The sequence below is a fragment of the Enterobacter sp. RIT418 genome, assembly GCF_003057745.1.
GTDB lineage: Bacteria > Pseudomonadota > Gammaproteobacteria > Enterobacterales > Enterobacteriaceae > Enterobacter.
The window spans coordinates 56,586-171,928 of sequence record NZ_QBJD02000009.1; the positions used below are offsets into that span (position 1 = coordinate 56,586).

Consider the following 115,343-nt stretch of genomic DNA (forward strand, 5'->3'; position numbering starts at 1 on the left):
CTGCTCGCTCATCTGCTCGCGGCCCGCGGAGAGGCGCACGTACGAGGTTGGCATCATGATGCGCGCCACGGCGATGGTGCGGATAAAATCAAACGCGTCCACGTTGTCGTTATCCGCCAGCGGCGTGCCTTTCACCTTCACCAGCATGTTGATCGGCACGCTTTCCGGCGGCGTCGGCAGGTTGGCCAGCTGGAGCAGCAGGCCCGCGCGGTCTTTTACCGTTTCGCCCAGCCCCACGATGCCGCCGGAGCAGACCTTGATGCCCGCGTCGCGCACCTTGTCGAGGGTGTCCAGGCGCTCCTGATAGGTGCGCGTGGTGATGATGTTGCCGTAAAACTCCGGCGAGGTGTCGAGGTTGTGGTTGTAGTAGTCCAGCCCGGCCGCGGAGAGGCGCTGCGCCTGTTCGTCGTTCAGCGTGCCGAGCGTCATGCAGGCCTCAAGCCCCATCTCCTTCACGCCCTTCACCATCTGCTCGAGGTACGGCATGTCGCGGTCGTGCGGGTTTTTCCACGCCGCCCCCATGCAGAAGCGGGTCGAACCGGCGTTCTTCGCTTTTCGCGCCGAGTCGAGCACCTGCTCCACTTCCATCAGGCGCTCGGATTCGAGGCCGGTTTTGTAGCGCGCGCTTTGCGGGCAATATTTGCAGTCTTCCGGGCAGGCGCCGGTCTTGATCGACAGCAGCGTGCTGACCTGCACATGGCGAGGATCGAAGTGCTGACGGTGGACCTGCTGCGCTTCGAACATCAGCTCCAGGAACGGTTTATTGAATAATTCAGTGACTTGCGACATCGTCCAGCGTGCGTGGTGAGCCATTGGGCTTCTCCAAAGGGTTTTGTTAATTGTCGGTTCGGTTTATACTCGTAAACCTAAAACTTTTCAAAATGGTTTACAAGTCGATTATGACCCAGGACGATCTCGCCTTCGACACGCAGCATATCTGGCACCCCTACACCTCCACCACTCGCCCTCTGCCCGTCTATCCGGTCGCCTCCGCGCGCGGCTGCGAGCTGCATCTCGCCAGCGGCGAGCGGCTCGTCGACGGGATGTCCTCCTGGTGGGCCGCGATTCACGGGTACAACCACCCGCGGCTGAACGCGGCGATGAAGGCGCAGATTGACCAGATGTCGCACGTGATGTTTGGCGGCATTACCCATCAGCCCGCCATAGACCTGTGCCGCCGCCTGGTGGCGATGACGCCGGACGCGCTGGAGTGCGTGTTCCTCGCCGACTCCGGCTCCGTTGCCGTTGAGGTGGCGATGAAAATGGCGTTGCAGTACTGGCACGCCAAGGGCGAGACCCGCCAGCGGTTCCTCACCTTCCGCAACGGCTACCACGGCGATACCTTCGGCGCGATGTCGGTCTGCGATCCGGACAACTCCATGCACAGCCTGTGGAAGGGCTACCTGCCGGATAATCTGTTTGCCCCCGCGCCGCAGAGCCGCTTCGACGGCGAATGGGACGAGGCGGACATGGTCGGCTTCGCGCGGCTGATGGCGGCGCATCGCCACGAGATTGCGGCCGTGATTCTGGAGCCGATCGTGCAGGGCGCGGGCGGCATGCGCATGTATCATCCGGAGTGGCTCAGGCGCATCCGCAGGATGTGCGACCGCGAGGGGATTCTGCTGATTGCCGATGAGATCGCGACCGGGTTTGGCCGCACCGGCAGGCTGTTTGCCTGCGAGCACGCGGGGATTTTGCCGGATATTCTGTGCCTCGGAAAAGCGCTGACCGGCGGCACCATGACGCTCTCCGCCACGCTCGCCACGCGCAGCGTGGCCGATACCATCAGCAACGGCGAGGCGGGCTGCTTTATGCACGGACCAACGTTTATGGGCAACCCGCTGGCCTGCGCGGTCGCCAGCGAAAGCCTCGCCATTCTCGAGAGCGGCGAGTGGCGGGCGCAGGTCGCGTCCATTGAGGCGCAGCTGAAGGATGAGCTGCGCGCAGCCGCCGATTCTGAGCACGTTGCGGACGTGCGCGTGCTGGGCGCCATTGGCGTGATTGAGACGCACCGGCCGGTAAACATGGCGGCCCTGCAGCGCTTCTTCGTCGAGCAGGGCGTATGGGTGCGTCCTTTCGGCAGGCTGATTTACCTGATGCCGCCGTATGTGATTACCCCGGAGCAGCTGCGTAAATTGACGGCCGCGGTCGTTACAGCCGTTAACATTCCCGCGCATTACACGATCTAACCCGATGCGTTACACTTCGTGAACGAGCGATTAACGAGGTAAACCGTATGAAAATCATCAGTAAAGATCTGCGCGACGGGGAGAAACTGCCGGAACGCCACGTTTTCAACGGCATGGGCTATCAGGGCGATAATATTTCCCCGCACCTGGCGTGGGATGAGGTGCCGGCCGGAACCAAAAGCTTCGTGGTGACCTGCTACGACCCGGACGCGCCGACCGGCTCCGGCTGGTGGCACTGGATCGTTGCCAACCTTCCCGCCGACACGCGCGTGCTGCCGCAGGGTTCAGGCTCTGACCTGGTTGCCCTGCCGGAGGGCGCGATTCAGACCCGCACCGACTTTGGCAAAGCGGGCTACGGCGGCGCCGCGCCGCCGAAGGGCGAAACGCACCGCTATATCTTCACGGTTCACGCGCTGGACGTAGAGAAGATTGAGGTAGACGAAGGCGCGAGCGGCGCGATGGTCGGGTTTAACGTGCATTTCCACTCGTTGGGCAGCGCGTCGATTACGGCGATGTATTCGTAACAGTGCGGGCTGATGGCCCCTCACCCTAACCCTCTCCCCATAGGGGAGAGGGGACTTCAACACCCTCTCCCCTATGGGGAGAGGGCTGGGGTGAGGGGAAAATCACAGCACGGAAGGCATTAATCCCACCAGCCTTCCCTCTTCCAGAAGCTGCATCGCCTTATCAATATCCGGCGCAAAGAAGCGGTCGTCGTCGTAGTGCGCAACGTGCTCGCGCAGCGCCTGACGCGCCTGCTCCAGCAGCGGGCTGGATTTTAGCCCCTCGCGCAGGTCGATCCCCTGACAGGCGGCAAGCCATTCCACCGCCAGCACGCCGCGGGTGTTTGACGCCATTTCCCACAGGCGACGTCCGGCGGCAGGAGCCATCGAGACGTGATCCTCCTGGTTGGCCGAGGTCGGCAGGCTGTCCACGCTGTGCGGATGGGAGAGCGCTTTATTCTCGCTCGCCAGCGCCGCTGCGGTGACCTGCGCAATCATAAAGCCGGAGTTCACGCCGCCGTTGCGTACGAGGAACGGCGGCAGCTGGGACATATGTTTGTCCATCATCAGCGCGATCCGGCGTTCGGATAAGGCCCCGATTTCGGCAATCGCCAGCGCGATATTATCCGCCGCCATCGCCACCGGCTCGGCGTGGAAGTTACCGCCGGATACCACCTCGTTTTCCTGAGCGAATACAAGCGGGTTGTCCGACACCGCGTTGGCTTCGACCAGCAGCCCCTCCGCCGCCTGGCGCAGCTGCGTCAGGCATGCGCCCATCACCTGCGGCTGGCAGCGCAGCGAGTAAGGGTCCTGAACTTTCTCACAGTTATGGTGAGACTCGGCAATCTCGCTGGTGTCGGTCAGCAGATGGCGATACATCGCCGCCGCGTCAATCTGGCCGCGCTGGCCGCGCACCGCGTGAATGCGGGCGTCAAACGGACGCCGCGAACCCAGCACCGCCTCCGTGGTGAGCGCGCCGCACGCCACCGCCGAGGCAAAGAGATCTTCCGCTTCAAACAGGCCGCGCAGCGCAAAGGCGGTAGACGCCTGGGTGCCGTTAAGCAGCGCCAGCCCCTCTTTCGCCGCCAGGGTAATGGGCGTTAACCCCGCCTTTTGCAGCGCCTCTTTGGCGGGCAGCCACTCCCCCTGCCAGCGCGCTTTGCCTTCACCCAGCAGCAGGAGCGACATATGCGCCAGCGGGGCCAGATCGCCGGACGCGCCGACGGAGCCTTTTGCCGGGATCCACGGGTAGACGTTCGCGTTGACCAGCGCCATCAGCGCCTCGATCACGCTCAGGCGAATCCCCGAGAAGCCGCGCGCCAGGCTGTTGATTTTGAGCACCATCATCAGGCGGACAATTTCATCGTCCAGCGGCTGTCCCACGCCCGCCGCGTGCGACAGCACCAGCGAACGCTGTAAATTTTCCAGGTCGTGGTTTGCGATGCGCGTCTGCGCCAGCAGGCCAAAACCGGTGTTAATGCCGTAGGCGGTACGCCCTTCGGCAACGATCGCCTCTACGCAGGCGACGCTGTCGCTAATGGCCGCATGGGCGCTTTCGTCAAGCGAAAGGGTAACCGGCTGACGCCAGACGCCGCGCAGCTGTTTGAGCGTCAGCGAGCCGGGAGTGAGTGTTAAGGCGTTCATCAATGCTTTCCTTGTGTGGCAGGGACCATCGGCAGGTTTAACCCCTGCTCTTCGGCACATTCAATCGCAATCTCGTAGCCCGCATCCGCGTGGCGCATCACGCCGGTGGCCGGGTCGTTGTGCAGCACGCGGGCGATGCGCGCCGCCGCCTCGTCGGTTCCGTCGCAGACAATGACCATTCCCGAATGCTGGGAGAAGCCCATCCCCACGCCGCCGCCGTGGTGCAGCGAAACCCAGGTTGCGCCGCTGGCGGTGTTCAGCAGCGCGTTGAGCAGCGGCCAGTCGGAGACCGCATCGGAGCCGTCGCGCATGGCTTCGGTTTCGCGGTTCGGGCTGGCCACGGAGCCGGAGTCCAGGTGGTCGCGGCCGATGACGATCGGCGCGGAGACTTCACCGCTGCGCACCATTTCGTTAAAGGCCAGACCGAGCTTTTGGCGCCACGCCAGCCCGACCCAGCAGATGCGCGCCGGCAGGCCCTGGAAGTTAATGCGCTCGCGGGCCATGTCCAGCCAGCGGTGCAGGTGTTCGTCGTCGGCGATGATTTCCTTCACCTTCGCGTCGGTTTTATAGATATCTTCCGGGTCGCCGGAGAGGGCAACCCAGCGGAACGGGCCGATGCCGCGGCAGAACAGCGGGCGAATATAGGCAGGCACGAAGCCGGGGAAATCAAAGGCGTCGGAGACGCCCATCTCTTTTGCCATCTGGCGAATATTGTTGCCGTAGTCAAAGGTCGGAATGCCCATCCGGCTGAAGGCCAGCATCGCGGAGACGTGTTCTGCCATGGAGCGTTTTGCGGCGAGCACCGTGCCCTCCGGGTCGGTTTCCGCTTTTTGCTGATAGGCTTCCCACGTCCAGTCTTTCGGCAGGTAGCCGTGCAGCGGATCGTGGGCGCTGGTCTGGTCGGTGACCAGATCCGGGCGCACGCCGCGGGCAACCAGCTCAGGCAGAACGTCCGCCGCGTTGCCGCACAGGGCAATCGACACCGCTTTGCCTTCGGCGGTGTATTTTTTGATCCGCGCCAGCGCGTCGTCCAGATCGCTCGCCTGCTCGTCCACGTAGCGGGTGCGCAGGCGGAAATCGATGCGGCTCTGCTGGCATTCAATATTGAGCGAGCAGGCGCCCGCCAGGGTAGCGGCCAGCGGCTGCGCGCCGCCCATGCCGCCGAGGCCTGCGGTCAGCACCCAGCGCCCTTTCAGCGAGCCGCCGTAGTGCTGGCGGCCTGCCTCAACGAAGGTTTCGTAGGTGCCCTGCACAATGCCCTGGCTGCCGATATAGATCCAGCTTCCTGCCGTCATCTGGCCGTACATCGCCAGCCCTTTGGCATCCAGCTCGTTGAAGTGCTCCCACGTCGCCCAGTGCGGCACCAGGTTGGAGTTGGCGATCAGCACGCGCGGCGCGTTTTTGTGGGTCTTAAAGACGCCGACCGGCTTGCCGGACTGCACCAGCAGGGTTTCATCGTTTTCGAGATGGGTCAGCGCGTTAACAATGGCGTCATAGCATTCCCAGCTGCGCGCGGCGCGGCCGATACCGCCGTAAACCACCAGTTCGTGGGGATTTTCCGCCACGTCAGGATCGAGGTTGTTCATCAACATGCGCAGCGGCGCTTCGGTGAGCCAGCTTTTCGCGGTGAGCGTGGTGCCGCGCGGGGCGCGAATATCCTGCTGGCGGTATTTACCTGACGACATTGTGTGCTCCTCATGGGGGACGGATGATACAAATAGATATACTTGTATAGACAACCACACACAAGGCGAAATTTAACAAAAAAGATACAATTTTGTTATATTGCGTTAGCTATCACGCTTTTAGCGCTTATGACATGAAATGGCCCTGCAGCCGGTAGCGGTTGCCCGGGAACAGCAGCCTGGCGTGGGAAATGATATGCGAAGATGACCAGGTGCGGCGGCGGATCAGCAGGCACGGATCGTGCTCCTTTATGCGCAGCCATTCGCACTCCTGCGGCGCGGCCCTTACGGCCTCGACGATGTGCTCCCCTTCCGTCAGCGGCGCGATGCGCGAGAGATACGCGTGCGGCGTGGTCTGGGTGTAATCCTGCTCAAGGTACTCCGGCACGCGCCCGGCGTTGACGCAGCGATCCTCAATCTGTACCGGCACGTCGTTCTCATAGTGGATCATCAGCGAATGGAATATCCGCGTGCCCTCTTTGACGTTCAGCTGCAGAGCCTGCTCGGCGCTCGCCTGCGTCTCCTCCAGCACCAGCACCTCGCAGCGGTGCCTGTGGTTGCGCGCGGCAATTTCGTCAGCAATGCTGCGGATTTCAAACAGCGCGGACTGCCCCTTCGGCTCGGCGACAAAGGTGCCGACGCCCTGCAGGCGCACCAGCAGCCCTTCGTCCGTGAGCTCGCGCAGGGCGCGGTTGACTGTCATCCGGCTATAGCCAAACTGCGCCACCAGCTCGGCTTCCGACGGAATGCGGTCGTGCGGGCGAAGCGTGCCGGAGGCGATTTTTTCGCCGATCGCCTGCTTAATCTTTTCGTAAAAAGGCACGGGCGGGCTGGGCTGCGGTGAGCGTGAAAACATAGTGACTCCTGAACGTAATTTTTATGCCCACCAGTGAGCGATTTGCCAGGCCAAACGAGCGGCAAGACGCGCCCCTTGTCCATCCCTGTCGTAGTGCGGATTAAACTCTACCAAATCCGCCGCCGAGAGTTTACCGCTTCGACAAATTTGCTCAATCACGGGCAGCAAATCCAGCGCCGGTACGCCTAACGCCGCGGGCGCGGATACCGCGGGCATTTCGCCTGCGGGCAGCACGTCCAGATCGATCGTGAGGTAAACGCGATCGGCCTGCGCCAGCACCTTTTCCAGCGCGGCGAGCGCGTCGCGCCTGAAGCAGAGGTCTTCCACCAGCGTGACGTTGAGCCGCTCCGCTTCGTCCCACAGCGCCTGGGTGTTGGCCGCGCGGCTGACGCCGAAGCACGCGTACTGAAACTCACGCTTCGCGGCGGCGCAGTGCTGCGCCAGCTGGCGAAACGGCGTGCCGGAGGTGGCGCGTTCGGCCTTGCGCAGGTCGAGATGCGCGTCGAGGTTGATAATGGCCACGCGCGCGTCGGGCCAGGCGTCCAGCACGCCGCGGCCGTGAGCCCAGGCGGTTTCGTGCCCGCCGCCAAAAATAAGGGTTCGCATGCCGAAGCGCTGGCACGCGACTACCGCATCGCTAAGCGCCTGCTGCGCGGCCTCCAGATCGTCGTTGATGACGTAAACAGTCCCCATGTCCGCCAGGCGCTCGTGCCCCTGATGGCTGGCCATATTCGCCAGCGCCCCGCGCAGCGCGTCGGGCGCCCGCGCGGCGCCTGGCCTGCCGCGGTTGCGCGATACCCCTTCATCGCATTCAAAGCCCATCAGGGCGATGCCTGACGAGGCGGGCGCGAAGGCCTCAGCCCGTCGGATCGTCTGGAAGATACGTTTTGCGGTGCTGGCCTCGGCGCTGTCGTCGCGCCCCTGCCAGACCTCTGCCGCAACTGGCCGCCATAGCGTCATGCTTTTCTCCCCCGAAATACGCGTTGATACAGCGGATTGCGGCCCGGCTCATACACCATTTCGACCGGATGCTGCGCGTCCCAGACGATAAAATCGGCGACGTAGCCGCTCTTGAGCTGACCGTGCGTTGCCCCGCGTCCCAGCGCACGCGCGGCGTGCCGGGTCACGCCTGCCCAGGCTTCCTCAGGCGTCAGGCCAAACTGCACGCAGGCCATGTTCATCGCCAGATGGAGGCTGGCAAACGGGCTGGTGCCGGGGTTGTAATCGGTGGCAACCGCCATCGGCACGCCCCGTTGCCTGAGCGCTTCCACCGGCGGGCGCTGGCGCTCCTGCAGAAAATAGAACGCGCCGGGCAGCAGTACCGCCACCGTGCCGTGCTGCGCCATCGCGCGCACGCCGGCCTCGTCGAGATACTCTATATGGTCCGCCGACAGCCCGTTAAAGCGGCTCACCAGCGCGGCGCCTCCGAGGTTTGAGAGCTGTTCGACGTGCCCTTTTACCGGAATGCCCCGCGCGGTAGCGGCCTGAAACAGGCGCTCGGTCTGCGCGGGGGTAAAGCCTACGTTCTCGCAAAATACGTCGACGGCCTCGAATAAGCCCGCCTGCCAGAGCGCAGGCAGGATCTCCTCGCAGACCAGCGCCAGATAGGCGTCGGGATCGTGGCGGTATTCACCGGGTACGGCGTGGGCGGCCAGCAGCGTCGGGCTAACCTCAACGGGATTATCCCGCGCGAGCCGCTGCGCCACCTGCAGCATTTTCGCTTCGGACTCAGCGTTCAGGCCGTATCCCGACTTGATTTCAATGGTGGTAACGCCCTCGTTCATCAGGCGCTGAAGGCGCTGCTGCGCCAGCGCGAGCAGGGCTTCAGGCGAGCTGCTGCGGGTGGCGGCCACGGTGGCGTTAATCCCGCCGCCCTGCTCGCTGATCGTCTTATAGGAGACGCCGTTCAGGCGCTGCTCCCACTCCGAGGCGCGATCGCCGCCAAAGACCAGGTGGGTATGGCAGTCGATGAGCCCTGGGGTCACCAGGCGCTCTTCAAGATCGACGACGCTGCGGTGTCCGGCGGGGAGTTCCGCTTCGGGCACGACGGCCACAATATGCTGGCCGCGCACGACGAGGGCGCACTTTTCCATTATTCCGTAGGGGCCCGTCCGGTCAGGGTCCATCGTTGCCAGCCGGGCGTTACGCCAGACTACGTCGTCGGGTTGAAGCTGCTGCATCGGGCCATCCACTTGTCATGAGTTGTATAGACATTTATTTTCATCTGCGGCGCGGTGTCAACCGACTTTGTGGAAAATGTTATTTATTTGTGATGACTTCCGCCCGCGCGCCCGTGAAAAATGCAACTTTTACCCTTTTTATCTTCCCGTTTCGCTCAACTTAGTATAAAAAAGCAGGCTATTTCGGCAATACCGTTAAGACTTGCATACCCAGGAGCTTTACCTTGAACATTTCCAGGATTTCCCGTCTGGCGTTGGCGTTCGCCTTTGGCGCGACCTTATCCGCATGCAGCTCAACGCCACCGGACCAGCTGCCTTCCGAGCAGGCGGCACCGGGCACGGCTTCCCGCCCGATCTTATCCGCGGGTGAAGCGAAAAACTTCACCCAGGCGCACTACTTTACGGCGATGGATCCTAACGCCGCGCCGTGGACCCCTTCTTCTATTAACCTGCCGAAGCAGCCTGATTTCGTGGTTGGCCCGGCGGGCGCGCAGGGCGTGACGCACACGTCTATCCAGGCGGCGGTGGATGCAGCCATCACCAAACACAGCGCGTCGCGTCAGTACATCGCGATCCTGCCGGGTGAATATGAAGGCACCGTGTATGTTCCTGCCGCGCCGGGCAGCATTACCCTTTACGGCCTGGGCGAAAAAGCAGTCGACGTGAAGATTGGCCTGGCGATTGATTCTGAAATCGACGCCAATACCTGGCGTCACCTGGTGAACCCGGCCGGCAAATACATGCCGGGCAAGCCGGCGTGGTATATGTTCGATAACTGCCAGAGCAAGCGTAATGCAACGGTAGGCGTGATGTGCTCCGCGGTGTTCTGGTCCCAGAATAACGGCCTGCAGCTGCAAAACCTGACCATCCAGAATACCCTGGGCGACAGCGTTGACGCGGGCAACCATCAGGCCGTGGCGCTGCGCAGCGACGGCGACAAGGTGCAGATCAACAACGTGAACATTCTGGGCCGCCAAAACACCTTCTTCGTGACCAACAGCGACGTGAAGAACGCGCTGCAGAACAACCGTCTGACCCGCACGCTGGTCACCAACAGCTACGTTGAGGGCGACGTTGACCTGGTGTCCGGCCGCGGCGCGGTGGTGTTTGATAACACCGATTTCCGCGTGGTGAACTCCCGCACCCAGCAGGAAGGCTACGTGTTCGCGCCCGCAACGCAGTCTAACCTGTTCTACGGCTTCCTCGCCGTGAATAGCCGCTTCAACGCGGCCGGTGACGGCGTGGCGCAGCTGGGCCGATCGCTGGACGTAGACTCAGCCACCAACGGCCAGGTCGTTATTCGCGACAGCGTCATTAACGAAGGCTTCAACGTGGCAAAACCGTGGGCAGATGCCGCTATCTCCAAGCGTCCGTTCTCCGGCAACACCGGCACGGTGGACGACAAAGATAACGTGCAGCGCAACCTTAACGACGCTAACTTCAACCGCATGTGGGAATACAACAACCGCGGTTTAGGCAGCAAAGTGGTTGCAGAGCCGAAGCAGTAAGCTGATTTGCCGGGCGGCGGCTTCGCCTTACCCGGCCTACAGGCATAAAAAAACCTCGCGAATGCGAGGTTTTTTGTTTTAGGCCACTCAGTGCGCGTTAACCACCACCCACATTGGCCCCTGGCCGACGGCGTAGCGCCCCTTCTCTTCCAGCAGGCCCTGCGCGCCCTTAATTTCATACAGCGCAACGTGGTGGGATTTCTGCCCCGCCGCAATCAGGTATTTCCCGCTGTGGTCGACGTTGAAGCCGCGCGGCTGGGTTTCCGTCGGCTGGAAGCCTTCCACCGCCAGCACGCTGCCGTCTTCGGAGACGCTGAACACGGTGATCAGGCTGGAGGTGCGGTCGCAGGTGTACAGATGGCGACCGTCCGGCGTGATGTGGATATCCGCCGCCCAGCGGGTGTCGGAGAAGTCAGACGGCATCATGTCCAGCGTCTGCACGCACTCAATCTGGCCGTTAGGATCTTTCAGCTCCCACACGTCCACCGAGCTGTTCAGTTCGTTCACCACGTAGGCGTACTGCTGATTCGGATGGAAGACCATATGGCGCGGGCCTGCGCCCTCAACGGTGGTGACTTCCGCCGGGGTTTGCGCCACCAGGTGGCCGTCATCGCTCAGGGTAAACAGGCAGATGCGGTCCTGCTTGAGCGCGGGTACCCACAGCGTGCGGTTATCCGGAGAGATATTGGCAGAGTGGCAGCCTTCCAGTCCTTCCACCACGTCGACCGTCTCAACCGGAATGCCGTCGACAAGGCGGGTCACGCTAACGCATCCGGCGTTATAGGAGCCGCTAAAGACAAAGTTGCCTTTGCGGTCGGTGGAGATATGGGTTGGGCTACCCGGCAGCGGCGCTTCCGCGGCGTAGGTCAACGCCCCATCGTCCGGGGAGATGCGATAGGCCAGCACGCGAAACTCCGGGCGTACCCCCACGTACAGGAAACGTTTATCCGGGCTGACGACCATCGGCTGAACCTGCCCGGGAACATCAACAACCTGAACCAGCGTGAGCGAACCTTCCGCATTCAGGCGCCAGACGTGGATCTGCTGGCTTTCAGGGCTGGCGGTATAAACGGTTTGTTTCATGAATACTCCTTTCCTCACTGCGCGTGAAAGTGATTATTTTTAACGGTGAATGCTGAATTTTAGCCAGGAATTGTGTAGCCATTTACTCTGGGTGTAACATCCCCTGACACCTAAAATTCAACATTAACCCGGATGAACAAATGACCTCGCGTGTGATTGCACTGGATTTAGACGGAACACTGCTTACCCCTCAAAAAACCCTGCTCCCCTCTTCTCTTGAAGCGCTGAAGCGCGCAAAAGAAGCGGGATATCAACTCCTGATCGTCACGGGTCGACATCACGTTGCCATTCATCCTTTTTATCAGGCACTGGCGTTAGATACACCTGCAATTTGCTGCAACGGTACCTATTTGTATGATTATCAGGCGAAAAAGGTTTTAGAATCCGATCCGCTCCCCGTCACGCAGGCGCTTCAACTGATTGATTTGCTGGATGAGCACGACGTTCACGGCCTGATGTACGTTGATAACGCGATGGTGTACGAGCGCCCGACCGGCCACGTGATCCGCACCAGCAACTGGGCGCTTTCGCTGCCGGAAGCGCAGCGTCCGGTCTTTACGCAGGTCCCTTCCCTGCGCCAGGCGGCGCAGGACGTGGACGCGATCTGGAAATTTGCCCTGACGGATGAAGACACCGCGAAGCTTAACGCGTTTGCGAAGCACGTTGAGCAGACGCTGGGCCTGGAGTGCGAATGGTCCTGGCACGATCAGGTCGATATTGCCCGTAAAGGCAACAGCAAAGGCAAGCGCCTGACGCAGTTCGTTGAGTCTCAGGGAGGGTCGATGCAGGACGTCATTGCCTTTGGCGATAACTACAACGACATCAGCATGCTCGAAGCCGCCGGGACGGGCGTAGCGATGGGCAATGCCGACGACGCGGTAAAAGCGCGCGCTAACGTGGTGATTGGCGATAACGCCGCCGACAGCATCGCGCAGTACATTTATACCCACCTGCTGTAATCAGGTGGTTATCGAGACGCTCTTAATCTGCGCGTAAAGCCACTGGCCGGGCTTGATGCCTAGCTCATCCCTGGCCCACGGGCTGATGCGCGCCCAGAGCGTCTTAACCCCAACCTCCAGCTGCACGTCTACCTGCCCGTCATTGTCATAGCACTCCGCCACTCTGGCACGCAACACGTTACGAATGCTGGTCTGTACCGGCGGCTGGAGCACCAGCGAGACGTCCGACGCCTGAATGCGGATGCGCAAAGCGGACTGCAGCGGCTTGTCTACCTTATTCACCCACAGATGCTGATCGCCGAGCGCCAGCGCGGTCATCGCGTAGTGCGGATGGTGTTCAAGGACGCTGACCTTCAGAATGCTGCTCTGCTGGTCTTTCGGCAGCCACGGGTGCATGACGCTGCTGCCCCAGACCTCTTCGAGATTGCCGAACGCCTTCACGCTGCCCTCTTCGAGCACCAGCACTTTGTCCGCCAGATGGAGAATTTCATCCAGCGAATGGCTAACGTAAAGCATCGGAATATGGATTTCCCGGGCCAGGCGCTGGAGGTACGGCAGCAGCTCGCGCTTGCGCGGAATATCAAGCGAGGCCAGCGGCTCGTCCAACAGCAGCAGTTCCGGCGCGGTCAACAGCGCGCGGCCAATCGCCACGCGCTGCTTTTCACCGCCGGAAAGCGAGGACGGCAGCCGATCGAGCAGAGGGTCAATCCCCAGCAGCGCCACAAGCTTGTCAAACTGGCCGGCCATGCTCTTCGCCATGCCGTAGCGCAGGTTGCCGCGCACGCTGTAGTGCGGAAACAGGCGCGCGTCCTGGAAAACGTACCCGATACGCCTTTTATCCGGCGACAGGTAAATCTTCTTCTCCACGTCGTTCAGCACGCGGTTATTGAGGATGATGCTTCCCGACTGCGGGCGCGTGAGGCCGCTGATGGCGTTAATGAGCGAGGTTTTCCCCGCGCCCGACACGCCAAAAATGGCCGTGATCCCGCTGGCGGGCAGCGTTTCGCTAATCGTCAGGCAGTGGTTCCCCAGCGTCTGGGTGAAATTAAGCTCCAGCATGTTATTTCCCCATCCGTTCGCGGCTCAGGCGCGCCAGCCATTCGGAGACCAGCAGCGAGATCAGCGCCAGCACGATGGAGATTATGCACAGCCGCGCCGCCGCGCCCTCGCCGCCCGGCGTTTGAATCAGCGTATACATTGCCGACGGGATGGTTCGCGTTTCGCCGGGAATGTTGGAAACGAAGGTAATGGTGGCCCCGAACTCTCCGAGCGAGCGGGCAAAGGCGAGCACCGTGCCAACGATAATGCCCGGCAGCGTCAGCGGGAGCGTGATGGTGAAAAATACCCGCCAGCGCCCTGCGCCCAGCGTGCGGGCCGCCTGTTCAAGCTTGATATCCACGCCTTCCAGCGCAAGGCGAATGGCGCGCACCATCAGCGGAAACGACATCACCGCCGCCGCCAGCACCGCGCCGCGCCAGCTGAAGGCAAACGTCAGGCCGAACCAGTCATACAGCTTTTCGCCGATGAAGCCGCGCCGCCCCATCGAAATGAGCAGCAGATAGCCGACCACAACGGGCGGTAAAACCAAAGGGAGGTGAAGAATGCTGTCCAGAAGGGCTTTGCCCGGGAACTTACAGCGAACCAGCAGCCAGGCAAAGAAGATCCCAAAGGGCAGACTCACTGCAACGGCCAGGGACGAGACTTTGAGGCTCAGCAGTACTGCCTGCCATTCAGGATCGGTCAATATCATTCGTGAGTCGTAAATCCGTAACGTTTAAAGATTGCAGACGCTTCTGGCCCTTTCAGATAATCATAGAAGGCCGTTACCGCCGCCGTTTTGCGTCCATCAACAACCGCCACAGGGTATTCCACTTTTTTGTGGGAGTCTTCAGGGAAGGTTCCAACCACTTTTACTCCTTTACTGGCAACGGCGTCAGAGCCGTATACAATGCCCAGCGGAGCCTCGTTACGCTCAACCAGCGCCAGCGCGCCGCGCACGTCCTCGGCCGGTGCCAGCTTAGGCGATAAGGTTTCCCACGCGCCGAGCTTTTGCAGCGCTTCTTTCGCGTAAATACCCGCCGGAACGTGTTCCGGATCGCCAACCGCCAGACGGCCGCCGTTCAGCAGGTGAGTCCAGTTGGTTTGCCTGTTGATGGCGATATCAGCCTGTGCGCTGCCCTTCGGCGCCACCAACACCAGGCTGTTGCCCAGCAGCGTTTCGCGCGTTGCCGTATCAACCGATTTTTTGTCCACCGCATAATCCATCCACTTCTGATCGGCAGAGATGAACAGATCGGCCGGTGCCCCCGCCTCAATCTGGCGCGCCAGCGTTGAAGACGAGGCAAACGAGGAGACTACGTCCACGTTCTTCTCTTTCTTGTAAACGGCGGCAATATCCTGCATGGCGTTTGTCAGCGACGCGGCGGCAAAGACCGTGATTTTAGCGTCATCCGCCAGCGCGTGCCCGGCGAATGTTAAGGTCAGCGTTGCCCCGGCGAAGAGGCGTGCCCATGTACGTGCCATTTGATGCTCCTGTGCGTTTCGTTATATACGCATAAATATAACGATTATTGCAGGGATATCCCAGCGTTTCATCGTACCGATTAATGAGTAACGGGCTGATCTTAGGAATACTATCGGCGGAGAGGGGAAAAACTTAAGAAGCAAAACGCCCGGACGAGCCGGGCGTTTTGTGGAAATTATTGCTGCTTTTTCGGCTGGTCGCGGTGACCAATGTTCGAAAACAGGTTAAATACTTCACCCAGGCCGTAGATGGCACCGAGGATGATAGCCATCACGACTGGCACCATGATCACAGCGAATACCAGACTTTTCAACAACTCTAACATGGTTTTCTCCAGATAGTGTGAAGGGCGTATTCTACCCTGAAACGTAATAAAAACATCCCCTTTTGTGCGGTGCGCTTTGCGCCTGAGGGCATTTGGGTCACAATACGCTTTTTGCCAGGATACCGCTATGCAGGCTGAAATTCTCCTCACGTTACGCCTTCAGCAGAAGCTTTTCGCCGATCCGCGACGCATTGCCCTGCTTAAACAGATAGAACAAACCGGGTCAATTAGCCAGGGGGCAAAAAACGCCGGCATCAGCTACAAAAGCGCGTGGGATGCCATCAACGAGATGAACACCCTGAGCGAACAAACGCTGGTTGACCGCGCGACCGGCGGCAAAGGCGGCGGAGGCGCGGTGCTGACCCGCTACGGCCAGCGCCTGATTCAGCTTTACGACCTGCTGGCGCAGATCCAGCAGAAAGCCTTTGACGTGCTCAGCGATGACGACAATATTCCGCTGGACAGCCTGCTGGGCGCCATCTCCCGCTTTTCCCTGCAGACCAGCGCGCGCAACCAGTGGTTTGGCACCGTCACCGCCCGCGATAATTCGCAGGTGCAGCAGCATATCGATATCCTGCTGGCCGACGGCACCACCCGCCTGAAGGCTGCCATCACCGCGCAAAGCGGCGAGCGCCTGGGCCTTGATGAGGGCAAAGAGGTGCTGGTGCTGCTGAAAGCGCCCTGGGTCAACGTCACCCTTCAGCCCGAGCGCGCGGGCGAGGCCGATAACCAGCTGCGCGGGGCGATTAGCCACATTGAGCGCGGCGCGGAGCAGTGCGAAGTGCTGATGACGCTGCCGGACGGACAAACGCTTTGCGCAACGGTGCCGGCAAGCGAGGCGTGCGAACTGGCAGAAGGCGCGATTGTGACCGCATATTTCAATGCCGATCGGGTCATTCTTGCCACATTATGCTGAGCGCATTGACAATCGCGCCGACAGTGATTATTCCTGATGTTCTTTGCTGCAAAAAATGGGATAAATCATGTCATCATTGCATATTTCGCAAGGCACGTTTCGTCTTGGCGATACCCGAACGCTGGCGCTTGCTGAATTCACGCTGCGGGCGGGCGAAAGCTGGGCGTTTGTCGGCACCAACGGCAGCGGAAAATCTGCGCTGGCCCGCGCGCTGGCAGGAGAGTTAACCCCGCTTAAGGGCGAGCGCCGGTGCGGCTTTTCCCGCCTGACGCGCCTCTCCTTCGAACAGCTGCAAAAGCTGGTCAGCGACGAGTGGCAGCGCAACAATACCGATCTGCTCAGCCCTGGCGAAGAAGACACCGGCCGCACCGCCGCCGAGATTATTCAGGATGAAATCAAAGACCCTGCCCGCTGCCAGCAGCTGGCGGAGCAGTTTGGCATCACCGCCCTGCTCGACAGGCGCTTCAAGTATCTTTCTACCGGCGAAACGCGAAAAGCGCTGCTTTGCCAGGCGCTGATGGGCCAGCCTGAGCTTCTCATTCTGGATGAGCCTTTTGACGGGCTGGACGTGCAGTCCCGCGCCCAGCTGGCGTCCCTGCTAGAAACGCTTAACCAGCAGGGCCTTACCCTCGTGCTGGTGCTTAACCGCTTCGACGAGATCCCCGCCTTCGTGCAGCACGCGGGGGTGCTGGCGGACTGCAGCCTGACCGAGGTCGGTGAAAAAAACGCCCTGCTTCAGCAGGCGCTGATTGCCCAGCTGGCGCACAGCGAGCGGCTGGACGGCATTACGCTTCCGGAACCCGACGCGCCCTCGGCCCGCCACGGGCTCGATCCCAGCCAGCCGCGCATCGTGCTGCGCGACGGCGTTGTGTCGTATAACGATCGCCCCATTCTGAACACGCTGAGCTGGACGGTGAACCCCGGCGAGCACTGGCAAATCGTTGGCCCTAACGGCGCGGGGAAATCCACCCTGCTGAGCCTGATTACCGGCGATCATCCTCAGGGCTACAGCAACGACCTGACGCTGTTTGGCCGCCGTCGCGGCAGCGGTGAAACCATATGGGATATCAAAAAACACATCGGCTACGTCAGCAGCAGCCTGCATCTCGACTACCGGGTTAGCACCACGGTGCGCAACGTCATTTTGTCCGGCTTTTTCGACTCCATCGGTATTTATCAGGCGGTTTCGGACAAGCAGCAGGCGCTGGCGCAGCGGTGGCTGGATATTCTGGGCATGGACGATCGGGTCGCAGATGCGCCGTTCCATAGCCTTTCATGGGGCCAGCAGCGGCTGGCGCTGATCGTTCGCGCGCTGGTAAAACACCCGACGCTGCTGATTCTGGACGAGCCGCTTCAGGGGCTGGACCCGCTGAACCGCCAGCTGATCCGCCGCTTTGTTGACGTGCTCATCGGCGAAGGTGAAACCCAGCTGCTGTTTGTTTCTCACCATGCTGAGGACGCGCCTTCCTGCATTACCCATCGGCTGGAGTTCGTGCCCGAGGGCGAGCGCTATCGCTATCTGTTAAGCAAAATCGATTAACCCGCGGAGGGCGCAGCCCTCCGCTTTTCAGACAACCTGCAGCATTACATCCCTATCCCTTTGATCTAGAATGCTCAAGCGCATCGGAAATTCAGGGTTCCGCATCCATGTAAACGATTCCACTATTTTATCCCATGTCACACTTTTGACGGCTCTGTTATGCTATGGTTAATACATACCATAAGCCCAATGGAGCGAAATATGCGAGTTCTTGTAACAGGTGGTAGCGGTTACATTGGTAGTCATACCTGCGTTCAGCTGCTGCAAAACGGTCACGATGTCATCATCCTCGACAACCTGTGCAACAGTAAGCGCAGCGTGCTGCCTGTGATTGAACGTCTTGGCGGTAAACAACCGACCTTCGTCGAAGGCGACATCCGCAACGAAGCGTTGATGACCGAAATCCTTCACGACCATGCCATCGACACGGTGATCCACTTCGCGGGCCTGAAGGCGGTCGGCGAGTCGGTCGCAAAACCGCTTGAGTACTATGACAACAACGTCAACGGTACGCTGCGCCTCATCTCCGCCATGCGCGCGGCGAACGTGAAAAACGTTATCTTTAGCTCTTCCGCCACCGTCTACGGTGACCAGCCGAAAATTCCTTACGTCGAAAGCTTCCCGACCGGCACGCCGCAAAGCCCCTACGGCAAGAGCAAGCTGATGGTGGAGCAGATCTTCACCGATCTGCAAAAAGCACAGCCTGACTGGAGCATCGCGCTGCTGCGCTACTTCAACCCGGTCGGCGCACATCCGTCAGGCGATATGGGCGAAGATCCGCAGGGTATCCCGAACAACCTGATGCCGTACATCGCGCAGGTAGCCGTGGGCCGCCGCGAGTCGCTGGCCATTTTTGGCAACGACTATCCGACCGAAGACGGGACCGGCGTGCGCGACTACATCCACGTAATGGATTTGGCAGACGGCCACGTCGCGGCGATGCAGCAGCTGGCGGGCAAGCCCGGCGTGCATATTTATAATCTTGGTGCCGGCGTCGGCAGCAGCGTGCTGGACGTTGTGAACGCCTTCAGCAAAGCCTGCGGCAAGCCGGTGAACTACCACTTTGCGCCACGCCGCGACGGCGACCTTCCGGCGTACTGGGCCGATGCGACCAAAGCGGATAAAGAGCTGAACTGGCGCGTGACCCGCACGCTTGATGAGATGGCGCAGGATACCTGGCACTGGCAGTCTCGCCATCCTCAGGGCTATCCGGACTAAGGATCTGTCATGACGCAATTCAATCCCGTCGATCACCCGCATCGTCGCTTTAATCCGCTCAGCGGACAATGGATTTTGGTCTCTCCGCATCGCGCCAAGCGCCCCTGGCAGGGGGCGCAAGAGACGCCTGCACAACAGACGCTGCCGCAGCATGACCCGGACTGCTTCCTCTGCCCGGGCAACACGCGCGTGACCGGTGACGTTAACCCGAACTATAAAGGCACCTACGTTTTCACCAACGATTTTGCCGCGCTGATGACGGACACGCCGGACGCGCCGCAAAGCCACGACCCGCTGATGCGCTGTGAAAGCGCGCGCGGCACCAGCCGCGTGATCTGCTTCTCCCCGGACCACAGCAAAACGCTGCCGGAGCTGAGCGTCGACGCGCTGAAAGAGGTCGTCAGCACCTGGCAGACGCAAACTGCTGAACTGGGTCAGACCTACCCGTGGGTACAAGTGTTCGAAAACAAGGGCGCGGCAATGGGCTGCTCTAACCCGCACCCGCACGGTCAGATCTGGGCGAACAGCTTCCTGCCCAACGAAGCCGAGCGTGAAGACCGCCTGCAAAAAGCGTACTTCGCGGAAAACGGCTCGCCGATGCTGGTGGATTACACCCGGCGCGAGCTGGCCGACGGCAGCCGTACGGTTGTCGAAACCGAGCACTGGCTTGCCGTGGTGCCCTACTGGGCGGCCTGGCCGTTTGAAACGCTGCTGCTGCCGAAGGCGCACGTGCAGCGCATTACCGATCTCAACGACGCCCAGCGCGACGATCTGGCACTGGCGCTGAAAAAACTGACCAGCCGCTATGACAACCTTTTCCAGTGCTCTTTCCCCTACTCGATGGGCTGGCACGGCGCGCCGTTCAACGGTGAGGAGAATCAGCACTGGCAGCTGCACGCGCATTTCTATCCTCCGCTGCTGCGTTCGGCAACGGTGCGTAAATTTATGGTGGGCTACGAAATGCTGGCGGAAACCCAGCGCGACCTGACGGCAGAACAGGCCGCAGAGCGTCTGCGCGCCGTCAGCGACGTCCACTTTCGCGAATCAGGAGCCTAATAAATGAGTCTGAAAGAGAAAACACAATCCCTGTTTGCTGAAAAATTCGGCTACCCTGCCACCCACGTTATTCAGGCGCCCGGCCGCGTTAACCTGATTGGTGAACACACCGACTATAACGACGGCTTTGTGCTGCCCTGCGCCATTGATTACCAGACGGTCATCAGCTGTGCAAAGCGCGACGACCGCAAAGTTCGCGTACTCGCAGCGGACTATGACAATGAGCTCGACGAATTTTCGCTCGACGCGCCGATCGTGACGCACGACGGCCAGCAGTGGTCTAACTACGTGCGCGGCGTGGTCAAGCATTTGCAAAAGCGTAACAAGAACTTCGGCGGCGCGGACCTGGTTATCAGCGGCAACGTGCCGCAGGGTGCGGGCCTGAGCTCCTCTGCCTCCCTGGAAGTCGCCGTCGGCACCGTGTTCCAGCAGCTGTATCATCTGCCGCTGGACGGGGCGCAAATCGCCCTTAACGGCCAGGAAGCGGAAAACCAGTTCGTGGGCTGCAACTGCGGCATCATGGACCAGCTGATCTCCGCGCTGGGCAAAAAAGAGCATGCCTTGCTGATTGACTGCCGTACGCTTGGCACCAAGGCCGTTCCGCTACCGAAGGGCGCTGCCGTCATTATCATCAACAGCAACTTCAAGCGCACGCTGGTGGGCAGCGAGTACAACACCCGTCGCCAGCAGTGTGAAACCGGCGCGCGCTTCTTCCAGCAGCCTGCCCTGCGCGACGTCTCGCTTGATGAATTTAACAAAGTGGCGCACGAGCTGGACCCGGTGGTGGCGAAGCGCGTTCGTCACGTGCTGACGGAGAACGCCCGTACCGTTGAAGCCGCGTCCGCGCTGGCAAAGGGCGACCTCAAACGCATGGGCGAGCTGATGGCGGAATCTCACGCCTCAATGCGCGATGATTTCGAAATCACCGTGCCGCAGATCGATACGCTGGTTGAGATTGTGAAAGCAACCATCGGCGAGAAAGGCGGCGTGCGCATGACCGGCGGCGGCTTCGGCGGCTGCATCGTGGCGCTGGTGCCGGAAGAGCTGGTACCCGCCGTTCAGGATGCGGTGGCGAAACAGTACGAGGCCAAAACCGGCATAAAAGAAACCTTCTACGTTTGCAAAGCATCGCAAGGAGCCGGACAGTGCTAAACGAAACGCCAACCCTCGCACCGGATGGACTGCCGTATCGCCTGTTAACCCTGCGCAACGGCGCGGGGATGGTGGTGACGCTGATGGACTGGGGCGCCACGCTGCTTTCCGCACGCGTGCCGATGCCCGACGGCAGCGTGCGTGAGACCCTGCTCGGCTGCGCGTCGCCGGAGCAGTATATCGAGCAGTCCGCTTTTCTTGGCGCATCCGTAGGCCGCTACGCCAACCGCATCGCCAACAGCCGCTTTGAGCTTGACGGTGCGAGCTACGCCCTGCTTCCGAGCCAGGGCGAAAACCAGCTGCACGGCGGGCCGGAAGGCTTCGACAAGCGCCGCTGGAAGATTGTTCGGCAGAACGACGCTGAAGCGCTGTTCCTGCTGGATTCCCCGGATGGCGATCAGGGCTTCCCGGGAAATCTCACCGCCACCGCCCACTTCAGGTTAACCGAGGATAACCGTATCGCCATTGAGTACCGCGCGACGGTTGATAAGCCGTGTCCGGTTAACCTGACGAACCACGCGTACTTCAACCTCGACGGCAGCCAGTGCGACGTGCGTAACCACCAGCTGCAGATTCTGGCCGACGCGTACCTGCCGGTGGATGAAATGGGTATACCGTATCAGGGGTTAAAACCGGTCAGCGGCAGCAGCTTTGATTTTCGCAGCGCGAAGACCATCGCGCAGGATTTTCTGAGCGATGAGGATCAGCGCAAGGTAAAAGGCTACGACCACGCTTTCCTGCTGCAGGCGAAAGGCGATCTCTCTGCGCCCGCCGCGCACGTCTGGTCTGCCGATGAGAAGCTGCAGTTGACGGTATATACCACCGCCCCTGCCCTGCAGTTCTACTCAGGCAACTATCTCGGCGGAACGGCGGCCCGCGAGCACGAAGAGTACAGCGACTGGCAGGGGATTGCGCTCGAAAGCGAATTACTGCCGGATAGCCCGAACCACCCGGAATGGCCGCAGCCGGACTGCGTGCTGCGCCCGGGCGAAGAGTACGTGAGCGTTACCGAGTATCAGTTCATTCCGCTGGCCTAATAAGCGAAGCGCCATCTGGCAAAAAATCAGGCCCTCCTCGCGAGGGCTTTTTTCTGCTCGTCTTGCTGAAAATAGCGCCGATCGCAGACAAAATCATAACCATGGATTCACAAGCACCTTACACTCCGGAACTATTTTCGCTATGGTTAGGGGTAAGCGTTGCCGCTGGCACCGTCACGGCAATATAATGAGAATTGTTATCATTCTAAAAATGCTTGAGGAGTAAGAGATGGCTATTACTAAGCTGGTTCTGGTGCGCCACGGCGAAAGCCAGTGGAACAACGAAAACCGCTTCACCGGTTGGTACGACGTTGATCTGTCTGAGAAAGGCGTTAGCGAAGCAAAAGCAGCGGGCAAACTGCTGAAGGCAGAAGGCTTCAGCTTTGATTTTGCTTACACCTCTGTGCTGAAACGTGCCATCCACACCCTGTGGAACGTGCTGGACGAACTGGATCAGGCATGGCTGCCGGTTGAGAAATCCTGGAAGCTGAACGAGCGTCACTACGGTGCGCTGCAGGGTCTGAACAAAGCCGAAACCGCCGAGAAGTACGGTGACGAGCAGGTAAAACAGTGGCGTCGCGGCTTCGCGGTTACCCCGCCAGAGCTGACCAAAGACGACGAGCGCTACCCGGGCCATGACCCGCGCTACGCGAAGCTGACCGACGCGGAGCTGCCAACCACCGAAAGCCTGGCGCTGACCATCGACCGCGTTGTGCCTTACTGGAACGAAACTATTCTGCCACGCCTGAAAAGCGGCGAGCGCGTGATCATTGCCGCTCACGGGAACTCCCTGCGCGCGCTGGTGAAATACCTGGACAACATGGGTGAAGACGAAATTCTCGAGCTGAACATCCCAACCGGCGTACCGCTGGTGTATGAGTTCGACGAAAACTTCAAGCCTATCAAGCACTACTATCTGGGCAACGCTGACGAAATCGCGGCGAAAGCGGCGGCTGTAGCGAACCAGGGTAAAGCGAAGTAATTTTCGCAGGCTTAAAAAAAGCGCGGAGCCTTCCGCGCTTTTTTATTTGCCACAGCAGGCTTAGCCGCGACGCGCTTTAACCGCGTTCGCCAGCTGGCGCAGCAGGCTGTCGGTGTCGTCCCAGCCGATGCAGGCGTCGGTGACGCTCTTACCGTAAACCAGCGGCTCGCTGCCTTCCAGGTTCTGGTTACCTTCCACCAGGTGGCTTTCAATCATCACGCCGATGACCGCGTTTTCACCGCCGGCAATTTGCTGACAAACGTCCGCGCCCACTTCCATCTGCTTTTTAAACTGCTTGCTGGAGTTAGCGTGGCTGAAGTCAATCATCACCAGCGGCGAAAGGCCCGCTTTTTCCAGCCCCGCTTTAACCTCTGCGACGTGTTTTGCGCTGTAGTTTGGCTCTTTGCCGCCGCGCAGGATGATGTGGCAGTCGCCGTTCCCGCTGGTATTCACGATGGCAGAATGGCCCCACTTGGTCACGGAGAGGAAGCAGTGCGGCGCACCCGCCGCGTTGATGGCGTCAATCGCCACCTTGATGGTGCCGTCGGTACCGTTTTTAAAGCCAACCGGACAAGAAAGGCCGGACGCCAGCTCGCGGTGTACCTGAGATTCCGTGGTGCGCGCGCCGATTGCGCCCCAGCTCATCAGGTCCGCCAGGTACTGCGGCGTAATCATGTCCAGGAACTCACCGGCTGCCGGAAGGCCGCTGTCGTTAATTTCCAACAGCAGCTTGCGCGCAATGCGCAGGCCGTCGTTGATCTGGAAGCTATTATCCATGTGCGGATCGTTTATTAACCCCTTCCAGCCGACCGTCGTGCGCGGCTTTTCGAAGTAGACGCGCATCACGATTTCAAGCTCGTCCTTCAGCTCTTCACGAAGCGTGAGCAGACGAGCCGCGTACTCTTTTGCCGCGGCCGGATCGTGGATAGAGCACGGACCAATCACCACCAGCAGACGATCGTCATTGCCTTTCAGGATCTTGTGGATCGCCTTGCGCGCGTGGGAGACGGTGTTTGCCGCGTTTTCCGTGGCGGGGAACTTTTCAAGGAGCGCTACGGGAGGTAATAACTCATTGATCTCTTTAATGCGTAAATCGTCGTTCTGATAATTCATCTTCTTTCCGGCCCTGCCATATATTTAGTAATGAAAGCAATCCTTTCAATCTAACTTGCCAGCCCTGAAGTGTAAACGGACTTTTACACTTCGGGCAGATAATTCCTGGAATTAGCCTAAAAAACGCCACAAAATAGCGAAAAATGAGATCTCCTCTAAACTTTTTAATGGTAACAGCTAAATATTATTGCTTTAACGCGATTCCGTTCTGACGTAACTCAGAATAGCGGAATCTTTCGCCACCGTACGTGATGCACAAGTTGGAAAATGTTATCCAGCATAACGAGCACAACAGGAGCAACATCATGCAAATGACGAAACTGGCAACCCTCTTCCTGACAGCGACCCTTACTCTGGCCAGCGGCAGCGTGCTTGCCGCGGATACGGGGGCATCAGACAGCAACGGAGACGCCAACGCCGCAGCGGCGGCGGGACAGGTTGCGCCCGATGCAAAACAGAATATTGCCCCGAACAACGTTGATAACAACAATATCAACACTGGCAATACCGATACCGGCGGCACTATGACGCACTCCGACGGTAACGGCACCAAGGGCATGAATCATGACGGCATGACCAAAGAAGAGATTCATAAAAATTCCGTCTGTAAAGACGGTAAATGCCCAAACCCAAATGACAAAGTGGGTGCGGGCGCCGACACCAAAACGGACGGTACTACCCAGTAACCCCCGCGCGGTATAAGCGAAAAGGAGAGCTGAAGCTCTCCTTTCTTTTTTGTGCAAAATATTAAAAAATCTACACTTACAATAACGATGTATCAGGAACGATGCTATGGCGCACTCCCACACTCCTTCCACCGGTGACGATAATGCCAAACGGCTAATGCTGGCCTTTGGCGTTACCGCCACCTTTATGATCGTCGAGGTCATTGGCGGATTCATCTCGGGCTCGCTGGCATTGCTCGCGGATGCCGGGCATATGCTCACCGACGCCGCCGCGCTGCTCTTCGCGCTGCTGGCCGTTCAGTTTTCCCGTCGCCCGCCGAATGCACGCCATACCTTTGGCTGGCTCAGGCTTACCACCCTCGCCGCCTTCGTCAACGCGATCGCTCTGGTCGTGATTACGATACTTATCGTCTGGGAAGCTATTCAGCGCTTCAGGCATCCGCAGCCCGTCGCGGGGACCACGATGATGGTCATCGCCGTGGCGGGATTGCTGGCGAATATCCTGTCGTTTTGGATTTTGCACCGCGGCAGCGGAGAGAAGAACCTGAACGTTCGCGCGGCCGCGCTGCACGTGCTGGGGGATTTACTCGGCTCGGTGGGGGCGATTGTCGCCGCGCTGGTGATCCTTGGCACCGGCTGGACGCCCGTCGACCCGATCCTTTCGGTGCTGGTGTCATGCCTTGTTCTGCGCAGCGCCTGGCAGCTGCTCAAAGAGAGCGTCAACGAGCTGCTGGAGGGCGCGCCGTCATCAATGGACATTGGCGAGCTCAAGCGCAATCTGTGTCGTTCAATCCCGGAAGTACGTAACGTTCACCACGTCCACGTCTGGCTGGTGGGCGAGAAGCCCGTTATGACGCTGCACGTTCAGGTCATTCCTCCGCACGATCACGACGCGCTGCTGGAACGTATTCAGCACTTCCTTGAGCATCACTACGACGTTTCGCACTCCACCGTTCAGATGGAGTATCAGGCGTGTAGCGGACCGGACTGCCACCTCAACGAGGCGCAGCCCGGCCATTCACATCATCACCACCACTAGCTGGATAGCGCGCGGGAGCCACGCTCGCGCGCGCTCTTAATCCACATGCGGCTGCCGTTCAGCGCAATGAAGGTGAGCAGCAAATACTCCAGCGACATGGCATAGACGCCCTGTAGCGCGAAGATCGCGACGCTAATGACGTTAATGATCACCCACAGCAGCCAGTTCTCGACGTATTTGCGCGTCATCAGCACCATCGCCGCAATCGAAAGCACCATCATGCACGAATCCCAGAACGGGAAAGCGTCGGGCTGCAGTTCGGGCATCGTCACGTTCAGCCCCAGGCCGGACATCACCGCCACCGCAACGCGGGTCAGGAAGGCAAATACCGGATTGATAAACACCGTCATCAGCCCAATCGCGACAACGCAGGCTACCAGCCAGGCGATGGCCTTCGGCAGCGGTAGCCAGCGGATTTGCAGCTCTGCCTCCTGCTGGTTGTTCTGACGCGACCAGGCATACCAGCCGTAAATGTTCGCCGCAAAGAAGAACAGCTGAAGAAGAAGGCTGGCGTACAGCTGGATCTGGAAGAAAATAATCGCAAACAGCGTCACGTTGAGTAATCCAAACGCGTAGTTGCTAATCTTTTCGAGGCTCGCCAGCCAGATGCAGAGCAGCCCCGCCAGCGTGCCCACGGCCTCAATCCATGACAGGTCATAGCCACCCGCGCCTATCGGGATATGAACCAGAATGTTTTGCGTGCTAAAAAAATCCATCTTTTCCCCGGAACGTATTAAATTAAGTACGTAGTGTAGCCGCAAAATCCAGCATGCGGTTAAGCGGAATTAACGCGCCTTCTCGCAGCGCGGCGTCCACCTGTATCTCATGCGCCGCGCCGCCGGTTTCCAGCCCCTCAGCGATGGCTTTCAGGCCGTTCATCGCCATCCACGGGCAATGGGCGCAGCTGCGGCACGTCGCCCCCTCACCTGCGGTAGGCGCTTCCAGAAGCTCTTTTTCCGGCACGGCCTGCTGCATCTTGTAGAAGATACCGCGGTCGGTCGCCACGATAAGCTGCTTGTGCGGCAGGGTCTTAGCCGCATTAATCAGCTGGCTGGTAGACCCTACCGCATCGGCCATATCGACAATCGACTGCGGTGATTCCGGATGAACAAGGATAGCCGCCTGCGGGTACAGCGCCCTCATACGCGCGAGCGCCTGCGTTTTAAATTCATCGTGAACGATGCAGGCTCCCTGCCAGCAGAGGACATCCGCACCGGTTTGCTTCTGGACGTAGTTTCCAAGGTGACGATCCGGCGCCCAGATGATTTTCTCTCCCAGGCTATCAAGGTGCTCAATCAGCTCTACGGCGATGCTGGAGGTCACAACCCAGTCGGCGCGCGCCTTCACGGCGGCAGAGGTATTGGCATAGACGACTACGGTACGGTCAGGGTGCGCATCGCAGAAAGCCGTAAACTCTTCAACGGGACAGCCGAGATCGAGCGAGCATTCGGCGTTTAGCGTTGGCATTAGAATGGTTTTTTCCGGGCTTAATATCTTTGCCGTTTCTCCCATAAAGCGAACGCCCGCTACCAGCAGCGTCGAGGCAGGATGTTTTGCACCGAAGCGCGCCATCTCAAGGGAGTCAGAGATGCAGCCGCCCGTCTCTTCCGCCAGCTGCTGGATCTCTGGATCGGTGTAGTAATGGGCAACCATCACCGCGTCACGCTCTTTGAGAAGACGTTTGATCTTCTCACGGTAGAATTGCTTTTCGTCCCAGCTCAGCGGTGCGGGCTTGGGCGGGAAGGGATAGATTGCGGCTTCTGGATCGAACATCACGCTCATTATGGCTTCTCGTTTTACTGGCTTAACAATATTGCCTTTGTGTTGCTTGAAATTGCAAAGTAATTGGCAATGGTGTTTTTTATACTAAACAAGATAGCGAAGTTGAGTGGAAAAGTCACCGGAAATAGATGCGCGTGGCATTTGTCGGGTAGCGGCTTCGCCTTGCCCGACCTACAAGGCAGGTTTATGAATGACAGATAGCAAAAAGGCGCCTTTAGGGCGCCTTTTTACATTGGTGGGTCGTGCAGGATGACTCGCTTCGCTCGCCCTTCGGGCCGTCGCCTCAAACGGCTCCGGTGCCTCACTGCGTTCGGCTCGAACCTGCTGCAGGTTCGAATCGTCAATATTGCAGAAAGCAAAAAGGCGCCTTTAGGGCGCCTTTTTACATTGGTGGGTCGTGCAGGATTCGAACCTGCGACCAATTGATTAAAAGTCAACTGCTCTACCAACTGAGCTAACGACCCCTTGCGGGATTTGTCTTCGAAGTGGTGGGTCGTGCAGGATTCGAACCTGCGACCAATTGATTAAAAGTCAACTGCTCTACCAACTGAGCTAACGACCCATTCGGGTGCTGACTTCGAAGATTTTTACTCGGTTCCACTTTTTAAAGTGGTGGGTCGTGCAGGATTCGAACCTGCGACCAATTGATTAAAAGTCAACTGCTCTACCAACTGAGCTAACGACCCGAGTGGTGGGTGATGACGGGCTCGAACCGCCGACCCCCTCCGTGTAAAGGAGATGCTCTACCAACTGAGCTAATCACCCACTCTGTACTGCCGGAACTGCTTTAAGCGGTGGGTCGTGCAGGATGACTCGGCTTCGCCTCGCCCTACGGGCCGCTGCTTACGCAACGTTATCCTTCACGTTAAACTATCGCTATCCACCTAACGATTGGTGGGTCGTGCAGGATTCGAACCTGCGACCAATTGATTAAAAGTCAACTGCTCTACCAACTGAGCTAACGACCCACTTTTGCGCTGCATTCACGTTGTTTGATATCCCGTGGCAACGGCGGCATATATTACTGGTTTAAGAATTCTGCGCAACAAAAATTTCGATGAAGATCACTTAACTGCTTACGATTCATGCGGCACGACCAGAAATAACACGATTTCTGGTCATGCGATAATCATCCCATCGAAGCCAGACGTTTTTGCGCCTGTTTGGCACCTTCGGTGCCAGGGAATTTTGCAACCACCTGCTGATAGACCGCTTTCGCTTTCGCCGTGTCACCTTTGTCCTGCATGATCACGCCGACCTTAAACATCGCATCAGGTGCCTTTGGCGATTTTGGGTAATTTTTCACCACTGAGGCAAAATAAAACGCCGCATCGTCTTTTTTACCCTTGTTGTAATTCAACTGACCGAGCCAATAGTTCGCATTGGGCTGGTAGGTGGAATCAGGGTACTTCTTAACGAAGCTCTGAAACGCAGCGATAGCATCGTCCTGACGCGATTTGTCCTGAACCAGGGCAATGGCCGCGTTGTAGTCCGTATTTGCGTCACCGCTCTGCACAGGCGCGCCTGTCGATGCTGAAGCATCCGCTGCCGGAGCAGGGGCTGCTGCACCGCTCTGATCGCCTGCCGCTGGCTGGGCCGCAGCACCGCCGCTGCTCAGGCTATCTATCTGCAGCAAAATTTGCTTCTGACGTTCCACAACCTGATTGAGCTGATACTGACTTTCCTGGATCTGACCGCGGAGAGAATCAATATCGTTTTGGTTATCGGAAAGCTGCTGCTGGAGTTGAGTTAAAAGCTGACTGTGAGCGTTAGAAATACGCTCGAGTTGAGTGACCCGGTCTTCTACCGAGCCTGAGCCGACACTACTGATTGGTACCTGAGCAAAAGCGGCCCAGGGGGCCGCTATTCCAACCAGTAACGACAGACTCAACAGATGATGTCTGAAGTTACTGCTCATGCCATTCTCTTAGTAAACCAGTACGGCACGACGGTTTTTGGAGTATGCCGCTTCGTCGTGACCCAGTACTGCAGGTTTTTCTTTACCGTAAGAAACGATGGAGATCTGATCAGCAGAAACGCCTTTACCCTGCAGGTACATCTTAACGGCGTTAGCACGACGTTCACCCAGGGAGATGTTGTACTCTGGCGTACCACGTTCGTCCGCGTGACCTTCTACGGTGACTTTGTAAGACGGGTTGCTACGCAGGAAGTTAGCGTGAGCATCCAGCATCGCAGCGAAGTCAGAACGGATGTCGTATTTATCCAGATCGAAGTAAACGATGTTGTTCTGCTGCAGCTGCTGCATCTGAAGACGCGCTTGCTCTTCAGAAGACATGTTGCCATTGCCGTTAGCGTCCATACCGGTGCCGGCACCCATCATGCCTTCGCCGCTCTGGTCATTGCTTGCGTTCTTGTTAGAAGAACACGCTGCGATTGCCATTACAGGCAGAGCGATCATCAGCCCCTTCAGCACTTTGTTCAGTTGCATTTCTAAGATTCCTTTAGTAATCAATTAATTATTATTACAGATACGGCGACCAGGCAGGTGATTTTACCTGTCCATCAGTTGCCGGAAGACGCGCTTTGAAACGCCCATCTGTAGAAACCAGATTCAGCACGGATCCCATCCCCTGAGAAGAGCTGTAGATTACCATAGTGCCGTTAGGTGCCAGACTTGGCGTTTCATCCAGGAACGTTGACGAAAGCACTTGCACGCCACCCGTTACCAGATCTTGTTTGGCAATGTGCTGCTGACCCCCCGCAGAACTTACCATGACCATTGTTTTACCGTCGCTGCTTACGTCAGCATCCTGGTTTTGAGAACCTTCCCAGGTAATACGCTGCGGTGCACCGCCGTTAATATTAACTTTATAAACCTGCGGACGACCCGCCTGGTCAGAAGTGAACGCCAGGTTCTGGCTGTCCGGGAACCAGGTTGGTTCAGTGTTGTTGCTGCGACCATCCGTTACCTGACGAATCTGACCTGAGCCAATATCCATCACGTACAGGTTCAGGCTACCGGTTTTTGACAGGGCGAACGCCAGTTTAGAACCGTCCGGAGAGAACGCAGGCGCACCGTTGTGACGCGGGAACGAGGCAACCTGACGAACGGCACCGTTAGACAGCGTCTGGATAACCAGCGCGGAACGGCCGCTTTCGAAGGTCACGTAAGCCAGTTTGGAACCGTCCGGAGACCACGCCGGAGACATCAGCGGCTGCGGTGAACGGTGCACGGTGAACTGGTTGTAACCATCGTAGTCAGAAACGCGCAGCTCATACGGGAACTGGCCGCCGTTGGTCTGAACTACGTATGCGATACGGGTGCGGAATGCACCTTTGATACCGGTCAGCTTTTCAAACACTTCGTCACTCGCCGTGTGCCCCGCATAGCGCAGCCACTGCTTGTTCACTTTGTAGGTGTTCTGAGCCAATACGGTGCCTGGCGCCCCGCCGGTATCCACCAGCTGATATGCCACGTTGTAGCCGCCATCTGGCGCAGGCGTTACCTGCCCGACAACAACGGCGTCAATACCCAGCGCAGACCACGCGGCAGGCTGAACTTCCTGCGCGGTACCCGGCTGCTGCGGCAGACGAGAACGATCTAACGGGTTGAATTTGCCGCTGTTGCGCAGGTCAGCCGCAACAATACCCCCGATATCTTCAGGCGCGGCACCAGGGCCTGCCCACTGGAACGGAACGACACCGATTGGGCGTGCCGAATCCACCCCTTGGGTGATTTCGATACGTACTTCTGCATGCAGCACAGCTGCCCACAGCATCAAGAAACTAAATGCTACACGTAATGCCTGCTTCATCATATCTCCCTTATCTGGGTAACCTTACCCACGATAATTTAGCAGAATGTTAACAAACTCAAATAGACAAAACTACCAGAACCCTTTGACTCTGCCTGGTCAACGTTTCCCCACTTTGCAGGAAAGACGATGACTTAAGGTTTGAAGTCCAGCGGTGCATTTTTAAAGACTTCATACACGGCCTGAGACGGTGGTTTAGGCATCTTTGCCTGCCGTGCCGCAGCCAGTGCTGCGGTACACAGGGCCGGATCGCCGCCTTCAGACTTAATATCAAGCAGCATGCCGTCCGGAGCCAGTTTTATCCGCAGCGTACACGTTTTACCAGCATAGGACGATGCGTCATAAAATCGGCTTTCAATGGCAGATTTTATCTGTGAAGCATAGCCGTTGATTTCAGCCCCTGAAGCACCGTTACTCTTAGTGTTACCGCTTCCGGCCGGCGCTGCGTTGTTTCCTTTCGCGCCACCGCCCGTTTTCGGTGCATTCTTACCTGAACTGAGATCGCCCAGCAGATCGTCTACACCGGCAGCAGCAGCGGCTTTTTCAGCAGCGGCGGCCTTTTTAGCAGCAGCTTTATCCGCGGCAGCCTTTTTGTCTGCAGCGGCTTTTTCTGCGGCAGCTTTTTTGTCCGCTGCGGCTTTTTCTGCAGCAGCTTTGGCAGCTGCCGCTTTATCAGCGGCGGCCTTCTCGGCAGCAGCCGCTTTCTTCGCCGCTTCCGCGGCAGCCTTCTTCTCCGCTTCCTGAGCAGCCTTTTTCGCCGCCTCGGCCTCTGCCTTTTTCTGTGCATCAGCAGCGGCTTTTTTGGCAGCTTCCGCTTCGGCTTTTTTCTGCGCATCGGCAGCGGCTTTCTTCGCGGCTTCTGCTTCAGCTTTCTTCGCTGCGTCTGCAGCCAGTTTAGCCTGGGCGTCCGCTTTGGCTTTGGCATCTGCCGCCGCTTTTGCTGCCGCCTCTTCCGCCTGCTTCTGCTGTTCCTGCGCCTGTTTCGCTGCGGCTTCAGCCTGTTTCTGCTGTTCCGCCTGCTCTTTCGCCGCCTCCTGCGCCTGCAAACGTTCTTTTTCCAGCTGTTTCAGACGCTCTTGCTCTGCGGCCTGCTTTTCACGCAGTTCCTCAGCCTGCTGCTGCGCCTGTTTCTCACGCTGCTCTTCAGCCCGTTTTGAACTCGCCTGCTGCTGTTGCTGGCGGTTATAGTTCTGAACGACTGCACCGGGATCCACCATAACGGCATCGATGGAGGAACCTCCCCCACCGCCCGCGGATGCATCAATGTGCTCGTCGAACGAACTCCAGATCAGCGCCGCAAAAAGAATCACGTGCAGCACGGCGGAGACGATTATCGCTCGCTTAAGCTTGTCGTTCTGTTCGGTTGCCTTTGACACTATCGGTTCCCAAAAACTACGCAGATGATCAAATAGGCTGAGTCATTAAGCCAACCGACTTAACGCCCGCGCTATGTAGCAAATTCAGCGCTTTAATAATTTCATCATAAGGCACATCTTTCGCGCCTCCGATGAGGAAGACCGTCTTCGGATTTGACTCCAGGCGACGTTGCGCTTCAGCAATCACCTGCTCCGGCGGCAGCTGATCCATACGATCTTTCTCTACCACCACGCTGTACTGTCCTATGCCGGAAACCTCAATGATGACCGGAGGATCGTCATTGGTGCTTACCGCCTGTGATTCTGTCGCGTCCGGCAGATCAACTTCCACGCTCTGGGTGATGATGGGTGCTGTCGCCATAAAGATCAGCAGCAGTACCAGCAGCACGTCCAGCAGTGGAACAATGTTGATTTCGGACTTGAGCTCGCGACGACCTCGTCCACGCGATCTGGCCATGGTTTACCCCTTGTTGCTCTCGGTGCTGGTAAACGCCTGACGGTGCAGAATCGCGGTGAACTCTTCCATAAAGTTGTCGTAATTCAGTTCCAGTTTATTCACGCGCTGGTTCAGGCGGTTATAGGCCATCACCGCAGGAATAGCGGCAAACAGACCAATCGCGGTGGCGATCAACGCTTCCGCGATACCCGGCGCAACCATCTGCAGCGTTGCCTGCTTCACCGCGCCTAAGGCGATAAAGGCGTGCATGATCCCCCACACCGTACCGAACAGGCCGATATACGGACTGATGGAACCCACGGTACCAAGGAAAGGAATATGGGTTTCAAGGGTTTCCAGCTCACGATTCATCGAAATACGCATCGCACGCGATGCCCCTTCAACGACCGCTTCCGGCGCATGGTTGTTCGCACGGTGAAGACGAGCAAACTCCTTGAATCCGCTGTAGAAAATCTGTTCGGAGCCGGAAAGGTTATCACGGCGCCCCTGGCTTTCCTGATACAGACGAGAAAGTTCGATACCCGACCAGAACTTATCTTCGAACGCTTCGGCTTCACGGCCTGCGGCGTTGAGGATGCGCGTTCTCTGGATAATGATGGCCCAGGATGCGATTGAAAAACCAATCAAAATCAACATGATAAGTTTAACCAGAAGGCTTGCCTTCAGGAACAAATCAAGGATATTCATGTCAGTCACTGCTTAAACTCCGCGACAATAGACTTAGGAAGCGCACGAGGCTTCATTATGGTTGGATCAACACAGACAATCAGTACTTCAGCTGAGTTCAGTACCGTGTTCTCTGCGTTGACTATCCGCTGCGTGAAAACCAGCGAGGTTCCGCGCATTGATGTAATTTCTGTTTGGACTTCGAGCATATCGTCGAGTCTGGCGGGCGCAAAATACTCAAGCGTCATTTTGCGTACCACGAAGGCAACTCGCTCAGCCAACAGTACCTGCTGACTAAAGTGGTGATGTCGCAGCATCTCTGTGCGTGCCCGTTCATAAAAAGCAACGTAGCTGGCGTGGTAGACCACACCACCGGCGTCGGTGTCTTCATAGTAGACACGTACCGGCCATCGAAACAGCGTTGTATTCACTTTACATCCCAGTAATGCAACAAAAGAGAGAGCTTTTAAACTTCGCTACTATACGCGCGGGAATGATGGTTTGGAATGGGGGAAAGTAAACGGAGAGTAAATTTTTATGGGCTCGGGTAAGCCCATAGGATTAACGGACATTTCTTATTCAGAAGAAAAAGAATATCAGCCCTGCAAGAAGTACCAGATCGGCAATCAGGGGCGAGAAAATCCCCTGCCAGTGCAGTGCCTTCGGACGAAAGCCCACGCCGTGAATGACGCCAGCACAAACCGCCCACATAATGAGAAATCCGTGCCAGATTTCAAGCTCGCTGGTCTTTGCCGCGAAGCGCGACGGGTCCCAAAAGATACAACCTGCTAACAGAAGCGCCATGATTAAAGAAAGCGCCCGTAGCGGGCGCTTGTCCATGACACGGTAAAGTGTCGCAATGATATTCATCAGTGCTTTTCTTCACCTGCTTTGGTCGCTTCAACGTGCTCAAGCGCCAGGGCGGTAATGATGCCAAATGCACAGGCAAGAAGCGTCCCCAAAATCCATGCGAAGTACCACATATTTAGCTCCTTACTTAGTACAGAGAGTGGGTGTTGCTTTCAATGTCTTCTTTCGTGATACGACCGAACATTTTCCAGTAACACCAGGCGGTGTACAGCAGGATAATCGGTACGAACACGCAAGCAACATACGTCATCAGGTTCAGCGTCAGCTGGCTGGAGGTTGCATCCCACATGGTCAGGCTAGCGTTCATCATGGTGCTGGACGGCATCACGAATGGGAACATCGCAATACCCGCAGTCAGGATGATGCATGCCAGGGTCAGTGAAGAGAACACGAACGCCAGCGCGCCTTTTTCCAGACGCGAGGTCAGCACGGTCAGCAGCGGCAGCAGTACGCCCAGAGCCGGGATAGCCCACAGCGCAGGGGTATTGTTAAAGTTCACCAGCCATGCTCCCGCCTGACGCGCGACTTCTTTGGTCAGCGGGTTAGACGGCGCAGCATGATTGATAGCAGAGGTCACCACGTAGCCATCAATACCGTACATCACCCAAACGCCGCCCAGTGCGAAGCAGACCAGCGTCACCAGTGCAGCAACCTGCGCGGTTGCGCGGGAGCGCAGGTGCAGTTCGCCCACGGTACGCATTTGCAGGTAGGTCGCACCCTGAGTGATGATCATCGCCACGCTCACCACGCCCGCCAGCAGGCCAAACGGGTTCAGCAGCTGGAAGAAGTTACCGGTGTAATAAAGACGCATGTACTCATCAACGTTGAACGGCACGCCCTGCAGCAGGTTACCGAACGCCACGCCAATCACCAGCGGTGGTACGAAGCTACCGATGAAGATGCCCCAGTCCCACATGTTGCGCCAGCGGGTGTCTTCAATCTTGGAGCGGTAGTCAAAGCCCACCGGACGGAAGAATAAAGACGCCAGCACCAGAATCATCGCCACGTAGAAACCGGAAAACGCAGCCGCGTAGACCATCGGCCAGGCCGCGAAAAGCGCGCCGCCTGCGGTGATCAGCCACACCTGGTTACCGTCCCAGTGCGGGGCGATGGAGTTAATCATGATTCGACGCTCGGTGTCATTACGACCGAGGAAACGGGTGAGCATACCCACCCCCATGTCGAAACCGTCTGTGACCGCAAAACCGATCAGCAGGACACCGATCAGCAGCCACCAGATAAAACGCAATACTTCATAATCGATCATTTGATGACTCCTGTCTTAGCGTGCCGGCTGAGTAGTCGCAGTAGACTGCTCGTAGTGGTAGCGACCGGTTTTCAGGCTGCTTGGGCCAAGGCGCGCGAACTTGAACATCAGGAACAGTTCAGCCACCAGGAACAGGGTGTACAGACCACAGATCAGCAGCATAGAGAAGATCAGATCGCCTGCCGTCAGGGAGGAGTTCGCTACCGCGGTTGGCAGCACCTCACCAATTGCCCACGGTTGACGTCCGTATTCCGCCACAAACCAGCCGGACTCGATAGCAATCCACGGCAGCGGAATACCGTACAGCGCGGTGCGCAGCAGCCATTTCTTCTCGCCGATACGGTTACGAATGACGGACCAGAAGGAGGCAGCAATAATCAGCAGCATAATGATGCCGCAGCCAACCATGATGCGGAACGCAAAGTACAGCGGCGCCACGCGCGGAATGGAGTCTTTGGTAGCCATCTGAATCTGCGCTTCCGTTGCGTCAGAGACGTTCGGGGTATAGCGTTTCAGCAGCAGACCGTAGCCCAGGTCTTTCTTCACGTCGTTGAATTGATCGCGAATGCCCTGATCGGTGGAACCCGCACGCAGCTGCTCAAGCAGCGAGTACGCTTTCATACCGTTACGGATACGCTCTTCGTGCTGAACCATCAGCTCTTTCAGACCCGTAACCTGCTTATCAACAGAACGCGTCGCGATGATGCCCAGCGCGTAAGGGATCTGAATCGCAAAGCGGTTTTCCTGCGCATCCTGGTCCGGAACGCCGAACAGGGTGAACGCAGCCGGAGCCGGTTGGGTCTCCCACTCTGCTTCAATCGCGGCCAGCTTGGTTTTCTGCACGTCGCCCATTTCGTAACCGGATTCATCACCCAGAACAATAACAGAGAGAATCGCGGCCATACCGAAGCTTGCGGCAATGGCGAAAGAACGTTTAGCGAAGGCGAAGTCACGACCGCGCAGCATGTAGTAGGAACTGATGCCCAGAACGAACATCGCGCCGCAGACATAGCCAGATGCCACGGTGTGAACGAATTTAACCTGTGCAACCGGGTTCAGCACCAGCTCGGCAAAGCTGACCATCTCCATACGCATGGTTTCGAAGTTGAAATCAGAGGCGATGGGGTTCTGCATCCAGCCGTTTGCCACCAGAATCCACAGCGCGGACAGGTTAGAGCCTAATGCGACCAGCCAGGTTACCGCCATATGCTGGACTTTGCCCAGACGGTCCCAGCCGAAGAAGAACAGACCTACAAAGGTGGATTCGAGGAAGAAGGCCATCAGACCTTCAATGGCCAGCGGCGCACCGAAGATATCCCCCACGTAATGGGAATAGTAAGACCAGTTAGTCCCGAACTGGAACTCCATGGTCAAACCGGTTGCCACACCCAGCGCAAAGTTGATACCAAACAACTTGCCCCAGAACTTGGTCATATCTTTATAAATCTGTTTGCCTGAGAGGACGTACACCGTTTCCATGATGGCCAGCAGGAACGCCATACCCAGCGTCAGCGGCACAAACAGGAAGTGGTACATCGCGGTCAAGGCAAACTGTAAGCGCGACAGTTCGACTACGTCTAACATTATGACTCCTTGCTCATCGCATGAAGACTCCGAGAGTGAACCCCGTTACAGAGATCCACACGCATGCCCCAATACAAATTATTCGCATCCTTATCGCCGTATTTAGCCTGAGGGAGGATAAAAACAATCACGACAGGTTACAAATAGGTTAATAAAAAACTCAAATTGATCCCGTAAATATAATACGCTGCAAAACCCTTACAATAAACAGGTTTTTATTGAATCACATTTACGTTTTTCGACGGTGATCAATTTATAGCAAAATTGCCACTTTTCGGCCATTTTGATCGGGAACAATTTAGCGCTTTTCATCACCTTTTTCCAAGGATTAAACTTTGATTTAAATCAAAAACAAACCCCTGTGTTAACCATGTTTAATTGAGGTGAGAATGGTAAAAACCATGTTAATAATATGTTCATGTCCGGGTGCGTTTGGTTATGGAAGACAAAAAAAAATATAAACAGAAGTGATTTTAATTAACGCGAGGGGAAACAGCTTTGCAATGCAGGGTCAACAATAAAGCATAGTTCAGCCAGATTATTTTTCCATAAGCTCTCTGCCCCTTAGAAATTACATTCAATTTACCTTCACAACCCCAAAAATTAACACACCTCGGTAACTATTGCGTCAAAAAGGCCGCTCACGCTGCGGCCTTTTTCAGCAGTGTTTTCAAACGATAAGAATGCTAAAGGTGCGTGACTGCCCCGGCCGGAAAATCCCGATGATGCCCTCTTCTTTACCCTGCTCTAACAACCGTTCATTCATGTCCGTTTCGCAGCACCGCTTCACGTTCAGATTCACGGATAACGTTGCGTCTGATGGGGTAGACGAGGACGGGTTGAACAGACGAAGTATAAGTTCATCACGATCTTCAGCCTTTTTGAGGGTACTGAGCACACAGCCCGTTGGCGAAAGCGCCAATAAGCTGTAACTTTCCGGCGTGGTAAACGATGATCGGTTCAGCTTCATTGCGTCCCAGGGGATCTTGTTATAACACTGCACGGGCGTTAGCCACGATTTGGCCTGCTGCGCGACCCCCGCGTTTTCCGGCGTACCGCTAAAGCTGAAGAGACTAAAACGACAGCGTAACGAACCATGCACCTGAGAGTCAGGTACGGGCATTTTAATTCCTGACGGTCTGCCTGGACGCAACAGCAAATCTTCTTTGCCGAGTAGCCCCACGCCACGTAGCAAGGTTACGGCAAATGCTTTTTTATCCTCACCTACCACTTCAAATTCGCGCAGTCCCTCGGTAAACAGCGCCAGCCCGTTTCGTTTTTCCTGCAGAACGGCATAGTTGAGCAAATTCCAGACGGGAACGGGCGCTTCTTTCCAGCCCTCCTGCTGCCAGTCTTGCATTGCAGCATCCTGCACCGGGCGAGTGAGGGTGCCAAACTGTGTATCCGCTAACACGTCCTGGGTCGTAAATGGCGTGGGGATCAGCACGCGAACGCGGTGGTCGTCAGCCTGATTATCCAGACAAACCGCCACGTCAATACGTCTGCTGTTGCGGCTAAGCGTGATTTCAAACTCAGCGCTGAGAGAACCTTTCCGCTGACGCGCCGCACGTTCGGCCAGATTAGCCGGAACAGCGAGACGATGGCGGATTACCGCCCTGCTCTGCCAGCCTTCATGCGTTACCTCAACCTGATGCTCGCCCTGGGCTGAAGTGAGTCTCCACTCTTCCCGGGAAGGTGAGTAGTCATACTCATCGCCATCATCCGAACTCTCTTCGATTTCCAGTACGCGGTCATAAATAAGCCCGGTTTCTTTATCGCGCAGGCGCAGCGTACCGTCGTCGTTTAAATCAATTTGCCAGAAGGCATTTTCGAGTAAGGATGTTGTGTTTTTCACCGGTGCGCATTGCTTCCCGGCAACGTTGGGTTCGATAAATAGCGTACAGTAGCCCATCGACGGCAGGATCTGACTGAGCTGAATGTCAAACTCCATAAATGGTTCGTAATTGCCGTAATGAACGATCTGCCGATCAATAAGGCCAGGATCAAGTTCGCGCGCGCCGCGAATAAAATAGGGGATCTCGTTGCCTTTATCATCCCGCAGACGGAACTGGCTGGCGCGCAGTCGAATCGTGGTGTTCATCACCTCTTCACGCGGCCAGGGCATCAGGTTGAACATCACCAGCTTATCAGCATCGCTTTGCGGCATGTTGTCGACAATCTTGCGCATGTAGAAACGCACCAGGTTGTCTGCCATGTCTTCAGCCAGTGCGAAGCGGGAGACAATCTCACGATGCACCTTATCGCTGCAGCAGCAGCCGATGCTGTCGTGAGCGTGGTTTTTGAGGATCTCTTTCCACATTTTCTCCAGCAGACCGTGGTGATAATCGAAGCCCAGCGTCCAGGCCAGCGTCGCCAGCGGCTCAAGAATATTGACAATTTTATTCTCAATACGCGCATGGGCGATTTTAATATCCATGCGCGTGGAGCCGATTGTCCGATGGACGCGCATGTATTTCCCGTCGATGAACTCCCCTTTTAAGGTCGCCAGTTCATCGCGGTGCGCGTCGATGTGGTCAAACACCTCTTCAAAACGGCTCATCACAAACTGACGCTGGGGATAGATTTCACGAAGCTTGTCCATCACCGCGAAAATGTTCTGCTGCAGCGGCATTTGATCGTGGCCGTTGGGCAGCAAGATCTCTTGGGTTACAGAGGCGCGTTCCAGAACCTCGAAGTAGCTGTCGAGCCGTTTTCTCAGCCCCGCTTCGTCCTCCGGTAAGTACTTACCAATCGCGTAGCCCAGCGGTAGGACCTGCGCCGTCACTTCGCTGCCGTCCTGGCTCTGCCAGAGAAATTCCGTTTTATCGGTTCCGTGTCGTTCCGAGCAGCCGCGCCAGAACATCGTACGGGTAATGCCAAACCCGTTATAGATATGCGGAAGCTGGCCGGACATACCAAACGAATCCGGCAGATAGCCAATCTTCATCGGCTCGCCGAACGCCATGCAGTCACGCATACCGTACATAAGGTTGCGAACGATCGACTCCCCGCTAACGATGGTGGTATCGGTCTGGGTATACCATGGGCCGATAATCAGTTTGCCCCGCTCAACAAGCGCCTTCACCCGCTCGCGGTTTTCAGGCACGACGGCAAAATAATCCTCCAGCACCGCCGTCTGCCCATCAAGGACGTAATATTTATACTCGTCGTCCTGCTCCAGGCGGGTCAGGATCTCTTCCATATTATTGACCAGAAGAATACGCGACTCTTCGGTGGTGAAGTACCACTCACGGTCCCAGTGCATATGCGGCGTGATATGAACGCGAGATACAGCTTTCATCTTCATTTCCTGTGTGAGTTTACGGTAAGGCGTCTTCAGTGACGTACGTGCCTTTTTTTACCGCCTGACGTCGCCAGAGCAGCAGAACAAACGTGGAAATAGCAGCCCCCAACAGCGCCGCGCCAAACCAGCCGGCCGCCGCAACCACCCCGCTCAGTCCAGCGTCGTGAAGTAAGAAGAGCGAGAAAATACCTGCCCCAGGGGTAGAGAGCCCGATCCCCATCGCGCCAACGATCGCGCCGGTTACCATGGAGCCGAGGACAAATGAGCCAATCACGCGGAGAGGATCTTCAATCGCCATCGGAATCGCCCCTTCGGTAATCCCCGCAAGCCCGAGCAGCCACGTCGATTTTCCGGTTTCAATTTCAAAGGGTTTAAACAGTCCCGGAGCCAGCATCGTTGACGCCGTCACGGTAAAGGCCGAGACCATTTTGACGGAGGCAAAGATGGCATAGGGACCGTAGACGCCGTTCGCCATTGCCCCCAAACAGAATGCATAAGAGGCTTTGTTGACCGGCCCGCCCAAATCGAATGAGCACATAAAGCCGAGGATCGCCCCCAGGAGCAGCGCATTCGCACCGGACAGACCATTAAGCCAGACGGTGAGCGTGTTATTAAGCCAGGCCACCGGTTCGCCGATCACAAACAGCATCAGGCTTCCCGCCCCCAGCACGCCAATGACCGGATAGAGGTAAAAAGTCAAAAAGCCGTTATAGCGGCTACTCAGGCGGATGTGATTTTTCACCCAGCGCATCAGGTAACCCGCGACCAGGCCGCCCACGATAGCCCCCAGAAAACCGGAGCCGATCATATTGGCAGCCAGTCCGGCCGCAAACCCCGGCGTCAGCGCGGGTTTATCCGCCAGCGAGTAAGCGGTATAGGCTGCCAGAACGGGCACCATCAGAATGCCGAGCATGCCGCCGCCAAGCTTGCGGTACATCCACAGCCACGAGTATTCCTGGTCAAACAAGTGCTGTAGACCCAGGATTTGCGCCAGCAATACCGACACGGCCAGCACCGTACCGCCGGCGACAATCAGCGGTACCGCAAAGGAGATCCCGCTAAGGAGTGCCTGTTTGAGCTCACTTTTTACGCCCTTTTTCGTTTCGGTATCGACGTACTCATGACCCGCATCGGATGAAGGCTGTAGCGCCAGCGCGCGCTCAATTAACGCTTCAGCATGGCGCAGAGGCTCCGCAACGGGGACGGAAACCGCGGGGATCCCCTGAAAACGCTCTCGCTCTTTAATCGCCACGTCTGCGGCAAAAATGCACGCATTCGCCTCCTTCAACTGCTGCGCAGTGATGCGCCCCTCAATGCCGTTGGCCCCCTGTTTTTCGACCACCACGTTGACGCCCAGCCTGCGCCCCGCTTTTTCGAGGTATTCCGCCGCCATATAGGTATGGGCAATCCCGGCCGGGCAGGCGGTAACGCAAACGATCGTCGGGGCATTCACCGCAACGGCGGCCTCTTGTGCTTCAGGGGTCGCTTCCAGGGCAGCAAGCACATCTTCCGCCGTGGTAGCTGCCATCACGCGCGCCCGGAGATCGTCATCCGCCAGGCGAGACGTCAGTTCCGTCAGCACCTGAATATGTGTCGAGCCCGCTTCAGCAGGAGGAATGGCGAGAAGAAAAATCAGCTCAACCTCTTCCGGTCCGTCCACGCCTTCCCACTCCAGCGGTTCGGACAGTGTTGCTACGGCGAAAGCCGCTTCTTTCACCACGGCTGATTTGCAGTGGGGGACCGCCAGCCCTTCGCCCAGCGCCGTCGGGCCAAGCGATTCCCGATGGAAAACTTCCGCCAGAAAAGCGTCGGAGTCAGCTATTTTGCCCAGCTTTACCAGCCGCACCATCAGCTGACGGATTGCCTCATCCCGGCAGGTAAACTGCGCCCGAACGCTAACAGCGCGCGGATCGGTCAGGTTCCTCAGGTTCATAGAGATCCTCACATCTCGATCGTTATTGTCTGGAGAGGAGTGTGGCAGAAGCAGTAATACATTTATGTGATCATTTTCACTAACAACAAAATTTGTATTCTATTTGTATTATTTACAAATCATTAGTGGAATGCATAATTCTTTGAAAAGGTATTATTCAGGCACCCTAAAATGGCCAACAAACCGATGTACCGGCAGATTGCCGATGCGTTCCGCGAGAAAATCAACGCTGGAGAATTAAAACCCGGTGACGCGCTACCAACCGAGTCCTGCCTTCAGGAAACGTTCAACGTTAGCCGCGTCACCGTCCGGCAGGCTCTGAAACTGCTGGCTGATGAAGGGATCATCGAAAGTATTCAGGGCAGCGGATCGTATGTAAAAGAGGAACGCGTTAATTACGACATCTACCAGCTCACCGGCTTTTACGAAAAACTGGTTGACCGAAACGTCGATACGCACAGCGATGTCAAAACCTTTGAAGTGGTGAAAGCCGATACAAGGCTCGCGGCTATACTGGCTATTAATCCGGAAGATAAGGTCTGGCACATCAAGCGCGTACGCTTCATTAAGCAAAAGCCGGTAAATCTGGAAGAGACATGGATGCCGCTGGCAATGTTCCCTGACCTCACCTGGGGCGTGATGGAAAAGTCGAAATACCATTACGTTGAACAGATCAAAAAGATGGTTATCGATCGCAGCGAGCAGGAGCTGGTGCCGATTATGCCATCGGAAGAGGCGATCGCCGCGATGTCGCTCGATCCGGCTAAACCGATCCTGGAAAAAGTTTCTCGCGGTTACCTGAAGGACGGTCGGATATTTGAATATAGCCGCAACGTGTTTAACACCGACGATTACAAGTTCACGCTCGTCGCCAAACGCAGACAATAAAAAAAGGCCGCTTTTTCAGCGGCCAACCATGTCGAAACGGACATTTTTATACTGCAACGCTCCCCTTTCGGGGAGCAGAGAGGACTTACTTAATGATGGATTTCAGTGCTTCGCCGATGTCCGCCAGGCTGCGTACGGTCTTCACGCCTGCGGCTTCCAGCGCTGCGAATTTCTCATCAGCCGTACCCTTACCGCCTGCGATGATCGCGCCAGCGTGGCCCATACGCTTGCCTTTCGGCGCGGTCACGCCCGCGATGTAGCCCACAACCGGCTTGGTCACGTGCTCTTTGATGTAGGCAGCGGCTTCTTCTTCCGCGCTTCCGCCGATCTCACCGATCATCACGATCGCTTCGGTCTGCGGATCTTCCTGGAACAGCTTCAGGATATCGATGAAGTTAGAGCCAGGGATCGGGTCACCGCCGATGCCCACGCAGGTGGACTGGCCGAAGCCGTAATCGGTGGTCTGCTTAACCGCTTCATAGGTCAGGGTACCAGAGCGGGAAACGATGCCCACTTTGCCCGGCTTGTGAATGTGGCCCGGCATGATGCCGATTTTGCACTCACCCGGGGTGATCACGCCCGGGCAGTTCGGGCCAATCATGCGCACGCCCGCTTCGTCCAGCTTGACCTTCACGGTCAGCATATCCAGCGTAGGGATACCTTCGGTGATGGTGATGATGAGCTTAATGCCCGCGTCAATCGCTTCCAGAATGGAGTCTTTACAGAACGGAGCCGGAACGTAGATCACGGTCGCGGTTGCGCCGGTCGCTTCGACCGCTTCACGCACGGTGTTGAACACCGGCAGGCCCAGGTGCGTGGTGCCGCCTTTACCTGGCGTCACGCCGCCAACCATCTGCGTACCGTAGGCAATCGCCTGTTCGGAGTGGAAAGTCCCCTGGCTACCGGTGAAGCCCTGGCAGATAACCTTGGTATCTTTATTAATTAAAACGGACATTATTTCCCCTCCACTGCGGCAACAACCTGCTGAGCTGCATCCGTCAGACTTTTCGCTGCAATAATATTCAGGCCGCTGTCAGCCAGTTTTTTCGCGCCGAGTTCAGCGTTGTTCCCTTCCAGACGGACAACCACCGGCACATTCACGCCCACTTCTTCTACCGCGCCGATGATACCGTCGGCAATCAGGTCGCAGCGGACGATGCCGCCGAAGATGTTCACCAGAACGGCCTTCACGTTGTCGTCAGAGAGGATAATTTTGAACGCTTCGGTCACGCGCTCTTTGGTTGCGCCACCGCCCACGTCGAGGAAGTTTGCCGGTTCACCGCCGTGCAGCTTAACGATGTCCATGGTGCCCATTGCCAGGCCCGCGCCGTTAACCATGCAGCCGATGTTGCCGTCCAGCGCCACGTAGTTCAGCTCCCACTGTGCCGCCTGCGCTTCACGCGGATCTTCCTGAGACTGATCGCGCATTTCACGCAGATCCGCCTGGCGGAACAGCGCGTTGCCGTCAGCGCCCAGCTTGCCGTCGAGGCAGATCAGGTCGCCCTGGGTAGTGATAACCAGCGGGTTAATCTCGATCAGCGCCAGATCGCGCTCAAGGAAAATGGTCGCCAGGCCCATGAAAATCTTGGTGAACTGCTGCACCAGCTTGCCTTCCAGACCCAGCTTGAACGCCAGCTCGCGACCCTGGTAAGGCATTGGGCCCGCCAGCGGATCGATCGCCACTTTGTGGATCAGGTGCGGGGTTTCTTCCGCCACTTTCTCGATTTCCACGCCGCCTTCGGTAGACGCCATGAACACCACGCGGCGGGAGCTACGGTCAACAACCGCGCCCAGATACAGTTCTTTTGCGATGTCGGTCGCCGCTTCAACCAGGATCTGGTTTACCGGCTGGCCGTTCGCATCCGTTTGATACGTCACCAGGCGCTTGCCGAGCCAATGTTCAGCGAACGCGCGGATCTCTTCTTTGCTCTTAACAACCTTCACACCGCCCGCTTTACCGCGACCGCCAGCGTGAACCTGACATTTAACTACCCACGGGCCAGCGCCAATTTTAGAAGCGGCTTCTTCTGCTTCACGCGGAGTAGTACAGGCATAACCCACCGGCGCCGGTAAGCCATACCGGGCAAACAGCTGTTTGGCCTGATATTCATGTAAGTTCATGTGTTCTATCCATCCTTCAGGGTAATCGTTATCTTTAAACCTGCAGGCCGGCGCGGTCTGTGTGCCGGCCTGCAGGGCAGGTGACGCTAAAAAACTACTACACGTCCAGCAGCAGACGCGTTGGGTCTTCCAGCAGCTCTTTGATGGCCACCAGGAAGCCCACGGACTCGCGGCCGTCGATCAGACGGTGGTCGTAAGACAATGCCAGGTACATCATCGGCAGGATCTCCACTTTACCGTCTACCGCCATAGGACGATCTTTGATGGCATGCATGCCGAGGATCGCGCTCTGCGGCGGGTTGATGATTGGCGTAGACATCAGCGAACCGAACACGCCGCCGTTGGTAATGGTGAAGTTACCGCCGGTCAGATCGTCTACGGTCAGCTTGCCGTCGCGGCCTTTGACGGCCAGCTCTTTGATTTTCTTCTCGATATCCGCCATGCCCAGGGCATCAACGTCACGCAGAACCGGGGTCACCAGGCCGCGCGGCGTGGAAACGGCCATGCTCACGTCGAAGTAGTTGTGATACACCACGTCGTCGCCGTCGATAGAGGCGTTCACTTCCGGGTAGCGTTTCAGCGCTTCAACTACCGCCTTCACGTAGAAGGACATAAAGCCCAGACGGATACCGTGACGTTTTTCAAACGCGTCACCGTACTGCTTGCGCAGGTCCATGATGGGCTTCATGTTCACTTCGTTGAAGGTGGTCAGCATCGCGGTGGAGTTTTTCGCTTCCAGCAGACGCTCGGCCACGCGCTTGCGCAGGCGGGTCATCGGCACGCGTTTTTCGCTGCGGGCGCCCAGCGCAGGCTGCGCTGCCGGTGCGGCGGCTGGCGCTTTGGCTTCTGCTTTTGCGTCAGAAGGCCCTTTTGCCAGATGCTTGTCGATGTCTTCGCGGGTCAGACGGCCGCCGACGCCGGTGCCTTTGATGGCTGCCGGGTCAAGGCTGTGCTCGGCCAGCAGGCGACGGATCGCCGGGCTGAGCGCATCGTTAGTTTGCTCTTCCAGAGAGGCCTGCTGGCGCTGCGCCGGGGTAGAGGCTTTCTCTTCCGTTTTCGCGCTGGACTCTTTGCCCGCGCTGTTACCTTCACGCAGGCGACCGAGGATCTGGCGAGAGGTCACGGTGGTGCCTTCATCTTCCAGAACGGCATCCAGAACGCCATCCGCCGAAGCCGGTACTTCCAGTACCACTTTGTCAGTTTCGATTTCTACCAGCACTTCATCGCGCTTAACGCTATCGCCCGGTTTTTTGTGCCAGGTGGCGACGGTCGCATCTGCTACGGATTCAGGCAGGTCGGGAACAAGAATATCTACGCTACTCATTATGTATCCTTTAATTAATCGACGTTCAGCGCGTCATTGACCAGATCTTGTTGCTGCTTCTGGTGAACGGACATATACCCTACCGCCGGAGAGGCGGAGGCCGGGCGGCCTGCATAGCGCAGGGCGGACCCAAATGGAATCACTTCACGGAAATGATGCTGGCTGCAGTACCATGCGCCCTGGTTAAGCGGCTCTTCCTGGCACCAGACAAAATCATGCACGTGAGCATATTGTTTCAGCACGTCCTGCATCGCCTGATGCGGGAACGGATAAAGCTGTTCGATACGCACGATGGCGACATCTTTCTGGTCGTTCTTGCGGCGCTGTTCCAGCAGGTCGTAATAAACCTTACCAGAACACATTACGACACGCTTAACGCCTTTCGGATCCAGCTCGTCAACTTCGCCGATGGCCGGCAGGAAGGTGCCGTTGGCCAGTTCGTCGAGGCTGGAAACCGCCAGCGGGTGGCGCAGCAGGGACTTCGGCGACATGACTACCAGCGGACGGCGCATACCGCGCAGCGCCTGACGACGCAGCATGTGGTAGACCTGAGCCGGGGTAGACGGCACGCAGACCTGCATGTTCTGCTCGGCGCAGAGCTGCAGATAGCGTTCCAGACGCGCGGAGGAGTGCTCCGGCCCCTGCCCTTCGTAGCCGTGCGGCAGCAGCATCACCAGGCCACACATGCGGCCCCACTTCTGCTCGCCGGAGGAGATGAACTGGTCGATAACGACCTGCGCACCGTTGGCGAAGTCACCGAACTGCGCTTCCCAGATGGTCAGGGTGCGTGGTTCAGCGGTGGCGTAGCCGTATTCGAAGGCCAGTACCGCTTCTTCAGACAGTACGGAGTCCCAAACCTTGAACTGGCCCTGACCGTTATGCACATGCTGCAGCGGAGTGTAGGTTGAGCCGTTAGACTGGTTGTGAACCACCGCGTGACGGTGGAAGAACGTGCCGCGGCCCGCATCCTCACCGGACAGACGAACGGGAATACCTTCGTCAACCAGCGTCGCGTAGGCCAGCGTTTCCGCGCCGCCCCAGTCGAACAGTTTTTCACCGGCCGCCATGGCCTGGCGATCGCCGTAAATTTTGGCCACGCGAGACTGCATCTCGATCGCGTCCGGCACGGTGCTGATGCGCTTAGCCAGCTCCTGCAGGCGCTTCATCTCGACCTTGTTCGGGTAGCTCTCATCCCACTCGTGGTTGAGGTACGGCGACCAGGTAAAGGAGTGCATGTTCATCGGACGCAGCTCTTTCACGACGCATTCACCCGCGTCCAGCGCGTCGCGGTAGAGGTTGACCATCTCGGTCGCATCTTCCAGCGTCGCCACTTTTTCCGCTTCCAGCTTGTCAGCGTAGATTTTGCGCGGCGTCGGGTGCTTTTTGATTTTCTGGTACATCAGCGGCTGCGTTGCGCTTGGCTCGTCGGCTTCGTTGTGGCCGTGACGGCGGTAGCAGAACAGGTCGATCAGCACGTCGCGTTTAAAGGTGTTGCGGAAGTCCAGCGCCAGGCGGGTCACGAAGGCCACCGCTTCCGGGTCATCCGCATTCACGTGGAAGATTGGCGCCTGCACCATCTTGCCGATGTCGGTGCAGTACGGGGTAGAACGCGCGTCCAGCGGGTTAGAGGTGGTGAAGCCCACCTGGTTGTTGATCACGATGCGAACGGTACCGCCCACTTCGTAACCCCGCGCTTTCGACATGTTCAGGGTTTCCTGAACCACGCCCTGACCGGTAATCGCCGCATCGCCGTGAATGGTAATCGGCAGCACTTTGTTGCTGCTTGGCTCGTCCAGACGATCTAGACGCGCGCGCACGGAACCGATAACCACCGGGCTAACGATCTCAAGGTGAGACGGGTTAAACGCCAGCGCCAGGTGAACCTGCCCGCCTTCGGTTTCGATATCGGACGAGAAGCCCATGTGGTACTTCACGTCGCCGGTGCCGAGGTGTTCTTTGTGCTTGCCCGCGAACTCGTCGAACAGGTCCTGCGGCTTTTTACCCAGCACGTTGACCAGCACGTTCAGACGACCGCGGTGCGCCATGCCCAGCACCACTTCACGGGTGCCGCTCTTGCCGGCGTGACGAATTAACTCTTTGAGCATCGGGACTAACGCATCGCCGCCTTCCAGCGAGAAGCGTTTTGCGCCCGGGAACTTCGCGCCCAGATAGCGCTCAAGCCCTTCCGCTGCGGTCAGTTCGTTCAGGAAGCGTTTTTTCTCGTCTGCCGAGAAATTCGCGTGGCCCGCCACGGATTCGATTCGCTGTTGGATCCAGCGCTTCTCTTCGGTGGAGGTAATGTGCATATATTCCGCGCCGATGGAGCCGCAGTAGGTTTGCTTGAGCGCGTCAATCAGTTCGCCCAGCTTCATCGTGTCTTTGCCGATAGCAAATGAACCTACGTTAAAGCTTTCCTTGAAATCGGCCTCGGTGAGATCGTGATACGCCGGATCGAGATCGGCCACACGGTCTTGTTTCCACAGCCCCAGCGGATCGAGATTCGCATGCTGGTGACCGCGGAAGCGATAAGCGTTAATAAGCTGCAGGACTTTAACCTGCTTCGCATTGGTGTCAGGGTCGGAAATCGCAGAAGAGTAACGTGAGGCATCCTTCGCCAGACGACGGAAATAATCACGTGTTTTGGAATGGAATTGATCCGGTTTGACCCCTGTACCAGGCAACTGCTGGAACATGGAACGCCAGTTTGCGTCCACTGAGTCAGGATCGGTTAAGAAGTCTTCATAGAGCTGTTCTATCCAGCTCTGGTTCGACCCAGAGAGGTAAGAAGAGTCCAGCCAGGCTTTCATTGCGCCGTTCTGCATCGTGATCCCTTAAGCATTTATATGCTTACTTTCGCCGTAGAAACTACCACGCACACCGCGTGTACGTGCCGGGGTTCACCTGCGAGCTCTACTTGGCCCGCGAAGGAACCTTTAGAAACTGTCTTAGGGTTTCCCCTCACCCCGACCCTCTCCCACGGGGCGAGGGGGAAGGTCGTCGGCAGTTTTTAAAGATTTCCTGCTATCTGTTCCCTCTCCCTTTGGGAGAGGGTTAGGGTGAGGGGAACAGTGCTCCCCTCTCACTACTTACGCACTGCGCTGCAGCAGCATCGACTTAATGTGGCCGATGGCGCGCGTCGGGTTGAGCCCCTTAGGACACACACTGACGCAGTTCATGATGCTATGGCAGCGGAATACGCTGAAAGCGTCACTCAATCCCTCCAGACGACTATCGGTTTCGGTATCGCGACTATCGATCAGGAAGCGATAGGCAGCCAGCAGGCCGGCCGGGCCGATAAATTTGTCCGGGTTCCACCAGAACGACGGGCACGACGTCGAGCAACATGCACAGAGAATGCACTCGTAAAGTCCATCGAGTTTTTCACGCTGCTCGGGAGACTGTAGGTGCTCACGAGCGGGTGGATTTTGCCCATTATTCAATAAGTAAGGCTTAATCTTCTCATATTGTGCATAGAATTGCCCCATGTCTACCACCAAATCGCGAACGACCGGCAGGCCAGGCAGAGGACGAATAACGATTTTCTGACCGGGACGCTGCAGCGCCGAAATTGGCGTAATGCAGGCCAGGCCATTTTTGCCGTTCATGTTCACGCCGTCGGAGCCACAAACCCCTTCACGGCAGGAACGACGGAACGACAGCGTAGGATCTTTTTCCTTCAGCTGCATGAGGGCGTCCAGCAGCATCATGTCGCGACCCTCTTCCGCTTCCAGGATGTAATCCTGCATGCGCGGAGCGTCGTCTACATCCGGGTTATAACGATAAACTGAAAATTCGAGTTTCATTGTCCTGTCTCCGCATTAATAAGTACGAATCTTCGGCGGGAACGCCGGACGCAGTTTCGGTTCCATATTGACGCTACGACGCGTCATGGTTTCCGATTCTGGCAGGTACAAGGAATGGCACAGCCAGTTTTCGTCATCACGATCCGGGTAGTCGAAGCGGCTATGCGCGCCGCGGCTCTCGGTGCGGAAGTTTGCCGACATCGCGGTCGCGAACGCGGTTTCCATCAGGTTATCCAGCTCCAGGCACTCGACGCGCTGGGTGTTGAACTCGCTGGAGGTGTCGTCCAGACGGGCATTTTTCAGACGCTCGCGGATCGCCTTCAGCTGCTCAAGGCCTTTCGCCATCGCGTCGCCTTCGCGGAATACCGAGAAGTTGTGCTGCATGCATTCCTGCAGCGCTTTGCGAATTTCCACCGGATCTTCGCCGTTACGGTTGCCGTTCCAGCGGTTGAGGCGCTCAAGAGAGGCGTCAATTTCGTCATCGGTCGCATCACGCAGCGCGCCCTGCTCGGCAATGGATTCCTGCAGGTGCAGACCCACCGCGCGGCCAAACACCACCAGGTCCAGCAGGGAGTTGCCGCCCAGACGGTTAGCGCCGTGTACCGACACGCAGGCGATTTCGCCCACCGCAAACAGGCCAGGGATCACCACGTCTTCGCCCTGCGCGTTCACGGTCAGCGCCTGGCCGGTCACTTTGGTCGGAATACCGCCCATCATGTAGTGGCAGGTTGGGATAACCGGAATCGGCTCTTTCACCGGGTCAACGTGGGCAAAGGTGCGGGACAGCTCCAGAATGCCCGGCAGGCGGGATTCCAGCACCTCTTTACCCAGGTGGTCGAGCTTCAGCTTGGCGTGTGGACCCCATGGGCCGTCGCAGCCGCGGCCTTCGCGGATTTCGATCATGATGGAGCGCGCCACCACGTCACGGCCCGCCAGGTCTTTCGCATTCGGGGCATAACGCTCCATGAAGCGCTCGCCGTGTTTGTTCAGCAGGTAGCCACCTTCACCGCGGCAGCCCTCCGTGACCAGCACGCCCGCACCGGCGATGCCGGTTGGGTGGAACTGCCACATCTCCATATCCTGCACCGGTACGCCCGCGCGGATAGCCATACCGACGCCGTCACCGGTGTTGATGTGGGCGTTGGTGGTGGACTGATAGATACGGCCCGCACCGCCGGTGGCCAGCACGGTTGCGCGCGCTTTAAAGTAAACCACTTCACCGGTTTCGATGCACAGCGCGGTACAGCCAACCACTGCGCCATCGGCGTTTTTCACCAGATCCAGCGCATACCACTCGGAGAAGATGGTGGTGTGGTTTTTCAGGTTCTGCTGATAGAGCGTGTGCAGCAGCGCGTGACCGGTACGGTCAGCCGCCGCCGCGGTGCGCGCCGCCTGCTCGCCGCCGAAGTCTTTCGACTGGCCGCCAAACGGACGCTGATAGATAGTACCGTTTTCCAGACGGGAGAACGGCAGGCCCATGTGGTCCAGCTCCAGAATCGCTTCCGGGCCGGTTTTACACATATATTCGATGGCATCCTGGTCGCCGATGTAGTCGGAACCTTTCACCGTGTCGTACATGTGCCATTCCCAGTTATCTTCATGGGTATTACCGAGCGCCACGGTGATACCACCCTGGGCTGATACGGTATGGGAACGGGTTGGGAAGACTTTAGAGAGCAGCGCACAGGTCTGGCCGCTCTGGGAAATTTGCAGCGCTGCGCGCATACCTGCGCCACCTGCGCCAATTACGACAGCATCAAATTCTCTGACTGGCAGTTTCATTACACACCCCACACCACAACGAATCCATAAATAACGTAAACCACCAGCGCAACGACAATCGCCAGCTGCAGAGGAAGGCGAATCGCCAAAGGTTTAACGTAATCGGTCAACACCTGCCACATGCCAATCCAGGCATGAATAAGGATGGAGAACAGCGCCAGCAGGGTGAACACCTTGGTGAAGGCCGATCCGAAGAAACCGCTCCAGATCTCCCACGTCAGCGGGCCGCTGGTGGCGAAGAAACCGATCATATAGATGATGTAAAGCGTGAGGACGATGGCGGTAGCGCGGACCAGAATAAAGTCATGTACGCCGTTGCGTCCTAATGCCGAGGCGTTGCTTACCATACGAGAACTCCTGCGAGAAGTGAAAGCACGACAGTAATCACAAAGGAAATGTTAGCGGAGCGTTTCCCGGCTTCGAATGTCTCTTCGAGATAGCCAAAGTCCATCAGCAGATGGCGAACGCCCACCACCACGTGGTACGCCAGCGCGGTGAGAATGCCCCACATGATGAATTTCACGAAGAAGCTGCTCATGATGGCCGAAGCCTGGAGGAATCCTTCCGGAGAAGAGAGGCTTGTTCCCAGCAACCACAGCAGAATGCCGACCGCCACAAACGTAATGACACCGGACACGCGGTGCAGAATGGACGCTATTGCTGTTACGGGGAACCGGATCGTTTTGAGATCCAGATTGACAGGTCTTTGTTTTTTCACATTTCTTATCATGAATAACGCCCACATGCTGTTCTTATTATTCCTTCCTCCGGTCTGCGTGCGGGTCAAGCAGCGTCCTTACTATAACTAAGCGTCATGATAAAACTCCCTTTCAGAAGCTACGACGACACAAAACAACGCTGGGTGGCTCGGGATTAGCAGGGTGTTCCGGAGACCTGGCGGCAGTATAGGCCGTTCACAAAATCATTACAATTAACCTACATACAGTTTGTCGGGTTTTCGCCTGAACAGTGATCCGGGTCACGATAACAACATCTTTTTAATTTTTAATCATCTGATTTGACAAATGTTAAACAAAATTGTTACAAACGTCATTAGAAAAGGCATATAATGCGCAAAAGTTATGAGGTCTTGCTTTCACCTGAGAAATAGTTATGTAACAGTGTGATGGTATTGACCGAAGTTATCAGGACAGTTATTAGTGATAGTCAGGTTTGAATAATTCGGACTGCGAAGACACTGATTTGCTGTTGTTTCACTGATTTTTCATTCATTTACCTGCAAGGCGCCATAGCTCTGTACCCTGGTTTCTCCTCGTGAGCTGAGCGGTAAGCCAAATAACAAACTGGTAACGTTTAAAAATCAGTAGAATGCAAATCCGGTAATTGGCAGTCTTAAGCATAAGGCGCTAAGGAGACCGTAAATGGCTGATACAAAGGCAAAGCTCACCCTAAATGGTGACACTGCTATTGAACTGGATGTGCTAAAAGGCACGCTCGGTCAGGATGTTATTGATATCCGTACGCTGGGTTCTAAAGGGGTATTCACCTTTGACCCTGGATTCACCTCTACCGCATCTTGCGAATCTAAAATCACCTTTATCGACGGTGATGAAGGTATCCTGCTCCACCGCGGTTTTCCCATCGATCAGTTAGCCACCGAGTCCAACTATCTGGAAGTGTGCTACATCCTGCTGAACGGCGAAAAACCGACGCAGGCTCAATACGATGAGTTCAAAACCACCGTTACCCGCCACACCATGATCCACGAGCAGATTACCCGTCTGTTCCATGCGTTCCGCCGCGACTCTCACCCAATGGCGGTCATGTGCGGCATCACCGGCGCGCTGGCGGCGTTCTACCACGATTCGCTGGACGTGAATAACCCGCGCCACCGCGATATCGCCGCGTTCCGCCTGCTGTCCAAAATGCCAACCATGGCGGCGATGTGCTACAAATACTCGATCGGTCAGCCGTTCGTTTATCCGCGCAACGACCTCTCCTACGCGGGTAACTTCCTGCGCATGATGTTCTCAACCCCATGCGAAGAGTACGAAGTGAACCCGGTGCTGGAACGCGCAATGGACCGTATCCTGATCCTGCACGCTGACCACGAACAGAACGCTTCCACCTCTACCGTCCGTACCGCGGGCTCTTCAGGCGCGAACCCGTTCGCCTGTATCGCGGCGGGCATCGCCTCCCTGTGGGGACCGGCGCACGGCGGCGCGAACGAAGCGGCGCTGAAGATGCTGGAAGAGATCAGCACCGTGGAGCACATTCCTGAATTCGTGCGCCGCGCGAAGGATAAGAACGACTCCTTCCGCCTGATGGGCTTCGGTCACCGTGTTTATAAAAACTATGACCCACGCGCTACCGTGATGCGTGAAACCTGCCACGAAGTGCTGAAAGAGCTGGGCACCAAGGACGATCTGCTGGAAGTGGCGATGGAGCTTGAGCACATCGCGCTGAACGACCCGTACTTCATCGAGAAGAAACTCTACCCGAACGTCGATTTCTACTCTGGCATTATTCTGAAAGCGATGGGCATTCCGTCTTCCATGTTCACCGTGATCTTCGCCATGGCGCGTACCGTGGGCTGGATTGCGCACTGGAACGAAATGCATAGCGAAGGCATGAAAATTGCCCGCCCTCGTCAGCTGTACACCGGCTACGAGCAGCGCGATTTTAAGTCTGACCTGAAGCGCTAAGAACGGTTGGGTTCAGCATGATGCCCTCTCCCCCACAGGGAGAGGGTGAAAACATTAAAAACGGTAGCCTCTGGGCTACCGTTTTACTTTTATTTTTGGCAATGCGGACACCAGTAAAATGGCCTTGAAGAGAGCATCATCCTGTCGATGATCCCGCCGCAGCGCTCGCACTTTTTCCCCGCCCGATGAAACACCTTAAACCGGAACAGCGCCCCGTGATGCTTGTTCTCATCCACCGCGCCGCGTGTGTTGTATGACAGGCGCGGGATGTCCAGCAGCGCGTGGGAGAGCACCTCCAGCCGTTCATCGCTTAGCTGAGAGGCCTTGTGGTGCGGCGCCAGCCCCGCTTCCCACAGAATTTCAACCCGCAGATAATTTCCTAATCCCGCCAGAAACGCCTGATCGAGAAATAGCCCAGAAAACTGGCGATTGCGGAATTTCGCTGACAGCAGGCGCGCTTTTACATCGCTTGCCGTGAGGCGCATATCCAGCACGTCCGGCCCGACGCGCTGTAAGAACGGATGCGCAAGCAGTTGCTCCGGCGTTAACATTTCGATATCTGACGCGCTGTAAAGCAGGATGGCTTTGTCCGCCGCCTGCAGCCTGACGCGCAGCACGCGGTTGGTCTCCGGCCGTTCGTCCGCATCTACCACGCGCCAGACGCCGTAAAGCTGATTATGGCTATATAACGTCAGGTTATGGGAAAAATGCGTGAGCAAGGCTTTGCCGCGCGTTTCGATGTGCGTCACCGTCTGCCCCAGCAGCTGGGCTTCAAACGGCTTAAGCTGAGGAAAAGCAAACCAGACCGCGGTCAACGGTTTGCCCTTTATCGCCGCCTCCAGGCTATCCGCCGCGCGGCGGATCTCCGGACCTTCTGGCATGTTATTGTCCTTTAATAATTATTCTGCACTGACAAGGATGCCCGCATCAGAGAACGCCGCCAGCAGGCGGCGCGCAAACCGCAGCGCGTGCTCGCCGTCGCCGTGTAAGCAGACCGTTTCGGCCCGCACCTTCGCGGTGGTGCCGTCAATCGCCGTCACCTGCCCTGACTGCACCATTTCCAGCGTCTGCGCCAGCGCTTTATCTTCGTCGGTAATGAGCGCTCCGGCCTGCGTTCGCGGCACGAGGCTGCCGTCCGGCTGATATCCGCGATCGGCGAAGACCTCCTCGCGGGTCGACAGGCCGTGACGCTGCCCCGCGCGAATCAGCTCGCTGCCCGCCAGCCCCACCAGGATCAGCTGCGGGTTGCAATCCCGCACCGCACGGGCAATCGCATCGGCCAGCGACGGGTCTTTCGCCGCCTGGTTATACAGCATGCCGTGCGGCTTCACGTGGCGCAGAACGCCCTTCTCGGCGCGAACAATCGCCTCCAGCGCGCCAATCTGATAAAGCGTCTGGGCGTAAACCGTTTCGGGTGGGAGCGTCATCGCCGTTCGGCCAAAGTTTTCCCGGTCAGGGAAGCTCGGATGCGCGCCTATCGCGACGTTATTTTTAATTGCGCTGCGCACGCTTTCCAGCATGGTCTGCGCGTCGCCCGCGTGAAAGCCGCAGGCGATATTCACCGACGAGACCAGCGTCATTAGCGCCGCATCGGCATTGCCGCCCTCGCCCAGATCGGCGTTCAAATCAATCTTTACCATCGAGCCTCCACGCCAGCTGTTCCAGATAACGCTGCTGGTCCTGCCGCGCCTGCAGCGCCTCTTCCAGCGAGCACTGCACGAAGTGAATAGGCTGTCCGAGGGGAATTTGCGCCAGATGGTAACGATCGGCGTCGATGATGCAGGCTATTCGCGGATAGCCGCCCGTGGTCTGCGCATCGTTCATTAATACGATCGGCTGACCGTTGCCCGGCACCTGAATCACGCCCGGCAGCAGGCCGTGGGAAAGCAGTTCGCGGCGGGTCGTGCGGGTCAGCGGCTGTCCCTGCAGGCGATAGCCCATGCGGTTACTTTGCGGGCTGATTTTCCACGGCGAGCGCCAGAAAGACTCCTGGGAAGCCTCGTCGAACTCATGATACTCGGGCCCCGGCAGGGCGCGGATATGGTTTCCCCACAGCAGCTGCTTCACGCCCTGGGTGGTGGAAAAATGACGCGCCGACGGTTTTATCGCCAGACGATCGCCGTCGCGCAGCAGGCGCCCCTCATGGCCGCCAATCCCGGCTTTCTGATCGGTGCTCGCCGATCCCATCAGCGCCGGCACGTCAATGCCGCCTGCAACCGCAAGGTAGCTGCGCACGCCGTGCTGTGGCCGTTTAAGCGTCAGGCGCTGCCCCGCTTTTGCCCGCAGGCGCCAGCCCGTCCAGACCGCCATGTCGTCAAGCGTCGCACCGCAGCCCGCGCCGGTTAAGGCAAACCAGGTTTCCTGATGAAACTCAATCACGCACTGGCCGAGCGTAATTTCAAGCGCGGCGGTGCTGCCGGGGTTGCCCACCAGCAGGTTTGCAATCTCAAGCGCCGGGCGGTCCAGCGCGCCGCAGTAGCTCACGCCCGACTGGCGCATGCCGAAGCGGCCCGCGTCCTGAACGGAGGTATAAAGGCCCGCGCGGATAAGCGTTAACATACCCCCTCCTTCTGTGGAATAAAGCGCAGGGTATCGCCCGGGCGCAGAAGCGTCGGCGCCTCCTGCCCCGGCGTGAAGAGTAAGGTGCGGGTGTGGCCGATGAGCTGCCAGCCGCCGGGCGAGGCCAGCGGGTAAATTCCCGTCTGTTCGCCGCCGATGGCGACGGTTCCGGCCGGAACGCTCAGACGCGGCTCGGCGCGGCGCGGCGTATGCAGCTCTGGCGCAAGTCCGCCCAGGTAAGGGAAGCCCGGCTGAAACCCAAGGAACCAGACCACGTAATCAACCGACGCATGCCGCTCGACGACCTGCTTTTCGGTCAACCCGCAGTGCGCGGCAACAACGGATAAATCAGGGCCGCCTTCGCCGCCGTACACCACCGGGATCTCAACCACGCGGCCTTCCGGCTCCAGCGCGTCGCTCTCTTCCCACCAGCGCTGGAGGCGCTCAATGGCGTCCAGCGCCAGCGCGTGCGGATTACGCAGGACAACGGTAATGTTATTCATGCCCGGAATCGCCTCAACGACCTCCGGCGCATCGGCCAGGCGCTGGGTGAGCCGCCAGATCCGTTTTTGTGACGCAAGAGTGACCGGCGGCTCCAGTTCCAGCACCACCGCCGTTTCACCGAGAAGATAACAACGCGCTCGCTGCACTTAGATACCTCTCATCAGGCCGGGTTAGGAATATCGACGAAGGTCACATCCAGATCGGTATTTTCCGTCAGCCACTCGCTAAGCGCGCGAATGCCGCCGCGCTCGGTCGCGTGATGGCCCGCCGCATAGAAGTGCAGGCCCTGCTCGCGGGCCGAGTGGATGGTCTGCTCAGACACTTCACCGGTGATGAAAGCATCCACGCCAAAGCGCGCGGCGCTATCGATAAAGCCCTGCCCGCCGCCGGTACACCAGGCCACGCGCTTCACCGTATCCGGGCCGGTATCGCCGCTCCACAGCGGACGGCGTCCCAGGCGCGCTTCAATCCACGACGCCAGCTCGAGGCCCGGCACCGGCATCGACAGTTCGCCCCACGGCACCAGCGGCTCGATTTCCCCCATCACCGTAATGCCCAGCAGCTGCGCCAGCTGAACGTTGTTGCCAAGCTCGGGGTGTGCATCGAGCGGCAGGTGATACCCGTACAGGTTAATATCATTGGCGAGCAGCGTTTTCAGACGGTTGCGCTTCATGCCGCGAATAATCGGCGATTCGTTCTTCCAGAAGTAACCATGGTGAACAATCACCGCGTCCGCCTGCTGCCGCACGGCTTCGTCCAGCAGCGCCTGGCTGGCCGTCACGCCGGTGACAATTTTCTGCACCTCGTCGCGTCCTTCAACCTGCAGGCCGTTTGGGCCATAGTCGCTAAAAGAGGCGCTGTTTAATTTTTCGTTAATCAGGCTTTCCAGTTCGCTATTTTTCATCATTACTCTCTTAAGCTTTGCGGGCGGCTTCATACGCCGCCAGCGTGGCGACGCGCGCCTGTTTATGGTCAACGATGGGACGCGGATAATCGAGCGTCACGCCCTGCTTGTCCGCCCATCCCCACGGCTCGTGGATCGCTTTCGCCGGGACGTTTGCCAGCTCGGGCAGCCAGCGGCGGATGAACTCGCCTTCCGCATCAAATTTTTGCCCCTGCGTGGTTGGGTTAAAAATGCGGAAATACGGTGCCGCATCGGTACCCGTAGAGGCCGCCCACTGCCAGCCGCCGTTGTTGGCGGCGAGATCGCCGTCAATCAGCTGAGAAATAAAATACCGCTCCCCGACGCGCCAGTCGATAAGCAGATCTTTCACCAGGAAGCTGGCGGTAATCATTCGCAGACGGTTGTGCATCCAGCCGGTTTCATTCAGCTGGCGCATGGCTGCATCGACGATCGGATAGCCGGTCATCCCGGTTTGCCAGGCCTTGAGCTGCTCGTCATTGGACTGCCACGCCACCTTATCGGTCCAACCAATGAAAGGACGATGTTTACATAAATCAGGATGATACGTCATCAGATGGCGGTAAAATTCACGCCAGATCAGTTCGCTGAGCCACACGGCCCCCGCGCCGCCGTCCAGAGCGTCAGGCCGTTCCGCCAGCAGGCGGTGCAGGCACTGGCGCGGGGAGATCGCGCCCAGCGTCAGGCAGGCCGACAGGCGGCTGGTGCCCTCAACGGCGGGAAAATCACGTCGCGCCTCGTAGTCGGCCGCCCCGTGCTTGCAGAACTGGCGCAGCTGGGCAATGGCCGCTTTCTCGCTGGCGGGAAACAGCGCGTCGTCAAACGCCTGCTGCGGATAATGAATCTTCAGCTCGGGCAGCTTCGCGATCGCGTCGCCCCTCACGGCAGGCGCGGCCACGCACTCGGGCAATCCCTCCTTCAGCCGCTTAATAAACGCGTTCTTGAACGGCGTGAACACTTTGTACATCTCGCGGCTGCCGGTCATCACGCTGCCCGGAGGCAGCATCACGCTATCGTCAAAACCCTGGCACACCACCGTCTCCAGCGCGTTCTCCAGCTGGCGATCGCGCTGTTGCTCGTTGTATTCGTACTGGTAGTTATAAAAAAGATCGGTGACGTCATGCTGCTCGCAGACCTGCTTCACTTTTTCGACCTGCGCGGCAAAGTCATCCACCTCTTCATAGATCAGCGGAATGCCTTTTTCGGCGAGGGAACGCTGCAGGTCGTTCAGTTGCGCCGTCAGATACGCGGCCTGACGCGGCGCCATATCGTGCTGCTGCCACTGTTTAGGGGTAGCCACAAACAGCGCCAGAACGTTGGCGCTCGGTGAACGGCAGGCGGCAGCGAGAGCGGTGTTATCGTGGACGCGTAAATCCGCGCGAAACCAAACCAGATGGGTGGGCATAAAACTCCTGGCAATTGTCCATTATGTCCGTAAGGGCATGCCGCCAAAGGGAAAACGGCGTGCTTTTGTTTACTTTGCCATAGAAGTGTAGACGCGATGAAATAAAAAAGGCCGCCCGGGGCGGCCTTAACGCGACGTGTTATTGCGGTGAGAGGGATGCTCTTCGTATCAGTAGAAATCGCAGGTCGCTTTTTCGGCCTGGTCCATCCACACCGGCTTATCGCTGGTTTTCGCCCAGACCCGGTGCAGGTAGCTGTAAAAGCGTGCGCGATCTTTCCAGAACAGCATTACCGGCAGGGCCAGCACGCCGGCCACTACGGCGAAAGTGCGACGCATGAAAACGATATGAGCCGGAAACGCTTTATAAAGATCCATATTTTTCTCCCCTATAGTTGGCCGGAAAGGTCATCCGGAAAATTCAAAATTTGTGAGCTGGCTAAAATAATATCGTTTTGTTTGTAATTTTACTACTCATCCGACCACTTATTTTCATCCATTTAGTGAATATTTACATTCACGCCGTAATTAAGTTACAAGAAAGTTAACAATTTACTTATCAATAGTTAAATTGTGGCCTTTCCATTTTTATACTTTTTTTACACCCTCCCCTGCGATTTTTGCGAAATCTTTGCGCCATAAATCCTACCGTTAGCACATCAACATATGTCACCCGGAGGTGGATTGTGAGTGCAGGTATCATTGCCGGCATCGTGCTGGTATTCCTGTTATTGGCTTATCTGGTTTATGCCCTGATTCATGCGGAGGCATTCTGATGGCTGCTCAGGCATTTTTGCTCATCGCCAGCTTTTTAATGGCGCTGTTTATTCTGGCAAAGCCGCTGGGAACGCTGCTGGCGAGGATGATCAACAACGTGGCGCTGTCGGGCGTAGGCCGTATGGAGAGCGGGCTCTGGCGCATGCTCGGAATACGCGATAGCGAGATGAACTGGCGTCAGTATCTCGCGGCGATTCTGCTGCTGAACGTCCTGGGTCTGATTGCCCTGTTCACCATGCTCATGCTACAGGGCTGGCTACCGCTCAACCCGCAACATTTGCCGGGGCTCTCCTGGCATCTGGCGCTGAACACGGCGGTTAGCTTCGTCACCAACACCAACTGGCAGTCCTACGCCGGTGAAACCACGCTGAGCTACTTTAGCCAGATGGCCGGGCTTACCGTGCAAAACTTCCTCTCTGCCGCCAGCGGCATTGCGGTGATTTTTGCCCTGACGCGCGCCTTTGCGCGGCAGAATACCAGCACGCTCGGCAACGCCTGGATCGATCTGACGCGCATCACGCTGTGGGTTTTACTGCCGATCGCCCTGCTGATTGCGCTGTTCTTTATTCAGCAGGGGACGCTGCAAAACGTGCTGCCGTACGCGCCGTATACCTCGATCGAAGGGGCAAAAGAGCTGCTGCCGATGGGCCCGGTGGCCTCGCAGGAAGCGATCAAAATGCTCGGCACCAACGGCGGCGGATTCTTTAACGCCAACGCCTCGCATCCGTTCGAGAACCCGACGGCGCTAACCAATTTTGTCCAGATGCTGGCGATCTTCCTGATCCCCGCGGCGCTGTGCTTCGCGTTTGGCGAGGTGGTCAACGATCGCCGCCAGGGCCGCACGCTGCTGTGGGCAATGTCGCTGATCTTCGTGGTGTGCGTTGCGCTGGTGATGTGGGCCGAATGGAACGGCAACAGCCACTTTATGCAGCTGGGCGCTGACAGCAACATCAATATGGAAGGTAAAGAGAGCCGCTTCGGCATTCTCGCCAGCAGCCTGTACGCCGTGGTGACGACGGCCGCCTCCTGCGGCGCGGTAAACGCCATGCATGACTCCTTTACCGCGCTGGGCGGCATGATCCCAATGTGGCTGATGCAGATTGGTGAGGTGGTGTTTGGCGGCGTGGGCTCTGGCCTGTACGGCATGCTGCTGTTCGTGCTGCTGGCGGTGTTTATCGCCGGCCTGATGATAGGCCGCACGCCGGAATATCTGGGGAAAAAAATCGACGTGCGGGAGATGAAGTTTACCGCGCTGGCGATTCTGGTCACCCCTGCCCTCGTGCTGCTCGGCACCGCGCTGGCGCTGATGACCGACGCCGGACGCAGCGGCATCTTCAACCCCGGCATCCACGGCTTTAGCGAAGTGCTGTACGCCGTATCGTCTGCCGCCAACAACAACGGCAGCGCCTTTGCGGGCCTGAGCGCCAATTCGCCGTTCTGGAACTGCCTGCTGGCCTTCTGCATGTTCGCGGGCCGCTTCGGCGTGATTATTCCGGTGATGGCGATCGCCGGGTCGCTGGCGGGCAAAAAAATCCAGCCCACCACCGTGGGCACATTGCCGACCCACGGCGCGCTGTTTATCGGCCTGCTGATTGGCACCGTGCTGCTGGTCGGCGCGCTGACCTTTATCCCCGCCCTCGCGCTTGGCCCGGTCGCGGAACATCTCTCTTTACGCTGATTTTGCGGAGTATTTGACATGAGTCGTAAACAAATGGCCCTGTTCGAACCGTCGTTAGTTCGTCAGGCCCTCATGGATGCGGTTAAAAAGCTGAGCCCGCGCGTTCAGTGGCATAACCCGGTGATGTTTATCGTCTGGGTCGGCAGCGTGCTGACTACCGTACTGGCCGTGGCCATGGCAACGGGCCATCTGCCGGGAAACGCACCGTTCACCGCGGCCATTAGCCTGTGGCTGTGGTTTACCGTGCTGTTTGCCAACTTTGCGGAAGCGCTGGCGGAGGGCAGAAGCAAGGCGCAGGCCAACAGCCTGAAAGGGGTGAAAAAGACCGCCTTTGCCCGCAAGCTGCGCGAGCCGAAATACGGCGCGCAGATGGATCACGTTCCGGCGGACGAGCTGCGCAAGGGCGACGTGGTGCTGGTGGAGGCCGGTGACATCATCCCCTGCGACGGAGAGGTCATTGAGGGCGGCGCGTCGGTAGATGAAAGCGCCATTACCGGGGAATCCGCGCCGGTGATCCGCGAATCGGGCGGCGACTTCGCCTCCGTGACCGGGGGGACGCGCATTCTCTCCGACTGGCTGGTGATCCAGTGCAGCGTAAACCCAGGCGAAACCTTCCTCGACAGGATGATCGCCATGGTGGAGGGCGCCCAGCGCCGCAAAACGCCGAACGAAATCGCCCTGACCATTCTGCTGGTAGCGTTAACCCTCGTCTTCCTGCTGGCGACCGCCACCCTGTGGCCGTTCTCGGCCTACGGCGGCACCGCGGTCTCCACCACCGTGCTGGTCGCACTGCTGGTCTGCCTGATCCCGACCACCATCGGCGGCCTGCTGTCCGCCATCGGCGTGGCCGGGATGAGCCGGATGCTGGGCGCGAACGTGATCGCCACCAGCGGACGCGCCGTGGAAGCCGCGGGCGACGTCGACGTGCTGCTGCTGGACAAAACCGGGACCATCACCCTCGGCAACCGCCAGGCGTCGGATTTCCTGCCCGCGCCAGGGGTGGATGAAAAAACGCTGGCCGACGCGGCGCAGCTCTCTTCGCTTGCCGACGAAACGCCGGAAGGCCGCAGCATCGTGATTCTAGCGAAGCAGCGCTTCAACCTGCGCCAGCGGGACGTGCAAAGCCTGCACGCGACCTTTGTGCCCTTCACCGCGCAGACGCGCATGAGCGGCATCAACATTCAGGATCGCATGATCCGCAAAGGCTCCGTGGACGCCATTCGCCGCCACATAGAGGCGAACAACGGCCACTTCCCGCCGGAAGTCGACGCGCTGGTGGAAAGTGTCGCGCGCCAGGGGGCGACCCCGCTGGTGGTGGCAGAAGGCTCGCGCGTGCTGGGCGCGATTGCGCTGAAAGATATCGTCAAGGGCGGCATCAAAGAGCGCTTCGCTCAGCTGCGCAAGATGGGGATCAAGACGGTGATGATCACCGGGGATAATCGCCTGACCGCGGCGGCCATCGCCGCCGAAGCGGGCGTGGATGATTTTCTCGCAGAGGCCACGCCGGAAGCCAAGCTGGCGCTGATCCGCCAGTATCAGGCCGAAGGACGCCTGGTGGCGATGACCGGCGACGGCACCAACGACGCGCCCGCTCTGGCGCAGGCCGACGTGGCGGTGGCGATGAACTCCGGTACCCAGGCGGCAAAAGAGGCGGGAAACATGGTCGATCTCGACTCGAACCCGACCAAGCTGATCGAGGTGGTGCACATTGGGAAGCAGATGCTGATGACGCGCGGCTCGCTTACCACGTTCAGCATCGCCAACGACGTGGCGAAGTATTTCGCCATTATTCCTGCCGCGTTTGCCGCTACCTATCCGCAGCTCAACGCGCTGAACGTGATGCACCTGCACTCGCCGTCATCGGCCATTCTCAGCGCGGTGATCTTCAACGCCCTGATTATTGTCTTCCTGATCCCGCTGGCGCTGCGCGGGGTGAGCTACAAACCGCTGACCGCCGCCGCCATGCTGCGCCGCAACCTGTGGGTTTACGGCCTGGGCGGGCTGGTGGTGCCGTTTATTGGCATCAAGGTTATCGACGTGCTGTTGACCCTCTTCGGGCTGGTTTAAAAGGTGAATCAAATGACGATGTTACGTCCCGCTATACTTCTGTTTATTCTGCTGTCTCTGATTACCGGCGGGCTTTACCCGCTGGTGACCACCGCGCTGGGCCAGTGGTGGTTTACGGACCAGGCCAACGGCTCGCTGATTATGCAGGGTGGCGAAAACCGCGGCTCGCGCCTGATTGGGCAGAACTTTACCGACGCCCGATACTTCCAGGGGCGCCCTTCCGCCACCGCGGAAAGCCCGTATAATCCAATGGCATCCGGCGGCAGTAACCTGGCGGGGAGCAACCCCGAGCTGGATAACGCCGTTGCCCAGCGCGTTGCCGCGCTGCGTAGCGCAAACCCGCAGGCCGACCGCGAGGTGCCCGTGGAGCTGGTGACCGCTTCCGCAAGCGGGCTGGACTACAGCCTGTCGCCGCAGGCCGTCGCGTGGCAAATCCCGCGCGTTGCCGCCGCCCGCGGGCTGACGGTGGAACAGGTAAGCCAGCTGGTGGCTGAGCACACGCAAAAACCGCTGGTCAGCTTCATTGGCGCGCCGGTGGTAAACATCGTTGAGCTAAATCTGGCGCTGGACGCGCTAAGGAAAAACTAAATGACCGACGAGCCTCTTCGTCCAGACCCGGACAGGCTGCTGGAACACGCGGCAGAAGCCCACCGCGGCAAGCTCAAAATCTTTTTCGGCGCCTGCGCGGGCGTCGGAAAGACCTTTGCCATGCTGACGGAAGCGCAGCGGCTGCGGGCGCAGGGGCTCGATATTCTCATCGGTGTGGTCGAGACGCACGGGCGAAAAGAGACGGCCGCGCTGCTTAACGGGCTTGCCACGCAGCCCGCACGCCGCATCAGCCATCGCGGCAGGCTGGTCACCGAGTTCGATCTGGACGCCGCCCTCGCCCGCCGCCCCGCCCTTATCCTGATGGACGAGCTGGCGCACAGCAACGCGCCGGGCTCGCGCCATCCCAAGCGCTGGCAGGATGTGGAGGAGCTGCTTGAGGCCGGGATCGACGTCTTCACCACGGTGAACGTTCAGCATCTTGAAAGCCTTAACGATATCGTCAGCGGCGTGACCGGCATTCAGGTGCGGGAAACCGTACCCGACCCGTTCTTTGACGCCGCCGATGAGGTCGTGCTGGTTGACCTGCCGCCGGACGATCTGCGCCAGCGCCTGCACGAGGGCAAAGTCTATATTGCCGGCCAGGCCGAACGCGCCATCGAGCATTTCTTTCGTAAAGGCAACCTGATCGCCCTGCGCGAGCTGGCGTTGCGCCGCACCGCCGACCGCGTGGATGACCAGATGCGCGCCTGGCGCGACCTGCAGGGACAGGAGCGCGTCTGGCACACGCGGGATGCCATCCTGCTGTGCATCGGCCACGGCGGCGGCAATGAAAAGCTGATCCGTACCGCCGCGCGGCTGGCGGCAAAGTTTGGCAGCGCCTGGCACGCGGTGTATGTCGAAACGCCGCAGCTGCACGCCCTGCCGGAAAATCAGCGTCGGGCGATATTGAGCTCGCTGCGCCTGGCGCAGGAGCTGGGCGCCGAAACCGCAACCCTTTCCGATCCGCAGGAAGACAAGGCGATTCTGCGCTACGCCCGCGAGCATAACCTGGGCAAAATCGTGATTGGCCGCCGTCAGCACCGCCGCTGGTTTAGCCGCGAGTCGTTTGCCGACAGGCTGGCCCGGCGCGCGCCGGATCTGGATCTGGTTATCGTAGCGCTGGACGATAAGCCGACGCCGCTGCCGAGCCGCACGCCGGACGCCCGCGGCTTCAGCGAAAAATGGCGTATGCAGATCCGCGGCTGCCTGGTTGCTATCGCGCTTTGCACCCTGATTACCGTGATTGCCAGCCAGTGGCTGATCGCCTTCGACGCCGCAAACCTGGTGATGATTTACCTGCTGGGCGTGGTGGTGGTTGCCCTCTTCTACGGGCGCTGGCCGTCGGTGCTGGCCACCGTCATCAACGTCGTCAGCTTCGATCTCTTCTTCATCGCCCCGCGCGGGACGCTTGCCGTGTCGGACGTGCAGTACGTGCTGACCTTTGGCGTGATGCTGACCGTCGGGCTGGTGATCGGCAACCTGACCGCCGGGGTGCGCTACCAGGCGCGTATCGCCCGCTATCGCGAACAGCGCACGCGGCACCTGTACGAGATGTCCAAGTCGCTGGCCGTTGGCCGCACGCCGCTGGATATCGTGCAGACCAGCGAGCAGTTTATCCGCTCCACCTTCCACGCCAGCAACCTGATTCTGCTCCCGGACGAACGCGGCCAGCTGCGCCCGCTCACCTCCGCGTCGGGCATGACGCCGTGGGATGAGGCCATCGCGCGCTGGAGCTTTGACAAAGGGCTTCCCGCCGGAGCCGGCACCGATACGCTGCCGGGGGTGCCGTATCAGATCCTGCCCCTGCGCAGCGCGGATAAAAATCAGGGGCTGGTTATCGTCGAGCCGTCTAACCTGCGCCAGCTGATGATCCCCGAGCAGCAGCGGCTGCTGGAGACCTTTACCCTGCTCGTCGCTAACGCGCTCGAACGCCTGGCGCTGACCGCCAGCGAAGAGCAGGCCCGGCTGGCAAGCGAGCGCGAGAGCATCCGCAACTCGCTGCTGGCGGCGCTCTCCCACGATCTGCGCACCCCGCTGACGGTGCTGTTTGGTCAGTCTGAGATCCTGACGCTGGATCTGGCTGCCGAAGGTTCAAAGCACGCGCTGCAGGCCAGCGAAATCCGCCAGCACGTGCTGAATACGACCCGCCTGGTGAACAACCTGCTGGATATGGCGCGCATACAGTCGGGCGGCTTCAACCTGAAAAAAGAGTGGCTGACCCTGGAGGAAGTGGTCGGCAGCGCGCTGAAGATGCTCGAACCGGGGCTGGGCGGTCGGCATATTGCGCTGAACCTGCCGGAGCCGCTTACGCTTATCCACGTCGACGGCCCGCTTTTCGAGCGCGTGCTGATCAATCTGCTCGAAAACGCAGTTAAATACGCGGGTGCAAAGGCGCAGATTGGCGTCAACGGCACGGTGAAGGACCGGACGCTGCGGCTCGAGGTCTGGGACTCGGGGCCGGGTATTCCTCCCGGACAGGAGCACGCCATTTTTGAGAAATTCGCGCGCGGAAATAAAGAGTCCGCCATTCCCGGCGTTGGCCTCGGGCTGGCCATTTGTCAGGCCATTATCGACGTGCACGGAGGGACGATTTCAGCCGAGAATCGGCCCGAAGGCGGCGCGCGATTTTGTGTTACACTTCCACTGGAAGCCCCGCCAGAACTTGATGAATTACCAGAGGATTTGTGATTAACGTCCTGATTGTTGAAGATGAGCTCGCCATCAGCCGCTTTCTGCGCACCGCGCTGGAGGGCGACGGGCTGCGCGTTCACGAAGCGGGGACGCTGCAGCGCGGCCTGATTGAAGCCGCTACCCGCAAGCCGGACCTGGCGATCCTCGACCTGGGGCTGCCGGACGGTGACGGCATCGATTTTATCCGCGAAGTGCGCCAGTGGAGCCAGATGCCGATTCTGGTGCTCTCCGCCCGCACCGAAGAGACGGATAAAATCGCGGCGCTGGACGCCGGCGCGGATGATTACCTGATCAAACCGTTTGGCATCGGCGAGCTACAGGCGCGGCTCCGCGTGGCGCTGCGACGCCACGGTGCGGCTCCCGCCGCTGACCCGGTTTATACCTTTGGCGACGTCCGCGTCGACCTGGCCGCTCGCCGCATCCTTCGCGGCGAGGAAGAGATCCACCTCACCCCGATTGAGTTCCGCCTGCTGGCGGTTTTGCTCAACAACCACGGCAAGGTCCTTACCCAGCGCCAGCTGTTGAGCCAGGTCTGGGGTCCGAACGCCGTCGAGCATAGTCACTATTTACGCATTTATATGGGCCACCTGCGCCAAAAGCTGGAAATTGACCCCGCGCGTCCTCGCCATTTATTAACTGAAACCGGTATCGGTTATCGGTTTATGCTTTGAATAATTATTCGTTTTTATTTTAAGCTAAATCACCCTCGTCTCTTATAAACCCCAAAAAAATAATGCCGCGTTATTTTTTAGATTTATTTCTGCACATGAAACACACTTCAAAAACACATCATTAACATCAAAACAACAATGCAGAACGTTAAACTGCACTATTCAATCAAAACGAATAATTATTTCTGTTTTGATCGGTTAACGGTGATCTTCTTCACAGTTAATCATCATTTCCTGGATAAAATGACCGTGCTTTCAATCATGAAAGGAATATGAACATGGAAAACAACAATCGATTAATGCCCCACATAAGGCGGACGACGCATATCATGATGTTTGCCCACCGAAACTGCTTCGACTTTCATCTCTTTAATGCCCGGTAGTCCTCCGACCGCTGGCGCTCCCATTCGCAGAAAAACCTGAAATCCCCCTACGTTACAGGCAATTGCCTGCGAACCGCTGCGCCCGTTTCCGTTGATTCAGACGCATCCGTAGCCGGACGGACTGAATTTTATTCTCAGAAAAGCAATTAGCTGATTTTTTATCAGCGGCCACGCTTTGCTTTTTTTCCGGTTAACTGTCGATTTCTTGATGAGCGGAAATCGAGGGACTCCTATTACCTAAAATAAAGAGATTATGATGAAAAGTTTAAAAATCGCCGCCAGCCGCGCCTGCCCCGACTGCTTTACCACCCACAGGGAAATAGTCGACGTTAGCGCCACGGATTATATTGACGTTGCCGCGGTCGTGCTGGCAATAGGTGATATTCAAAACGGCGTATTAGAAGAATTAGACGCTACGGGATTTACTATTCCGGTATTTGTTGCGACACACAAAGAGGAAATTGTTCCGGCGGACTGCCTGTCGCGGATCCACGGCGTATTTGAATATTCTGATACCAGCAATCATTTTTACGGGCTTCAGCTGGAGGCCGCCGCGCAGAAGTACGAAACGCAGCTGCGCCCACCGTTCTTCCGCGCCCTGGTCGATTACGTCCAGCAGGGCAACAGCGCGTTCGACTGCCCGGGGCATCAGGGCGGACGGTTTTTCCGCCGCCATCCCGCCGGGAATCAGTTCGTTGATTTCTTTGGCGAAACGCTTTTCCGCGCCGATTTGTGCAACGCCGACGTGGCAATGGGCGACCTGCTGATCCACGAGGGCGCGCCGTGCATCGCCCAGCAGCACGCGGCGAAAGTCTTTAACGCGGATAAAACCTATTTCGTGCTGAACGGCACTTCCTCATCAAACAAAGTGGTGCTCAACGCCCTGCTCACGCCCGGCGATCTGGTGCTGTTCGACCGTAACAACCACAAGTCTAACCATCACGGCGCGCTGCTCCAGGCGGGCGCAACGCCGGTGTATCTGGAAACCGCGCGCAACCCGTACGGCTTTATCGGTGGGATTGACGCGCACTGCTTTGAAGAGCGTTACCTGCGCGAACAGGTGGAACACGTCGCGCCCAAACGCGCCCGCGACGCGCGCCCGTTCCGCCTGGCGGTGATCCAGCTTGGCACCTACGACGGCACCATCTATAACGCGCGCCAGGTGGTGGACAAGATTGGGCATCTTTGCGACTACATCCTGTTTGACTCCGCCTGGGTTGGCTACGAGCAGTTTATTCCGATGATGGCCGACTGTTCGCCGCTGCTGCTGGAGCTGAACGAAAACGATCCGGGCATTCTGGTGACCCAGTCGGTGCATAAACAGCAGGCGGGCTTCTCGCAGACCTCGCAGATCCACAAGAAGGACAGCCACATAAAAGGCCAGCCGCGCTATGTGCCGCACAAGCGTCTCAATAACGCCTTTATGATGCATGCCTCCACCAGCCCGTTCTATCCGCTGTTTGCCGCACTCGATGTTAACGCCCGCATGCATGAGGGCCAGAGCGGCCGCAACATGTGGATGGACTGCGTGGTGACCGGCATTGAAGCGCGCAAGCTGATCCTCGAAAACTGCCGCTTCATCCGTCCGTTCGTGCCGGAAACGGTGGACGGACGCCCGTGGGAAAGCTGGGACACGGCTGACATCGCTACCGACCTGCGCTTCTTCCACTTTGTGCCGGGCGAGCGCTGGCACGCCTTTGAGGGCTATGCCGAGCACCAGTATTTTATCGATCCGTGCAAGCTGCTGCTGACCACGCCGGGCATCAACGCCCGCAACGGTGAATACGAGGATTTCGGCGTGCCTGCCACCATTCTCGCCAACTTCCTGCGCGAGAACGGCATCGTGCCGGAGAAATGCGACCTCAACTCGATTCTGTTCCTGCTCACCCCTGCGGAAGATATGGGCAAACTGCAGCAGCTTGTCGCGCAGCTGGTGCGCTTTGAGAAGCTGCTTGAGAGCGATGCGCCGCTTATCGACGTGCTGCCTTCTCTTTATAAGCAGCACCCGGAACGTTACGCCGGGTACACCCTGCGCCAGATCTGCCAGGAAATGCATGAGCTGTATGCCCGCCATAACGTCAAGCAGCTGCAAAAAGAGATGTTCCGCCAGTCCCACTTCCCGCGCGTGATGATGAACCCGCAGGACGCCAACTACGCCTATCTGCGCGGCGAGGTCGAGCTGGTTTCCCTGCGCGACGCGGAGGGCCGCATCGCCGCCGAGGGCGCGCTTCCTTATCCACCTGGCGTGCTGTGCGTGGTGCCGGGGGAAGTCTGGGGCGGTTCGGTGCTGCGCTATTTCACCGCGCTGGAAGAAGGGATCAACCTGCTGCCGGGCTTTGCGCCTGAGCTACAGGGCGTGTACGTGGAGGAGTGCGACGGCCGCAAGCAGGTCCGCTGCTACGTCATCAAACAACCTGAAGCCCAGCCCGCGCTGCTCAAAGGAGAGACATTATGAGTAAATCCAACAAGATGGGCGTGGTGCAGCTGACTATCCTCACCATGGTGAACATGATGGGGTCCGGGATTATCATGCTGCCCACCAAGCTTGCCGAAGTGGGCACCATCTCTATCATCTCCTGGCTGGTGACCGCGGTGGGTTCGATGGCGCTGGCGTGGGCGTTTGCCAAGTGCGGAATGTTCAGCCGCAAGTCCGGCGGGATGGGCGGCTACGCGGAATACGCCTTCGGCAAGTCCGGTAACTTTATGGCGAACTACACCTACGGCGTGTCGCTGCTGATCGCCAACGTCGCCATTGCCATTTCCGCCGTGGGCTACGGTACGGAGCTGTTTGGCGCAACGCTGAGCCCGGTACAGATTGGGCTGGCGACAATCGGCGTGCTGTGGATCTGCACCGTGGCGAACTTTGGCGGCGCGCGCATTACCGGGCAGCTCAGCAGCATTACCGTCTGGGGGGTGATTATTCCGGTGGTGGGGCTGTGCGTTATCGGCTGGTTCTGGTTTAGCCCGGCGCTGTACGCAAACTCCTGGAACCCGCACCACGTGCCGTTCTTCACCGCGGTGGGCTCGTCCATTGCCATGACGCTGTGGGCCTTCCTGGGACTTGAGTCGGCGTGCGCGAACGCGGAAGTCGTCGAAAATCCGGAAAAGAACGTGCCGATTGCGGTGCTCGGCGGCACCCTGGGGGCAGCGGTGATCTATATCGTGTCCACCAACGTGATTGCCGGCATTGTGCCCAATATGGATCTGGCGAACTCCACGGCACCGTTCGGGCTGGCCTTCGCGCAGATGTTTACGCCGGAAGTCGGGAAAGTGATTATGGGGCTGATGGTAATGTCCTGCTGCGGCTCGCTGCTCGGCTGGCAGTTCACCATCGCGCAGGTGTTCAAGTCATCGGCTGACGAAGGGTATTTCCCGAAAATCTTCTCCCGCGTGACCAAAGCGGATGCACCGGTGCAGGGCATGCTGGCGATCGTCATCTTCCAGAGCGGCCTGTCGCTGATGACCATTAGCCCGTCGCTGAACAGCCAGTTCAACGTGCTGGTTAACCTGGCGGTGGTGACGAACATCATTCCGTATATTCTGTCGATGGCCGCGCTGGTGATTATTCAGAAAGTGGCGAAGGTCGATCCGGGCAAGGCGAGAGTGGCGAACGTTGTGGCGCTGGTGGGCGCTATCTACAGCTTCTATGCGCTTTACTCTTCCGGTGAAGAAGCGATGCTCTACGGCGCGATGGTGACCTTTATGGGCTGGACGCTGTACGGGCTGGTGTCGCCGCGGTTTGAATTGACGAATAAACATAGTTAGGGAAAAGCAAAACGGCAACCCTGGGGTTGCCGTTTTTAGCGTTTTCTCCCTCTCCCTGTGGGAGAGGCCTGGGTGAGGACATGAGCCCGCCCTCGATCCACACTTACGCGTTTTTCAGCACTTCGCTGACAATCTCCACCGCTTCTTTCTCAATCTGCTGACGATGTTCAGCGCCGAGGAAGCTCTCGCAGTAGATTTTGTACGCATCTTCCGTACCGGACGGACGCGCGGCGAACCAGCCGTTCTCGGTCATCACCTTCAGACCACCGATAGACGCCCCGTTGCCCGGCGCAGCCGTCAGGCGCGCGGTGATAGGGTCACCCGCCAGCGTGCTTGCGCTGACCATCTCTGGAGAAAGTTTCGACAGGGCGGCTTTCTGCGCGGACGTTGCTGCCGCCTGAATGCGGTTGTAGCTTGGCGCGCCGAAGCGTGCTGCCAGTTCGTTGTAATGTTCCTGCGGGTTTTTACCGGTGACGGCCGTGATTTCTGCCGCCAGCAGGCACATGATGATGCCGTCTTTATCGGTGGACCACGGCGTGCCGTCGAAGCGCAGGAAGGACGCGCCCGCGCTCTCTTCGCCGCCAAAGCCAAAGCTGCCGTCGTGCAGACCGTCAACAAACCACTTGAAGCCGACCGGTACTTCCACCAGCTTGCGGCCCAGCGCGTCAACCACGCGGTCAATCATCGCGGAAGAGACCAGCGTTTTACCGACGGCCACCTCTTTGCCCCACTGCGGACGGTGCTGGAACAGGTAGTTGATTGCAACGGCCAGGTAGTGGTTAGGATTCATCAGGCCCGCCGGGGTCACGATGCCGTGGCGGTCGTAATCCGGATCGTTGGCAAACGCCAGGTCGAATTTGTCGCGCAGCGCCAGCAGACCGGCCATCGCGCACTCGGAGGAGCAGTCCATGCGGATCGCGCCGTCTTTATCCAGGTGCATAAAGCGGAAGGTCTGATCGACGTGATCGTTAACGATGGTCAGATCCAGCTTGTAATGCTCGGCGATGCGCTTCCAGTATTCGATACCGGAGCCGCCGAGCGGGTCAACGCCCAGCTTCAGGCCGGCTTTCTGGATCGCCGCCATGTCGACGATATCCGCCAGCCCTTCCACGAACGGCTGCACCAGATCCTGCTCTTTCACATGCCCGGACGCCATGGCCGCGTCCAGGGAAATGCGCTTGACGCCGTCCAGATCGGCTGCAAGCAGCGCGTTCGCGCGGTCTTCTACCACTTTGGTGACGTTGGTGTCCGCAGGGCCGCCGTTAGGCGGGTTGTATTTGATCCCCCCGTCATCCGGCGGGTTGTGGGATGGCGTGATGACGATGCCGTCAGCCAGCGGACCACCTTTTTTGTTGTGCACGAGAATGGCGTTTGATACCGCCGGGGTTGGCGTGAAGCCGTTATTCTCCTGGACAATCACGTCTACGCCGTTCGCGGCCAGCACTTCCAGTACGGAAATGAACGCCGGTTCAGACAGGGCGTGAGTATCTTTCCCAACGTAGCACGGACCGGTGACGCCGTTTTTAGCGCGCTCTTCCGCGATGGCCTGGGCAATGGCCAGAATGTGCGGCTCGTTAAAGCTGTGGCGCGCCGCGCTGCCGCGGTGGCCAGATGTACCAAACTTCACTGCGTGTTCTGCGTTGCCCACGACCGGTTTCAGCACGTAGTACTGTGCGGTCAGCTGAGCGACGTTAATCAAATCGCTTTGTTGTGCAGGTTGGCCTGCACGGCTGTGATTTGCCATTGCCTGGTCCTTCTGATGCAAGGGTTAAATTGTACCGCAAACCTTCTCAATCAATTCCGCAGGGAACTGCATAGACTGCATGATGTGTTCAACCATGCTGCACTTGCGGCCCGTATTGGTATTGGTGATGACCCAGTAAGGTGTGCCCGGGACATGTTTAGGTTTGGTTTGATTGCCGTTTTGCAGCAGCGTCTGCTCGTCGCCGGCGAAGTACACGCGGGTACGGCCGTGGAGCGATTCGGTCGCTTCAGCAAAGGCTTTGTTATCCAGTGAGTAGAGTGTAGACAGCACCAGCATAAAGCGGTTAACCGCTTTTTTCTGTTCCGCATATTCGTCAGACAGCAGCAGCTCGCGCACCGCGCGGACTTTATCTTTTACTGGCGTCGCGGCAGGTTTTGCTGACGCATTTACGCCAGGCTGAGGCGCGACCTCTTTTGGCGCGGACGTTGCGGGCTGTGCGGCGGCGGAAATTTTAAGCATGCGCCGTAAAATGTCTGACGCGCTCTCCCCGATATGCCGCGTTTGGCTGGCGATATACTGATAGAGTTCGTCATCAACTTCGATTGTTTTCATCTTAATCCAGTGCGATATCTTATCTGAATACAAGTCGTTGGGATTATAGGAGCAAATCCCAACAGCGGATAGCGTCAAACCAGGTTGGCGGCAAAAGTCGGATTAAACTGGAACCTTGCAGCCGGGCGGCAGAATGGTGAACATGATACCCTAACCTGACATACGTAAAAAAAGAACTTTGCCATGAAATTGAATACCCGAGCGCTATCTGCGCAATCGCCGAACAATAATCCCCCCATTGTCCTGGTCCACGGGCTTTTTGGCAGCCTCGATAACCTGGGCGTGCTGGCGCGCGATCTGGTGGTCGATCATGATATTTTGCAGGTCGACATGCGCAATCACGGCCTTTCCGGTCGCGCGGAGGAGATGACCTACGCGGCGATGGCGCAGGATCTGCTGGACACGCTGGATGCACATAGCCTGGAAAAAGCGACGCTCATCGGGCATTCCATGGGCGGTAAAGCGGTGATGGCGCTGACCGCGCTCGCGCCCGAGCGAATCAGCGGTCTGGTGGTCATCGACGTCGCGCCCGTGGATTACGACGTTCGCCGCCACGACGAGATTTTTGCCGCCATCAATGCGGTGACCGAGGCGGGTGTTTCCACTCGCCAACAGGCCGCCACCGTGATGCGCGAGCATCTTGATGAGGAAGGCGTGGTGCAGTTTCTGCTGAAATCGTTTGTTGACGGCCAGTGGCGCTTTAATGTTCCCGTTCTGTGGGATCAGTATTCTCACATTGTGGGTTGGGAAAGTGTTCCCGCCTGGCCGCATCCTGCCCTCTTTATCCGCGGCGGTAACTCGCCTTATGTCACCGACGCGTACCGCGACGCGCTGCTGGCGCAATTCCCTCAGGCGCGAGCCCACGTGATTGCCGGAGCTGGACACTGGGTTCACGCGGAAAAACCGGACGCCGTCCTGCGCGCCATCCGTCGCTATCTCACTGATACTGCGAATTGATTAAAAAGTCAGCGACTGGAAGGCTGCGGGCTTCCAGTCGTTGGCGTGTGGTTTTCGCTGATGTATGATGGCGCGCTTATCGCCCGGGCTTTAGCAGGGCGGCGTGTTTCCCCCGAAGTCTCAGAATCATGGCCAAAGAACAAACGGACCGTACGACACTAGATCTGTTCGCGAATGAGCGTCGACCGGGACGACCGAAAACGAATCCGCTCTCGCGTGACGAACAGCTGCGTATTAATAAACGCAACCAGCTTAAACGCGATAAAAATCGTGGGCTTAAGCGTGTCGAACTGAAGCTTAACGCTGACGCGGTTGATGCGCTTAACGAGCTGGCTGAAGCACGCAACATTAGCCGCAGCGAGCTAATCGAAGCGATGCTGATCGCCCAGCTTGATACGCTTCGCGCTAAAGTAAAAGTCTGAAAATCCCCCAAATCTCTCTTTTCATGTAGCACAGAGTGCAGTCCTGCGCGATAGCTGTTTCCGCAGGGTTGCGTGTTCTGCTATTATTGCCCTTATCCGTGGACAATTTGCGCCACCATACTATTAAGTTTCAAGAGGTTATTTTACTCATGGCAATCATCGGCATTTTCTTCGGCAGTGACACCGGCAATACCGAAAACATCGCAAAAAACATTCAAAAACAGCTCGGTAAAGACGTTGCCGATGTGCACGACATCGCCAAGAGCAGCAAAGAAGATCTCGAAGGCTATGACATCCTGCTGCTGGGCATCCCGACCTGGTACTATGGTGAAGCGCAGTGCGACTGGGATGATTTCTTCCCTACGCTTGAAGAAGTGGACTTTAACGGCAAGCTGGTCGCCCTGTTCGGCTGCGGCGATCAGGAAGACTACGCGGAGTATTTCTGTGATGCGCTGGGTACTATCCGCGACATCATTGAGCCGCGCGGCGCGGCTATTGTTGGCCACTGGCCAACCGCGGGCTATCACTTTGAAGCCTCCAAAGGCCTGGCTGATGACGACCACTTTGTTGGCCTGGCCATTGACGAAGACCGTCAGCCAGAACTGACCGCCGAACGCGTTGAAAAATGGGTGAAGCAGGTTCGTGAAGAGCTGAACCTGGACGACATCCTCAACGCCTGATATCCCTGCGGCGCGACTCCGGTTGCGCCCGTTGTCCAGGTCAAACCGATTAAATTAATTGCTACAAACTTTTAACTTTTCCGTTCAGACCTGTACAATATCCCCCTGGTAAAACGTGGGCTCCATCGAACAAGTTTGTTGGTGATACCCCATTTTTATAAGCATATTTTGCTTGAGACTTGCAGTTTTCATTTAGGCGTGGCAGTTCTATAATGAGACGCATTATCCCAAGTGCATTCTCTGTCACTTCTTCTTTTGAAGTGAATCGTTTAGCAACAGGACAGATTCCGCATGACTGACAACAATACCGCATTAAAGAAGGCTGGCCTGAAAGTAACGCTTCCTCGGTTAAAAATCCTTGAAGTGCTTCAGGGGCCAGACAATCACCATGTCAGTGCGGAAGACCTTTACAAGCGTCTTATCGATATGGGTGAAGAAATTGGCCTGGCAACCGTCTATCGTGTGCTGAACCAGTTTGATGACGCGGGCATTGTTACCCGTCATAATTTCGAAGGCGGTAAATCTGTTTTCGAACTGACTCAGCAGCACCACCACGATCACCTGATCTGCCTCGACTGCGGCAAGGTTATTGAATTTAGCGATGATTCCATCGAATCACGCCAGCGTGAAATCGCTGCGCGTCATGGTATCCGTCTCACCAACCACAGCCTGTACCTGTATGGTCACTGCGCTGAAGGCGATTGCCGCGAGAACGACCGCGCACACGACGCCAAATAATCCGTATTCATACTCTGAGCCAGCCGCGAGGTTGGCTTTTTTTTTGCCTAAAAAAGCCCGGTGGCGCTGCGCTTACCGGGCCTGCGGGCTGTGACACCTTTGCAGGCCGGTAAGCGCAGCGCCACCGGGCGTGAATACAGCGCATTAGTTATTGTTGCTGCGAATTTCCTGCCAGATTTTATCGCAGCGCTTCGCCACTTCCTGATCGTTACCGGTTTTACGCGCCTGAATGCAGGCCTGGTAATCCATCACCCGAACGTTCTCCTGCGTGGCGAACTGCTCGTGCGCCTTCTCTTTTTTCAGCACGTTCAGCACGCTTTGACAGGCCTCGATTTTTTCTGGCGAGCCTTGCGCGGTATTGATACAGGCGCTGTACGCCTCTTTTAGACGCGAATCCTCTTTCGGCCCCGGTGAGGTTGCGCAGGCCGCAAGCCCGGCGGTCATCACCGCGACAAGTACGATTTTCTTAAACATAGCCGTCTCCATTCCGGCGGGCCTTAGCCCGCCAGAGCGTTTATCAGAAGATAGTGAATGGGGCGATAACCATGAACTTCACGTCGCGCTCATCCTGGAAGATGTTGCCGTAACCACCGCCCCAGCCTGGGATATCGGAGTGGTTGTCGTACTGAGTGAAGTGCAGTTTGAACATGGTGCCTTTCGCGCGGCCGTCCTGGACGGTGTACATCGCATCAAGGCTGTACGCAGACTCTTTGATTTTGTTTGAGGCGTAGTCTTCACGCTGGCCTGCGGCGTTAATAAACCAGTCGGCCGGTTTTGCATCCCAGGCATAAACGTAGGATGCGCCGACGGCCCAACCCGCCAGATCCCAGTTTTTGAGGTCATACATCGCGCCGAAGAACACCGCCTTTTCACCGTTGGCGTTGAAGTCAGAGCGGTTATCCCACCAGATGTCCAGACGACCGTTAGAAGAGGCGTAGGTTGGCGTCATGCGCTGCAGGAAGTAGCCCTGCTGCCCTTCTGCTTTCACCCAGGTTCCTTCCAGACGCAGATCCACTACGTCGGCCACCTTGTAGCCGAAGGTCAGCGCCTGCAGCCAGGCCGTGCCGTCGTAGATATCATTAATGGTGTTGTTGTCGGCCTTATCGCGCGCCCCGTAGAACTGATAGCTGGTTGAAAGCGGAGAGCCCGCGACGTCAAACTTGTAGCTGGCTTTGGCAAAGTATTGATCGACAAAGCCTTCTGCCTGACCAAATGCTGCTTCAAGCACCAGATCATTCTTGAAATCGTATTTGGCACCGAGCGAGTGCAGGTAATCAACCTTAGTCTTGCGGTCGTTCTGGTAGAACTTGTCCATCTCAATGTGCCACGGCGCTTTGTACTCGTTGGTCCACATATATGAGAAGCTCAGCGCACCCGCGTCGCCGTAGTCGAAGTTTGCCCCGGCTTCTGCCCCCTGATATGTGCCAGGCATAAAGCTCCAGTGCGGGGCTAACAGCGTTTGGCCAGTTGGCTGAATATAACCTGCGCGAGCCCATACCGGGCCATATTTAAATTTCGCCGCCGCTTTATACAGGCTGATACCGCTTTTATCGCCGGAATAGTCTTCATCGTAGGCTTTATTGCTGGAGGAGAAGGCAATTTCGTTCGGGTGGCCGCTGTCGCCGTTTTCCGCCATTTCAATCGCGGTAAATGCGGCTATATCAAGGCCGAACATGTCCGCCGCATAGCCTGACTGGAAATCAAGGTTGGCGTTCCATGTTGAGTGAGAGAGGTTTGTTTTGTACTTATCTTCAGCGACGTCTTTACGGTCACGTTCACGCTGCCAGTAATAGATCCCCCCGGTAAGGGTAGAATCATCGATAAAACCTGCTGCCTTAGCTTCTGGAGTCACCGCTAACCCCGACAATGCTGTCACACCGGCAATAGCCAGCGCCAGCGCACTACGTTTGCCACTGAACGTACGCATAGATTATTCCTCTTTGACGAATTAAAGCGCCTAAAACGGCGAAAATATAAAAGACCTAAGGGTCAGGGGTAGTTAGAAATACCCTCGAATTAACTACCGTCTTTAGGTTATTTTTCGCGACGCGAATTATCAATGCTTTTTAGAAGGCAAAACTCAGGATTATGACGAAGTGCACATATTTAGTAGCTATTTGTAACAACTTAGATGAAGCGAGGATTTACAAGGCATAAGGGCTATTTTTACGCAATAACATGCATTATTTGCGTTTATTTTTTAAGCTCCATACCTCCTGTAAATATTACAACTTTATTTTAATAAAATAAGTAGCACGACATTGACCTGATTTTATCAGCGCGCGTGTAAGCTCATATCGTTAATGGCCTGATCGTTAAATAAAAAAACGCCGCTATAAGCGGCGTTTGTTTCTCATTGACCACTGCGGCGAAATTATTCGCCTGATTTAGCCCAGGTATCACGCAGGCCTACGGTACGGTTAAATACCGGTTTTTCCGCCGTGCTGTGGCGGCTGTCCAGGCAGAAATACCCTTCACGTTCGAACTGGAACGCTTTGCCCGCTTCAGCCGCTTTCAGAGACGGCTCAGCATAACCCTGCTTAATCACCAGCGACTGAGGGTTGATGACGGACAGGAAGTCCTCGGCCGCACCAGGGTTAGGTACGCTGAACAGGCGATCGTACAGGCGAATCTCTACCGGCAGCGCGTGGGCAGCGCTCACCCAGTGGATAACGCCTTTCACCTTGCGGCCATCGGCAGGATCCTTGCTCAGCGTTTCCGCATCGTAAGAACAGAAGATGGTGGTGATGTTACCTTCCGCATCTTTTTCAACGCGCTCGGCTTTGATGACGTAGGCGTTACGCAGACGCACTTCTTTACCCAGCACCAGACGCTTGTACTGCTTGTTCGCTTCTTCACGGAAGTCAGCGCGGTCAATCCAGATCTCGCCGCTGAACGGCACGTCACGGCTTCCCATTTCCGGCTTGTTCGGATGGTTAGGCATGGAGACCAGCTCGCTTTCACCCTGCGGATAGTTTTCGATAACCAGCTTAACCGGATCGATTACGGCCATCGCGCGCGGCGCGTTTTCATTGAGATCTTCGCGAATGCAGGATTCCAGGGAGGCCATCTCGATGGTGTTATCCTGCTTGGTGATGCCGATACGTTTGCAGAACTCGCGAATAGAAGCTGCGGTGTAGCCGCGACGGCGCAGGCCAGAAATGGTCGGCATACGCGGGTCGTCCCAGCCCTCAACGTGCTTGTCGGTGACCAGCAGGTTCAGCTTACGCTTGGACATCACGGTGTATTCGAGATTCAGACGAGAGAACTCGTACTGACGCGGATGCACAGGAATAGTGATGTTATCCAGCACCCAGTCGTACAGGCGACGGTTGTCCTGGAACTCCAGCGTACACAGCGAGTGCGTAATGCCTTCCAGCGCATCGCTGATGCAGTGGGTGAAGTCGTACATCGGGTAGATGCACCACTTGTTGCCGGTCTGGTGGTGTTCAGCGAACTTAATGCGGTACAGCACCGGATCGCGCATCACGATAAACGGTGACGCCATGTCGATTTTGGCACGCAGGCAGGCTTTGCCCTCTTCGAAGCCGCCGGCACGCATTTTTTCAAACAGCGCCAGGTTCTCTTCCACGCTGCGGTCGCGGAACGGGCTGTTTTTGCCAGGCGCCGTCAGCGTACCGCGATACTCGCGGATTTCGTCAGCGGACAGTTCGTCGACATACGCCAGACCTTTGTTGATCAGCTCCACCGCGTAGGCATACAGCTGATCGAAATAGTTAGAGGAGTAGCAGATGTCGCCTGACCAGTTAAAGCCCAGCCATTGCACGTCGTTTTTAATTGACTCAACGTATTCGATGTCTTCTTTTGCGGGGTTTGTGTCATCGAAACGCAGGTTGCATTGGCCCTGATAGTCTTGCGCAATGCCGAAGTTCAGGCAGATAGATTTCGCGTGACCAATGTGCAGGTAGCCGTTCGGCTCCGGCGGGAAACGCGTATGAACCGTGGTGTGCTTACCACTGGCCAGATCTTCATCGATGATCTGACGAATAAAGTTACTCGGGCGGGCTTCAGCCTCACTCATCGTGGATTCCTCAAAAGCGTAAACAACGTATAACGGCATATGATCTTATAAGCCGGACGTAGTGACAACCCTTAAAACGTCTCTGAAGAAAATAATGGGGGCATTTACAGCAAAAAAAAGCGGCGGAGGTTATCCCCCGCCGCTTAAGGCATGAACTCTACTCAGGAGCGATTACTTGCCTTTAATCTCATACAGCGGCGTTTGGCCCGCAACAACCTGACCTTTAGCCTGAACCACCAGGCCGCTGAAGTCGTCGATGTTGCTGCACACAACCGGGCTGATCATGGAGCGCGCGTTGGCGTTCAGGAAGTCCAGATCCATTTCCAGAACCGGCTGGCCTGCCACCACTTCCGCGCCCTCTTCCACCAGGCGAGTAAAGCCCTGACCGTTCAGCGCCACGGTATCGATACCCATATGGACAACGATTTCCGCGCCTTTTTCAGTCTCAAGGCAGAACGCGTGGTTGGTGTTGAAGATTTTCACGATGGTACCGGCAGCCGGAGACACCACGGTTTTATCCGTTGGTTTCACCGCCACGCCGTCACCGACCGCTTTGCTGGCGAACGCTTCGTCAGGCACCTGCTCAAGCGCAACCACTTCACCCGTGACGGGTGAGACCAGCGCAGCAACGGTTGCTGCGTTTGGCACAGCCTGTGGCTTAACGGCAGCAGGAGCAGCGGCCGGAGCTGAAGTCGCTTCCGCGGCGGCAACCGGGCCACGCATCACGACTTTTTTCATTTCGTCGCCGATAGATTCCGCTTTCGCACCCACAATCACCTGAATGCTCTGCTTGTTCAGTTTTACCACGCCGGATGCGCCAAGGCGTTTGCACGCGGCGTCGTTCACGCGGGAAGAGTCGACCACGGTCAGACGCAGACGGGTAATACAGGCATCAATCGCTTTCAGGTTATCGGTACCGCCAACGGCAGCAATGTAGCTGGTCGCCAGCTGTGCCAGACCTTCTTCGGTGTTGCTGTTCGCTTCTTCAGTGACCACGTCATCGGTTTTATCTTCGCGGCCTGGGGTTTTCAGGTTAAACATGCGAATAACCGCGCTGAACAGCAGGAAGTAGACGATGAAGAAGATCACGCCCATCACCAGCAGCATCCAGACGTTCTGGCTGGCGGCCGGCAGGCTGTACATCAGCACATAGTCGATAGCGCCTGCGGAGAAGGAGAAGCCGGCATGGATACCCAGCAGCGTAGCAACGAACAGGCTGATGCCGGTCAGCAGCGCGTGCAGGAGATACAGCAGCGGAGCCAGGAACATGAACAGGAATTCCAGCGGCTCGGTCACACCGGTCAGGAACGCGGTGACGGCTACGGAGAGCAGCATACCGCCAACCATTGGGCGACGCTCTTTCGGCGCAGCGAAGTACATCGCCAGCGCTGCACCCGGCAGGCCAAACATCATGATTGGGAAGAAGCCGGACATGAACATGCCCGCGGTGCCGTCACCCGCGTAGAAGCGGTTGATGTCGCCGTGGAATACCGCACCTGCGGCGTTGGTGAACTCACCGATCTGGAACCAGGCGATGGTGTTCAGAACCTGGTGCAGACCGGTTGGGATCAGCAGTCGGTTAATGAAGCCAAAGATACCGGAACCCAGCGCACCTGCGGACACGATCCATTCACCGCCAGCATGAATTGCATGCTGAACTGGCGGCCAGACGTAGCCGAAAATAGCCGCTAACACCAGGCAGAAGAAGCCGGTTGCGATCGGTACAAAGCGTTTCCCGCCGAAGAAGCTCAGGAAATCTGGAAGTTTAATGTTGGACCAGCGGTTATAAACCGCACCGCCGACCAGACCGGTAATGATACCCGCCAGCACACCCATATTAATTTCCGGGTTGATGGTTACCATCGCCTTAGTCAGTACAAAGTAACCCACCGCACCTGCCAGAGCTGCCGCACCCGCACCGTCCTTGGACCAGCTGGATGCCACACCGATGGCGAAAATCAGCGCGAGGTTATCGAAAATGGCCCCACCCGCTTGCGCGATGAAGGGAACATTTAATAAATCCGGTTGGCCGAATCGCAGCAACAGTGCTGCCACTGGCAACACCGCGATGGGCAGCTGCAATGCCCTACCGAGTCGCTGGAAAAAACCTAAAATATTCATCCGATTCCCCCTACGAGACCCACTTTTTAAGGCTCGTTCTAAACTATGTTTTTATAGTGTTACAGGCTTATAACTACCGTTGATAATTCACTGGCATCGTGAGTGTGTGAAAAATTAATTCGTATCGCAAATTAAACACCCTTTTTTTGTGAGTTTTGTCACCAAATATCGTTATTAACCCTCCCTTTCACTGGCTAACAGCGAAAACTTATTTTATCATTCAAAAAATCAAGACGGATTGATCCAGCCTGAAAGGTTCCAGGTTACGCTTAGTTCAGGTTCCGATGCCATCCGCCCACTTTTCTACTTTAACTCTTGAGGTGAACAATGAGACTGATTCCCCTGGCAACAGCTGAACAAGTTGGTAAATGGGCCGCTCGCCATATCGTTAACCGTATCAATGCATTCAAACCTACCGCCGACCGTCCTTTCGTACTGGGTCTCCCAACCGGCGGCACCCCGCTGACCGCGTATAAAGCTCTGGTCGAAATGCACAAAGCGGGCCAGGTCAGCTTTAAGCACGTTGTGACCTTCAACATGGACGAGTACGTAGGCTTACCGAAGGAACATCCGGAGAGCTACCATAGCTTCATGCACCGTAATTTCTTTGATCACGTTGATATTCCAGCTGAAAACATCAACCTGTTGAACGGAAATGCGCCAGATATTGACGCAGAATGCCGTCAGTATGAAGAAAAAATCCGTTCTTACGGTAAAATCCACCTGTTTATGGGCGGCGTAGGTAACGATGGTCATATTGCGTTTAACGAACCAGCCTCTTCCCTGGCTTCACGCACCCGCATCAAAACGCTGACTCACGACACGCGCGTAGCGAACTCCCGCTTCTTTGACGGCGACGTCAATCAGGTGCCTAAGTACGCCCTGACCGTTGGCGTGGGTACGCTGCTGGATGCCGAAGAAGTCATGATTCTGGTGCTGGGCAGCGTGAAAGCACAGGCGCTTCAGGCTGCCGTTGAAGGGAACGTGAACCACATGTGGACCATCAGCTGCCTGCAGCTGCATCCAAAAGCCGTTGTCGTGTGCGATGAACCGTCAACGATGGAGCTGAAAGTGAAAACGCTGAAGTACTTCAACGAGCTGGAAGCAGAGAACATCAAAGGTCTGTAATTGAATAACCGCCTCTCCTTTCAGAGGCGGTCGCATTTTTTAAACCGGGGGTCGTTATGTACGCTTTAACCCACGGTCGGATTTATACCGGCCATGAAATTCTGGATGACCATGCGATAGTTGTCGCAAATGGCCTGATTGAACGAGTTTGTCCGCTGGCCGAGCTGCCGCCGGACGTTGAGCAGCGCTCACTCAATGGAGCAGTGATTGCCCCCGGTTTCATCGACGTACAGCTTAACGGCTGCGGCGGCGTGCAGTTTAACGACACCGCCGACGCGGTGACCGTTGAAACGCTGGAAATCATGCAAAAAGCCAACGAGAAATCGGGCTGCACCAGCTATCTGCCAACCCTGATTACCAGCAGCGATGACCTGATGAAACAGGGTATCCGCGTAATGCGCGACTATCTGGCGAAACATCCAAATCAGGCGCTGGGCCTTCACCTCGAAGGACCATGGCTTAACATGGTCAAAAAAGGCACCCATAACCCGAGCTACGTGCGTAAACCGGACGCCGAGCTGGTTGACTTCATGTGCGCGAATGCTGACGTCATCACCAAAGTGACGCTGGCGCCTGAAATGACAGGTACTGAGGTCATCCGTAAACTGGCTGATGCCGGAATTGTCGTTTCCGCAGGCCATTCGAACGCCACGCAGAAAGAAGCGAAAGCAGGCTTCCGCGCAGGGATTACCTTTGCCACGCACCTCTACAACGCGATGCCTTACATCACCGGACGCGAGCCGGGCCTCGTGGGCGCCATTCTGGACGAGCCGGACGTCTACTGCGGCATCATCGCGGACGGTCTGCACGTTGATTACACCAACATCCGTAACGCCAAGCGCCTGAAAGGCGACAAGCTTTGTCTGGTAACGGATGCCACCGCACCGGCAGGGGCAAATATTGACCAGTTCATTTTTGCTGGTAAAACAATATACTACCGTAATGGACTGTGTGTGGACGAGAACGGAACCCTGAGCGGTTCTGCCCTGACGATGATCGAAGGGGTACGCAACCTGGTCGAACAGTGCGGCATCGCGCTTGATGAAGTGCTGCGTATGGCAACGCTTTACCCGGCGCGCGCGATCGGCGTGGATAAACAGCTGGGCGGTATTGCCCCCGGTATGGTTGCAAACCTGACGGCGTTCACACACGATTATAAAATTATTAAGACCATCGTTAATGGTAACGAGGTCGTCACTGAGTAAGTAAAAGTATGACACCAGGCGGACAAGCTCAAATTGGTAATGTTGACCTCGTAAAACAACTCAACAGCGCGGCCGTTTATCGCCTGATTGACCAGCACGGACCAATCTCGCGGATTCAGATAGCCGAACAAAGCCAGCTTGCTCCCGCCAGCGTGACAAAAATTACCCGTCAGCTTATTGAGCGCGGCCTGATCAAAGAAGTCGATCAGCAGGCCTCCACCGGAGGCCGTCGCGCTATCTCTATTGTCACCGAAACCCGCAATTTCCAGGCCATCGGCGTGCGTCTAGGCCGCTACGACACCACGCTTACCCTGTACGATCTGAGCAGCAAAGCCATCGCCGAGGAGCATTATCCGCTGCCGGAGCGCACGCAGGAGACGCTGGAACACGCGCTGCTGAAAACCATCGCCCTTTTCATCGAAAGCTGCCAGCGCAAGATCCGCGAACTGATCGCCATCTCGGTGATTCTGCCGGGCCTGGTCGATCCTGAAAGCGGCGTAATCCGGTATATGCCCCACATCCAGGTTGAAAACTGGGGCCTGGTTGACGCCCTGGAAAAACGTTTTAGCGTGACCTGTTTCGTCGGCCACGATATTCGCTCTCTGGCGCTGGCCGAGCACTACTTTGGTGCGAGCCACGACTGCGAAGACTCCATTCTGGTGCGCGTTCATCGCGGCACCGGCGCGGGGATCATCTCCAATGGCCGAATTTTCATTGGCCGCAACGGCAATGTCGGTGAGATTGGCCATATCCAGGTGGAGCCGCTAGGCGAGCGCTGCCACTGCGGAAACTTTGGCTGCCTGGAAACCATTGCCGCCAACGCCGCTATCGAGCAGCGCGTGCGCCATCTGCTGGAACAGGGCTACCAAAGCCGCATCACGCTCGACGACTGTAAGATCGGTCCTATCTGCAAAGCGGCGAATAAAGGCGACCCGCTGGCCTGCGAGGTGATTGAGCAGGTTGGGCGCCATCTGGGTAAAACTATCGCTATCGCCATTAACCTGTTTAACCCGCAAAAAGTGGTTATCGCAGGCGAAATTGTGGAAGCGGAAAAAGTATTACTTCCCGCCATCGAGGGCTGCATCAATACCCAGGCGCTGAAAGCGTTTCGCCAGAACTTACCGGTGGTGCGCTCTACGCTGGATCACCGTTCAGCGATTGGGGCATTCGCGCTGGTTAAACGCGCCATGCTTAACGGCAGCCTGCTGCAACATTTGCTGGAATCCTGATCGGGACTTATAGTAACGCCTTCTTTTTTTGATGTCGGAATGTCCATGACCATTAAGAACGTAATTTGTGATATCGACGGCGTGCTGATGCACGACAACGTTGCCGTGCCGGGTGCTGCGGAGTTTCTTCACCGCATCATCGACAAAGGAATGCCACTGGTTCTGCTCACGAACTACCCTTCCCAGACTGGTCAGGATCTGGCAAACCGCTTTGCAACTGCAGGGGTGAACGTTCCTGACAGCGTGTTTTACACCTCGGCCATGGCGACGGCGGATTTTCTCAAGCGTCAGGAAGGAAAAAAGGCTTACGTGGTGGGTGAAGGCGCGCTGATCCATGAGCTGTACAAAGCCGGTTTTACCATCACCGACGTCAACCCGGACTTTGTCATCGTAGGCGAAACGCGATCCTACAACTGGGAAATGATGCATAAAGCCTCTTTCTTCGTTGCCAACGGCGCGCGGTTTATCGCCACCAACCCGGACACCCACGGACGCGGCTTTTACCCCGCCTGCGGCGCGCTGTGCGCGGGCATTGAAAAAATCTCCGGACGTAAACCGTTTTACGTCGGCAAGCCAAGCCCGTGGATCATTCGCGCTGCGCTGAATAAAATGCAGGCGCATTCTGAAGATACCGTTATCGTAGGCGATAACCTGCGCACCGACATTCTGGCCGGGTTCCAGGCCGGTCTTGAGACGATCCTGGTGTTGTCCGGCGTTTCAACGATCGACGACATCGACAGCATGCCGTTCCGGCCGAGCTGGATTTACCCCTCCGTCGAGGAAATTGACGTTATCTGATTCCAGACCGCGCCTTAGGGCGCGGTTTTTCATTTTAGCGCACCTGAAACACCTTCATATTTAATAGAACACCCCATTCATTGAATAATCATCAATAAAAGCGCTGTTTGCATACTCTTTTTTCAACATTCCACAATCACAATTGCACTATTTGCGTTTCGCACCGTAAAACCCTTGCGCGCCCTCCCCCTTTTGCGGCATTTTCATAAGCAAGCAACATCACAACGCATCAGCATTAACGGAGAAGGTTATGTGTTCTATTTTTGGCGTACTGGATATTAAAACTGACGCAGGCGAACTGCGAAAAAAGGCCCTGGAATTATCTCGCCTGATGCGCCACCGCGGTCCGGACTGGTCCGGCGTGTACGCCAGCGATAAGGCCATTCTGGCTCACGAGCGTTTGTCCATTGTTGACGTCAACGCCGGCGCACAGCCGCTGTACAACGAGAAAAAAACCCACGCGCTGGCGGTGAACGGTGAAATTTACAACCATCAGGCCCTGCGCGCCGAGTATGGCGATCGCTACGCGTTCCAGACCGGTTCCGACTGCGAAGTTATCCTGGCGCTCTATCAGGAAAAAGGCCCGGAGTTTCTTGACGACCTGCAGGGCATGTTCGCCTTTGCCCTGTACGACAGCGAAAAGGATGCCTACCTGATTGGCCGCGACCACATTGGTATCATCCCGCTGTATATGGGCCACGACGAGCACGGCAACTTCTACGTGGCGTCAGAAATGAAAGCCCTGGTGCCGGTTTGCCGCACCATTAAAGAGTTCCCGGCAGGCAGCTACCTGTGGAGCAAAGACGGCGAGATCCGTCCGTATTATCAGCGCGACTGGTTTGATTATGACGCGGTAAAAGACAACGTTACCGACAAGGCCGGGCTGCGCCAGGCGCTGGAAGAATCCGTAAAAAGCCACCTGATGTCAGACGTGCCCTACGGCGTGCTGCTCTCCGGCGGCCTGGACTCCTCCGTGATCTCCGCCATCACCAAGAAATTCGCCGCGCGCCGCGTGGAAGATCAGGAGCGCTCGGAAGCCTGGTGGCCGCAGCTGCACTCCTTTGCCGTTGGCCTGGAAGGCGCGCCTGACCTGAAAGCCGCGCAGGAAGTGGCAAACCACCTCGGTACCGTGCACCACGAAATTCACTTTACCGTGCAGGAAGGTCTGGATGCGATCCGCGATGTGATCTACCACATTGAAACCTATGACGTTACGACGATTCGCGCTTCTACCCCAATGTATCTGATGTCTCGTAAAATCAAGGCGATGGGCATCAAGATGGTCCTCTCCGGAGAAGGCTCCGATGAGGTGTTTGGCGGCTACCTGTATTTCCATAAAGCGCCTAACGCCAAAGAGCTGCACGAGGAGACCGTGCGTAAGCTGCAGGCGCTGCACATGTTCGACTGCGCGCGCGCCAACAAAGCGATGTCCGCCTGGGGCGTCGAAGCCCGCGTGCCGTTCCTGGATAAAAAATTCCTCGACGTCGCGATGCGTATCAACCCGCAGGATAAGATGTGTGGCAACGGCAAAATGGAAAAACATATCCTGCGTGAATGCTTTGAATCCTATCTGCCGGCAAGCGTGGCGTGGCGTCAGAAGGAACAGTTCTCCGACGGCGTAGGCTACAGCTGGATTGACACCCTGAAAGAGGTGGCCGCTAAGCACGTTTCCGATCGGCAGCTGGAAACCGCGAGCTTCCGCTTCCCGTACAACACGCCGGGCTCGAAAGAAGCGTATCTGTACCGCGAGATCTTCGAAGAGCTGTTCCCGCTTCCAAGCGCGGCCGAGTGCGTGCCGGGCGGCCCGTCCGTTGCCTGCTCCTCGGCGAAAGCGATTGAATGGGATGAATCGTTCAAATCCATGAACGATCCGTCAGGCCGCGCGGTTGGCGTGCACCAGTCAGCCTATAAATAATCGTTACGCTGTTAAAAGACCCTGCGGGGTCTTTTTTTTGTCTTTTTTGCATGGACAAAATCGATTAATAACCAATAATTGCCGAATATTCGGCCACGCTGTTCGCAACCTAACCAAACAGTCACATTCCGGCTATTTTCGATGAAAAAGGTATTGACGCTGCAAGGGTCTATACGCATAATGCGCCCCGCAACGCCGATAAGGTAACGCGAAAAAAAGATGGCTACGTAGCTCAGCTGGTTAGAGCACATCACTCATAATGATGGGGTCACAGGTTCGAATCCCGTCGTAGCCACCATCTTTTTTGCGGGAGTGGCGAAATTGGTAGACGCACCAGATTTAGGTTCTGGCGCCGCAAGGTGTGCGAGTTCAAGTCTCGCCTCCCGCACCATTTCCAGATAAGCGTTGCACGGATGGGGTATCGCCAAGCGGTAAGGCACCGGTTTTTGATACCGGCATTCCCTGGTTCGAATCCAGGTACCCCAGCCATATTTCTTCGATTTTGCGGTTCTCCGCGGTTATTGGGGTATCGCCAAGCGGTAAGGCACCGGTTTTTGATACCGGCATTCCCTGGTTCGAATCCAGGTACCCCAGCCATCGAAGAAAAGCAGTACTGGCTACGTAGCTCAGCTGGTTAGAGCACATCACTCATAATGATGGGGTCACAGGTTCGAATCCCGTCGTAGCCACCAAATTAAGATTGTCGATTTATCGGGAATCAAAATAAATTGTTGGGGTATCGCCAAGCGGTAAGGCACCGGATTCTGATTCCGGCATTCCGAGGTTCGAATCCTCGTACCCCAGCCAATTTAAAAAGTCGTTAAGCAGTTTGTTTAACGCAATTGGGGTGTCGCCAAGCGGTAAGGCTCTGGTTTCTGATACCAGCATTCCGGGGTTCGAATCCCTGCACCCCAGCCACTTAAAACAAAATAGCCCGCTCTGCGGGCTTTTTTGTTTTTGTTGTCAGTACCGTGCGGCCTGATGCCCTCACCTGGCCCTCTCCCACAGGGAGAGGGAAAAAAGATTAGAGTCCGAGTGCGTATTTCAGCGCCTGGCGCTTCAGGCCACCGGCGCGTTCCGCTGCCATCAATCCAATGTTACGAAGAATGCGCACTGGCGCTAAGTCATTGCTGAATCCCGCGTAGAACAAATCCATCCCCGACTGCATAATAAAGTTATCCGCCATGCGCCGCGTCTGGTAGCGCTTCAGTACCCGATGGCTGGCCCAGGATTCAGCATGCGCACGCGCGTTGCCCAGCACCTCCAGCAGCGCATCGACGTCGCGATAGCCCAGGTTCACACCCTGCCCCGCCAGCGGGTGGATCGTGTGCGCCGCATCGCCCACCAGCACCAGCCCCTCGCGGGCGTACTGCAAAGCGTGGCGGCGCGTGAGCGGGAATGCGCCAGCCGCAACAGGCGTCACGTTGCCCAGCCGGCTTGGAAAGTGCCGTTGGATTTCATCCTGCAGCTGAGCCAAAGAAAGCCCCTGCAGCTGACGAATGCGCGCCGGCTTGTCATACCACACCAGCGACGCCCAATTATCGAACAGCGGTAAAAAGGCGTGCGGTCCGTTCGGCGTAAAGTGCTGCCAGGTGCTTTCGCCGGGCGCATTCTCGCACTGAACGGTGATCAGCATGCAGGACTGATGATATTGCCACGCATGCACGCCAATCCCCGCCATCTGCCTGACCTGCGAGTTAGCCCCGTCCGCCCCCACCACCAGCTTGACGGCAAGCTCGTCGCCGTTATCCAGCGCCAGCAGATAGCCGCCATCGTGTTGATGCAATGCGTTTAACGTAGCGGGAACGCGCAGCGTCACCTTCGGATGCGCTTCGAGCGCCTGCCGGAGCGCCAGCTGGAGAACGCTGTTCTCAACCATATAGCCCAGGCGCGGGAGCTTCAGCTCGGCAGCGTCAAACGCGACGTGGGCCGTTTCCCACTCCCACGTTTCAAGGCGGCTGTAGGGATGCGCGCGCATCGCCAGCACGGCCTCCCAGACGCCAAGCCCGCGCAGCAGATCGACAGAGGATGCGCCGATCGCCGAAATCCGCACGTCCGGTTTCGCCGCTGCATCGAAAGCCGGTGGCAACGCCTTCTCAATTACCGTTACCTCAAATCCCTGCTGCGCCAGCCCCAGCGCCAGCGCGCCGCCGACCATACCGCCGCCGACAACGGCAACTTCGGAGTGTTGGAGTGTCATGGTCTTTTTTCCTTATTGGAGAATCCCTTGAGTTTACCGGATTTTTACGGCCTTGAGGTTGACAACCTTCATACTGGTCACAACCCCACCAAAGCATTACAATACGCGGCTTGCAATCCTGAGCTGAGCAAGTCGATGACTAAAAAACTCCACATAAAAACCTGGGGCTGTCAGATGAACGAATACGATTCATCCAAGATGGCCGATCTGCTGGATACCACCCACGGATACCAGCTGACTGAAAACGCGAAAGAAGCCGATGTGCTGCTGCTTAACACCTGTTCAATTCGTGAAAAAGCGCAGGAAAAGGTCTTCCACCTGCTGGGTCGCTGGAAACTCCTCAAACGAAAAAATCCGGACCTGATTATCGGCGTGGGCGGCTGCGTTGCGTCGCAGGAAGGCAAGCTGATCCGCCAGAGAGCCCCGTACGTGGACATCGTCTTTGGTCCTCAGACTCTGCACCGCCTGCCCGAGATGATCAATAAGGTTCGCGGCACGCGTAGCCCGGTCGTTGACGTGAGCTTCCCGGAGATCGAAAAGTTCGATCGCCTGCCGGAGCCGCGCGCCGACGGCCCGAGCGCCTACGTCTCTATCATGGAAGGCTGCAATAAGTACTGCACCTACTGCGTGGTGCCGTACACCCGAGGCGAAGAGGTCAGCCGCCCGGCGGACGACATCCTCTTCGAAATCGCGCAGCTTGCCGCGCAGGGCGTACGCGAAGTCAACCTGCTGGGCCAGAACGTGAACGCCTGGCGTGGAGAGAACTACGACGGCACCACCGGCAGCTTTGCCGAGCTGCTGCGCCTGGTGGCAGCCATTGACGGCATTGACCGCATTCGCTTTACCACCAGCCACCCGATGGAGTTTACCGACGACATCATTGATGTCTATCGCGATACGCCGGAGCTGGTGAGCTTCCTGCACCTGCCCATTCAGTGCGGCTCCGACCGCGTGTTGAACCTGATGGGGCGTCCGCATACGGTGCTGGAGTACAAATCTACCATCCGCAAGCTGCGTGAAGCGCGTCCGGATATCCAGATCAGTTCCGACTTCATCGTCGGCTTCCCTGGCGAAACCGCTGACGACTTCGAGCGCACCATGAAGCTCATTGGTGAAGTGAACTTTGACGTCAGCTACAGCTTTATCTTCTCTGCGCGTCCGGGTACGCCAGCGGCCGATATGGTTGACGACGTGCCGGAAGAAGAGAAAAAACAGCGTCTGTATATCCTGCAGGAGCGCATCAACCAGCAGGCAAACGCCTGGAGCCGCCGCATGCTCGGTACCGTCCAGCGTATTCTGGTGGAAGGCACCTCGCGCAAGAGCATCATGGAACTCTCTGGCCGCACGGAGAATAACCGCGTGGTGAACTTCGAAGGCACGCCGGATATGATCGGTAAGTTCGTGGACGTCGAGATTGTCGAGGTGTTGACCAACTCCCTGCGCGCAAAGCTGGTGCGCACCGAGGACGAAATGGGCCTGCGCATCGCCGAGTCTCCGGAATCCGTGATCTCCCGCACCCGCAAAGTAAACGATTCTGGCGTCGGTATTTATCAGCCTTAATCCTTCAGGCCTGCCCTTCCGGCAGGCCTTGTATTTCCTTCCATCGTCCCCAATATCTTCCGCAATGCTTGCGCCTTTATTCTGTGGCGTGAATAATTTCGGTAATGGCCGCGTTACTACGCCACCACCAGGTCAGCTAAACCATCAAAGAGGAACGGTTTGAACATAGACACGCGTGAAATTAGCCTTGAGCCAGCAGACAACGCTCGCCTGCTGAGCCTGTGCGGGCCGTTTGATGACAACATCAAGCAACTGGAGCGACGTCTGGGTATCGAAATCTATCGTCGCGATAACCATTTCAAACTCACCGGACGCCCAATCTGCGTCAACGCCGCTGCGGATATTCTTCGCAGCCTGTATGTCGATACCGCCCCGATGCGCGGCGAAATTCAGGATATCGAGCCGGAGCAAATCCACCTCGCGATCAAAGAAGCGCGCGTGCTTGAGCAAAGCGCGGAGAGCGTGCCGGACTACGGCAAGGCGATTCACATCAAGACCAAGCGCGGCGTGATCAAGCCGCGCACGCCGAACCAGGCGCAGTACATCGCCAACATTCTCGATCACGACATCACCTTCGGCGTGGGTCCGGCGGGTACGGGTAAAACCTATCTGGCCGTCGCCGCCGCGGTAGACGCCCTTGAGCGCCAGGACATTCGCCGCATTCTGCTGACGCGTCCTGCGGTGGAGGCCGGTGAAAAGCTAGGCTTCCTGCCGGGTGATTTGAGTCAGAAAGTCGATCCGTATCTGCGCCCGCTCTATGACGCGCTGTTCGAAATGCTCGGCTTTGAGAAAGTCGAGAAGCTGATTGAGCGTAACGTCATTGAAGTTGCGCCGCTGGCCTACATGCGCGGCCGCACCCTGAACGATGCCTTTATCATCCTCGATGAGAGCCAGAACACCACTATCGAACAGATGAAAATGTTCCTGACGCGCATTGGCTTTAACTCAAAGGCGGTCATCACCGGCGACGTCACCCAGATTGACCTGCCGCGAAATACTAAGTCCGGCCTGCGCCACGCCATTGAAGTCCTGGCGGAAGTGGATGAAATCAGCTTTAACTTCTTCCACAGCGAAGACGTGGTGCGCCACCCGGTTGTTGCGCGCATCGTTAACGCCTATGAGGCCTGGGAAGAAGCCGATCAGAAACGCAGGGCCGAACTGGCCGCAGAACGCAAGCGCGACGCGCAGGAGCAAGAACAAAAATGAGTCAGGTGATCCTCGATTTACAGCTGGCCTGTGAAGATAATTCCGGCATGCCAGAAGAGGCACAGTTTCAGAAATGGCTGGATGCGGTTATCCCCCAGTTTCAGGAAGAATCAGAAGTCACGATTCGCCTGGTGGATGAAGCGGAAAGCCATGAGCTTAACCTGACCTATCGCGGGAAAGATAAGCCGACCAACGTGCTCTCTTTCCCATTCGAAGCGCCTCCGGGCATGGAGATGCCGCTGTTAGGCGATCTGATCATCTGCCGTCAGGTGGTTGAGCAGGAAGCCAAAGAGCAGCAAAAGCCGCTTGAGGCCCACTGGGCGCATATGGTGGTTCACGGCAGCCTGCACCTGTTGGGCTACGATCACATTGAAGATGACGAAGCGGAAGAGATGGAGTCCCTCGAGACAGAGATAATGCTTGCTCTGGGCTATGAGGACCCGTACATTGCCGAGAAAGAATAGTCAGCCCCAGGCTGACTAACATGCCGCCGCGCAAGGAAATAGCGCGGCGGTGAACTGAGAACCAACAAGAGAACCCTTAACAAACGCCATGAGCGACGACAATTCACACAGTAGCGACACTCCAAACACTAAAAAGGGATTTTTCTCCCTTATTCTGAACCAGCTTTTCCACGGCGAGCCCAAAAACCGTGACGAACTGCTGGAGCTGATCCGTGATTCCGGGCAAAACGATCTTATCGATGAAGATACGCGCGAGATGCTCGAAGGGGTAATGGACATCGCCGACCAGCGCGTGCGCGACATCATGATCCCCCGCTCGCAGATGATCACCCTGAAACGCAACCAGACGCTGGACGAGTGCCTCGATGTCATCATCGAATCCGCCCACTCGCGTTTCCCGGTTATCAGCGAAGATAAAGATCACATTGAAGGCATTCTGATGGCGAAGGATCTGCTGCCGTTTATGCGCAGCGACGCGGAAGCCTTCAGCATGGAAAAAGTGTTACGCCAGGCCGTGGTTGTGCCGGAAAGCAAACGTGTGGACCGGATGCTGAAAGAGTTTCGCTCTCAGCGCTACCACATGGCGATTGTGATTGATGAGTTTGGCGGCGTCTCGGGTCTGGTCACGATCGAGGATATCCTTGAGCTGATCGTGGGCGAAATCGAAGACGAATACGACGAAGAAGAAGATATCGACTTCCGTCAGCTGAGCCGCCACACCTGGACCGTGCGCGCGCTGGCGTCCATTGAGGACTTCAACGACGCCTTCGGCACCCACTTCAGCGATGAAGAAGTGGATACCATTGGTGGGCTGGTAATGCAGGCCTTTGGCCATCTCCCGGCGCGCGGCGAGACCGTTGACATCGACGGTTACCAATTCAAGGTCGCCATGGCCGACAGCCGACGTATTATTCAGGTTCACGTCAGAACGCCGGACGACTCACCGGTGCCAAAACTGGAAGATTAATGTAAATGGCATTTGCCCCATTCTTTGAACGCCAGCGCGTCCGTCTGCTGCTGGCGCTGTTACTCGGAGCCAGCGGTACGCTGGCTTTTTCGCCTTACGATATCTGGCCAGCGGCCATTCTCTCCCTGATGGGGCTACAGGGTTTAACCCTGAATCGCCGCCCGGTGCAGGCCGCGGCTATCGGCTACGTCTGGGGGCTGGGGCTCTTCGGTTCCGGCATTAACTGGGTCTACGTCAGCATCGCGCAGTTTGGCGGAATGCCCGGCCCGGTTAACGTTTTCCTCGTCGTGCTGCTCGCCGCTTACCTCTCGCTTTACACCGGCCTGTTCGCGGGCATCCTCTCTCGCCTGTGGCCCAAAACGACCTGGATCCGCGTGGCGATTGCCGCCCCCGTTGTCTGGCAGATAACTGAATTTCTGCGTGGCTGGGTGCTGACCGGCTTCCCGTGGCTGCAGTTCGGCTATAGCCAGATCGACGGCCCGCTGAAAGGGATGGCGCCAGTCATGGGCGTAGAGGCGATTAACTTCCTGCTGATGGTCGTCAGCGGCCTGCTGGTGCTGGCCCTGACCGCGCGCAGCTGGAAGCCCCTGGTTGCCGCGCTGGTGCTGTTCGCTCTGCCCTTCCCGCTGCGTTACGTTCAGTGGTTCACCCCGCAGCCCGAGCGCGCCATGCAGGTTTCTATGGTGCAGGGGGATATTCCTCAGGCGCTGAAGTGGGATGAAAATCAGCTTATCAACACGCTGAAAATCTACGCCAACGCCACCGAGCAGGTGATGGGAAAATCCCAGATGGTGATCTGGCCGGAGTCCGCCATTCCGGATCTGGAAATTAACCAGCAGCCGTTCCTGAAGATGATGGATAACCTGCTGCGCGCGCGCGACACCACGCTGATTACCGGAATCGTTGATGCGCGGCTCAACCAGCAGAACCGCTACGATACGTACAACACCATCATTACGCTCGGCAAGGGCAGCGAGTACAGCTACGACTCAACCGACCGCTACAACAAAAACCATCTGGTACCGTTTGGCGAGTTTGTGCCTCTGGAGTCGATTCTGCGCCCGCTGGCTCCGTTCTTTGACCTGCCGATGTCCTCCTTCAGCCGCGGGCCGTACGTTCAGCCGCAGCTGCACGCGCACGGCTTTGCGCTGACGCCCGCCATTTGCTACGAAATCATCCTCGGCGAGCAGGTGCGCGATAACTTCCGTCCGGACACGGACTACCTGCTGACTATTTCGAACGACGCCTGGTTTGGCAAGTCGATTGGCCCGTGGCAACACTTCCAGATGGCGCGCATGCGTTCGCTTGAGCTGGCTCGTCCGCTGCTGCGCAGCACCAACAACGGCATCACCGCCGTGATTGGTCCGCAGGGTGAAATTCAGGCGATGCTCCCGCAGTTCACCCGTGACGTGCTGACCGCAAAGGTCACGCCAACCACGGGCCTGACCCCGTACGCCCGTACCGGCAACTGGCCGCTGTGGGTGCTGACCGCGCTGTTTGGCTTTGGCGCCGTGGTAATGAGCCTTCGTCAGCGTCGCAAATAACCTTCCCCCTCCCCCTAGCCCTCTCCCCATAGGGGAGAGGGAACGGTTTTCTGCACTTTTTCAAAATCCAGCTCCGCCTTTTCCCCTCTCCCTTCCAGGGAGAGGGATAGGGTGAGGGTCAATTCTGGCACGCCTATTGCTTTGTTTGTTCTCGCAAACGCTTTCTGGCTTAACGTGCAACCTTGTCGCACCAGCGTAGATCGTCGGTAGCACCGAAACGGTGCAACGGGAGATTATTGCCTCTGAATGGTGCGGCGCGCTTCGCAAAAATAAACAATAACGCAGCAAAATCTTTACATTAAGCCAGACTAAATGTTAACAAGCTTGCATAACACTGCACTCGCACAGCGCGAGATATAACAACATCACAATGGGTATCAATGCGTCACTGACGCTGATAAGAAGGAGTTGGGTATGCAATTACGTAAACTGGCCACAGCAATGCTGGTGATGGGGATGTCGGCGGGCGTCGTTCACGCTGAAGACGCTCTGAAAGCAGGAAGCACGCTCGACAAGATCGCCAAAAACGGCGTTATCGTGGTCGGCCACCGTGAATCATCCGTCCCGTTCTCTTACTACGACAACACGCAAAAAGTCGTGGGCTATTCACAGGACTACTCCAACGCCATCGTTGAAGCCGTGAAGAAAAAGCTGAACAAACCCGATCTGCAGGTGAAGATGATCCCAATCACTTCACAGAACCGCATTCCCCTGCTGCAGAACGGCACCTTCGATTTTGAGTGTGGTTCCACCACCAACAACCTTGAGCGCCAGAAACAGGCGGCCTTCTCCGACACCATCTTCGTTGTCGGCACCCGTCTGCTGACCAAGAAAGGCGGCGACATCAAAGATTTTGCCGATCTGAAGGGTAAAGCGGTCGTCGTGACGTCCGGCACGACGTCAGAAGTGCTGCTGCACAAGCTGAACGACGAGAAGAAAATGGATATGCGCATCATCAGCGCGAAAGACCACGGCGACTCCTTCCGTACCCTGGAAAGCGGTCGCGCCGTCGCGTTTATGATGGACGATGCGCTGCTGGCCGGCGAGCGTGCAAAAGCGAAGAAACCGGACAACTGGGAAATCGTGGGCACCGCGCAGTCTAAAGAGGCCTACGGCTGCATGCTGCGCAAAGACGACGCCGACTTTAAAAAGCTGATCGATGACACCATCGCTCAGGCACAGACGTCCGGCGAAGCGGAGAAATGGTTCGACAAATGGTTCAAGAACCCTATTCCACCGAAGAACCTGAACATGAACTTCGAACTGTCCGATGACATGAAAGCGCTGTTCAAAACACCAAACGACAAAGCTCTTAACTAATTAGAACAACAGGGGCGGGAATACCTGCCCTCTCGATTGTCGGGAAGCACGGACAGACTATACGCGGAGTGGTCGTTCCCCACTCAGCGCGAAAATGAGCTTCTCACCAATCTTCGAGGGTAGCGCTGCTACCCTTTTTTTTCTGGAGTTTATTATGTCAATCGACTGGAACTGGGGCATCTTTCTGCAACAAGCCCCGTTCGGCAACACCACCTATCTCGGCTGGCTCTGGAGCGGCTTTCAGGTCACCGTTACGTTATCCATAACGGCGTGGATTATCGCGTTTCTCGTCGGCTCGCTGTTCGGTATTCTGCGTACCGTACCCAACCGCTTTCTCTCCATGCTCGGCACTCTGTATGTGGAACTGTTCCGAAACGTTCCGCTGATCGTGCAGTTCTTTACCTGGTATCTGGTGATCCCAGAACTGCTGCCGGAAAATATCGGCATGTGGTTCAAGGCAGAGCTGGACCCCAACGTGCAGTTCTTCGTCTCCTCCATGCTGTGTCTGGGGCTGTTCACCGCCGCGCGCGTCTGCGAGCAGGTACGCGCGGCCATTCAGTCGCTGCCGCGCGGACAGAAGAACGCCGCGCTGGCGATGGGGCTGACGCTGCCGCAGGCCTACCGCTACGTGCTGCTGCCAAACGCCTATCGCGTCATTGTCCCACCGATGACCTCAGAGATGATGAACCTGGTAAAAAACTCGGCCATCGCCTCGACCATCGGCCTGGTGGACATGGCCGCGCAGGCGGGCAAGCTGCTGGATTACTCCGCACACGCGTGGGAATCCTTCACGGCCATTACGCTCGCGTATGTTCTGATTAACGCTTTCATCATGCTGGTAATGAACCTGGTTGAACGCAAAATTCGCCTGCCGGGCAATATGGGGGGCAAATAATGTACGAATTTGACTGGAGTTCTATCGTTCCTTCCATGCCGTACCTGCTGGATGGCCTGTTGATTACGTTAAAAATCACCGTCATTGCCATCATCATCGGTATCGTCTGGGGAACCCTGCTGGCGGTGATGCGCCTGTCGAGCTTTAAGCCGCTCGCCTGGTTTGCGACCGCGTACGTTAACGTTTTCCGCTCCATCCCGCTGGTGATGGTGCTGCTGTGGTTTTACCTGATTGTTCCCGGCTTTCTGCAAAACGTGCTGGGGCTGTCGCCGAAAACCGACATCCGCCTGATCTCCGCGATGGTGGCGTTCTCGATGTTTGAGGCCGCGTACTACTCGGAGATTATCCGTGCGGGCATTCAAAGCATCTCCCGCGGGCAGTCCAGCGCCGCGCTGGCGCTGGGAATGACGCACTGGCAGTCAATGAAGCTGATTATTCTGCCGCAGGCGTTTCGCGCCATGGTCCCGCTCCTGCTGACGCAGGGCATAGTGCTGTTCCAGGATACCTCGTTGGTCTACGTTCTTAGCCTGGCGGACTTCTTCCGCACCGCGTCAACCATTGGCGAGCGTGATGGTACCCAGGTTGAGATGGTCCTGTTCGCGGGCGGGGTCTATTTTGTGATTAGTTTAAGCGCGTCGCTGTTGGTCAGCTGGCTGAAGAAAAGGACTGTATGATGATTTCCCTGAAAAATGTTTCAAAATGGTATGGGCACTTTCAGGTGCTGACCGACTGCTCCACCGAAGTAAAAAAAGGCGACGTGGTCGTGGTGTGTGGGCCGTCCGGCTCCGGAAAATCGACGCTCATTAAAACGGTGAACGGCCTGGAACCCGTGCAGCAAGGCGAGATCGTGGTTAACGGCACCAGGGTTAATGACAAGAAGACAAATCTGGCTCAGTTGCGCTCCCACGTTGGGATGGTGTTTCAGCACTTTGAGCTGTTCCCGCACCTCTCCATTATTGAGAACCTGACGCTGGCGCAGGTAAAAGTGCTTAAGCGCGATAAAAAGGCGGCGCGCGAAAAAGGGCTGAAGCTGCTTGAGCGCGTGGGGCTTTCCGCTCACGCCGATAAATTCCCGGCACAGCTTTCCGGCGGCCAGCAGCAGCGCGTGGCGATCGCCCGCGCGCTGTGTATGGACCCCGTCGCCATGCTGTTCGACGAACCCACTTCGGCACTCGATCCCGAGATGATCAACGAAGTGCTGGACGTCATGGTCGAGCTGGCTCACGAAGGGATGACCATGATGGTGGTGACGCACGAGATGGGCTTCGCCCGCAAGGTGGCCAACCGCGTGATCTTCATGGATGAAGGGAAGATCGTCGAAGACTCGCCGAAAGAAGAGTTCTTCGCCAATCCGAAATCCGATCGCGCAAAAGATTTCCTCGCCAAAATCCTGCACTAATCTTTTCAGCGCGCAATCTGCGGATTGCGCGCTGCCTCACGCTTTCTCTCTCTTCTTCTCGTCGGCGTCTCAATGCAGCGTTAACCTTGTCACAAAATAACGCCAAGCATGGAGAACCTTATGGCACAGCCAATTATTCTCGATTGCGATCCGGGTCATGACGACGCGATCGCCCTCGTTCTTGCCCTCGCCTCCCCGGAGCTGGACGTCAAAGCCGTCACCTCGTCCGCCGGAAACCAGACGCCTGATAAAACCCTGCGCAACGTGCTGCGCATGCTGACGCTGCTTAAGCGCACCGATATTCCGGTCGCGGGCGGCGCGGTTAAGCCGCTGATGCGCGATCTGATTATTGCCGACAACGTCCACGGCGAGAGCGGCCTTGACGGCCCGGCGCTGCCGGAACCGGCCTTTGCGCCGCAAAGCTGCACTGCCGTAGAGCTGATGGCAAAGGTGCTGCGCGAAAGCAGCGAGCCCGTTACGCTGGTGGCAACCGGCCCGCAAACCAACGTGGCGCTGCTGCTGAACGGCCATCCTGAGCTGCACGCTAAAATCGCGCGCATCGTCATCATGGGCGGCGCGATGGGGCTGGGTAACTGGACGCCAGCGGCGGAGTTCAACATCTTCGTCGACCCGGAAGCCGCTGAAATTGTGTTCCAGTCCGGTTTACCGATTGTGATGGCGGGGCTGGACGTTACCCACCGCGCGCAGATTATGGCGGCGGATATTGAGCGCTTCCGCGCCGTCGGCAATCCGGTTGCGACAACCGTTGCGGAGCTTCTCGATTTCTTTATGGAATACCATAAGGCTGAGAAATGGGGCTTCCACGGCGCGCCGCTGCACGATCCTTGCACCATTGCCTGGCTGCTGAAACCGGAGATGTTTACGACGGTGGACAGGTGGGTTGGCGTGGAGACGCAGGGAAAATACACGCAGGGCATGACGGTGGTGGATTACTACTCGCTGACCGGGAATAAGCCGAATACGACGGTAATGGTGGATATCGATCGGGAGGGGTTTGTCGATTTGCTGGCGGAGAGGCTGGCTTATTATAGTGCGGCCTGATGCCCTCACCCCGGCCCTCTCCCACGGGGAGAGGGAGCAAACCTGTGCTTTTATTTAGGGTTCAAACGGCCGACGCTGGAACTGGTCGTGCCCACATTTCGGGCACAGCGGGAGCACGTCCGGCGTATAAATCGCAATATGATGATGGCATTTCTCGCAAACCAGATTCCCCAACCCCACCACCTCACCGCTGTGGTAAACGCCGTGGTGGTTTAGATCCTGAAACACCTCGCGCCACTCCAGCTGGGTTTTATCGGTAATATCCGCCAGCTCCTGCCACAGGCTTTCTTTAATCACCCGCATAAAGACGCTGTCGGCAACCTCGTCCTGGCTCTCCGCGTAGCTGCGCGCAAACTCTTCCAGGTCGCGACGAACGGCGCGCGTCACCTCTTCAACCTCGGTTCGCGTTAACTCACCCGTTTGCGTGACCCGCGCACGCGCTTGTTCAACGAGCGCGTCAATATCACGCTCGCCGTTACGCAGCCGCTCGGTGAGCGTCGCCACCAGTTCGCGGTAAAATTGAGCAACCTTGTTCATCCTTCTGCCTCCTGGGTAAGTGACTCTTTTTAATCATAGACCGTATTTCAGTCCCGCTTTGTCAGGTGAAGCACAGAGCCCGTAAATTCCTGCAAAGGGCATTTGTGCGAAAGGCTGTTTTGACGCGTACGTTTGGGCTATGCTATGCGGATCTGAATTACCACATCCATTGGCTACATTTTGTAGCTGTATTGAACACAGGACCACTGGCTGCCATGCAAGAGCAATACCGCCCGGAAGAGATAGAATCCAAAGTCCAGCAACACTGGGACGAGAAGCGTACCTTTGAAGTTACCGAAGACGAGAGCAAAGAGAAGTATTATTGCCTGTCGATGCTTCCCTATCCTTCTGGTCGACTACACATGGGCCACGTGCGTAACTACACCATTGGCGATGTGATTGCTCGCTACCAGCGCATGCTGGGTAAAAACGTTCTTCAGCCAATCGGCTGGGATGCGTTCGGCCTGCCTGCTGAAGGCGCCGCGGTAAAAAACAACACCGCCCCCGCGCCGTGGACGTACGACAACATCGCGTACATGAAAAACCAGCTCAAAATGCTGGGCTTCGGCTACGACTGGAGCCGCGAGCTGGCGACCTGTACGCCGGAATATTACCGTTGGGAGCAGAAATTCTTCACCGAGCTGTATAAAAAAGGCCTGGTATACAAGAAAACGTCCGCCGTTAACTGGTGCCCGAACGATCAGACCGTTCTGGCAAACGAACAGGTGATCGACGGCTGCTGCTGGCGCTGCGACACCAAGGTTGAGCGTAAAGAGATCCCCCAGTGGTTTATTAAAATCACCGCTTACGCTGACGAGCTGCTGAACGATCTGGATAATCTGGATCACTGGCCTGACACCGTGAAGACCATGCAGCGCAACTGGATCGGCCGTTCTGAAGGCGTTGAAATCACCTTCAACGTGAAGGATTACGACCAGACGCTGACCGTTTACACTACCCGTCCGGACACCTTCATGGGAGCGACCTACCTGGCCGTGGCGGCGGGTCACCCTCTGGCGCAGAAAGCGGCCGAGAGCAACCCTGAGCTGGCGACCTTCATCGACGAATGCCGCAACACCAAAGTGGCTGAAGCCGAAATGGCGACCATGGAGAAGAAAGGCGTTGATACCGGCTTTAAAGCCGTGCATCCGCTGACCGGGGAAGAAATTCCGGTATGGGCCGCTAACTTCGTGCTGATGGAGTACGGTACCGGCGCAGTGATGGCTGTTCCAGGGCACGACCAGCGCGACTACGAATTTGCCACCAAATATGGCCTGAACATCAAGCCGGTTATCCTGGCGGCCGACGGTTCTGAGCCTGACCTCTCCGAGCAGGCGCTGACCGAAAAAGGCACCCTGTTCAACTCCGGTGAATTTAGCGGCCTGAGCTTCGAAGAAGGCTTCAACGCGATTGCCGACAGGCTGGCCTCGCTGGGCGTTGGCGAGCGTAAAGTGAACTATCGTCTGCGCGACTGGGGCGTTTCCCGTCAGCGTTACTGGGGCGCACCGATTCCAATGGTGACGCTGGAAGACGGTACCGTGGTGCCGACGCCTGAAGATCAGCTGCCGGTGATCCTGCCGGAAGACGTGGTCATGGACGGCATCACCAGTCCGATCAAAGCCGATCCAGAGTGGGCAAAAACCACCGTGAACGGCCAGCCTGCGCTGCGTGAAACCGACACCTTCGACACCTTTATGGAGTCCTCCTGGTACTACGCGCGCTACACCTGCCCGCAGTATCAGGAAGGCATGCTGGATTCCGACGCGGCGAACTACTGGCTGCCGGTGGATATCTACATCGGCGGTATCGAACACGCCATCATGCACCTGCTCTACTTCCGCTTCTTCCACAAGCTGATGCGCGACGCGGGCCTCGTGAACTCCGACGAGCCGGCAAAACAGCTGCTGTGCCAGGGTATGGTTCTGGCCGACGCGTTTTACTACGTAGGCGAAAACGGCGAGCGTAACTGGGTTTCTCCGGTTGATGCCATCGTTGAGCGTGACGAAAAAGGCCGCATCGTGAAGGCAAAAGATGCCGAAGGCCACGAGCTGGTCTACACCGGCATGAGCAAGATGTCCAAATCCAAAAACAACGGCATCGACCCTCAGGTTATGGTCGAGCGCTACGGTGCCGATACCGTGCGCCTGTTCATGATGTTTGCTTCCCCGGCAGACATGACGCTCGAGTGGCAGGAATCCGGCGTTGAAGGCGCTAACCGCTTCCTGAAACGCGTCTGGAAACTGGTTTACGAGCACACCTCTCAGGGCGATGCCCCTGCGCTGAACGTTGCCGCACTGACTGAAGATCAGCAGGCGCTGCGTCGCGATGTGCATAAAACAATTGCTAAAGTCACCGATGATATCGGCCGTCGTCAGACCTTCAATACCGCAATTGCGGCTATTATGGAACTGATGAACAAACTGGCAAAAGCACCGCAGGACGGCGAGCAGGATCGCGCCTTAATGCGTGAAGCGCTGCTGGCAGTCGTTCGCATGCTTAACCCGTTCACCCCGCACGCCAGCTTCACCCTGTGGCAGGCGCTGAAGGGCGAAGGCGATATCGACAACGCGCCGTGGCCGGTAGCGGACGAAGCGGCAATGGTGGAAAACACCACGCTGGTCGTCGTGCAGGTTAACGGTAAAGTGCGCGGTAAAATTACCGTCGCCGTTGATGCAACCGAGGAGCAAGTGCGCGAGCGCGCGGGCCAGGAGCATCTGGTTGCGAAATATCTTGAGGGCGTTACCGTACGTAAGGTTATCTACGTACCGGGTAAACTGCTTAATCTGGTCGTTGGCTAAGCGCGGGAGGAAACGTGCGACAACTGGCAACAATACTTTTATCTTTGGCGGTGCTTGTCACCGCCGGCTGCGGCTGGCACCTGCGCAACACAACGGCGGTGCCAGAGCAGATGAAAACGATGATCTTCGACTCTTCGGATCCGAACGGCCCACTTAGCCGCGCGCTTCGCAGTCAGCTGCGCCTGAACGGCGTGGAGATTATCGAGAAAGACACGCTTCGCCAGGATGTACCGTCATTCCGCGTCCTCCGCTCGACGCTGAGCAAAGACACGGCGTCCATCTTCCAGGACGGACGCACGGCGGAATATCAGATGGTCATGTCGGTTAGCGCAGCCGTGCTGATCCCGGGTAAAGACATCTATCCGATCAGCACCAAGGTCTACCGTTCGTTCTTTGATAACCCGCAGACGGCGCTGGCGAAAGATGCCGAACAGCAAATTATCATTAACGAAATGTACGACAAGGCAGCGGAACAGCTGATCCGTCAGTTGCCGCGCATTGCGGCAACGTCTAAACAGGGTTCAGACATTGTCGACAAGCCTGAGGCAGCCTCGCTTCCGGCAGCCACCTCGTTGGGTAACTGATGATCAGGTTGTATCCTGAACAACTCCGCGCGCAGCTCAATGAAGGGCTGCGCGCGGCGTATCTGCTGCTCGGAAACGACCCGCTTTTGCTTCAGGAAAGTCTTGATGCCGTTCGCCACGCGGCGGCGGCGCAGGGCTTCGATGAACACCACACCTTCCAGCTGGATAACAGCACCGACTGGAATGCGATTTTTTCGATTTGCCAGGCGATGAGCCTGTTTGCCTCTCGTCAAACCATTCAGATTCTGCTGCCGGAAAATGGCCCTAACGCGGCGATTAATGAACAGCTGGCGACGCTGGTAAGCTTGCTTCACGGCGATCTGCTGCTGATTGTGCGCGGCAATAAGCTGACTAAAGCGCAGGAAAATGCGGCGTGGATAACGACGCTCGCCACCAACGCGGTGCTTGTGACCTGCCAGACGCCCGAGCAGGCGCATCTGCCTAAGTGGGTTGCGGCAAGGGCAAAGCAGCAGAACCTGCTGCTGGACGACGCGGCGAATCAGCTGCTCTGCTACTGCTATGAAGGCAACCTGCTGGCGCTTGCGCAGGCGCTCGACAGGCTATCCCTGCTGTGGCCCGACGGCAAGCTGACGCTGCCGCGCGTTGAGCAGGCGGTTAACGATGCCGCGCACTTTACGCCGTTCCACTGGGTCGACGCGCTGCTGGCCGCCAAGAGTAAGCGCGCGCTGCATATCCTGCAGCAGCTGCGTCTCGAAGGCAGCGAACCGGTTATTTTACTGCGCACGATCCAGCGCGAGCTGCTGCTGTTAATCAACCTCAAGCGCCAGTCGGCCCACACGCCGCTGCGCACGCTGTTTGACAAACACCGCGTCTGGCAAAACCGCAGGGCGATGACCACCGAAGCCATTAACCGGCTCGGCCACGAGCAGCTGCGCCAGGCGGTGCATCTGCTCACGCGCGCCGAGCTGACGCTGAAGCAGGACTACGGTCAATCGGTGTGGGAAGAGCTTGAAAGCCTCTCTCTGCTGCTGTGCCATAAGGCGCTGGCCGACGTATTTATTGATGGATAATATGCACTCTCTACAGGCGCTGTATGGCGGTACCTTTGACCCGGTACACTACGGGCACCTCAAGCCCGTCGAAATTCTGGCAAACCTGATTGGCCTGCAGCGCGTCATTATTATGCCTAACAACGTTCCACCGCACCGCCCTCAGCCGGAAGCGACCAGCGAGCAGCGTAAAGCCATGCTCGCGCTGGCGATTGCCGACAAGCCGCTGTTCACCCTCGACGAGCGCGAACTCAAGCGCGACGCGCCTTCGTGGACGTCCGAGACGCTGCGGGAGTGGCGCGAAGAACAAGGGCCGGAGAAACCGCTGGCGTTTATTATTGGCCAGGACTCTTTGCTGAACTTCCCAAGCTGGCACAAATACGAAACCATTCTGTGCAACAGCCATCTTATCGTCACCCGTCGTCCGGGCTATCCTCTGACCATGCGCGAAGAGCACTATCAGCAATGGCTGGAAGCCCATTTAACGGACAATATTGACGAACTACATACGCTGCCCGCAGGTAAAATCTATCTGGCTGAAACGCCGTGGTTTGATATCTCCGCAACCCTGATCCGCGAGCGCTTACAGGCAGGCTTGCCCTGTGAGGACCTGCTGCCCACCCCGGTGCTGGAATATATTCACCAGCACGGTTTGTATCAGAAAAGAGCAGATGAATAATCCCGGCGAGTGAAAAAGCCCCTTATTGATTATCCTGCCTTGACAGGTAAAGTCATGCTGTTATCCTCCGCTGCCAGACTTTCCCGCCGAACATTGCTTTACAGAAATTGTTTTACAAAAATGGCGATGCAATCTCAGGCGGAGGGTGGGATGATACCCGCCTTCAAAAGCCCGGACGGTGACATTTGTCCCGACACTGGCCTCAGTTCAGGTATACTGGCTGACCACAAATTCTTTGTTGCACCATCTTTTCACCCAGGGGGAAAACTTGCAGGGTAAAGCACTCCAGGATTTTGTTATCGACAAAATTGATGACCTGAAAGGTCAGGACATCATCGCTATCGACGTTAAGGGTAAATCCAGCATCACCGACTGCATGATCATCTGCACCGGGACGTCTACTCGCCACGTGGTTTCTATTGCCGATCATGTTGTTCAGGAATCGCGCGCCGCAGGGCTGTTACCGCTTGGCGTTGAAGGTGAAGCGACCGCTGACTGGGTGGTTGTCGACCTTGGCGATGTGATTGTCCACGTCATGCAGGACGAAAGCCGTCGTCTGTATGAGCTGGAAAAACTCTGGGGTTAATGCGTGAAGTTGCAGCTGGTCGCCGTCGGCACCAAAATGCCGGACTGGGTACAAACCGGTTTTACTGAATATCTGCGTCGTTTCCCCAAAGATATGCCGTTCGAACTGGTGGAGATCCCAGCAGGAAAGCGCGGTAAGAACGCGGATATCAAACGTATTCTCGATAAAGAGGGTGAGCTGATGCTGGCCGCCGCAGGCAAAAACCGCATCGTCACCCTCGATATCCCAGGCAAACCCTGGGATACGCCGCAGCTGGCGCACGAACTTGAGCGCTGGAAGCAGGATGGCCGTGACGTCAGTTTGCTGATTGGCGGCCCGGAAGGGTTATCCCCCGCCTGCAAGGCAGCGGCAGAACAAAGCTGGTCTCTCTCCGCGCTGACGCTCCCCCACCCGCTCGTTCGGGTACTGGTGGCAGAAAGTCTTTATCGCGCATGGAGCATAACGACCAACCACCCCTATCACCGCGAGTAGTGACTTGACCAGGGTAGATTAAGCAGCGGATGAAACTACAGAATTCTTTTCGCGACTATACGGCTGAGTCCGCGCTGTTTGTGCGCAGGGCGCTGGTCGCCTTTTTGGGGATTTTGCTGCTGACCGGCGTGCTGATCGCCAACCTTTATAATCTGCAAATCGTCCGCTATACCGATTACCAGACGCGCTCAAACGAGAACCGCATCAAGCTGGTTCCCATCGCGCCCAGCCGCGGCATTATTTACGACCGCAACGGTACGCCGCTGGCGCTGAACCGCACCATCTACCAAATCGAGATGATGCCGGAAAAGGTAGATAACGTTCAGGATACGCTGGAAGCGCTGAAAAGCGTGGTCGACCTGACCGACGACGACATTGCCGCATTCAAAAAAGAGCGTTCACGCTCGCATCGCTTTACCTCCATTCCGGTGAAAACCAACCTGACGGAAGTCCAGGTTGCCCGCTTTGCCGTGAACCAGTACCGCTTTCCCGGCGTTGAGGTCAAAGGCTACAAGCGCCGCTACTATCCTTACGGTTCCGCGCTGACGCACGTCATCGGTTACGTCTCAAAAATAAACGATAAAGATGTCGAAAGGCTGGATAAAGACGGCAAGCTGGCGAACTACGCGGCGACGCACGATATCGGCAAGCTCGGCATTGAGCGCTACTACGAAGAAGTGCTTCACGGACAAACCGGCTATGAAGAGGTGGAAGTTAACAACCGCGGCCGCGTAATCCGTCAGCTGAAAGAGGTGCCGCCTCAGGCGGGGCACGACGTCTACCTGACGCTCGACCTTAAGCTGCAACAGTATATCGAAACCCTGCTGGCGGGCAGCCGCGCGGCCGTCGTTGTGACCGATCCGCGAACCGGCGGGATTCTGGCTATGGTATCAATGCCGAGCTACGACCCTAATCTCTTCGTCGACGGTATCTCGAGCAAGGATTACTCCGGCCTGCTGAACGACCCGAACACGCCGCTGGTGAACCGCGCCACGCAGGGGGTCTATCCTCCGGCCTCCACGGTGAAGCCGTATGTCGCCGTCTCCGCGCTGAGTGCAGGCGTTATTACCCGCAATACCAGCCTGTTCGATCCGGGCTGGTGGCAGCTTCCCGGCTCTGAAAAACGCTATCGCGACTGGAAAAAATGGGGCCACGGCCATCTGAACGTGACGAAGTCGCTCGAAGAGTCCGCGGATACCTTCTTCTACCAGGTCGCCTACGACATGGGTATTGACCGCCTGTCGGAGTGGATGAGCAAATTTGGCTACGGGCATTACACCGGCGTGGATCTTGCCGAGGAACGCTCAGGCAACATGCCAACCCGCGAGTGGAAGCTGAAGCGCTTTAAGAAGCCATGGTATCAGGGCGATACGATCCCGGTCGGTATTGGCCAGGGCTACTGGACGGCAACGCCTATTCAGATGAACAAAGCGATGATGACCCTCATCAACGACGGCGTAGTGAAAGTACCGCATCTGCTGCAAAGCACGGTTGAAGATGGCAAAAAAGTGCCGTGGGTTCAGCCGCATGAGCCACCCGTTGGCGACATTCATTCCGGCTACTGGGAGATCGCCAAGGACGGAATGTACGGCGTAGCCAACCGTGCGAACGGTACGGCACATAAATATTTCGCCAGCGCGCCGTATAAAGTGGCCGCGAAATCCGGTACCGCGCAGGTGTTCGGCCTGAAGGCCAACGAGACCTATAACGCCCACCGTATTGCGGAACGTCTGCGCGACCATAAGCTCATGACGGCATTTGCCCCTTATAACAACCCGCAGGTTGCGGTGGCCATGATCCTGGAAAACGGCGGCGCGGGCCCGGCTGTGGGCACGATCATGCGCCAGATCCTCGATCACATTATGCTGGGCGACAATAACACCGACTTGCCGGCTGAAAACCCGGCGGCCGCTGCGGCGGAGGACCAATAATCATGACGGATAATCCAAATAAAAAATCGCTGTGGGACAAAATCCACATCGATCCTGCCATGCTGCTGATCCTGCTGGCCCTGCTCTTCTACAGCGCGATGGTGATCTGGAGCGCGAGCGGCCAGGACATCGGCATGATGGAGCGCAAGATTGGCCAGATCGCAATGGGTCTGGTCATCATGGTGGTGATGGCGCAGATCCCACCGCGCGTCTATGAGGGCTGGGCGCCGTATCTTTACATCTTCTGTATTATTCTTCTGGTTGCGGTGGACGCCTTTGGGGCCATCTCAAAGGGCGCACAGCGCTGGCTGGATCTCGGGATTGTCCGCTTCCAGCCTTCGGAAATCGCTAAAATTGCCGTTCCCCTGATGGTGGCGCGCTTTATCAACCGCGACGTTTGCCCGCCTTCGCTGAAGAATACGGCCATCGCGCTGGTGCTCATCTTCCTGCCAACGCTGCTGGTAGCGGCACAGCCTGACCTGGGCACCTCAATTCTGATCGCCCTGTCCGGCCTGTTTGTGCTGTTCTTGTCTGGCCTGAGCTGGCGCCTGATCGGCATCGCCGTGGTGCTCGTGGCGGCCTTTATCCCGATCCTCTGGTTCTTCCTGATGCATGACTATCAGCGCCAGCGCGTGATGATGCTGCTCGATCCGGAAACCGACCCGCTGGGTGCGGGCTATCACATTATCCAGTCTAAGATTGCGATTGGCTCCGGCGGCCTGAGCGGTAAAGGCTGGCTGCACGGCACGCAGTCCCAGCTGGAGTTTTTACCCGAACGACATACCGACTTTATCTTTGCGGTACTGGCCGAAGAGCTGGGGCTGGTGGGCATTCTGATCCTGCTTGCCCTCTACGTGCTGCTGATTATGCGCGGCCTGTGGATTGCCGCGCGGGCGCAAACCACCTTTGGCCGCGTGATGGCGGGTGGATTGATGCTGATTTTATTCGTTTATGTCTTCGTAAATATTGGTATGGTGAGCGGTATTCTGCCGGTTGTAGGCGTTCCGCTGCCGCTGGTGAGCTACGGGGGCTCGGCACTGATCGTGTTGATGGCCGGGTTTGGTATCGTCATGTCGATCCATACCCACAGAAAAATGTTGTCAAAAAGCGTATAAAAATAAGGGGATTGCAATGCGTAAGCAGTGGCTGGGGATCTGTATCGCAGCAAGTTTACTTGCAGCTTGTACCAGTGATGATGGTCAGCAACAGGCAACCGTCGCGCCGCCGCAGCCTGCGGTTTGTAATGGCCCGATAGTCGAAATCAGCGGTGCCGATCCTGTCTATGAACCGCTGAATGCCAGCGCAAATCAGGATTACCAGCGCGACGGCAAGAGCTACAAAATTGTTCAGGATCCGTCCCGCTTCAGCCAGGCCGGCTTTGCCGCCATTTATGACGCAGAGCCCGGCAGCAACCTGACGGCATCCGGCGAGACGTTCGATCCGATGCAAATCACCGCCGCGCACCCAACGCTACCTATCCCAAGCTATGCCCGCGTAACCAACCTGGCAAACGGCCGCATGATTGTGGTGCGCATTAACGATCGTGGCCCATACGGCAACGACCGCGTCATTTCGCTATCGCGCGCGGCCGCCGATCGTCTGAACACTTCAAACAATACGAAAGTGCGTATTGACCCGATCATTGTTGCTCAGGACGGCACGCTCTCTGGCCCGGGCACCGCCTGTACGACGGTTGCCAAGCAGACCTACGCCCTTCCTGCGCGTCCCGATCTCAGCGGAGGCATGGGCGGCGTATCCTCTCCGGCAGAGCCAGCCCAGCCTCAGGGCGAAGTTCGCGCCATCAGCAACGATACGCTGCAAAGCGATGACAGCACGGGTGCGCCGGTGAAAAGCAGCGGCTTCCTCGGTGCGCCAACAACCTTAGCTTCCGGCGTGCTTGAGGGCAGCGAACCTACGCCAGCCCCAGCAGCCGCTCCGGTCGCGCAGCCCGCGCCCGTCGTGGCCCCCGCCGCACAGCAAAATGCAGCGGTCGCAGCACCGGCAGCGGCAAGCGGCAGCTATGTGGTACAGGTGGGTGCCGTCAGCGACCAGGCAAGGGCTCAACAGTATCAGCAACGCCTGAGCCAGCAGTTCAGCGTGCCCGGGCGCGTTGAGCAAAATGGAGCGGTCTGGCGTATTCAGATGGGCCCATTTGCGAGCAAATCCCAGGCCGCAAGCCTGCAGCAGCGCCTGCAAAGCGAGGCACAGCTGCAGTCGTTTATTACTGTTGCAAAATAATCAATCGGCGGTATCCGAAATGTCAGTTTGTGTAAACAACGTTAACAAACTCACGCTTAAAGTCGGATGCCTGCCCGTATAGCATTTGCTATAGTAGGGCACTTTTTTAATTCCATCACGGATGTCGTAGTTCTGACCATGAAGACCACTTTTTCTGCTCGTTTTGTGCAGCGCATGGCGCTGACCACGGCCTTATGCGCGGCTGCATTCTCTGCGGCTCACGCGGATGACCTGAACATCAAGACCATGATCCCTGGCGTTCCGCAGATCGACGCGGAATCCTACATCCTGATCGATTACAACTCTGGCAAAGTGCTGGCAGAACAGAATGCCGACACGCGTCGCGATCCGGCCAGCCTGACCAAAATGATGACCAGCTACGTTATCGGCCAGGCCATGAAGGCGGGTAAGTTTAAAGAAACCGATTTAGTGACCATCGGTAACGACGCATGGGCAACGGGTAACCCGGTGTTCAAAGGCTCATCCCTGATGTTCCTGAAGCCAGGCATGCAGGTGCCGGTTTCCCAGCTCATCCGCGG

At 57.3% G+C, this 115,343-nt stretch carries 103 protein-coding genes, 12 tRNA genes and 1 other RNA gene (2 of these 116 cut by a window edge); 60 read left to right on the forward strand and 56 right to left on the reverse strand.

Annotated features, from left to right (window positions below; all coding sequences use genetic code 11):
• Positions 1-813 carry the 5' portion of a biotin synthase BioB gene (gene bioB / locus DBY73_RS12320; RefSeq protein WP_112011433.1) on the reverse strand. 228 nt of this gene lie to the left of the window's left edge, so the window shows 813 of its 1,041 coding nt (coding positions 1-813); the start codon lies at positions 811-813; its stop codon lies off the left edge, out of view.
• A 68-nt stretch (positions 814-881) separates the two neighbouring features.
• On the opposite strand from bioB, the gene bioA reads away from it, so the two are divergent.
• Positions 882-2,189 (forward strand): adenosylmethionine--8-amino-7-oxononanoate transaminase, encoded by a 1,308-nt coding sequence (gene bioA, locus DBY73_RS12325; protein WP_112011434.1) that lies wholly within the window; start codon positions 882-884, stop codon positions 2,187-2,189.
• Between the two features lie 47 nt (positions 2,190-2,236).
• Positions 2,237-2,713: a kinase inhibitor gene (locus DBY73_RS12330; RefSeq protein ID WP_008501131.1), complete on the forward strand. Its 477-nt coding sequence runs from the start codon at positions 2,237-2,239 to the stop codon at positions 2,711-2,713.
• Positions 2,714-2,815: 102 nt separating this feature from the next.
• Here the strand turns inward: DBY73_RS12330 and hutH are convergent, their stop codons facing one another.
• The 5 genes from hutH to hutI all read right to left on the reverse strand — a co-directional run bounded on the left by hutH (position 2,816) and on the right by hutI (position 9,057).
• The gene (gene hutH / locus DBY73_RS12335) at positions 2,816-4,336 is read right to left on the reverse strand and encodes a histidine ammonia-lyase (protein ID WP_112011435.1); all 1,521 of its coding nucleotides are present in this window, start codon (positions 4,334-4,336) and stop codon (positions 2,816-2,818) included.
• The gene (hutU, locus tag DBY73_RS12340; RefSeq protein ID WP_112011436.1) at positions 4,336-6,021 is read right to left on the reverse strand and encodes a urocanate hydratase; all 1,686 of its coding nucleotides are present in this window, start codon (positions 6,019-6,021) and stop codon (positions 4,336-4,338) included. The genes hutH and hutU overlap by 1 nt, the downstream gene beginning before the upstream one ends.
• Before the next feature lie 127 nt (positions 6,022-6,148).
• Positions 6,149-6,877: a histidine utilization repressor gene (locus DBY73_RS12345; protein ID WP_112011437.1), complete on the reverse strand. Its 729-nt coding sequence runs from the start codon at positions 6,875-6,877 to the stop codon at positions 6,149-6,151.
• Between the two features lie 21 nt (positions 6,878-6,898).
• The gene (gene hutG / locus DBY73_RS12350; protein ID WP_112011438.1) at positions 6,899-7,837 is read right to left on the reverse strand and encodes a formimidoylglutamase; all 939 of its coding nucleotides are present in this window, start codon (positions 7,835-7,837) and stop codon (positions 6,899-6,901) included.
• Positions 7,834-9,057 carry an imidazolonepropionase gene (gene hutI / locus DBY73_RS12355; RefSeq protein WP_112011439.1) on the reverse strand — a complete coding sequence of 408 codons (1,224 nt, stop codon included), beginning with the start codon at positions 9,055-9,057 and terminating at the stop codon, positions 7,834-7,836. Before hutI ends, hutG begins: the two co-directional genes overlap by 4 nt.
• Before the next feature lie 224 nt (positions 9,058-9,281).
• On the opposite strand from hutI, the gene DBY73_RS12360 reads away from it, so the two are divergent.
• Entirely contained in the window at positions 9,282-10,565 is a 1,284-nt protein-coding gene (locus tag DBY73_RS12360; protein WP_112011440.1) for a putative acyl-CoA thioester hydrolase, read from the forward strand.
• Between the two features lie 87 nt (positions 10,566-10,652).
• Here the strand turns inward: DBY73_RS12360 and pgl are convergent, their stop codons facing one another.
• Positions 10,653-11,648: a 6-phosphogluconolactonase gene (gene pgl / locus DBY73_RS12365; protein ID WP_112011441.1), complete on the reverse strand. Its 996-nt coding sequence runs from the start codon at positions 11,646-11,648 to the stop codon at positions 10,653-10,655.
• 140 nt (positions 11,649-11,788) lie between these two features.
• Here pgl and DBY73_RS12370 point away from each other — a divergent pair, with 140 nt between their 5' ends.
• Positions 11,789-12,607, forward strand: coding sequence for a pyridoxal phosphatase (locus DBY73_RS12370; protein WP_112011442.1), 819 nt, complete (start codon positions 11,789-11,791; stop codon positions 12,605-12,607).
• Here the strand turns inward: DBY73_RS12370 and modC are convergent, their stop codons facing one another.
• The 4 genes from modC to DBY73_RS12390 all read right to left on the reverse strand — a co-directional run bounded on the left by modC (position 12,608) and on the right by DBY73_RS12390 (position 15,456).
• Complete coding sequence (modC, locus tag DBY73_RS12375) at positions 12,608-13,666, reverse strand: molybdenum ABC transporter ATP-binding protein ModC (RefSeq protein WP_112011443.1); 1,059 nt, start codon at positions 13,664-13,666, stop codon at positions 12,608-12,610. It abuts the gene before it with no gap.
• A gap of 1 nt (position 13,667) precedes the next feature.
• Positions 13,668-14,357, reverse strand: coding sequence for a molybdate ABC transporter permease subunit (gene modB / locus DBY73_RS12380; RefSeq protein WP_112011444.1), 690 nt, complete (start codon positions 14,355-14,357; stop codon positions 13,668-13,670).
• Positions 14,354-15,130, reverse strand: coding sequence for a molybdate ABC transporter substrate-binding protein (gene modA / locus DBY73_RS12385; protein WP_112011445.1), 777 nt, complete (start codon positions 15,128-15,130; stop codon positions 14,354-14,356). The genes modB and modA overlap by 4 nt, the downstream gene beginning before the upstream one ends.
• A gap of 176 nt (positions 15,131-15,306) precedes the next feature.
• Positions 15,307-15,456, reverse strand: coding sequence for an AcrZ family multidrug efflux pump-associated protein (locus DBY73_RS12390; RefSeq protein WP_112011446.1), 150 nt, complete (start codon positions 15,454-15,456; stop codon positions 15,307-15,309).
• Between the two features lie 127 nt (positions 15,457-15,583).
• Here DBY73_RS12390 and modE point away from each other — a divergent pair, with 127 nt between their 5' ends.
• The 7 genes from modE to gpmA all read left to right on the forward strand — a co-directional run bounded on the left by modE (position 15,584) and on the right by gpmA (position 23,357).
• Positions 15,584-16,372 carry a molybdenum-dependent transcriptional regulator gene (gene modE, locus DBY73_RS12395; RefSeq protein ID WP_112011447.1) on the forward strand — a complete coding sequence of 263 codons (789 nt, stop codon included), beginning with the start codon at positions 15,584-15,586 and terminating at the stop codon, positions 16,370-16,372.
• A gap of 67 nt (positions 16,373-16,439) precedes the next feature.
• A complete protein-coding gene (gene modF, locus DBY73_RS12400) occupies positions 16,440-17,912 on the forward strand; it encodes a molybdate ABC transporter ATP-binding protein ModF (protein WP_112011448.1) in 1,473 nt (490 codons plus the stop codon).
• Positions 17,913-18,113: 201 nt separating this feature from the next.
• Positions 18,114-19,130, forward strand: coding sequence for a UDP-glucose 4-epimerase GalE (galE, locus tag DBY73_RS12405; protein ID WP_112011449.1), 1,017 nt, complete (start codon positions 18,114-18,116; stop codon positions 19,128-19,130).
• Positions 19,131-19,139: 9 nt separating this feature from the next.
• A complete protein-coding gene (gene galT, locus DBY73_RS12410) occupies positions 19,140-20,186 on the forward strand; it encodes a galactose-1-phosphate uridylyltransferase (protein ID WP_112011450.1) in 1,047 nt (348 codons plus the stop codon).
• A 3-nt stretch (positions 20,187-20,189) separates the two neighbouring features.
• On the forward strand, positions 20,190-21,338 hold the full coding sequence (gene galK / locus DBY73_RS12415) for a galactokinase (protein WP_112011451.1): 1,149 nt from the start codon (positions 20,190-20,192) through the stop codon (positions 21,336-21,338).
• On the forward strand, positions 21,332-22,375 hold the full coding sequence (gene galM / locus DBY73_RS12420) for a galactose-1-epimerase (protein WP_112011452.1): 1,044 nt from the start codon (positions 21,332-21,334) through the stop codon (positions 22,373-22,375). Before galK ends, galM begins: the two co-directional genes overlap by 7 nt.
• Positions 22,376-22,604: 229 nt before the next feature.
• Positions 22,605-23,357, forward strand: a complete 753-nt coding sequence (gene gpmA / locus DBY73_RS12425) for a 2,3-diphosphoglycerate-dependent phosphoglycerate mutase (protein ID WP_112011453.1) — start codon at positions 22,605-22,607, stop codon at positions 23,355-23,357.
• Positions 23,358-23,417: 60 nt separating this feature from the next.
• Here gpmA and aroG read toward each other — a convergent pair whose 3' ends face one another.
• Positions 23,418-24,470 (reverse strand): 3-deoxy-7-phosphoheptulonate synthase AroG, encoded by a 1,053-nt coding sequence (aroG, locus tag DBY73_RS12430; RefSeq protein WP_112011454.1) that lies wholly within the window; start codon positions 24,468-24,470, stop codon positions 23,418-23,420.
• Between the two features lie 305 nt (positions 24,471-24,775).
• Between aroG and DBY73_RS12435 the strand changes: the two genes are divergently transcribed.
• Entirely contained in the window at positions 24,776-25,156 is a 381-nt protein-coding gene (locus DBY73_RS12435) for a protein YbgS (RefSeq protein ID WP_112011455.1), read from the forward strand.
• A 106-nt stretch (positions 25,157-25,262) separates the two neighbouring features.
• Positions 25,263-26,195 (forward strand): CDF family zinc transporter ZitB, encoded by a 933-nt coding sequence (gene zitB, locus DBY73_RS12440; protein WP_112011456.1) that lies wholly within the window; start codon positions 25,263-25,265, stop codon positions 26,193-26,195.
• On the opposite strand, the gene pnuC is transcribed toward zitB, so the two are convergent.
• The 21 genes from pnuC to mngA form a co-directional block, all read right to left on the reverse strand.
• Positions 26,192-26,911 (reverse strand): nicotinamide riboside transporter PnuC, encoded by a 720-nt coding sequence (pnuC, locus tag DBY73_RS12445; protein WP_112011457.1) that lies wholly within the window; start codon positions 26,909-26,911, stop codon positions 26,192-26,194. The genes zitB and pnuC overlap by 4 nt on opposite strands.
• Before the next feature lie 22 nt (positions 26,912-26,933).
• The gene (gene nadA, locus DBY73_RS12450) at positions 26,934-27,977 is read right to left on the reverse strand and encodes a quinolinate synthase NadA (RefSeq protein ID WP_112011458.1); all 1,044 of its coding nucleotides are present in this window, start codon (positions 27,975-27,977) and stop codon (positions 26,934-26,936) included.
• A 233-nt stretch (positions 27,978-28,210) separates the two neighbouring features.
• A non-coding RNA gene (locus DBY73_RS12455) (RtT sRNA) lies at positions 28,211-28,335 on the reverse strand.
• 30 nt (positions 28,336-28,365) lie between these two features.
• A tRNA-Lys gene (locus DBY73_RS12460) sits at positions 28,366-28,441 on the reverse strand.
• 22 nt (positions 28,442-28,463) lie between these two features.
• Positions 28,464-28,539 (reverse strand) — tRNA-Lys (locus DBY73_RS12465).
• A 48-nt stretch (positions 28,540-28,587) separates the two neighbouring features.
• Positions 28,588-28,663, reverse strand: a tRNA-Lys gene (locus tag DBY73_RS12470).
• Positions 28,664-28,666: 3 nt separating this feature from the next.
• Positions 28,667-28,742 (reverse strand) — tRNA-Val (locus tag DBY73_RS12475).
• 127 nt (positions 28,743-28,869) lie between these two features.
• A tRNA-Lys gene (locus DBY73_RS12480) sits at positions 28,870-28,945 on the reverse strand.
• A 161-nt stretch (positions 28,946-29,106) separates the two neighbouring features.
• Positions 29,107-29,895, reverse strand: coding sequence for a cell division protein CpoB (gene cpoB / locus DBY73_RS12485; protein ID WP_112011459.1), 789 nt, complete (start codon positions 29,893-29,895; stop codon positions 29,107-29,109).
• 9 nt (positions 29,896-29,904) lie between these two features.
• Positions 29,905-30,426, reverse strand: coding sequence for a peptidoglycan-associated lipoprotein Pal (gene pal / locus DBY73_RS12490; protein WP_003858578.1), 522 nt, complete (start codon positions 30,424-30,426; stop codon positions 29,905-29,907).
• Positions 30,427-30,460: 34 nt separating this feature from the next.
• Complete coding sequence (gene tolB, locus DBY73_RS12495; RefSeq protein WP_112011460.1) at positions 30,461-31,753, reverse strand: Tol-Pal system beta propeller repeat protein TolB; 1,293 nt, start codon at positions 31,751-31,753, stop codon at positions 30,461-30,463.
• Between the two features lie 134 nt (positions 31,754-31,887).
• The gene (gene tolA, locus DBY73_RS12500) at positions 31,888-33,129 is read right to left on the reverse strand and encodes a cell envelope integrity protein TolA (protein WP_112011461.1); all 1,242 of its coding nucleotides are present in this window, start codon (positions 33,127-33,129) and stop codon (positions 31,888-31,890) included.
• A gap of 28 nt (positions 33,130-33,157) precedes the next feature.
• Positions 33,158-33,586, reverse strand: a complete 429-nt coding sequence (tolR, locus tag DBY73_RS12505) for a colicin uptake protein TolR (RefSeq protein WP_112011462.1) — start codon at positions 33,584-33,586, stop codon at positions 33,158-33,160.
• Between the two features lie 3 nt (positions 33,587-33,589).
• Positions 33,590-34,282 (reverse strand): Tol-Pal system protein TolQ, encoded by a 693-nt coding sequence (gene tolQ, locus DBY73_RS12510; protein ID WP_089598919.1) that lies wholly within the window; start codon positions 34,280-34,282, stop codon positions 33,590-33,592.
• Entirely contained in the window at positions 34,279-34,683 is a 405-nt protein-coding gene (ybgC, locus tag DBY73_RS12515; protein ID WP_003858593.1) for a tol-pal system-associated acyl-CoA thioesterase, read from the reverse strand. The genes tolQ and ybgC overlap by 4 nt, the downstream gene beginning before the upstream one ends.
• A 148-nt stretch (positions 34,684-34,831) precedes the next feature.
• Entirely contained in the window at positions 34,832-35,122 is a 291-nt protein-coding gene (gene ybgE / locus DBY73_RS12520; protein ID WP_112011463.1) for a cyd operon protein YbgE, read from the reverse strand.
• Positions 35,122-35,235 (reverse strand): cytochrome bd-I oxidase subunit CydX, encoded by a 114-nt coding sequence (gene cydX / locus DBY73_RS12525; protein WP_112011464.1) that lies wholly within the window; start codon positions 35,233-35,235, stop codon positions 35,122-35,124. The genes ybgE and cydX overlap by 1 nt, the downstream gene beginning before the upstream one ends.
• Positions 35,236-35,249: 14 nt before the next feature.
• A complete protein-coding gene (cydB, locus tag DBY73_RS12530; protein WP_112011465.1) occupies positions 35,250-36,389 on the reverse strand; it encodes a cytochrome d ubiquinol oxidase subunit II in 1,140 nt (379 codons plus the stop codon).
• A gap of 15 nt (positions 36,390-36,404) precedes the next feature.
• A complete protein-coding gene (gene cydA, locus DBY73_RS12535; RefSeq protein WP_112011466.1) occupies positions 36,405-37,973 on the reverse strand; it encodes a cytochrome ubiquinol oxidase subunit I in 1,569 nt (522 codons plus the stop codon).
• 670 nt (positions 37,974-38,643) lie between these two features.
• Entirely contained in the window at positions 38,644-41,274 is a 2,631-nt protein-coding gene (mngB, locus tag DBY73_RS12540; RefSeq protein ID WP_112011467.1) for a mannosylglycerate hydrolase, read from the reverse strand.
• 19 nt (positions 41,275-41,293) lie between these two features.
• Complete coding sequence (gene mngA / locus DBY73_RS12545) at positions 41,294-43,210, reverse strand: PTS 2-O-a-mannosyl-D-glycerate transporter subunit IIABC (RefSeq protein ID WP_181573233.1); 1,917 nt, start codon at positions 43,208-43,210, stop codon at positions 41,294-41,296.
• A 171-nt stretch (positions 43,211-43,381) separates the two neighbouring features.
• Between mngA and DBY73_RS12550 the strand changes: the two genes are divergently transcribed.
• Positions 43,382-44,098: a GntR family transcriptional regulator gene (locus tag DBY73_RS12550; protein WP_112011469.1), complete on the forward strand. Its 717-nt coding sequence runs from the start codon at positions 43,382-43,384 to the stop codon at positions 44,096-44,098.
• 85 nt (positions 44,099-44,183) lie between these two features.
• Here the strand turns inward: DBY73_RS12550 and sucD are convergent, their stop codons facing one another.
• The 8 genes from sucD to sdhC form a co-directional block, all read right to left on the reverse strand.
• Positions 44,184-45,053: a succinate--CoA ligase subunit alpha gene (sucD, locus tag DBY73_RS12555; RefSeq protein WP_008501094.1), complete on the reverse strand. Its 870-nt coding sequence runs from the start codon at positions 45,051-45,053 to the stop codon at positions 44,184-44,186.
• Entirely contained in the window at positions 45,053-46,219 is a 1,167-nt protein-coding gene (gene sucC, locus DBY73_RS12560; RefSeq protein ID WP_112011470.1) for an ADP-forming succinate--CoA ligase subunit beta, read from the reverse strand. Before sucC ends, sucD begins: the two co-directional genes overlap by 1 nt.
• Positions 46,220-46,316: 97 nt before the next feature.
• Entirely contained in the window at positions 46,317-47,543 is a 1,227-nt protein-coding gene (gene odhB, locus DBY73_RS12565) for a 2-oxoglutarate dehydrogenase complex dihydrolipoyllysine-residue succinyltransferase (protein ID WP_112011471.1), read from the reverse strand.
• Positions 47,544-47,557: 14 nt separating this feature from the next.
• Positions 47,558-50,365, reverse strand: a complete 2,808-nt coding sequence (gene sucA / locus DBY73_RS12570; RefSeq protein ID WP_112011472.1) for a 2-oxoglutarate dehydrogenase E1 component — start codon at positions 50,363-50,365, stop codon at positions 47,558-47,560.
• Positions 50,366-50,629: 264 nt separating this feature from the next.
• Positions 50,630-51,346: a succinate dehydrogenase iron-sulfur subunit SdhB gene (gene sdhB, locus DBY73_RS12575; protein ID WP_112011473.1), complete on the reverse strand. Its 717-nt coding sequence runs from the start codon at positions 51,344-51,346 to the stop codon at positions 50,630-50,632.
• Between the two features lie 15 nt (positions 51,347-51,361).
• Positions 51,362-53,128, reverse strand: coding sequence for a succinate dehydrogenase flavoprotein subunit (gene sdhA / locus DBY73_RS12580; protein ID WP_112011474.1), 1,767 nt, complete (start codon positions 53,126-53,128; stop codon positions 51,362-51,364).
• On the reverse strand, positions 53,128-53,475 hold the full coding sequence (gene sdhD / locus DBY73_RS12585; RefSeq protein WP_112011475.1) for a succinate dehydrogenase membrane anchor subunit: 348 nt from the start codon (positions 53,473-53,475) through the stop codon (positions 53,128-53,130). The genes sdhA and sdhD overlap by 1 nt, the downstream gene beginning before the upstream one ends.
• Positions 53,469-53,873, reverse strand: coding sequence for a succinate dehydrogenase cytochrome b556 subunit (sdhC, locus tag DBY73_RS12590; RefSeq protein WP_181573234.1), 405 nt, complete (start codon positions 53,871-53,873; stop codon positions 53,469-53,471). Before sdhC ends, sdhD begins: the two co-directional genes overlap by 7 nt.
• A gap of 637 nt (positions 53,874-54,510) precedes the next feature.
• Here sdhC and DBY73_RS12605 point away from each other — a divergent pair.
• Complete coding sequence (locus tag DBY73_RS12605; RefSeq protein WP_014831112.1) at positions 54,511-55,794, forward strand: citrate synthase; 1,284 nt, start codon at positions 54,511-54,513, stop codon at positions 55,792-55,794.
• An 89-nt stretch (positions 55,795-55,883) separates the two neighbouring features.
• On the opposite strand, the gene nei is transcribed toward DBY73_RS12605, so the two are convergent.
• From nei to DBY73_RS12640, 7 genes are all read right to left on the reverse strand, one after another.
• Positions 55,884-56,675 (reverse strand): endonuclease VIII, encoded by a 792-nt coding sequence (gene nei / locus DBY73_RS12610; protein WP_112011476.1) that lies wholly within the window; start codon positions 56,673-56,675, stop codon positions 55,884-55,886.
• Positions 56,676-56,693: 18 nt separating this feature from the next.
• Positions 56,694-57,434 carry a 5-oxoprolinase subunit PxpA gene (gene pxpA, locus DBY73_RS12615; RefSeq protein WP_112011477.1) on the reverse strand — a complete coding sequence of 247 codons (741 nt, stop codon included), beginning with the start codon at positions 57,432-57,434 and terminating at the stop codon, positions 56,694-56,696.
• A complete protein-coding gene (gene pxpC / locus DBY73_RS12620) occupies positions 57,421-58,353 on the reverse strand; it encodes a 5-oxoprolinase subunit PxpC (RefSeq protein ID WP_112011478.1) in 933 nt (310 codons plus the stop codon). Before pxpC ends, pxpA begins: the two co-directional genes overlap by 14 nt.
• Entirely contained in the window at positions 58,347-59,003 is a 657-nt protein-coding gene (gene pxpB / locus DBY73_RS12625) for a 5-oxoprolinase subunit PxpB (protein WP_112011479.1), read from the reverse strand. Before pxpB ends, pxpC begins: the two co-directional genes overlap by 7 nt.
• Before the next feature lie 14 nt (positions 59,004-59,017).
• The gene (locus DBY73_RS12630; protein ID WP_112011564.1) at positions 59,018-59,761 is read right to left on the reverse strand and encodes a type 2 GTP cyclohydrolase I; all 744 of its coding nucleotides are present in this window, start codon (positions 59,759-59,761) and stop codon (positions 59,018-59,020) included.
• Positions 59,762-59,771: 10 nt separating this feature from the next.
• Entirely contained in the window at positions 59,772-61,184 is a 1,413-nt protein-coding gene (gene phrB / locus DBY73_RS12635; protein WP_112011480.1) for a deoxyribodipyrimidine photo-lyase, read from the reverse strand.
• Between the two features lie 168 nt (positions 61,185-61,352).
• Positions 61,353-61,559, reverse strand: coding sequence for a YbfA family protein (locus DBY73_RS12640; protein WP_112011481.1), 207 nt, complete (start codon positions 61,557-61,559; stop codon positions 61,353-61,355).
• A gap of 308 nt (positions 61,560-61,867) precedes the next feature.
• Between DBY73_RS12640 and kdpF the strand changes: the two genes are divergently transcribed.
• From kdpF to potE, 9 genes are all read left to right on the forward strand, one after another.
• Complete coding sequence (kdpF, locus tag DBY73_RS12645; protein WP_112011482.1) at positions 61,868-61,957, forward strand: K(+)-transporting ATPase subunit F; 90 nt, start codon at positions 61,868-61,870, stop codon at positions 61,955-61,957.
• Entirely contained in the window at positions 61,957-63,636 is a 1,680-nt protein-coding gene (gene kdpA, locus DBY73_RS12650; protein WP_112011483.1) for a potassium-transporting ATPase subunit KdpA, read from the forward strand. Before kdpF ends, kdpA begins: the two co-directional genes overlap by 1 nt.
• An 18-nt stretch (positions 63,637-63,654) precedes the next feature.
• Complete coding sequence (gene kdpB, locus DBY73_RS12655; protein WP_112011484.1) at positions 63,655-65,703, forward strand: potassium-transporting ATPase subunit KdpB; 2,049 nt, start codon at positions 63,655-63,657, stop codon at positions 65,701-65,703.
• Between the two features lie 12 nt (positions 65,704-65,715).
• Entirely contained in the window at positions 65,716-66,291 is a 576-nt protein-coding gene (kdpC, locus tag DBY73_RS12660; protein ID WP_112011485.1) for a potassium-transporting ATPase subunit KdpC, read from the forward strand.
• Positions 66,292-68,979 carry a two-component system sensor histidine kinase KdpD gene (kdpD, locus tag DBY73_RS12665; RefSeq protein WP_112011486.1) on the forward strand — a complete coding sequence of 896 codons (2,688 nt, stop codon included), beginning with the start codon at positions 66,292-66,294 and terminating at the stop codon, positions 68,977-68,979.
• Entirely contained in the window at positions 68,976-69,653 is a 678-nt protein-coding gene (gene kdpE, locus DBY73_RS12670; protein WP_112011487.1) for a two-component system response regulator KdpE, read from the forward strand. Before kdpD ends, kdpE begins: the two co-directional genes overlap by 4 nt.
• Before the next feature lie 278 nt (positions 69,654-69,931).
• On the forward strand, positions 69,932-70,036 hold the full coding sequence (gene speFL, locus DBY73_RS12675) for a leader peptide SpeFL (protein ID WP_003858645.1): 105 nt from the start codon (positions 69,932-69,934) through the stop codon (positions 70,034-70,036).
• A 256-nt stretch (positions 70,037-70,292) separates the two neighbouring features.
• Complete coding sequence (speF, locus tag DBY73_RS12680) at positions 70,293-72,491, forward strand: ornithine decarboxylase SpeF (protein WP_112011488.1); 2,199 nt, start codon at positions 70,293-70,295, stop codon at positions 72,489-72,491.
• On the forward strand, positions 72,488-73,801 hold the full coding sequence (gene potE / locus DBY73_RS12685) for a putrescine-ornithine antiporter (RefSeq protein WP_112011489.1): 1,314 nt from the start codon (positions 72,488-72,490) through the stop codon (positions 73,799-73,801). The genes speF and potE overlap by 4 nt, the downstream gene beginning before the upstream one ends.
• A gap of 103 nt (positions 73,802-73,904) precedes the next feature.
• Here the strand turns inward: potE and pgm are convergent, their stop codons facing one another.
• Both pgm and seqA read right to left on the reverse strand, forming a co-directional pair.
• Positions 73,905-75,545 carry a phosphoglucomutase (alpha-D-glucose-1,6-bisphosphate-dependent) gene (pgm, locus tag DBY73_RS12690; protein ID WP_112011490.1) on the reverse strand — a complete coding sequence of 547 codons (1,641 nt, stop codon included), beginning with the start codon at positions 75,543-75,545 and terminating at the stop codon, positions 73,905-73,907.
• A gap of 24 nt (positions 75,546-75,569) precedes the next feature.
• Positions 75,570-76,118, reverse strand: coding sequence for a replication initiation negative regulator SeqA (seqA, locus tag DBY73_RS12695; RefSeq protein WP_112011491.1), 549 nt, complete (start codon positions 76,116-76,118; stop codon positions 75,570-75,572).
• Between the two features lie 183 nt (positions 76,119-76,301).
• Here seqA and ybfF point away from each other — a divergent pair, with 183 nt between their 5' ends.
• The 4 genes from ybfF (at position 76,302) to fur (ending at position 78,915) form a co-directional block, all read left to right on the forward strand.
• A complete protein-coding gene (ybfF, locus tag DBY73_RS12700; RefSeq protein ID WP_112011492.1) occupies positions 76,302-77,075 on the forward strand; it encodes an esterase in 774 nt (257 codons plus the stop codon).
• Between the two features lie 128 nt (positions 77,076-77,203).
• Positions 77,204-77,497 (forward strand): LexA regulated protein, encoded by a 294-nt coding sequence (gene ybfE, locus DBY73_RS12705; protein WP_112011493.1) that lies wholly within the window; start codon positions 77,204-77,206, stop codon positions 77,495-77,497.
• A gap of 149 nt (positions 77,498-77,646) precedes the next feature.
• A complete protein-coding gene (fldA, locus tag DBY73_RS12710) occupies positions 77,647-78,177 on the forward strand; it encodes a flavodoxin FldA (RefSeq protein WP_003858653.1) in 531 nt (176 codons plus the stop codon).
• 291 nt (positions 78,178-78,468) lie between these two features.
• On the forward strand, positions 78,469-78,915 hold the full coding sequence (fur, locus tag DBY73_RS12720) for a ferric iron uptake transcriptional regulator (protein WP_112011494.1): 447 nt from the start codon (positions 78,469-78,471) through the stop codon (positions 78,913-78,915).
• Between the two features lie 144 nt (positions 78,916-79,059).
• Here the strand turns inward: fur and chiQ are convergent, their stop codons facing one another.
• The 4 genes from chiQ to nagE form a co-directional block, all read right to left on the reverse strand.
• Positions 79,060-79,389 (reverse strand): ChiQ/YbfN family lipoprotein, encoded by a 330-nt coding sequence (gene chiQ, locus DBY73_RS12725; protein ID WP_112011495.1) that lies wholly within the window; start codon positions 79,387-79,389, stop codon positions 79,060-79,062.
• A 43-nt stretch (positions 79,390-79,432) separates the two neighbouring features.
• Positions 79,433-80,842: a chitoporin gene (gene chiP / locus DBY73_RS12730; RefSeq protein ID WP_112011496.1), complete on the reverse strand. Its 1,410-nt coding sequence runs from the start codon at positions 80,840-80,842 to the stop codon at positions 79,433-79,435.
• Positions 80,843-81,289: 447 nt separating this feature from the next.
• The gene (gene glnS, locus DBY73_RS12735; RefSeq protein ID WP_112011497.1) at positions 81,290-82,957 is read right to left on the reverse strand and encodes a glutamine--tRNA ligase; all 1,668 of its coding nucleotides are present in this window, start codon (positions 82,955-82,957) and stop codon (positions 81,290-81,292) included.
• A 171-nt stretch (positions 82,958-83,128) separates the two neighbouring features.
• Complete coding sequence (gene nagE / locus DBY73_RS12740) at positions 83,129-85,078, reverse strand: PTS N-acetyl glucosamine transporter subunit IIABC (protein ID WP_112011498.1); 1,950 nt, start codon at positions 85,076-85,078, stop codon at positions 83,129-83,131.
• Positions 85,079-85,405: 327 nt separating this feature from the next.
• Between nagE and nagB the strand changes: the two genes are divergently transcribed.
• From nagB to DBY73_RS12800, 12 genes are all read left to right on the forward strand, one after another.
• A complete protein-coding gene (gene nagB / locus DBY73_RS12745; RefSeq protein WP_100165290.1) occupies positions 85,406-86,206 on the forward strand; it encodes a glucosamine-6-phosphate deaminase in 801 nt (266 codons plus the stop codon).
• A 56-nt stretch (positions 86,207-86,262) separates the two neighbouring features.
• Positions 86,263-87,411, forward strand: coding sequence for an N-acetylglucosamine-6-phosphate deacetylase (gene nagA / locus DBY73_RS12750; RefSeq protein ID WP_112011499.1), 1,149 nt, complete (start codon positions 86,263-86,265; stop codon positions 87,409-87,411).
• Positions 87,412-87,419: 8 nt separating this feature from the next.
• Positions 87,420-88,640: an N-acetylglucosamine repressor gene (locus tag DBY73_RS12755; protein WP_112011500.1), complete on the forward strand. Its 1,221-nt coding sequence runs from the start codon at positions 87,420-87,422 to the stop codon at positions 88,638-88,640.
• Between the two features lie 45 nt (positions 88,641-88,685).
• Complete coding sequence (gene nagD / locus DBY73_RS12760) at positions 88,686-89,438, forward strand: ribonucleotide monophosphatase NagD (protein WP_112011565.1); 753 nt, start codon at positions 88,686-88,688, stop codon at positions 89,436-89,438.
• Between the two features lie 250 nt (positions 89,439-89,688).
• On the forward strand, positions 89,689-91,353 hold the full coding sequence (asnB, locus tag DBY73_RS12765; RefSeq protein ID WP_112011501.1) for an asparagine synthase B: 1,665 nt from the start codon (positions 89,689-89,691) through the stop codon (positions 91,351-91,353).
• Positions 91,354-91,574: 221 nt separating this feature from the next.
• A tRNA-Met gene (locus DBY73_RS12770) sits at positions 91,575-91,651 on the forward strand.
• A gap of 8 nt (positions 91,652-91,659) precedes the next feature.
• Positions 91,660-91,744 (forward strand) — tRNA-Leu (locus tag DBY73_RS12775).
• A gap of 23 nt (positions 91,745-91,767) precedes the next feature.
• Positions 91,768-91,842 (forward strand) — tRNA-Gln (locus DBY73_RS12780).
• 33 nt (positions 91,843-91,875) lie between these two features.
• Positions 91,876-91,950 (forward strand) — tRNA-Gln (locus DBY73_RS12785).
• 18 nt (positions 91,951-91,968) lie between these two features.
• Positions 91,969-92,045: transfer RNA gene (locus tag DBY73_RS12790), tRNA-Met, on the forward strand.
• Positions 92,046-92,085: 40 nt separating this feature from the next.
• A tRNA-Gln gene (locus DBY73_RS12795) sits at positions 92,086-92,160 on the forward strand.
• A gap of 36 nt (positions 92,161-92,196) precedes the next feature.
• Positions 92,197-92,271: transfer RNA gene (locus DBY73_RS12800), tRNA-Gln, on the forward strand.
• A gap of 106 nt (positions 92,272-92,377) precedes the next feature.
• Here the strand turns inward: DBY73_RS12800 and ubiF are convergent.
• Positions 92,378-93,553, reverse strand: coding sequence for a 3-demethoxyubiquinol 3-hydroxylase (gene ubiF / locus DBY73_RS12805; protein WP_112011502.1), 1,176 nt, complete (start codon positions 93,551-93,553; stop codon positions 92,378-92,380).
• 135 nt (positions 93,554-93,688) lie between these two features.
• Between ubiF and miaB the strand changes: the two genes are divergently transcribed.
• The 10 genes from miaB (at position 93,689) to rihA (ending at position 103,970) form a co-directional block, all read left to right on the forward strand.
• A complete protein-coding gene (gene miaB, locus DBY73_RS12810; protein ID WP_112011503.1) occupies positions 93,689-95,113 on the forward strand; it encodes a tRNA (N6-isopentenyl adenosine(37)-C2)-methylthiotransferase MiaB in 1,425 nt (474 codons plus the stop codon).
• Between the two features lie 159 nt (positions 95,114-95,272).
• Entirely contained in the window at positions 95,273-96,319 is a 1,047-nt protein-coding gene (locus tag DBY73_RS12815) for a PhoH family protein (RefSeq protein ID WP_112011504.1), read from the forward strand.
• Positions 96,316-96,783 carry an rRNA maturation RNase YbeY gene (gene ybeY, locus DBY73_RS12820; RefSeq protein WP_006809617.1) on the forward strand — a complete coding sequence of 156 codons (468 nt, stop codon included), beginning with the start codon at positions 96,316-96,318 and terminating at the stop codon, positions 96,781-96,783. The genes DBY73_RS12815 and ybeY overlap by 4 nt, the downstream gene beginning before the upstream one ends.
• Before the next feature lie 88 nt (positions 96,784-96,871).
• On the forward strand, positions 96,872-97,750 hold the full coding sequence (corC, locus tag DBY73_RS12825; protein ID WP_112011505.1) for a CNNM family magnesium/cobalt transport protein CorC: 879 nt from the start codon (positions 96,872-96,874) through the stop codon (positions 97,748-97,750).
• 5 nt (positions 97,751-97,755) lie between these two features.
• Positions 97,756-99,294 (forward strand): apolipoprotein N-acyltransferase, encoded by a 1,539-nt coding sequence (gene lnt, locus DBY73_RS12830; protein ID WP_112011506.1) that lies wholly within the window; start codon positions 97,756-97,758, stop codon positions 99,292-99,294.
• Between the two features lie 414 nt (positions 99,295-99,708).
• Positions 99,709-100,614 carry an amino acid ABC transporter substrate-binding protein gene (locus DBY73_RS12840; protein ID WP_112011508.1) on the forward strand — a complete coding sequence of 302 codons (906 nt, stop codon included), beginning with the start codon at positions 99,709-99,711 and terminating at the stop codon, positions 100,612-100,614.
• A gap of 154 nt (positions 100,615-100,768) precedes the next feature.
• Entirely contained in the window at positions 100,769-101,509 is a 741-nt protein-coding gene (gene gltJ / locus DBY73_RS12845) for a glutamate/aspartate ABC transporter permease GltJ (RefSeq protein WP_112011509.1), read from the forward strand.
• Positions 101,509-102,183: a glutamate/aspartate ABC transporter permease GltK gene (gene gltK, locus DBY73_RS12850; protein ID WP_112011510.1), complete on the forward strand. Its 675-nt coding sequence runs from the start codon at positions 101,509-101,511 to the stop codon at positions 102,181-102,183. The genes gltJ and gltK overlap by 1 nt, the downstream gene beginning before the upstream one ends.
• Positions 102,183-102,908: an amino acid ABC transporter ATP-binding protein gene (locus DBY73_RS12855; RefSeq protein WP_112011511.1), complete on the forward strand. Its 726-nt coding sequence runs from the start codon at positions 102,183-102,185 to the stop codon at positions 102,906-102,908. Before gltK ends, DBY73_RS12855 begins: the two co-directional genes overlap by 1 nt.
• A 120-nt stretch (positions 102,909-103,028) precedes the next feature.
• Positions 103,029-103,970 (forward strand): pyrimidine-specific ribonucleoside hydrolase RihA, encoded by a 942-nt coding sequence (gene rihA, locus DBY73_RS12860; RefSeq protein WP_112011512.1) that lies wholly within the window; start codon positions 103,029-103,031, stop codon positions 103,968-103,970.
• Between the two features lie 54 nt (positions 103,971-104,024).
• Here the strand turns inward: rihA and DBY73_RS12865 are convergent, their stop codons facing one another.
• Positions 104,025-104,507, reverse strand: a complete 483-nt coding sequence (locus DBY73_RS12865; RefSeq protein WP_112011513.1) for a zinc ribbon-containing protein — start codon at positions 104,505-104,507, stop codon at positions 104,025-104,027.
• 215 nt (positions 104,508-104,722) lie between these two features.
• Between DBY73_RS12865 and leuS the strand changes: the two genes are divergently transcribed.
• The 10 genes from leuS to dacA form a co-directional block, all read left to right on the forward strand.
• Positions 104,723-107,305, forward strand: a complete 2,583-nt coding sequence (gene leuS, locus DBY73_RS12870) for a leucine--tRNA ligase (RefSeq protein WP_112011514.1) — start codon at positions 104,723-104,725, stop codon at positions 107,303-107,305.
• A gap of 14 nt (positions 107,306-107,319) precedes the next feature.
• Positions 107,320-107,889 (forward strand): LPS assembly lipoprotein LptE, encoded by a 570-nt coding sequence (gene lptE / locus DBY73_RS12875; RefSeq protein ID WP_112011515.1) that lies wholly within the window; start codon positions 107,320-107,322, stop codon positions 107,887-107,889.
• Positions 107,889-108,920 carry a DNA polymerase III subunit delta gene (holA, locus tag DBY73_RS12880; RefSeq protein ID WP_112011516.1) on the forward strand — a complete coding sequence of 344 codons (1,032 nt, stop codon included), beginning with the start codon at positions 107,889-107,891 and terminating at the stop codon, positions 108,918-108,920. Before lptE ends, holA begins: the two co-directional genes overlap by 1 nt.
• Complete coding sequence (nadD, locus tag DBY73_RS12885; protein ID WP_146745767.1) at positions 108,913-109,578, forward strand: nicotinate-nucleotide adenylyltransferase; 666 nt, start codon at positions 108,913-108,915, stop codon at positions 109,576-109,578. The genes holA and nadD overlap by 8 nt, the downstream gene beginning before the upstream one ends.
• A gap of 268 nt (positions 109,579-109,846) precedes the next feature.
• The gene (rsfS, locus tag DBY73_RS12890) at positions 109,847-110,164 is read left to right on the forward strand and encodes a ribosome silencing factor (RefSeq protein WP_023334893.1); all 318 of its coding nucleotides are present in this window, start codon (positions 109,847-109,849) and stop codon (positions 110,162-110,164) included.
• 3 nt (positions 110,165-110,167) lie between these two features.
• Entirely contained in the window at positions 110,168-110,635 is a 468-nt protein-coding gene (rlmH, locus tag DBY73_RS12895) for a 23S rRNA (pseudouridine(1915)-N(3))-methyltransferase RlmH (protein WP_003858701.1), read from the forward strand.
• Positions 110,636-110,664: 29 nt separating this feature from the next.
• Positions 110,665-112,566: a peptidoglycan DD-transpeptidase MrdA gene (gene mrdA, locus DBY73_RS12900; RefSeq protein WP_112011517.1), complete on the forward strand. Its 1,902-nt coding sequence runs from the start codon at positions 110,665-110,667 to the stop codon at positions 112,564-112,566.
• A gap of 2 nt (positions 112,567-112,568) precedes the next feature.
• A complete protein-coding gene (gene mrdB, locus DBY73_RS12905) occupies positions 112,569-113,681 on the forward strand; it encodes a peptidoglycan glycosyltransferase MrdB (protein ID WP_112011518.1) in 1,113 nt (370 codons plus the stop codon).
• Between the two features lie 16 nt (positions 113,682-113,697).
• Entirely contained in the window at positions 113,698-114,804 is a 1,107-nt protein-coding gene (gene rlpA, locus DBY73_RS12910) for an endolytic peptidoglycan transglycosylase RlpA (protein ID WP_112011519.1), read from the forward strand.
• A 138-nt stretch (positions 114,805-114,942) separates the two neighbouring features.
• A protein-coding gene (gene dacA / locus DBY73_RS12915; RefSeq protein ID WP_112011520.1) for a D-alanyl-D-alanine carboxypeptidase DacA crosses the window boundary here: on the forward strand, positions 114,943-115,343 show its 5' portion. Its footprint extends 811 nt past the window's final position; only the first 401 of its 1,212 coding nucleotides appear in the window; the start codon lies at positions 114,943-114,945; its stop codon lies off the right edge, out of view.

What these genes read in the sequence shown, in the direction of transcription:
- bioA (WP_112011434.1), top strand. Translation starts at nt 882, where the DNA reads ATGGTTTACAAGTCGATTATGACCCAGGACGATCTCGCCTTCGACACG.
- DBY73_RS12330 (WP_008501131.1), top strand. Translation starts at nt 2,237, where the DNA reads ATGAAAATCATCAGTAAAGATCTGCGCGACGGGGAGAAACTGCCGGAA.
- hutH (WP_112011435.1), bottom strand. Translation starts at nt 4,336, where the DNA reads ATGAACGCCTTAACACTCACTCCCGGCTCGCTGACGCTCAAACAGCTG.
- hutU (WP_112011436.1), bottom strand. Translation starts at nt 6,021, where the DNA reads ATGTCGTCAGGTAAATACCGCCAGCAGGATATTCGCGCCCCGCGCGGC.
- DBY73_RS12345 (WP_112011437.1), bottom strand. Translation starts at nt 6,877, where the DNA reads ATGTTTTCACGCTCACCGCAGCCCAGCCCGCCCGTGCCTTTTTACGAA.
- hutG (WP_112011438.1), bottom strand. Translation starts at nt 7,837, where the DNA reads ATGACGCTATGGCGGCCAGTTGCGGCAGAGGTCTGGCAGGGGCGCGAC.
- hutI (WP_112011439.1), bottom strand. Translation starts at nt 9,057, where the DNA reads ATGCAGCAGCTTCAACCCGACGACGTAGTCTGGCGTAACGCCCGGCTG.
- pgl (WP_112011441.1), bottom strand. Translation starts at nt 11,648, where the DNA reads ATGAAACAAACCGTTTATACCGCCAGCCCTGAAAGCCAGCAGATCCAC.
- DBY73_RS12370 (WP_112011442.1), top strand. Translation starts at nt 11,789, where the DNA reads ATGACCTCGCGTGTGATTGCACTGGATTTAGACGGAACACTGCTTACC.
- modC (WP_112011443.1), bottom strand. Translation starts at nt 13,666, where the DNA reads ATGCTGGAGCTTAATTTCACCCAGACGCTGGGGAACCACTGCCTGACG.
- modB (WP_112011444.1), bottom strand. Translation starts at nt 14,357, where the DNA reads ATGATATTGACCGATCCTGAATGGCAGGCAGTACTGCTGAGCCTCAAA.
- modA (WP_112011445.1), bottom strand. Translation starts at nt 15,130, where the DNA reads ATGGCACGTACATGGGCACGCCTCTTCGCCGGGGCAACGCTGACCTTA.
- DBY73_RS12390 (WP_112011446.1), bottom strand. Translation starts at nt 15,456, where the DNA reads ATGTTAGAGTTGTTGAAAAGTCTGGTATTCGCTGTGATCATGGTGCCA.
- modE (WP_112011447.1), top strand. Translation starts at nt 15,584, where the DNA reads ATGCAGGCTGAAATTCTCCTCACGTTACGCCTTCAGCAGAAGCTTTTC.
- modF (WP_112011448.1), top strand. Translation starts at nt 16,440, where the DNA reads ATGTCATCATTGCATATTTCGCAAGGCACGTTTCGTCTTGGCGATACC.
- galE (WP_112011449.1), top strand. Translation starts at nt 18,114, where the DNA reads ATGCGAGTTCTTGTAACAGGTGGTAGCGGTTACATTGGTAGTCATACC.
- galT (WP_112011450.1), top strand. Translation starts at nt 19,140, where the DNA reads ATGACGCAATTCAATCCCGTCGATCACCCGCATCGTCGCTTTAATCCG.
- galK (WP_112011451.1), top strand. Translation starts at nt 20,190, where the DNA reads ATGAGTCTGAAAGAGAAAACACAATCCCTGTTTGCTGAAAAATTCGGC.
- gpmA (WP_112011453.1), top strand. Translation starts at nt 22,605, where the DNA reads ATGGCTATTACTAAGCTGGTTCTGGTGCGCCACGGCGAAAGCCAGTGG.
- aroG (WP_112011454.1), bottom strand. Translation starts at nt 24,470, where the DNA reads ATGAATTATCAGAACGACGATTTACGCATTAAAGAGATCAATGAGTTA.
- DBY73_RS12435 (WP_112011455.1), top strand. Translation starts at nt 24,776, where the DNA reads ATGCAAATGACGAAACTGGCAACCCTCTTCCTGACAGCGACCCTTACT.
- zitB (WP_112011456.1), top strand. Translation starts at nt 25,263, where the DNA reads ATGGCGCACTCCCACACTCCTTCCACCGGTGACGATAATGCCAAACGG.
- pnuC (WP_112011457.1), bottom strand. Translation starts at nt 26,911, where the DNA reads ATGGATTTTTTTAGCACGCAAAACATTCTGGTTCATATCCCGATAGGC.
- nadA (WP_112011458.1), bottom strand. Translation starts at nt 27,977, where the DNA reads ATGAGCGTGATGTTCGATCCAGAAGCCGCAATCTATCCCTTCCCGCCC.
- cpoB (WP_112011459.1), bottom strand. Translation starts at nt 29,895, where the DNA reads ATGAGCAGTAACTTCAGACATCATCTGTTGAGTCTGTCGTTACTGGTT.
- pal (WP_003858578.1), bottom strand. Translation starts at nt 30,426, where the DNA reads ATGCAACTGAACAAAGTGCTGAAGGGGCTGATGATCGCTCTGCCTGTA.
- tolB (WP_112011460.1), bottom strand. Translation starts at nt 31,753, where the DNA reads ATGAAGCAGGCATTACGTGTAGCATTTAGTTTCTTGATGCTGTGGGCA.
- tolR (WP_112011462.1), bottom strand. Translation starts at nt 33,586, where the DNA reads ATGGCCAGATCGCGTGGACGAGGTCGTCGCGAGCTCAAGTCCGAAATC.
- ybgE (WP_112011463.1), bottom strand. Translation starts at nt 35,122, where the DNA reads ATGAATATCATTGCGACACTTTACCGTGTCATGGACAAGCGCCCGCTA.
- cydX (WP_112011464.1), bottom strand. Translation starts at nt 35,235, where the DNA reads ATGTGGTACTTCGCATGGATTTTGGGGACGCTTCTTGCCTGTGCATTT.
- cydB (WP_112011465.1), bottom strand. Translation starts at nt 36,389, where the DNA reads ATGATCGATTATGAAGTATTGCGTTTTATCTGGTGGCTGCTGATCGGT.
- cydA (WP_112011466.1), bottom strand. Translation starts at nt 37,973, where the DNA reads ATGTTAGACGTAGTCGAACTGTCGCGCTTACAGTTTGCCTTGACCGCG.
- mngB (WP_112011467.1), bottom strand. Translation starts at nt 41,274, where the DNA reads ATGAAAGCTGTATCTCGCGTTCATATCACGCCGCATATGCACTGGGAC.
- mngA (WP_181573233.1), bottom strand. Translation starts at nt 43,210, where the DNA reads ATGAACCTGAGGAACCTGACCGATCCGCGCGCTGTTAGCGTTCGGGCG.
- DBY73_RS12550 (WP_112011469.1), top strand. Translation starts at nt 43,382, where the DNA reads ATGGCCAACAAACCGATGTACCGGCAGATTGCCGATGCGTTCCGCGAG.
- sucD (WP_008501094.1), bottom strand. Translation starts at nt 45,053, where the DNA reads ATGTCCGTTTTAATTAATAAAGATACCAAGGTTATCTGCCAGGGCTTC.
- sucC (WP_112011470.1), bottom strand. Translation starts at nt 46,219, where the DNA reads ATGAACTTACATGAATATCAGGCCAAACAGCTGTTTGCCCGGTATGGC.
- odhB (WP_112011471.1), bottom strand. Translation starts at nt 47,543, where the DNA reads ATGAGTAGCGTAGATATTCTTGTTCCCGACCTGCCTGAATCCGTAGCA.
- sucA (WP_112011472.1), bottom strand. Translation starts at nt 50,365, where the DNA reads ATGCAGAACGGCGCAATGAAAGCCTGGCTGGACTCTTCTTACCTCTCT.
- sdhB (WP_112011473.1), bottom strand. Translation starts at nt 51,346, where the DNA reads ATGAAACTCGAATTTTCAGTTTATCGTTATAACCCGGATGTAGACGAC.
- sdhA (WP_112011474.1), bottom strand. Translation starts at nt 53,128, where the DNA reads ATGAAACTGCCAGTCAGAGAATTTGATGCTGTCGTAATTGGCGCAGGT.
- sdhD (WP_112011475.1), bottom strand. Translation starts at nt 53,475, where the DNA reads ATGGTAAGCAACGCCTCGGCATTAGGACGCAACGGCGTACATGACTTT.
- sdhC (WP_181573234.1), bottom strand. Translation starts at nt 53,873, where the DNA reads ATGTGGGCGTTATTCATGATAAGAAATGTGAAAAAACAAAGACCTGTC.
- DBY73_RS12605 (WP_014831112.1), top strand. Translation starts at nt 54,511, where the DNA reads ATGGCTGATACAAAGGCAAAGCTCACCCTAAATGGTGACACTGCTATT.
- nei (WP_112011476.1), bottom strand. Translation starts at nt 56,675, where the DNA reads ATGCCAGAAGGTCCGGAGATCCGCCGCGCGGCGGATAGCCTGGAGGCG.
- pxpA (WP_112011477.1), bottom strand. Translation starts at nt 57,434, where the DNA reads ATGGTAAAGATTGATTTGAACGCCGATCTGGGCGAGGGCGGCAATGCC.
- pxpC (WP_112011478.1), bottom strand. Translation starts at nt 58,353, where the DNA reads ATGTTAACGCTTATCCGCGCGGGCCTTTATACCTCCGTTCAGGACGCG.
- DBY73_RS12630 (WP_112011564.1), bottom strand. Translation starts at nt 59,761, where the DNA reads ATGAAAAATAGCGAACTGGAAAGCCTGATTAACGAAAAATTAAACAGC.
- phrB (WP_112011480.1), bottom strand. Translation starts at nt 61,184, where the DNA reads ATGCCCACCCATCTGGTTTGGTTTCGCGCGGATTTACGCGTCCACGAT.
- DBY73_RS12640 (WP_112011481.1), bottom strand. Translation starts at nt 61,559, where the DNA reads ATGGATCTTTATAAAGCGTTTCCGGCTCATATCGTTTTCATGCGTCGC.
- kdpA (WP_112011483.1), top strand. Translation starts at nt 61,957, where the DNA reads ATGGCTGCTCAGGCATTTTTGCTCATCGCCAGCTTTTTAATGGCGCTG.
- kdpB (WP_112011484.1), top strand. Translation starts at nt 63,655, where the DNA reads ATGAGTCGTAAACAAATGGCCCTGTTCGAACCGTCGTTAGTTCGTCAG.
- kdpC (WP_112011485.1), top strand. Translation starts at nt 65,716, where the DNA reads ATGACGATGTTACGTCCCGCTATACTTCTGTTTATTCTGCTGTCTCTG.
- kdpD (WP_112011486.1), top strand. Translation starts at nt 66,292, where the DNA reads ATGACCGACGAGCCTCTTCGTCCAGACCCGGACAGGCTGCTGGAACAC.
- speFL (WP_003858645.1), top strand. Translation starts at nt 69,932, where the DNA reads ATGGAAAACAACAATCGATTAATGCCCCACATAAGGCGGACGACGCAT.
- speF (WP_112011488.1), top strand. Translation starts at nt 70,293, where the DNA reads ATGAAAAGTTTAAAAATCGCCGCCAGCCGCGCCTGCCCCGACTGCTTT.
- potE (WP_112011489.1), top strand. Translation starts at nt 72,488, where the DNA reads ATGAGTAAATCCAACAAGATGGGCGTGGTGCAGCTGACTATCCTCACC.
- pgm (WP_112011490.1), bottom strand. Translation starts at nt 75,545, where the DNA reads ATGGCAAATCACAGCCGTGCAGGCCAACCTGCACAACAAAGCGATTTG.
- seqA (WP_112011491.1), bottom strand. Translation starts at nt 76,118, where the DNA reads ATGAAAACAATCGAAGTTGATGACGAACTCTATCAGTATATCGCCAGC.
- ybfF (WP_112011492.1), top strand. Translation starts at nt 76,302, where the DNA reads ATGAAATTGAATACCCGAGCGCTATCTGCGCAATCGCCGAACAATAAT.
- ybfE (WP_112011493.1), top strand. Translation starts at nt 77,204, where the DNA reads ATGGCCAAAGAACAAACGGACCGTACGACACTAGATCTGTTCGCGAAT.
- fldA (WP_003858653.1), top strand. Translation starts at nt 77,647, where the DNA reads ATGGCAATCATCGGCATTTTCTTCGGCAGTGACACCGGCAATACCGAA.
- fur (WP_112011494.1), top strand. Translation starts at nt 78,469, where the DNA reads ATGACTGACAACAATACCGCATTAAAGAAGGCTGGCCTGAAAGTAACG.
- chiQ (WP_112011495.1), bottom strand. Translation starts at nt 79,389, where the DNA reads ATGTTTAAGAAAATCGTACTTGTCGCGGTGATGACCGCCGGGCTTGCG.
- chiP (WP_112011496.1), bottom strand. Translation starts at nt 80,842, where the DNA reads ATGCGTACGTTCAGTGGCAAACGTAGTGCGCTGGCGCTGGCTATTGCC.
- glnS (WP_112011497.1), bottom strand. Translation starts at nt 82,957, where the DNA reads ATGAGTGAGGCTGAAGCCCGCCCGAGTAACTTTATTCGTCAGATCATC.
- nagE (WP_112011498.1), bottom strand. Translation starts at nt 85,078, where the DNA reads ATGAATATTTTAGGTTTTTTCCAGCGACTCGGTAGGGCATTGCAGCTG.
- nagB (WP_100165290.1), top strand. Translation starts at nt 85,406, where the DNA reads ATGAGACTGATTCCCCTGGCAACAGCTGAACAAGTTGGTAAATGGGCC.
- nagA (WP_112011499.1), top strand. Translation starts at nt 86,263, where the DNA reads ATGTACGCTTTAACCCACGGTCGGATTTATACCGGCCATGAAATTCTG.
- DBY73_RS12755 (WP_112011500.1), top strand. Translation starts at nt 87,420, where the DNA reads ATGACACCAGGCGGACAAGCTCAAATTGGTAATGTTGACCTCGTAAAA.
- nagD (WP_112011565.1), top strand. Translation starts at nt 88,686, where the DNA reads ATGACCATTAAGAACGTAATTTGTGATATCGACGGCGTGCTGATGCAC.
- asnB (WP_112011501.1), top strand. Translation starts at nt 89,689, where the DNA reads ATGTGTTCTATTTTTGGCGTACTGGATATTAAAACTGACGCAGGCGAA.
- ubiF (WP_112011502.1), bottom strand. Translation starts at nt 93,553, where the DNA reads ATGACACTCCAACACTCCGAAGTTGCCGTTGTCGGCGGCGGTATGGTC.
- miaB (WP_112011503.1), top strand. Translation starts at nt 93,689, where the DNA reads ATGACTAAAAAACTCCACATAAAAACCTGGGGCTGTCAGATGAACGAA.
- ybeY (WP_006809617.1), top strand. Translation starts at nt 96,316, where the DNA reads ATGAGTCAGGTGATCCTCGATTTACAGCTGGCCTGTGAAGATAATTCC.
- corC (WP_112011505.1), top strand. Translation starts at nt 96,872, where the DNA reads ATGAGCGACGACAATTCACACAGTAGCGACACTCCAAACACTAAAAAG.
- lnt (WP_112011506.1), top strand. Translation starts at nt 97,756, where the DNA reads ATGGCATTTGCCCCATTCTTTGAACGCCAGCGCGTCCGTCTGCTGCTG.
- DBY73_RS12840 (WP_112011508.1), top strand. Translation starts at nt 99,709, where the DNA reads ATGCAATTACGTAAACTGGCCACAGCAATGCTGGTGATGGGGATGTCG.
- gltJ (WP_112011509.1), top strand. Translation starts at nt 100,769, where the DNA reads ATGTCAATCGACTGGAACTGGGGCATCTTTCTGCAACAAGCCCCGTTC.
- gltK (WP_112011510.1), top strand. Translation starts at nt 101,509, where the DNA reads ATGTACGAATTTGACTGGAGTTCTATCGTTCCTTCCATGCCGTACCTG.
- DBY73_RS12855 (WP_112011511.1), top strand. Translation starts at nt 102,183, where the DNA reads ATGATTTCCCTGAAAAATGTTTCAAAATGGTATGGGCACTTTCAGGTG.
- rihA (WP_112011512.1), top strand. Translation starts at nt 103,029, where the DNA reads ATGGCACAGCCAATTATTCTCGATTGCGATCCGGGTCATGACGACGCG.
- DBY73_RS12865 (WP_112011513.1), bottom strand. Translation starts at nt 104,507, where the DNA reads ATGAACAAGGTTGCTCAATTTTACCGCGAACTGGTGGCGACGCTCACC.
- leuS (WP_112011514.1), top strand. Translation starts at nt 104,723, where the DNA reads ATGCAAGAGCAATACCGCCCGGAAGAGATAGAATCCAAAGTCCAGCAA.
- holA (WP_112011516.1), top strand. Translation starts at nt 107,889, where the DNA reads ATGATCAGGTTGTATCCTGAACAACTCCGCGCGCAGCTCAATGAAGGG.
- nadD (WP_146745767.1), top strand. Translation starts at nt 108,913, where the DNA reads ATGGATAATATGCACTCTCTACAGGCGCTGTATGGCGGTACCTTTGAC.
- mrdA (WP_112011517.1), top strand. Translation starts at nt 110,665, where the DNA reads ATGAAACTACAGAATTCTTTTCGCGACTATACGGCTGAGTCCGCGCTG.
- mrdB (WP_112011518.1), top strand. Translation starts at nt 112,569, where the DNA reads ATGACGGATAATCCAAATAAAAAATCGCTGTGGGACAAAATCCACATC.
- rlpA (WP_112011519.1), top strand. Translation starts at nt 113,698, where the DNA reads ATGCGTAAGCAGTGGCTGGGGATCTGTATCGCAGCAAGTTTACTTGCA.